This is a genomic window from Cohaesibacter sp. ES.047 (genome assembly GCF_900215505.1).
In the GTDB taxonomy this organism is placed as follows: Bacteria; Pseudomonadota; Alphaproteobacteria; order Rhizobiales; family Cohaesibacteraceae; genus Cohaesibacter.
The window spans coordinates 747,608-859,510 of the sequence record NZ_LT907844.1 but is presented as its reverse complement, the minus strand read 5'-3'; the positions used below and the strand labels follow the sequence as shown (position 1 = coordinate 859,510).

Here is a 111,903-nt window from a genome sequence, read left to right as displayed (position 1 = left end):
TGCCTCAAGCGTGGCGCAACGAGGCAGGACTCCTACAGCAAAAGCCGCGAAAGGACAATCCCTTCCGCGGCCTGATTCGAGCTGTCGTTGTGATCTTGGCTTACTTGAGACCAGCCATCATCACCTTGGACAGGCGCGCGGCAAATTCCGCCGGATTGCTTGGATGCTCCCCGTCCAGAATGAGCGCCTGATCAAGCAGCAAATGCGCCCCGTCTTCGAGCGACGCTTTGTCCGAAGCGCCTTCGAGTTGATGGGCGAGCGAACGCACCAGACCGTGATCAGGGTTGATCTCCAGGATCGGCTTCAATCCCGCATCCGCACCCTTCTGGCTACGCATCAGCTTCTCGAACTGGCGATCAGGGCCAAACTCAGGCGCAATGATGCAAACCGGGCTGGTTGCAAGGCGCGACGAAATGCGGACATCGGAGACCGCATCGCCCAGCACGTCCTTGACGAAGGTCACAAGCTCGGCAACGGAGCCCTGTTCCTTAGCCTTGTCTTCCTCGCTCTTGTCTTCCTCGGCATCCTCGGTGACCTTCTCGATGGCGTCGAGATCGGCACCGCCCTGGCTGACAGACTTGAAGCTCTTGCCATCAAAACCGAGCGCCGTCTGCACCCAGAAGGTATCAACGGCATCAGACAGAAGAAGCACTTCCACATCGCGGGCCTGATAGCCTTCGAGCTGCGGGCTGGCCAGAATGGCCTCCTTGCTGTCGCCAAGCGCATAATAGATCGAGGTCTGGTTATCCTTCAGATCTTCGACATATTGCGCCAGCGTACGGCTTTCGCCCTTGGTGGTATCGAACCGGACGAGCTTGAACAGTTGATCCCTCCGCTCGGGATCCTCATAAAGGCCTTCCTTCAGCACCGCACCAAAAGCTTCCCACACGGAGGCAAACGTGTCCGCATCCTTGTTGGCAAGCTTTTCGAGCTCAGAGAGGATGCGATTGGTCACACCCTTGGAAATGGCGGTAAGGATCGGGTTGTCCTGCAGCATCTCGCGGGAAATGTTGAGCGGAATATCCTCGCTGTCGACGATCCCGCGCACAAAACGCAAGTAGGCCGGAACCAATTCCGCATCATCGGTGATGAACACCCGGCGCACATAAAGCTTGATGCGGCCCTTGCGGTTGGGGTCGAACAGATCGAACGGCTTGTGCTCGGGCACAAAGGCAAGAACGTTGTATTCAGTGCGCCCTTCGGCGCGGTAGTGGATCGTCAGCGCCGGATCATCGAACTGGCCCGAGCTATACTGATAGAATTCCTTGTACTGCTCTTCGGTGATGTCCGATTTTGACTTGGTCCAGAGCGCGGAGCCGTCCGTCAGCTCGTCTTCTTCCAAAGACTTGGTCTCGTCGTTGATCTGCAACAGCCGGATCGGCACCGGTACGTGAGAGGAGTAGTCGCGAACAACGCGGCGGATGTTCACCGCATCGGCAAAGCTCTTTTCCTCTTCTTTCAGGTGCAGCACGATCTTGGTGCCACGCGGCAGCGCATCCTCATCGCTCGCCTGAGAAAGCTCATAGGAGCCATTACCATCGGACACCCAGCGCCATGCCTCCGCATCACCGGCCCGGCGCGAGACCACCTCGACCTTGTCAGCGACCATGAAGGCGGAATAGAAGCCAATGCCGAACTGGCCAATCAGCGCCGAACCGTCGTCACCGCTACCAAGCTGTTCAAGGAAGGCACGAGTGCCAGACCGGGCAATGGTGCCCAGATTGTCAATCAGCTCGGCCTTGTTCATGCCGATGCCATTGTCGGCAACGGTCAGGGTCCCGGCCTCACCGTCCGGCGACAGGATGATCTTGAAGTCGGGATCATCCTTGATCAGGTCAGAATTGGTCAGCGCCTCGTGGCGCAGTTTCTCGCAGGCATCGGCCGCGTTGGAAATCAACTCGCGAAGAAAGATGTCCTTGTTGGAATAAACCGCATGCACCATCAAATGGAGCAAACGGGAAACCTCGGCTTCGAAAGAATGCGTTTCGGCTTCAGGTACCGCCTGTTGCGTTTGATCCGTCATGAATAGGCCCTTCCCTTGCTGCGCGGCCCAAAACGGGCGCGCACTTTACTTGAATTTGATCGTCGCTGATCCAGAGCGTTTCATTGCTGCCTTGTTTCAAGGCGGCATGACAACGCTCCCATTACAATCCGTCCGTCGGCGCTAGAGCATAAACAATACACTCACGCCGATTTGATCGTCGCTGATCTAGCAACGCAACTGCAAGCTTTCAAGTACGGCATGGCGCGAAAGAGGCAAAAAAAACGGGATGCCGCGAAGGCACCCCGATAAGGAGCTGTTGGGATGTTGACACGCTTGAAAGTACGATCGGCAATAAATCCTGACGAGCCGATCAAGCACATGCCCTGTTGAAACCCTGTCGATGGCTGTGACAGGAACAGGACAAAGAGCCCGGCTGATGCGGTCTGATCAAAGGGGGGCAGGAGCAGACACTTACCAATCAGCCTATACCACGAGGCAACGATATATATATTGGTCCACCGGCATGGCGTTCCAAGGGCTGAAATGAGGCAATTGTGTGATTTTTCATTACAAATCAAGGCAATGTATCCCCTTGTCTGTCTCGCCAGAAACCTTTCCCTTGCGACCAGATCGACGATCGGCTTGCCAAGCGTACTTTTTGCGGCAATCATGGTTTCTACCTGTCAGCACCAAGACGCGCAGGTCGTTGGCTCCCTCGAACACCACAAGGAGGATCGCTTGCTCGATAATGCAGATGAAAGTGTGACTGAACTGGCAAGTCTGCGCCCTGCCACAACCATCATCCACTCCGGATCTCAGCCCCGCCCACCGGCCCAGATCTGTTTTGATCGCAAGGAGTTGATGACGATCCTCAACGCCTATGGACGCATGGTGGCAGCAGGAGAATGGCGCGACTACTCCATCGACACCTTGAAGGATCGGGCGATCTTTTCCATCTATCGACGAACAAGCGAGATGCCGATCTACCGCATCGAGAAAAACCCAAAACTGGCCCGCAAGCAAGGAGCCTACAGCCTGATCGCGCAGCAGGGGCAGATTCTCAAACGCGGTCAGGACCTCGGCACGATCATCAAGCTGCTTAATCAGAAGATGCTCAAGGTCGTGAAGAGCTGAGTAGCTCGAAGAACCGGTTTTTCTGCACTCTCCACCCCCATATATAAGGGGCAAACGAAAAAAGCCGCCCCGAATGGAGCGGCTTCTTACCGATTCTGATATCAGTGCCAGCTGGCGATTAATTGCGATTGCCGAACAGCTGCAGCAACATGATGAACAGGTTGATGAAGTCCAGATACAGACGCAGGGCACCCATGATGGCTTTTTTGCCCATGGTGTCGGCGCTGTCGCCTTCGTAATACATTTCCTTGATCTGCTGGGTGTCATAAGCCGTGAGGCCTGCAAAGACCAGCACGCCGATCACGGAGATAGCAAAAGCCATGGCGCTCGAGGCAAGGAAGATATTGATGATCGACGCAATCACGATGCCGATCAGGCCCATCATCAGGAAGCTACCCCAACCCGAAAGGCTTTTCGTCGTGGTGTAACCATAGAGGCTGAGACCAGCGAAGGAAGCCGCGGTGATGAAGAAAACCTGCGTAATGGACGTCTGAGTGAAGACAGCAAAGATCGAGCTAAGCGACACACCCATCAGGGCGGCATAAACCCAGAACACCATCTGGGCCGTGCTGGCACTCATTTTCTGGATGCGGAAGCTCAGGAACAACACCATGGCGAATGGTGCGAACATGACGACATATTTCAAAGGGCTGTTGAACAGGGTCGCACCGAACTGGGTGACACCAACAACGCTGCCGCCTTCCTGAACGAAGGCCATCGAAAAGATGCCGTAGGCAAACACGCCGGTTACACCGAGCGCGATGGCCATATAGTTATAGACCTTGAGCATGTAGCTGCGCAGGCCCTGATCGATACGCGCCATTTCGGCAGCGCGGCCGCCAAGATGTGCGCTCTGACGGAAATCATTTGACATGGTTTCTCCTCACAAAACTCAAAAGTTCCAACGGTTTGGCTCGCACCCGAATGATCATTCCATAATCGGGCTGCGGCGACCGCAGTGTTAAAGACATAGTTTCAACTGATTATATGGTCAGGAGGCCATAGAAGCTCAAGTCCTTTTTGCCAACTTTAATGAATTCCGACTTAAATTTTTTGTCATCAGTGGAACTCACTGAACAAATTGGACCTATTCGAAGGTTTTCCGGGCTGAAAAGATCGTAAATCTTAACAAGCATTAACAATTACAAAGCGAAATCAACCTCTAGTCTATGAGGTATTTCTAAATAACCTGCAACTGCCACAGTCCCCGCTTTACACATGCGTGCTCGAAAAGCGACTTGAAGGGCCACCTCATCACATCAATGGCCAGCCCGTATCGTGACCATCGACGAAGGATGACACATTTTGATGGCCAAAATCCGACCGAGTGCAAAAAAAGACTATCCGGTCCGCAAAATCCGGGCAGGCTTCCGGTTCAGGCTCGACCAGGTCCCCAACAACCCCAGTATGATCGTTACCACCATGGCAACGAGCACAGCGACAATCGAGGCAACCGGCTGCCAGGCAAAGGACATCTCCATCACCTCGGTAATCACCAGAAAGGCTGCTACATGACCGATAACAAGCGCGAAGATCGCCGTGGTGAACCCGAGCATGCCATATTCAAGACAATAGGCGGTCAGCACCTGAGCGCGGCTCGCCCCCAGTGTCTTGAGGATCACCGCATCGTAAATGCGCTCGCGCTGCCCTGCAGCCAAGGCACCTGCCAACACCAGAATGGATGCAATGACAGCCAGTGACGACGCGGCGCGCATGCCCCACGCGAGCTGGCGCACCAGATCATTGACCCGTTCCAGCGCTTCGCCAACACGCACAGTGGTCACGGCCGGGAAGTCCTCGATCACAGCCTTCATGATCCCCGATTCTTTGGATCGCAAAGCGTCCGCCGTCTCGCCCGGCTGATCAGGAAGCGCCAGGGTCGCCAGATGGGCATGCGGCGCCCCGGCGAAAGTGTTGGGCGAGAAGACCATCACGAAATTGATCCCCAGTGATTGCCACTCCACCGTCCGGACATTGGCCAGTTCCGCTTCGATTGTCCGCCCGAGCACATTGACCGTGATCTTGTCGCCGATGGAAAGATTGAGTTCCTCGGCAATTTCCGCGTCAAACGACACCAGAGGCTTGCCGGAGTAATCCTCAGGCCACCAGTCACCACCGACGATCTTGGAATTCTCCGGAGGCACCGCCGAATAGGTGATGCCGCGATCCCCGCGCAACACCCAGCGGGCCCCTTCTCCGGCTTCATACTCACTGGTGGGTATGCCCTTGAGCGAAGTGATGCGTCCCCGCAACATCGGCACCCGTTCGCGCTCGCCACCCGGAGCCAGACTATCGAGACGTGCCTCGAAGGCATCCACCTCGCTGTTCTGGATGTTGACGAAAAAGAAGTTCGGCGCCTGATCCCTGAGCGTTCCGGTCAGTTGCTGCCGCAAATTGAGGTCAATGAGGACCAGTGTCACCAAAAGGCTGAGCCCCAGTCCGAGCGACAAGGCCACCGATGGGGTCAATGCGCCGGGTCGATGCAGATTGGCCACCGCAAGACGCGGCACCACCCGGCGGATACGCGGCATGTGTCGCGCCCCCAGCATGATCGCAAAGGCAATAAGCCGCAACAGACCGAACACCACCACCATGCCAGCCAGAAAGCTTGCTGAGACCCAGAGTTCTTCGGACGTGGCCAGAACGAGACCGACAAGCAGAAGGCCAAGTCCGGCCATGATCAGCCAGTCTGTTTTGGTGGCACGGGTGCGCACCGGCGCAATCTGGTCGCGAAACAGCGCCGTCGCGGGAATGGAACGCGCCCGAAGCAGCGGCCGCATCGAAAACAAAAGCGCCGCCAGAACACCGAACAGAGCCGCAATGCCCAGCTGGGCTGGATGGAACAACGAGGCGGAAAGCGGCAGATTGGCTGGCAGAAGAGCCGCCAGAATGAAGGGCACGATCGCAGCAAAGACAAGACCGATGGCGATCCCGATCAGCGTGATGATCAGGATCTGCGCAAGATAGATCTCGACGATAAGCCAGCTCGGCGCGCCAAGGCATTTGTAGCTGGCGATGGTTGCCTGACGCGAAGCGACAAACGCCCGCACTGCGTTGGCGATCCCCACCCCGCCGGTGATCAGGGACGCAAGGCCAACCAGCACCAGAAAGGCGGCAAAGCGTTCGATGTTGCGCGACAAGCCTTGTGCTGCATTGGCGCGCGAGCGAACACGCCAGCCATTGTCCGGATAGGCTTCGCGGATCTGTTCGATGACACCATTCACGGCCTGAAGGTCCGGATTGCCCGGCATGGCAAGCCGCGTCGTCCAGCGAACAATGGCACCGGGCTGCAACAGCTCCGTGCCATCAAGATCCTCCAGTTTCATCAACACAGGCGGTCCGAAGGCGACTCCGCCGGCCAACTCGTCCGGCGCAAAGGTGACAACATCACCGATTTTGAAGCGTTTCACGCCGATCACCAGATCATCACCGATAGAAAGCCCCAGACGCTCAAGCAACATCGGATCAGCCAGCACTTCTCCGTCGGACAGGGCAGTATTGTTGCGGGTCTCAAGAGTGCCAACAAGGGGATAGGCGTCATCAACGGCCTTCACCTCGATCAGCATCTGCTGGGAAGCATCTGCGGTCCGGGCCATGGCCCTCAGGGTGGCCAGATCCCCAAGACGCCCGAACTGCGACAGGTAAGCGCGCTGATCGTCTTTGATACGGGTGTGAATGGCCGAAAGGGAAATATCACCCCCGAGGATTTCGCTGCCGCGCTCCTCAAGGCCGCCGGTCAGCGCCTTTGACGCAGAGCCGACCCCGCCGATCGCCGCAACGCCAAGCGCGATACAGGCCAGAAAAATATAAAAGCCCGCCAACCCGCCACGCAACTCGCGAAAGGCGAACCGAAAGGCAAGACCAAGGTTGGCCAAACGGCCTCCTTGAGCACGGATTCTCGTCGACCTTGACTGTCCGGTCAGGGCCGGATCAACGGTGGAATGGGTCATCCGGTCCGCCCTTTCAGTTGATGGAAATGTCGGAGGAGCCATGCGGGTCTTCGACCAGTTGACCCAGTTTCAGCCGCACCACCCGCTCGCATCGATCCGCAAGGCTCGGATCATGGGTCACCAGCATCAGGGTCATGCCGCGTTCCTTGTGAAGGTCGAACATCAGGTCGGAAATTTCCCGGCCCGTTTCCGCGTCAAGGTTACCGGTTGGCTCGTCGGCAATCAGAATAGACGGACGGGGCGCAAGCGCTCTGGCAATCGCCACCCGCTGCTGTTCACCGCCTGACAGTTCGGCTGGATAGTGATGAATACGCGGCCCCAATCCGACCGCTTCAAGCTCCGCCTTGGCCACATCAAAAGCATCCGAGCGTCCCGCCAGTTCAAGGGGGATGGCCGTATTCTCAAGCGCCGTCATGGTTGGCACCAGATGGAAAGACTGAAAAATGATGCCGATCTGCGCGCCGCGAAACCGGGCAAGCGTATCCTCGTCCATCACCGACAGATCGCTACCTTCCACCAGAACCTTGCCCTCATCAGCCTGTTCAAGACCGGCCATGACCATCAGCAAAGTGGATTTGCCAGAGCCGGACGGCCCTACCAACCCCACCGACTCCCCTCGCTCGATATCCAGATCGATCCCGCGCAGGATATCGACCATGGAATTTCCGTGGCCAAGACTGAGATGCACCCCATGCAGCGAAATGATCGCTTCTTCGGCGTCTGTTTTCGTCTCTGTAGCAGCTGATTCTTCGGAAATTGCAGGCGAACTGGGTGAAGTCACAGTGATCCTATCCTATATAGAATTCGAATAAGTAATTCGAACATGCTTTCGTGAGCCCCTGTGAGACCTCAGACTGGCTCAAAGGCGCAAGGAATCCGCTCAAACGATCCAACTGATATGGGTGCGATTGTTTCGATGTCAATTTTCGCAAGTTTTTGAAATGACGAGACAGCAGACGGAGCAGACAATGACAGCAGACGGAGCAGACAATGAAGGCAGAGAGAAAATCAAAACCCCGCGCTCTTGCGATCGAGAAACAAACCCATACCGAAAGCTTGATACGCGTGGCATTGGGGTTTGGACTTGTGCTGCTTGCGTTGTTCCTTGCCCTGACACAGGTGCGAGCCGCAGAGACCACACGAATATTGGCCTATGGCGACAGTCTGTCCGCTGGCTACCGCCTGCCCCCCGATGCCGGTTTCACCGATCAGTTGCAAGCCGCGCTCGACGAGGCCGGTTTGAATGTCGAAGTGATCAACGCCGCCGTTTCGGGTGACACCACCGCAAACGGGCTGGCCCGTCTTGACTGGTCGACGCCTGAGGATATCGATCTCGTTTTGCTTGAGCTTGGCGCCAATGATGCCCTGCGCGGCCAACCTGTCGAGCGTGCCAAGAGCAATCTTGCCAGCATGATCGAGAAGTTTCAGGACAAAGGAGCCAAAGTCGCCCTGCTGGGCATGCGTGCGCCTCCCAATCTTGGCAAAGAGTATGTCGAAGCCTTTGATGCGATCTATCCCGCTCTGGCCGAGCAATATGATATTCCCCTCTACCCCTTCTTCCTTGAAGATGTCGCAGGCCAACCCAAACTCAACCTCGATGATGGTATCCACCCCACCGAGGAAGGCGTTGCGATTATCGTCAAAAACGTTGCACCCTTTGTCAAAGACATAGTAGAAACCCTGAACTAGGACGGGCCTCTTCCCCTCCCCCGCGGGTCTGCAGGGGGCCATCCCACTATTCCGATTTCAAAAAAGGCTGACACCCGTCAGTCTCCTCCCCTTTTTGCAAAAATTCTTGATGGATCCCGAAATGGAAAAAAGAAAACTTGGCCGCACCGACCTGGAAGTCTCAAGCCTGTGCCTGGGCACAATGACCTGGGGCGAACAGAACACCAAGGCCGAAGCCTACGAACAACTCGACTATGCGCTTGATCAGGGCATCAACTTCATCGATACCGCCGAGCTCTATCCCGTTCCCAGCCGGGCCGCCACACAAGGCCGCACCGAAGAAATCATTGGTGACTGGATGGCAGACCGCGGCAACCGCAGCGATGTCATTCTGGCAACCAAGGTGGTTGGCCGCTCTATGAGCACCTATTTCCGCGACGATGGCTCTCACCCTCGCCTCACCCGCGCCCATATCGTCGAGGCCGTCGACAAGAGCCTGAAGCGCCTTAAAACCGATTACATCGATCTCTATCAGATCCACTGGCCTGATCGGAAGGTGACCCAGTTCGGCACCAACCCTATGGTCTATGCCCACCCCGAGCCGGCAGACGACGAAACACCGATTGCCGAAACCCTCTCGGTCATGCAGGAGCTGGTCACGGCTGGCAAGATCCGGCATCTGGGACTGTCCAACGAAAGCGCCTGGGGCACGATGAGCTACACCCGCGCTTCGGATGCGGGAACAGGTCCTCGTGTGGTTTCGATCCAGAATGCCTATAGCCTGCTCAACCGCACCTTCGAGGTCAACCTGGCCGAGATTGCCATGCGCGAGCAAGTCGGTTTGCTGGCCTATTCCTCGCTGGCTCAAGGCGTCATCACAGGCAAATATCTCGATGGCAAACGGCCCGCCGGGGCGCGCATGTCGATCTTCGAGAATTTCGGCTCCCGCTATTTCACCAACGGTGCTGAACCGGCCACGCGTGCCTACCTCAAGATTGCCGATGACTTCGGTGTCGATGTGGCACAGATGGCGCTGGCCTTTGTCGAAAGTCGCTCCTTCACCACCTCGGTCATTCTGGGGGCAACCAAGATGGATCAGCTCAAGACCGATATTGCCGCCCACCAGTTCGTCATTACCGAAGAGATGGAAAAGGCGATCAACGAAGTCCACATGCTTCACGGTAACCCATGCCCATAAAGCACAGGACCGATTGAGACAACATGTTGTGGGTGGCGTGAAAATATTACCAATATATTGACAACGCCATCCACAACAGCCGACAGATGCCATAAAGGTAAACCAGCAGTGAACAAAGCTTTTACGGCACCGTCATCTTTTTTGAGTTAGTCTCAAACACGACAGCCCTGAACTGATTCGATCCGGCAATTGGATCTAGCTCTCAATCGCTTTGGCAGACATCATTTCACCTGTCATGAAGGGTCAATGGCGACCCGAGCCGACAGATTCGTCGAGCCCCCAATGTCTTTTTCGGGAGCGAAATGATGCCACGCCTGTTTGCCGGAATAGAAATTCCCCCCACCATCACGACTTTGCTGTCCTTGCAAAAGGGCGGCCTTTACGGTGCCCGCTGGGTGGACGAAACCAACTATCACATCACGCTGCGTTTCATGGGGGATGTCGACTACATCCTCGCCAACGAGATCGCGTTCCAGATGTCGCAGATACAATGTCCTGAGTTCGACCTCTCCTTGCGCGGCGTCGGATCGTTCGGAACGAAAAAGCCCCACTCGATCTTTGCCGCTGTGCAGAACAATGAGGATCTCTATCTGCTGCATACGGAAATCGAGCGCCGCATGAAAAAGCTCGGCCTCAAATCCGACAAGCACGATTACACGCCCCATGTCACGCTGGCACGTCTGAATAAGACCACAGAACCGATTGATGTCGCCAACTATCTGTCCCTGCGCGGTCACTTCCAGACCGAAGAGTTCACAGTGCCACGTTTCGTGCTCTATTCCTCGCGCGACAGCACGGGTGGCGGACCCTATGTAGTCGAGGAGACATTTGATCTCTTGTGATTGACCCTGCATTGAGGCTGTGGGCGACGGAGCCCCGGCCATGGCGCCGTTAGCAATGCTTCTGGATCAGGATGTCGCTGGCGAAGCTGACCATCTGAAAGACGTCTTCAAACCCGTTGGCGCCGCCATAATAGGGATCCGGCACCTCATTGAAGCCGAGCCTTGAGCCCAATCCGCAATAGTCCAGATAGAGCGCGATTTCCGCTCGCCCGTCTCTTGGCTGGGCGGATCTGATATCGGCCAGATTGCTTCGATCCATCGCCAGAATGAAATCATAGCCGTAGAAGTCATCCAGACCGAGCTGCCTCACCCTGAGGTCTGACAGGTCGACACCATGGTGCCTTGCGATGTCGATTGAGCGCCGATCAGGCGGATTTCCCACATGCCATTTCCCGATCCCGCAACTGTCGAGCACAAACCGATCCTGAAGCCCCAACTCTGCCGCCTTGTGACGCAGAACACCCTCGGCCAGCGGCGAGCGGCAGATGTTGCCAAGGCAGACGAAGAGAATCGAAGTGGGTTGGACAGCATGCATATCTGGGTTCTCGTGCGGGCGCGCCTGTTGCGTGGAAACTGCGAGGCCAACTTATTAGCCATAAGGCCCAGTCGCAAGTCCGTTGAACCGATTAGCGTAAGAAAGATAACGGGCTTTTCCTGCCGGCCTTCATCTGACTACTTTTAGCCATCGGCTGAATAAGCACCCACCTTTCGATGATTGTCTGCAAGGTCAGCACGTCAGCCTTTGAGCATATCCTTTGACTCCCTCGCCCGGATAATCCCCCGCAGGTCGATCCGGTCACTCAAAATCCGTTCGCTCATAGATTAATCAGCATCAACACGTAGTAAAAACGTATAAATCTGCGCTTCATAATATCTTTCTTAACAATAACCACACGAATACGTTTTGAACAATTTCAAACATAACTATTTCAAAATAATATTTGAAGCAAAAATAGCAAATACGGATAAAATTCGAACAAATACTTCGGGCGCATCGAGGAGGCATCATGACCCACTATTGTCTGGACGACAGTCTTGAACAAGACCTGCTGCCGTTTCTGATGGAATCGGCCCATCAGGGCATTGCCGTGATCAACAAGGACCTCGAGATCATTTTCTTCAACGAAACCGTAATCAAAATGCTCGAAGTCTCCGCCTCTGTCATTCAGGATGACCCAAGGCTCGAGAGCTTCTTTCGTTACAACGCACTGCGAGGCGATTATGGCGAAGGCGATCCGGAAGAAAAAGTGCGGATCCGGATGGAAAAATATCGACGCTTTGAAAAGCTCGAATATGAACGAAAATGTGGAGATGGCTCGACGATCCGCGTACAGGGCACCCCCCTTGGCGAGAAAGGCTATGTCACAATCTTCACCGATGTGACCAAGCAACGTGCCTATGAAGCGCGCCTTCAAGCCATACAGGTAGAGCTTGAAGACAAACTCGAGCAGAGCATCCGGGAAGTTCGCTACAACCGCGATCTTCTCTTCAACGCCATCAACGCGATTGAAGATGGCCTGATCATCTTTGATCAGGATGACAATCTGGTGCTCGCCAACATCACCATGCAGGACCTCTACCCGGCCCTGAAGCGGCATTTGATGAGCCAATCCCACATTTCCCTGATCGAGGGTTTCGAGCTTCCCGAAGTCGGACACAACAGCCCGCTGGTGGACATGGACCTGCAGGCCAAGGGAACAGAGAAAAAGCTTCACGACGACAAATGGTACCGCATCGTCCAGTTCGACACGGTCAATGGCGGCCGGATCGTCATCTATTCTGATATTTCTGCCTACAAGACCCAGAATGGCAAACTGCAACAACACACCAACGAACTGGTGAAACTGCTGCAAAAGGAAATCAATCTCTCTGAGACACAGCGGGAATTCGTGACCATGGCATCGCACGAGTTCAAGACACCTCTGGCGATCATTGATAGCAACGCCCAGCGCATCCAGCGCAAGATTGGTGTTCTGCCTGAGGAAAAACTGCGCGAGAGAATCGGAAATATCCGCGACTCGGTTGATCGCGTGCAGTATCTCATCAACCGGTTCATGGATTTCTCCAGCAATGAAATCACCGGCATGAAAGCGGATGCAAGGGAACAGGATTTCCGCGCCGCGCTCCACAAGATCTGCGTCGATCACTTCGAAATGGAGGATGGCGACCGCATCGAATGGGATCTTGATGCCCTGCCCGAGCGGATCTTCTTCGACCGCACACTGCTGGACCAGTGTTTCAGCAATATCCTGTCCAATGCCCTCAAATACTCGCCGCAAGACTCCTTCATTCAGGTCATCGGCAAACAGGATGACCGCTACATCATGATCGAGGTTCACGACAAGGGAGTGGGCATTCCCAAATCGGAAGTGCACAAGATCTTCAACAAATACTTCCGGGCTTCGACATCCAGTGGCATCGCCGGCACCGGAATCGGGCTCAACTTCGCCCAGATGGCCCTCAAGGAGCATGGTGGCCACATCGAAGTGAAAAGCGAAGTCGGCAAGGGGTCGTGTTTCACGATCTTCCTGCCAGCAAGCCTTGCCGAGCCTGACAAGCCTGCAAAGGCGAACACCAACGAACAGCCAACCAAAGACGACGACAGTTCAAAAGCAAGACAACTTGCATCGTGATGGGAGAACAACAGATGAAAACACGCATCCTCTGTGTGGAAGACGAAGAACTGCTCCTTGGCGATATCGCAGAAGAGCTCAGTGACGAGGGCTTCGAAACCCTGACCGCCACAAATGGCAAACAGGCCATCGAGATCCTGAAACAGCAGAGTGTGGATCTGATCCTGTGCGACATCATGATGCCGCTGGTGGATGGCCCGACAACCATGAAGCTGGTGCGTGAACGCCTGCCCCAACACAACGAAGTGCCATTCATTTTCCTCACCGCCAAAGCCACCCGGGAAGACATTCTGGCTGGCAAGAAGTTGGGGGTTGATGACTATCTCACCAAACCCATCGACTATGATCTTCTGCTGGCAACCATCAGAACGCGCCTCAATCAGGTTGATCGGATCAGAGAGACCAACGAAGAGCGGCTGAAACGGATCTACAGATCGCTCAAAGATCAGCACCCCAACCACAAACCCTTGTCGATCAGTCTGATTGCAAATATGGAGAAATACATTCTCCCGATCGAAAGGGCGCTGGGGGAACTGGGATGTCTAGTGGAGTTCGTACATGAGTCGCATCTGGCCCATAGGAAGGACATCACCGAACAGAATGATCTCTGCTTCCTCGTCTACAGCAAACAGGTGCACTTCTATCTCAATAGTCTGATCAAGGCAGGAAAAGAAAATGGCGGGGGTAGAATTGTGCTTTTGTGCAAGGATTCCGTCGATCAGAGCCTCAAGGATGCGCTGCTCGAACTGGGCATAGGCTATACCATCGACTATCCCTATCCGCCGGTGGAGATCTTCAAGATCATCCTCAAAACAGCTCAAGGCAACTAGCACCGGTCCCGGCGGCTGCCTTGGCGTCAGAAGGACGCAGGAAAACACAGCGGATGCTTGGGAACGCTCGGGCTTGATGGATTGGCGAAAACAAAAAAGGCTTCCGCATTTCTGCGAAAGCCTTTTAATTTGGAGCGGGCGATGGGATTCGAACCCACGACCCCAACCTTGGCAAGGTTGTGCTCTACCCCTGAGCTACGCCCGCGAAACTCGTTCGGTTTCTCAAACCGTTAGCGACAAGTATTCGCTGCCGGAACGGCGCTCCGTGCCGCCGACGCGTGCTTATATGTACGACCTGCAGACCAATTGCAACAAAGAAATTACAAAAAAAGATTTTTTCCCACCGACTGTGAATCTTTTTCACATACCGGAAAAACACCCCTTGCTTTCCGGTCGGATTTCCTGCCGCGGTACTCTTGCGATAAAAGGGGTAGAAGACTAAGAGCGCTATAGGTGACACCGTCCATGACACCTGCGCGGCCGCTCCTGCCGACGCAGACTTCTAGCAAAGAACAACACAGAGGCACCCCAATGGCCGCAACCCGACAGGACCTGTTCGATTTCCTCGCAACCCTCGGCATAAAGACGACAACACACGACCATGAGGCCGTCTTTACCGTGGATGAAAGCCACAAGATCAAGCAAGATCTGCCCGGCGGCCATTCCAAGAATTTGTTCCTCAAGGACAAGAAGGGCAATCTCATTCTGGTCGTCTGCATCAATGACACAGACGTGGATCTCAAGAGCTTTCACAAGAAATATGATTGCGGCCGTGTCAGCTTTGGCAATGCCGATCTGCTGTTTGAGCATCTGGGCGTCACGCCCGGCTCGGTAACACCCTTTGGCCTCATCAACGATCGTGACAAAGGGGCAGTTCAGCTCGTGCTCGATGCCAATCTGATGACCCACGATCTGCTCAACTTCCACCCGCTGGAGAACACGGCAACCACGGCTATCGCCAAAGATGATCTTCTCGCCTTTTTCAAGGCGACCGGTCACGAGCCAACCATTTTGAGGCTCGAAAAGGAAGAAGAAGCATCCTAGCCCGAACGCAGCCTGGACGCGACCTGACCCGGACGCAGCTCGGAAAGGGGCTGTTTGGGCAAGCAAACCATTTGAGCATTGAAGCGACCGGCCACGTTCCCCATATTGATACCAAACCGAAAATCTGACACAAAACAGGAAAGCGGGCCAAACGGACTACCTTCCGAAGCCCTTCCCGTCGAATGTTCACGAATGAAGGACCGCAATCATGAACGACAAGTCCTACGGCTATGGCAGCGGCATGTCCGCAAGCTACACCTCTTCGCAGGGGTCTGGCGCTGCTTCCTTTGGCGCCGCACCATCACCCGCGCCAAAACCGGCCCAGGCTCCACTTCAGGCCCAAGCTCAAGCTCAGGCTCAGGATACCGGTCCTCTCATCATGGACACCACAACCGAGACCTTCATGCAGGACGTCATCGAGGCCTCCAAGGTGACGACGATCCTCGTCGACTTCTGGGCCCCTTGGTGCGGCCCCTGCAAGCAGCTCACCCCCATTCTTGAAAAGGCGGTCACCGAAGCCAAGGGCCGTGTCAAGCTGGTCAAGCTGAACATTGATGATCATCCGGCCATTCCGGGCCAGATGGGCATCCAGTCAGTTCCAGCCGTCGTTGCCTTCAAGGATGGACGTCCCGTTGACGGCTTCATGGGCGTCCAACCCGAAAGCCAGATCAAGGCCTTCATCGAGAAAAACGGCAGTGAACCGGCCGCCGACCCCATTGAGGAAGCCTGCACTCAGGCAAATGGCCTGCTCGATCAGGGCGAACCCGGTGAGGCCCTTCAGATCTTTGGTGCGATCCTTCAGCAATATCCCGATCATGTTCCGGCCATGGTGGGGCTGGGCAACTGCTTCCTCGCTCTGGAAGAACTGGAACGGGCCCGCGGCGTACTCGATGCAATGCCCGAAGAGGCCCTCGCGGACAAGGACGCACAGGCTTTCAAGGCGAGCCTCGAGCTGGCCGAACAGAGCGCCGACCTTGGCGACCTGGGAGAGCTTCAGGCCAAGCTCGACGCCAATCCAGATGACAATCAGGCGCGTTTCGATCTTGCCATTGCGCTCAATGGCAAGAACAAGCGCATTGAGGCACTCGACCATCTCATCACCATCATCAAGAACGATCGTGACTGGAACGAGGACGGCGCCCGCAAACAGCTTTTGCAATTCTTTGAAAGCTGGGGTGTGATGGATCCTGCCAGTGTCGATGGCAGACGCAAACTGTCCTCGGTCCTTTTCTCGTAAGGACCGAACCGGCCTCCCGGCCTGAACTGGCATATCGACCGGCCAAATCACCCTGCGTGACTGAGTCTGTCAGGCAGGGTGGGAGTGGCCGGAGACCGCGCCTTGTGGCGACAAGACAATTTCCGACTAGAAAGCTGTCCGCGCGCGACCAAGTGCGCCGCGCGGGGAACAAGGAGAAACCATGGCCCAAGCTGGCAACGCCTACTATGACAGCCCGAGAGACATTCCGGCCATCATTCCAATCTTTCCGCTCGAAGAAGTCCTGTTGCTGCCACGCACCCAGATGCCGCTTAACATCTTCGAGGACCGTTATATCGCCATGATCGAGCATGCGATGCAGAATGACCGCATCATCGGCATGATCCAGCCGCTCAAGGAAGACGACGTCGTACTCGAGGATAGCGACGACAGCAACGGATCCTCCCAACTCCAGCAGATCGGCTGTCTGGGACGGATCTCGGCCTATGGCGAAACCGGTGACGGGCGTGTGTTGATCACGCTGGCCGGGCTTTGCCGCTTCAAGCTGGTATCCGAAAAGCAATCCGACTTTCCCTTCCGCATGGCAGAGGTGGATTGCGAGGAATTCGCAGAGGACCTGATTGAAGGCTTTGGCGAGGAAGCGGTCGACCGGGACGGACTGCTCGGAATGTTCCGCGCCTTTCTCGACGCCAACGATATGGAAGCGGACTGGGACAATGTGGCCAAATCGTCAAACGAGATTCTGGTCAATTCCCTGTCCATGATGAGTCCTTACGGAATTGCCGAAAAACAGGCTCTTCTGGAAGCAGAAAGCCTGTCCTTGCGCGCCGAAACACTGATCGCCATCACCGAAATGCATCTGGCAAGCGGCGACAGCGACGGCACGGCCACCCTGCAATAAAGACCGGCAGAAGCGATCGGAAAACACGGGAGATTGAGTGTGGCAGAGTCACAATTTAGCAAAACCGCCCAACCGGAGGGAAAAACCGGAACAGTTGATCGCAAGCTTCTGGAAATTCTCGTCTGCCCGGTGAGCAAGACAACACTCATCTACGACGAGGGCGCGCAGGAACTGATCAGCAAGGCAGCCAAGTTGGCCTATCCCATCCGCGAGGGCGTGCCGATCATGCTGGCGAGCGAAGCCCGCAGGCTCGAAGACTGACACCACGCGCGGTGGACAGCCTCACAGCGCCTCTCCCTTGAGCAGGCGCGGCACATCACCCCGATTGCCAGCGGCTTCCTCTATGAACATGCGTTTGAGGGCCGGTAGCCGCTCGACAACACCCAGCCCGAAATCACGCACATGACGCAACACGTCGCTGCGGTTCGAGAATAGCCTGTTGAGAAGATCGCAAGTCATGCCCATCTGCACCACATCGAACCGGCGCCAGCTCTGATAGCGCTCCAGAACGGTAAGCGACCCGATATCCTCGCCCAACCGTGCGCCCGCGACAATCACCTCGGCCAGAGCCGCCGCATCCTTGAAACCCAGATTGAGCCCCTGCCCGGCAATCGGATGAATACCGTGTGCAGCATCGCCGATCAGGGCAAAGCGCGGCGCGACATAAGACCGCGCAAGTGTCATGCCGAGCGGAAAGCCCTTGCGGGGACCAAGCTCCTTGAGCGCCCCCAGCTGCTTGCCGAACCGGCGTTCCAGCTCAAGCCCGAAGGTGAAATCATCCATGTCCAGCATGCGTCTGGCGTCGCTCGTGCGCTCATTCCATACCAGAGACGAGCGATTGCCCTTGAGTGGCAGAATGGCAAAGGGACCAGCTGGCAGAAAATGCTCCACCGCCCGTCCTTCATGGGGCCGCTCATGCTCGACGGTGGTCACGATGCCAACCTGATCATAGTCGACCTTGACGGTCGAAATGCCTGCAAGATCCCTAAGGCGCGACCGCACGCCATCCGCAGCAATCAACAGCCCCGCCTCGATAACCTTGCCCGAGGCAAGCGATATCAGCACCCGCGCTTCTTCATCAACAAAATCACGCACCGACTCCGCTTCAACGAGCTCGACGCCGGCATCACGCGCTGCATCCTGCAGGGCACCCACCATCACACCGTTTGGCACCATGTGTGCAAAGGGCTCGCCATTGTCCGTATCGCCCTCGAATGTCAGCAACACCGGCCGCACCACATCCTGAAGCTTGCTGTCGGTAACGATCATGTCGCGAATGGGTTCGGCGTCCGGCTCGATGGTCTGCCACACACCCAGTTCATCAAGCATTCGCCCAGCCGCAGCGGCCACTGCTGACGCGCGCTCATCCTTGCGCATCACATCAAAGGGCTGCGGTTCGATCACCAGCACCGACAAGTCGACAGCCTGACGGACAGCCAGTGCCAGCGACAGGCCCACATAGCCACCACCGGCAATCACCAGATCATAACGGTCCATCGGTTCGGTGTGCGCTTGGCCTTTGCTTGTTGACATCGGTCTTCCTTTCCGGACAGGCCAACCGGTGCCTGTCAGTTCCGTTTCGCCTCAGTTTATGCATCTTTCTACGAAGAAGCGAAAGCACAAGTTCTTATCAGGCAACCCCAATACCCCTAATTTCCGACTCCGGACCAATTGCAATCACACGCCAATTCGGAGACTGTGACGTCTTTAAACCAGCACGTTATCTAGTAAGCCGACGGACCTTCACATGAATTCAGCAATTGACACTCTGCTTTCCATTCTCGATCTGGAGCAACTGGAGGTAAATCTGTTCCGGGGCACAAGTCCAAAGGAGGGATGGCAGCGGGTCTTTGGTGGCCAGGTGATTGGTCAGGCCCTCGTTGCAGCATCGCGCACAGTGCCGCCGGATCGCTTCGCCCATTCTCTGCAATGCTATTTCATGCGACCGGGCGATCCCACCACGCCCATCATCTACCAAGTGGACAATCTGCGCGACGGCCAGTCCTTTGTCACGCGCCGTGTGCTGGCGATCCAGCATGGCGAGGCGATTTTTGCCATGTCGGCCTCCTTTCATAAAAAGGAAGAAAGCTTTGCTCATCAGATGGGCATGCCTGACGTACCCGCGCCGGAAGACCTCGCCACAGAAAAAGACGTCTTTGAGGCGCTGATGACCAAGGCTCCGGATGACATCAAAGGCTATTTCCGGCGCACACGGCCCATCGAATTGCGCCCGGTGAATATCGAGCATTACACGACCAACAAGAAGCTCGATCCGATCCAGCATGTTTGGGTTCGAACAACCTCAAAACTGCCAGATGATCCGGCCATTCACAAATGCGCTCTGGCCTATGCCTCCGACATGACCCTGCTCGACACATCGCTGTTTGCCCATGGCCGCTCGGTATTCCACGAGGACATCAGCGCAGCAAGCCTTGACCATGCCATGTGGTTTCATGCCGACTTTAAGGCGGACGAATGGCTGCTCTATTCCCAGGACAGTCCATGGGCCGGCGGCGCGCGCAGTTTCAATCGCGGATCCATTTTTCGCCGCGACGGGGTTTTGGTCGCCTCTACTGTTCAGGAAGGACTAATTCGCAAAGTGAGCATATAAGTGGCACTGCAGACGGACGCTCGCCAGACGAATTAACCATATCGCCCAAAGCTTGAGCAGTTTAAACTCTTGAAATGACTCCCCACCGGGCCATGATTTGAAAATCGAGGCATTTAACTGGACAAAAATTGTGCAATTTATATTTTTTGAGCGTTTTTTAGTCAAAATTGGTCGTTGCACAATTATCAAGCAAGCCACATTTCCAAACTCAAATTCCCGATTTCAACGCGTTTTCAGTAGCTTAACAAAAAGTTACTGAAATTGGCACGGCTCTTGAAAGAGCAAGGGGGATGAAACGAAAAAGCCCGACCCGAATTCGCCTGACATTTGGGGAGGTATCGTCAAAAAAGAAACCCAATGAGGGACATGAGAGAGTGCCATGAAGTTCATTATCGCCATTATCAAGCCATTCAAGCTAGAAGCCGTGCGCGAAGCGCTGTCCGCTGAAGGCATTGAAGGCCTGACCGTGACGGAAGTCAAAGGCTTTGGTCGTCAACGGGGTCACACCGAAATCTATCGCGGGACCGAATATTCGGTCAGCTTCCTTCCCAAACTCAAAATCGAAGTTGCCGTTACATCGGACAAGGCTGAAAAGACCATTGAAGCCATCTCCAAGGCAGCGGCCACCGGCCAGATCGGTGATGGCAAGATCTTCGTCACCTCTCTTGAGCATGTCATGCGCATCCGCACCGGCGAAACCGACACCGACGCGCTCTAAGCCAATCCCAGTCAAGTAGAAGCGAAAAATCAAGGACAACCCTATGTCAAAAGTAACCCTTGCCCTTCTTGTTGGCGCAGCTGCCTTTGTGGCGGGCCCGGCCCTTGCACAGGACGCCGCCGCTCCAGCTGCCGAAGTAGCAGCCGCGACCGGCGAAGCTGCTAGTCATACTCAATATATTCTGAACACCTTGCTCTTCTTGATCGGTGGCTTCCTCGTCATGTGGATGGCCGCTGGTTTCGCAATGCTCGAAGCCGGTCTGGTTCGCACCAAGAACGTCTCGATGCAGAGCCTGAAGAACATCGCCCTGTATTCCGTTGCAGGCATCATGTACTACCTGATCGGCTACAACCTGATGTACACCGGCGTTGATGGTGGCTATATCGGTTCCTTCTCCTTCATGTATGGCATCGATGCGGTTGGCGGCAACGCTCTGGATACCGGCTATTCCACCGCATCTGACTGGTTTTTCCAGATGGTGTTCGTGGCAACCGCCGCATCCATCGTGTCCGGTACCCTTGCCGAGCGCATCAAACTGTGGCCTTTCATGATCTTCACAGTGGTCCTGACCGGTTTCATCTACCCAATCGCCGGGTCCTGGCAGTGGGGTGCAGGTTGGCTGTCCGAAATGGGCTTCTCCGATTTCGCCGGTTCCACGCTCGTTCACTCCGTTGGTGGCTGGGCAGCTCTTGCTGGTGCTCTGCTTCTCGGTGCACGTAAAGGCAAATACGCAGCAGATGGCACCGTGAACCCGATGCCTGCTTCCAACGTTGCTCTGGCGACCCTTGGCACGTTCATCCTGTGGCTCGGCTGGTTCGGCTTCAACGGCGCATCCCAGCTCGCTATGGGCACCATTGGTGATGTGACCGACGTTTCCCGCATCTTTGCCAACACCAACATGGCAGCTGCTGGCGGTGTCGTCACGGCAATGATCCTTCTGCAGATCCTCTACAAGAAGGTCGACGTGACCATGGTCCTCAACGGCGCACTGGCTGGCCTTGTTGCCATCACCGCTGAACCGCTGACCCCAACCATTGGTCAGGCCATCATCATCGGCGCCATCGGCGCAGCCATCGTCGTCTTTGCGGTTCCGCTTCTCGACAAGCTGAAAATCGATGACGTTGTCGGCGCAATCCCTGTCCACCTTCTGGCTGGCATCTGGGGCACCATGATTGTTCCGTTCACCAACGATGGCACCTCCTACGTGACCCAGTTCATCGGTGTCGTCTCCTACGGCGTCTTCACCCTTGTCTGCTCGTTCATCGTATGGGGCATCCTGAAAGCCGTCATGGGCATCCGTGTTACCGAAGAAGAAGAATACATGGGTCTCGACAAAGCCGAAATCGGCGTCGAAGCATACCCGGAATTCGGCCACGGCAGCCAGCGCGTATAAGCGATACAAGAGCAGAGCGGAGGCCATCACCTCCTCCGCTCAAAGCTCACTTGCCCACAACTGGGCTCCAGAGGGAGAAACCCGTCGGCAACCACCGGCGGGTTTCTTTTTTTGTCTTTTTGCTCGATCTACATCGCTTCAAGAAGCAAAGAACGGTGCGGCGCCAACGTCACGGCATGAAGGCATAAAAAAAGGGCAGCCGGTCAAGGGCTCCCCACTCGCTGCTGGCCTAAGTGCCGCAGCTTTCGATCATCAGTTTATGTATACTCAGAACTGCATGCTGTCCGCCAGATTGCCGGTCTTTTTGTTCCATTTGGCCTGAACCTGACCGCAGACGAAATTCCTCACCAATTTTTCGGCATCGGGTTCGGCCGTCGCTTCGACCAAGCCAGCGATGCAATCGTCATGCTTTTGGTATTTGGTGATAACCAGCGCCTGATCCTCGGCGTTGGTGCGATCGCGCGCAAGCACAAAGAAACTCCCTCTCCGCCTTTAGAGCTGCTTCAAATGCTGGCCTTCCGCATCGACGATGCGAGTCATGCACGGTGCCGTTTCGACCTTGCTGTATTGCGACGTCATCTCTTGAGATCGCGCCGGAGAGCCAAGAAGCAAAATCGCTCCCAAAAGAGAGCTACCGGCGACAAACCCCATGAACTTAACCGGATCAAAAACAACCATTTTCATCCTCACGACTGATCAGTTGATATTTAAAGTCCAAGCGATTTCAGTGTTTTCCCTCATCGCCCTCGCTTATATGACGCGCTAAGCCCGAAAAAGGTTCCAATAAATACTTAAAATTTGCACAGAGCCGATCACTAAAATTTTGAAGATCAACGCATTTATACGGAAAATTACAGGCGCTTGATCCGGCACAGCAAAGAAAGACGCGTCGCTAGATCAAAGGTTTGTCTTGCACTCACGGCAAAGAAACCCTAAACCGGCAACAACAATCGACCATTGCATGGCGACGTGGGGTTGGCATGCAATTGGTCGGGTCCAACCCTGTCCGATTTATTGCAATCGGGCCGGACGAGCATCAGGCCCCAATTGGAGTTGCAGCCATGAATATCAGCGAAATCCCTGCCGGCAAGAACGCACCGGAAGACATCTTTGTCGTGATTGAAGTGCCAAAGGGTTCTTCTGTAAAATATGAAGTCGAGAAGGATTCCGGTGCCGTCTTTGTGGACCGCTTCCTGTTCACCCCCATGGCCTATCCTTGCGACTATGGCTTCATCCCGAACACCCTTGCCGACGATGGCGACCCGATCGACGTGCTCGTCGTGGGCGATGCCCAGCTCAGCCCCGGTGTGGTCATGCGCGCCCGTCCGATTGGCGTACTGATCATGGAAGATGACGGCGGCAAGGACGAAAAAGTCGTCGCCGTGCCGCACTCCAAGCTGACCAGCCACTACGATCACATCAAGACCTATGAAGATCTGCCCAAAAACCTGATCGAACAGATCAAGCATTTCTTCGAGCACTACAAGGATCTCGAGCCCGGCAAATGGGTCAAAATCGATGACTGGGCCGGCCCGGAAAAAGCCATGGAAATGATTCAGATTTCCATCGACAACGTGAAAAACTAAGGCTGTCTCAAGGTCTTATCGACCGGACAACCAATCCAGACATGAAAAAGCGCGGATACCTTCTGGCATCCGCGCTTTTTTTAATGACAATTCACTTTTGGAAAACGCCCAGGTGCAACCAGACCGTATGCCTATCGCAGCACCACAAGCGCTTTAAAACCGATCAGTAGATACCGGTGCGCAGCAGGTTGCGCACAAAGAAGATGGCCAGCAACAGCACGATCGGCGAAAGATCAAGACCACCCATCACCGGAATGATCCCGCGAATACGCGACAATATCGGCTCGGTCAAACGCCAGCAAACCTCATAGATCGTCGAGACGATCTGGTTGCGCGGATTGACGATGTTGAATGCGAACAGCCAGGAAAACACCGCCGTGGCAATCACAATATAGGTATAGATCGCGAGGACCTGATCAATCAGAAGAATTAGAGCTGTCATATTCACCCTCACAACACTCGGTAGGCCATAGCCCCTTGCGATCACGGTCAACCGGCGGGACAAAGACGGCGCCCAAGCGCCGATAACACGTTTCTCATTTAGCGATCCTGCAACACGGCTGCAAGATCACACCGTAAATTCACCCCAGATTCGCTGAAAAAACACCTTTGGTGAGGAATGCCGGTACCGTCACCCTATTGAAAAGCCCCAATACGGACACAAAACACGCACGCATCGGGGCTTTTTAAAATGTGCTGGCTACGCAAATACCAGATGCCAGCTTATCTTTTAATGGCAAGATGCATGCCAGATACAGAGAACGCGTGGAAAATCAATATATTGATGCATGATCAACCAGCGCCCACAACATACGGCCACACCGGTCGGCACACTAAACAGCTGTTAAGATCTGAGACTTGCAGATTGCAAGAGCCTCTTCGCAAATTGCAAAGCGAATTGACTATCGCGGCTGGCGAGGACCGGCAATCCCGATCCATTGGTCAAGAAAAGCCACAAGCCACCGATCCACAGCCGGGTCATAAAGGAACCGTCCGGCATAGTGGTTGCGCTTTTTCTTCGCGCCGGGATACTTGAGGCGCTCGGAGGCCTTGGTCGTCCAGATATGCATCATGCGCAGGGTCACTTCCGGATGGAACTGCAGCCCGAACGCATTCTCACCATACCGGAAGGCCTGATTGTGGAAGGTGTCACCACTGGCCAGCAACTCCGCCTCCTTGGGCAGAGAAAAACCCTCTCCGTGCCACTGATAGACTTTTTTCGGCCATGACATCAAAGTCTCCCCCGCCTCTGTGGGCCGAATGGGATAATAGCCGATTTCCACCAGATCCTTCGGATGGGCCGTTACCTGCCCGCCCAGCTGCTTGGACAGCATCTGACCGCCAAGGCAAATGCCCAGAAATGGCTTATTGTCCCGCAAGGGCACCGAAATCCAGTCGGTTTCGCGCTTGATGAAGGCGTCGGGATCATTGGCGCTCATGGGGCCACCGAAGATCACCGCCCCGGCATGCGCGTCCATGCTTTTGGGCAACGGATCACCAAATCGCGGTCGACGAATGTCAAGCTTGAAGCCCCGTCCCTCGAGCATTGTGCCCACACGGCCAGGTATCGAGGTCTCCTGATGCAGGATTATGAGAACCCTGTCTCCGTCCGCCCTCTTGATACCGCTCATTCTTCAGGCTGCTCCGCCTGCGCCTGAACATGCTGCCGCATCCGGATGCGTTCCCGCCTGGAAACGCCGAGCAGCTCGGACACCCGCCAGACCATATTGTCTTCGAATTCGTCGATCTGACCATCCGCAAACACCAGCTCCCACATCATTTCGATGATTTGGTTCCGGCCTTCGTCATCAAGGTCGCGTTTCAGAACCGATGTGAAGTGATAGAAGTCGACCGCTTCCTTGTCCCGTTGATGCGCAAAAGCAATCAATTCGGCAGTTTCATCATCGGAGAGCGAGAATTTCTCTCTCAAAACCGATTTCAGCACCGCCTGTTCCCGCTCGTCGATCACACCATCAACTGATACAAGATGCACGAGCAAAGCGGCTGTTGCGACCCGGGGATCTCCATCGGCGAAGAGCTGGCTGTCTTCTGTCTCGCCCGCCAATTCGCGGAACATTTCCATGAGTTTTTCAAACATTCGATAATCCAATCCATTCAGCAAAGGCGTGCGGGGGTAAGTAAGTGTCTAGGTAATTGATGAGAACACTGATTCAAGCCTTTACCGTTCCTATGCAGTGAGCATAACGCCTCAAAACCTTCTTTCAACATGAATAATCCCGTTTTTGGTCCGGCAAGGCAAGACATGGCCCCATTCAGTGATTAGGATAGCACCGTGAACAAATCAGAATTTGCAACCGGGCAGCAATTTGATCAACAAACCCGACCAAGGGGGGAAGCAAACAATGAAACAAAGAAAGTTGGGTGCCACCGGTTTTCAGGTGAGCGAAGTGGGTCTTGGTTGCTGGCAGCTGGGCGCCGACTGGGGTGCGCCGGTTGCTGAGGAGACCGGCCTGTCGATTCTTGAGGCCGCATATGATCAGGGCGTCACGTTTTTCGACACCGCCAACGTCTACGGCGCGGGCAAGAGCGAAGAGCTGATCGGCAAATTCCTCAAGTCAAAACCGTCCGCAGACATTCGCGTGGCGACGAAATTCGGGCGTGGCGACGTCTATCCCGATAACTACACCAAGGAAACCCTGCGCGCTGGCATCGACGAATCCCGCAAGCGTCTTGGCATGGATTGCCTCGATCTGATCCAGCTCCACTGCATCCCGACCGAAGTCATGCGCGAGGGCGCGATTTTCGACTGGCTGCGTGAACTCAAGGACCAAGGTGTGATCCGCCACTTTGGTGCCAGCGTGGAAACCGTCGAAGAAGGCCTCATGTGCATCAAGCAGGACGGCCTTCTCAGCCTGCAGGTCATCTACAACCTATTCCGCCAGAAGCTGACCAAGGAGCTGTTGCCAGAGGCACAGGCCAAGGGCGTAGGCATCATCGTTCGCCTGCCGCTCGCCAGTGGCATCCTGTCCGGCAAATTCTCTGCCGCCACGACTTTTGCGGAAAATGACCACCGCAATTTCAACCGTGACGGTCAGGCCTTCAACGTGGGTGAAACCTTCGCCGGTGTGCCATTTGAGATCGGCCTGCAGCTGGTTGATGAACTCAAGGGCTTGATACCCGAAGGCATGTCGATGGCAGAAGCAGCACAGCGCTGGATCCTTGATCACGAGGCTATCTCGACGATCATCCCCGGCGCGAGCAAGCCCGAGCAGGCCGGTCGCAACGCGGCCATCTCCAGCCTGCCGCCACTCTCTGAGAATCTGCATCGAGAACTCACCACCTTCTACGAAGACAAGATCGCACAGCATGTGCGCGGCGCTTACTAGGAGCTGAGTGACCGGCAGATTGCCGCAAAAACCCAAGCCATGGAAACCCGGCTGCAATGGTTGCCGGGTTTTTTGCATCCAGTGGCGCGTTCACCGGTCTCGTTCCCTGCCCCGGCAGTCCGCCGTCCCGACCCCACTTGCCAGATTTGCCCTTGTCTCTCCTGAGTATTTTTGTCAGGCGAACATCAAACTCACGGATACCTATAAGGACGCCCCTGCCTTCGTTATACTCTCGGTGATCGAACCAAGAGCAGATACACCCCAAAGCACCAAAAAGAGAAGCACCATGCCGTCTCAGAAAGATCTGATTGTCACGCTTCGCGCCATTGTTGGCGCAAGACATGTACTGACTGGAGAGAAACAAACGGAACGCTTCCGCAAAGGCTTTCGCTCCGGAGAAGGGGCGGCGCTTTGCGTTATCCAGCCGGGGACTTTGCTCGAATTCTGGCAGTGTCTTGAGGCCATCGCGCGGGCAGACAAGATCATCATCATCCAGGCCGCCAATACGGGCCTGACCGAAGGCTCGACGCCCAATGGCACCTATGATCGCGACGTGGTGCTGATCAACACCCGCCGCATGGACAAGCTGCAAAGCCTTGGAGACGGAGAGCAGGTCGTTTCCTTCCCCGGTTCGACCCTGTTTGCGCTTGAAAAGCTTCTGGATCCGTTGGATCGCCAACCCCACTCGGTGATCGGCTCCTCCTGCATCGGAGCCTCCGTCATTGGCGGGATCTGCAACAATTCCGGCGGCGCGCTGATCGAGCGCGGCCCGTCCTACACCGAACTCTCGCTATTTGCACGCATCAGCGAAGACGGCACGCTGGAACTGGTCAATCATCTCGGCATCGATCTGGGAGAAACGCCAGAAGAAATCCTCACCCGCCTCGAAGCCGACGACTATGATAGCCGCGCCATCGAGGAGACCAATCGCAAGGCTTCGGATACGGACTATGCCGCCCGCGTGCGCGAGGTCGAAGCCCAGACCCCGGCCCGCTTTAACGCCGACAAACGCCGCCTCTATGAAGCCTCCGGGTGCGCAGGCAAACTCGCCGTGTTCGCGGTCCGCCTCGATACCTATCCCAAAAACAAGACTGAAAAGACCTTTTATATCGGGACAGACAATCCTGACGAACTTGAGGGTCTGCGCCGATCAATCCTTGCCGATTTCGAAACCCTGCCCGTTTCGGCTGAATATATGCACCGGGATATTTTCGACATCACTCGCTCTTACGGCAAGGACACCGTGGTGCTCATCGACAAGCTGGGCACGGACCGCCTGCCGGACTTTTTCGCCCTCAAGGGATGGGTCGACGCGCGCCTGCGAAACATTCGCCCGCTGAGGCACTTCACCGATCAATTCATGCAGTTTCTCTCGCGCCTCTGGCCGGAGATCCTGCCTGAGCGCGTTCTCGCCTTTCGCGACAGGTTTGAACACCATCTGATCCTCAAGATGCATGATGGCGGCATAGAAGAGGCCAGAGCATTGCTGAACGACCTGACAAAACGGTCGGGGATCGATTTCTTCGAGTGCGATGCACGTGAAGCCAAAATTGCCGGACTGCACCGCTTTGCCGCCGCAGGGGCTGCCATCCGCTATCAGGCCATCCACTCAGAGGAGGTTGAGGACATTCTGGCGCTCGACATTGCCCTGAGGCGCAACGATCGCAACTGGCTCGAAAGCCTGCCCCCAGCCATCAGCGACCGGCTCAGCCACAAGCTCTACTATGGCCATTTCATGTGCCACGTGCTGCATCAGGACTATATCGTGAAAAAGGGCGAAGATCCCAAAGCCATCAAGGAAGAGATGCTCAAGATCCTCAATCTACGCGGTGCGGAATACCCGGCTGAGCACAATGTCGGCCATCTCTATACCGCCAAACAAAGTCTGGCCCATTTCTACCGCGAGATCGATCCCACCAACAGCTTCAATCCAGGCATCGGCAAGATGTCGCGCTGCAAGCACTATCATTGATCGCTGCAAGCCCGACAGCCACTTGATTTGAAGAATAGAAAATACGCCATTTAAGTTTTGGTGCATAGATGAGAAGCCTTTATGGTGATCTGAAAATAATACGAGAAGTAAATCATCTATGCATCATTTGAACATTTATACATTTTTTTCACGAAGACTTCACAAACCAGCCCACAAGCCCGGCATAGATGATCCGTTTTGTAGAGATTAGGTTTCTTAAATTTTATTAACCATAAACTACATGACAAAACCTTTTCAAAACCAAATAGAACAGGTTAGTTATAACTCAATAGCTTAATTAGTTTGCAATCGATTGCATCAGGCAATGATAGTGGCAGAATATCCATGCGTGCCAAAGGTGAAAATCCTTTGGTGCAAACCGCCTTGCCTTTACTATAAATTGTTTTTTCTTTGATACACCGATTATTGACGAACTTTTAAAGTTGCAACCAAAGTCATTTGGGCCAATGCCGAAATTGGCTTCCAAATGTCGCGAAATTTGATCACGAAACGAGGCCAAGCAGTATCATGAGTTTTTTGGTTCGACATCTCACCGACTATTCCAACCCCAATTCCCTTGGGTCACGCATGCGCGCGAAACGCATGAGGCGTATCGAAGAGATTCTCAAGGATGTCATCAATGAAAAGGGCAGCGCGACAATCCTCGATGTTGGCGGCCTGATGCAATATTGGATGGCACTCGACAATGACTTGGCCGAGCATTGCCACGTCATCGTCCTCAGCGACGAACCCTCAGAAGGCCATTTCGACGACCTGGCTGGCGGCTTTGTCGGCACCTCGGAATTTCGTCAAGGAGACGGCTGCAACCTGTCTGAATATGCCGATTGCGAATTCGATCTGGTACATTCGAACTCGGTTGTCGAGCATGTCGGAAACTTTGATCGCAAAAAGCAGTTTTCCATCGAAACCAAGCGGGTTGGCCGCAATTATTATGTACAGACGCCGAACCTGTGGTTCCCGATTGATCCGCACTATCTGCTGCCCTTCGTCCACTGGGTCGCGGCGCCCTATCGCTTCAAACGACTGGCGCACAAGGGGCTCGGCCCGCGCAATCCGGCGATGCACGATTACGAAAGAGCCGTGCATTATATCGAGCATACCGACATTCTCGACAAGGAGCTGTTCACACATCTCTTCTCGGACTGTGAGATCTTCTATGAAAAGGCAGGTCCGCTCATCAAATCCTTCATTGGCATTCGCCGCGCACCAAAGCAATCCTGATCCCGTCAAACATCTGGCATGACGCTTTGAAAGCAGGCAGGAAATCCGGTCTGGAAGAGAAAAATGGTGCTGCTGATAGGACTTGAACCTACGACCCACGCATTACGAATGCGTTGCTCTACCAACTGAGCTACAGCAGCAAACTGTTTGTCGGGCAGGACGTGCCCGGATTGTCGAGATCAGACGTGAGATCAACCAAAGGCTGGAAGCGTGCCCAATCGCGACGACGCGAAAACAGGTGGCCTCTCTTAGCCAATTCCCTCGCGGCTGGCAAGAGGCAAAGCCCGCGATTGTGGGTGAATTGGGCAAAGCATAAACAGCCGAATGAAACAAAGACCTCAAGCAGCAAAAAGCCCGGCCTGAAAAGGCCGGGCTTTTTTTGTCTAGCAATCAGAAAAGACGGAAGCGTTTTTCCGGTGTCGGCGGCAAGATATTGCCGTTGGCGTCTTTCTTCGGCCCCGGATCATCCGGCGGATGGGAAAGGGCAAACTGGACCTCTTTCTCCTTTTCCGATTTTGGTTCGGCCTCAGCCTTATCTGCGTCCTTGTTATCGTCCTCGGCTTGGTCTGCCTCGGCAACAGCTTCGGGGCCATTCTTGGCCGCGACATCTTCGTCAGAGACAACGGCAGCAGGCGGCAGATCCTCGGTCACGCGTTCCGCCCGCTCGTCAGTAGCCTTTGGCTCTTCTTGATCCGTCTCAGCTGGTGCTGCAACGACGTCCTCTTCAGGCTTGATATCGGCAATGTCCTCAATATCATCCTTGGTGTCAGCGGCTTCTGGTTTGATCTCTTCAACCCGGTCAGCTGAAATCAGCACCATATGCTCTTCCGACGGTTCGTCTTCAGGTGCATCCAGCGGTTCGATCATCGGCTGACTCTCGGAGGCCGGCTCACGCACAGGCACCTTCCACTCGAAGACATCAAGCTTGCCGGTGACCGGAGAGGTTGGCTGCCAGCTGTCACTGACTTCACCATCCGCAATCCAGACCGGATCGCGATGCGCTCCGACCGAACGGGCAAGCCACTGCCGTACAAGGCCAAAATCGTTGTTCTCGCCTTCTTCCAGCTCGGCCATCAGCATGCAAAGCCGCGGCGTCAGATGTTCGGCCACGAGCGGTTCGAGCATTCTGCGGGCATCAGACCATTCACGCGCATCGAGACAAGCCCGTGCCAGCGCGATTTTGGACTCGGTATGGTCAGGCATCAGGGCATAGAGTGAGCGGATGCGCTTGAGACGCTCGACCGCTGTATCGCCGCTCTTGATGAAGGCATAGGTTTTTGCCAATTCGGGATGCGGCTCAATCCGCCATGCCGCCTCGATCAATTTCGATGCCTTGCGATAGTCGCCGCTCTCATTGAGAAGATCGGCAGCGCGCGTTACAGCTGGCACAAGACTAGGCGTCAGCTTGCAAGCCTCCAGCAGCAGAACCTTCATGTCAGGTGCTGCCGCCTCGTTGTCTTCCATCTCCATGGCCTGCGCGGTCAGGATGACGGCCCGCTGACGGCGGAACTGATCCTTCGTCACATGCTTGTTGGCCTGATTCTGCGACAGCGTGATCAAGGCACCTTTCCAGTCACCCGACGCGGTCTGCATGTCAAACAGCGCGGAACCGGCCCAGCCCGGCGTCTTCTTGCCATCGCCAGTCGCAGACCTTGCCATTTCCATGGCTTCGTCCGCATCGCCCCGGCGCTGGGCTTCGATATAAAGGCCACGTCGACCCAAGGCCCGGGTTTCGTCCAGATCCAGCATGGCTTCAAAGCTTCGCCGTGCCGTGGTCGCATCACCCGCAAGCTGGGCAGTCTGAGCTTCCAGCATCAGGGTCATCGGCTCGTCACCCAGCATCTTGCGAGCGCGAGACGCATATTTTTTGGCGCGAGCGAGATCGCCAACGCCGACGGCAATCATGCCCGTGGACAGCGCCTTGTACCCCTTGTCCCGGCGACGACCGGAAAAGAAGCCTGAAACGGCCCCCGGCGATTTCCACAGCGAGCGCACGACCACCCAGAGAATGACCGCCAGTGCCATCGCTGACACAAGCAGCAGAAAGCCGACAAGAAGCGAAACCTCGATTCCCGAATCCATCCACGGCCAATTGATGATAATCTCTCCGGGACGATCAGCCAGCCAAGCACCGCCAAAGGCGATCGCCAGCAAAACCGCAAAGAAGATGAGTGTCTTGATCATAACTTGTGCTCCTCACCTCAACTCGCGTTTGCCATGGCGTCAGTGCCAAATTCCGCGCGAATGTCACTCATGGCCGCATCGACAGCGATCCGTGCCTTCAATCCCTTGATCCAGTCGGCTCCCGCCTCGGCGTTTTTCGCCTCGGGTGGCAACGCATCCCAGACCTCAGCGGCCTTGACGAGATTGCCTTGTTCGACGTGATACTCGAGCACCCCGAGTTGACTGGTCAGGCTCTCGCCTGTCTTCTCACCATTCAGGGACTTGACCTTCACAAGGCTTTGCGCATTGAGAAGAAGCTTGTCGATGAGCGTCGCCGCTCCAGCGTCTTTTGCTTCTCTTAGCACCTTGTCGTAAACATTCCGGAAATTGGCCGCGAGTTGTTCCTTCGTGGGTGCGCCAGTGCTGGCATACTGCCGCAAGGTGGTGACACCCTCATGCGCGCCAACAACATCGGCAAAAGTGGCCAGCGCCAGAGAGTAGTCAGCACCGGACGCGACCGCATTCTCAAGACCGGCAAGCGCAATGGTTCGCGCCGAACTTTGCATCCTTTCAGACAGATTGTTTTCTTCCAGCGAAGAGACCCGCGTTGAGATCTGCTCGGTTGCCGACTTCATCTCGGTCTGGAAATTCGAAAGATCTGTCACCACATCGTTGATCCGGCGATCCGCAGACGACAGAATATCGCTCCGTGCCTGCTCAATGGTCTGATCGATCTGGTTGCTCTGCTCGGCCGCCTTGGCTTCGATCAGAACTCTCTGGGCCTCAGTTTCGGTTTCCAACTGATCGAGGTTGACTTGCGCCGTTTCGACCCGCTCCTTGAGCGCTTCCAGCTCTTCGACGCGCTGAGCAAGATTGGCCAGCGCCGCATTGGTGACCTGTTCGTTGACCGGCGCATCGGGATTGGCATCGGCATCCGGGGTCAACAGACCCTCAAGACGATCGGACAGGGCCGCAACCTCACCCTCGACGCGGTCAATCTCGGACTGGATCGAGCCCGCATCAACTCTGGGCACTTCGGCAAGCTCTTTCTTTAAGAGCGCAACATCTGACGCCAGTGCAGATAGCTGTTCATCCTGTGCCACAAGCCGTGTCTCGTCTCCTGGCGGCGGAACAAGGCCCTGCTGCAGACCAAGATAGCCAAGAGCGACAATCGCCACACCGCCCAGCAACCCACCGGCAAAACCGCCACCGAACCCGGATTTTGAAGGAGCGGTACTTTCAGAAGCAGGCGGAGGAGGCGGAGGCGTCGAACCCTTTTCACCATCATCCGTTCTATTATCCGATTGCGCTTCCTTATTGGCTTTGGACTTGGCTTCAGTCTCGGCTCTGGCATAGGCAGCAACGATATCATCGGAATCGGAATCCGGTGCGTCCCCCTGATCAGCGTCATCGGACGAAGATGGTGCATCCGCACCACCGGTTCCACCGGAACCGTCCTCGCCCTCATGATCGTGTGGTGCGTCACCATCGGCCAGAACGACATCATCCTCTGCCGGTGCACGGGTCTCGGCCTCTGACGATGGATCATCCTGCGATGGCTCAGAGGTCTCCGGAGCCTCGCGCTCGGTGACATCCTCTGCTGTCAGATCGATGGTTTTGGCTGCCTTGGAGGCACCCCTGGTCCTGCTATCGGATTTGCGAGCTGTCATACCATTCCTCAATTCCCGGGAAAGCCGGGGTGGTCACATCTCAAGCGCGGTGCCACCGTCTGATCAGGGCATCGGCCTTGTAGAAATCATGCACATGCCGGACGTGCTTACCGGAGCCATCGGTGCGAAGGCATGTGTTGCGGAGCAATATCGCCCCATCCCCGTCCAAAATCTATACGACCAAGCATAAACACCAGATTATGGAATCTCTATTCTCATAATTAGTTATGGTGTTTTTTTACACATGCAAGAAGAGCCGCCTCATTCGGCATTTCTGACACATGGGTAACAAAGCCTGATCCTTGCAGTCGTGCCGCGACAGACTCGGAGAGGCAGAAAAAAGGAACCCTGCCCAGCTTATCCCTCAATCCGTCCGCTTCCAAGAGCCGAGCCAAAATCTCCGCCGACCGTGTCGAATAGACCAAGATGCCTGCAAGATCTCCAGCCTTTATCGCAGCAATCGCCTTATCCGGCAGCCCACTTCTGGCCACCATCCGATAGATCTCGATGAGACAGACCCGAAGGTCCAGTTCCTCAAGATCCTCAGCCAGAGACCCGGAGCGATAATGCCCGGCAGGATAGAGAACAGGCCCACCGCCCACTTCAAGCGACGATTTTAATCGTTCGCCCAAGTCTGCGACGTGCGGCGCGGGTTGATCAATCCGCAAAAACCCCAAGCTTCGGGCAAGATCGGCGGTCTTGGCTCCCACACAGCACAGACGGCAGGCCTTGATTTCATTGATCTCCTCCGCGCTTAGCATCCTAAGAGCATTGCGGGACGTGACAATCACCGCCTGCCACGGCTCATCGGGAAGCACGAAGGGCAGGCTTTCTATATCCATGACGGGCGCACTGACCGCCTCGAGCCCGATAGTGCCAAGCGCCGACACCGTCTGCGCCTGATCGGCCTCTGGTCGTGTCACAAGGATCCGCTTTTTCAAAGTCGCCCGCATCACCTATCTGCTCCCGCCTGAAAGGATATTGGCCAAAGAGACGGGCTCAGTGGTTCGAAGCTGCAAGCACCGCCTCAAAAAAGGCAGATCCGGCTTTCGTCCTCAGCGCCTCTGCGGCTCTAAGGCCAACGGATGCCGCTTGCGACGCTGGACCGCTCTCGGAAATCTCATGGCTTTCACTGCCATCAGGCAGCAACACCTGCCCCCGGAAGGTCAATTGATTGCCCTCCAACTCGGCAAGCCCGGCAATCGGCGTCCGGCATGACCCATCAAGCGCGCCCAGAAAAGCCCGTTCGCAAGCAAGTGCCAATTCGGTCTTTTCATCGTGAATGCTGGCGAGAAGGTTGAACGTTGCCTCATCGCCCACCCGCGTCTCAATGCTGATCGCGCCCTGACCGACCGCAGGCAGAAATTCCTCTGGCGCAATGGGAGAGGCGGCAAGCGAGGCAAGCCCCAGCCGCTGAAGCCCTGCACAGGCCAGAAGCGTCGCATCGGCAACGCCCTTGTCGAGTTTCTCAAGGCGCGTCTGCACATTACCGCGATACATCACCACTTCCAGATCCGGACGAAGGCGCTTGACCATCGCCTGACGTCTGAGCGACGAGGTCCCGACAATCGCTCCGGACGGCATCTCGGCCATGGATTGGAATTTGCGGGAAATGAAGGCATCGCGCACATCTTCCCGCGGCAGAAAGATCTTCAGCTCCAGCCCCTCAGGCAGAACCGTCGGCATGTCCTTGGTGGAATGCACCGCCAGATCAATCCGGCCATCCATCAGCGCCTCTTCGATTTCTTTGGTGAAAAGCCCCTTGCCACCTGCCTCCGACAGCGGTCGGTCAAGAATCACATCGCCCGTGGTCTTGATTTCGACGATTTCGAAATCCCGTTCCGCCAAACCATGCGCCTCCATCAGGCGCGTTCTGGTTTCATAGGCCTGTGCCAGTGCAAGCTTGCTGCCTCTGGTACCGATTTTGATGGGAGTGGAGTGCATACCTAACGCTTTCAAGTCTCTTTGTCGTGGCCCCATTGGAAGAATCAGCAGCGGGGACAACTGGTCACAAGAACCGGCATTTGCCCCCAAACGGGCAGAAAGGGGATGCCAATCTCGCAGCTTTGCTCTAATACATGAGCCATGTTAGCAATCATCGACCGTTTGAACCAACAGGCAACATGGCTATTGGCGCAAACCATAGAGGCAACCAAGTCACCCGCGCAATGATCGTTTTGGGCATAGAAACAAGTTGTGATGAAACTGCGGCCGCAGTCGTGCGTCGTCATGCCGATTGTGCTGATGATCCAAAGGCCGGTCAGGGCGAGATTCTCTCCAACGTTGTCCTCAGCCAGATCGAGGATCATGCCGCCTATGGCGGGGTCGTCCCCGAGATCGCCGCCCGCGCCCACGTTGAGGCGCTTGATGGCATCATCAAAGCTGCCATGGACGAGGCTGGCGTCGGCTTTTCCGACCTCGATGGTATTGCTGCCACATCAGGCCCCGGTCTTATCGGCGGGGTTCTGGTCGGGCTGATGAGCGCCAAGGCCATCGCCGCAGCCCATGATCTGCCGCTGATTGCTGTCAACCACCTCGAAGGTCATGCGCTCACGGCTCGCCTCTCCAACAATGCCCCCTTCCCTCACCTTTTGTTGCTCGTCTCGGGTGGGCACAGCCAGATCCTGCTGGTGCGCGGCGTCGGTAATTATGAACGATGGGGCACCACCATTGATGATGCGCTCGGCGAAGCCTTTGACAAGACGGCAAAACTCCTTGGCCTTCCCTATCCGGGCGGCCCGAAGGTGGAAGACGCAGCCCTCAGAGGAGACCCCAAACGCTTCGCACTGCCGCGCTCCATGAAGGGCCGCGAAGGATTTGATTTTTCCTTCTCGGGTCTGAAAAGCGCCGTGCGCCGCGAAGCCGAAAAGATCGCACCCCTGTCCGATCAGGATGTGGCAGATCTCTGCGCCTCTTTTCAGGCCGCCATTTGCGACATTCTCAGCGACCGCATCGGCAAGGCTCTGGCGGAATTCAAAGTCCGTTTTCCAGAAATCGAGACACCGCAATTGATCGTGGCAGGCGGTGTTGCAGCCAACAAGGCCATTCGTTCCACTCTCGAAACGATTTTGACGGATGCAGGCGCAGAGATGATCGCGCCGCCGATCCGCCTTTGTACGGACAATGGGGCCATGATCGCATGGGCCGGTGCCGAACGGCTGGCCCTTGGCCTCACCGACCCGCTCAACGCCCCCGCCCGTCCGCGCTGGCCTTTGGACAAGAATGCTGAGGCCAAGATCGGCAAGGGACGCAAGGGAGCCAAGGCATGAGCCAGTTGAGCAACGTCGAACCATTCAAACGCGTCTCGGTGCTCGGCGCTGGCGCATGGGGAACCGCTCTCGCGCTCAATGCGGTGCGCGCCGGCAGAGACGTGGTGCTCTGGGGCCGCAATCACGAAAATCTTCAGTCCATCAGCGGCACCCGGCAATTGCCTGCGTATCTGCCGGACATCACCTTCGATCAGCCGCTTGAAACAACGACCGATGTCACCGAAGCCGCAGATGCGGACTGCATTCTGCTGGTCGCCCCGGCCCAGTCCACTCGCAAGATCGCCGAAGACATCGGCTTTTACGTCAAGAAGGGCACCCCCGTCATCCTCGCCGCCAAGGGATTGGAAAAGGGCACCCAACGCATGATGAGCGAGGTTCTGAGCGATTATCTGCCGCAAGCCGTACCCGCGATCCTGTCCGGGCCGTCCTTTGCTGCCGATGTGGCGCGCGGACTGCCAACCGCCGTGACCATTGCTGCGGGGTCTCACCCCCTTGCCGAACGTCTATGCGCCACCTTGTCGAACACCAGTTTCCGCCCCTATGCGAGCACCGACATGATTGGCGTCCAGCTCGGCGGCGCCCTCAAGAACGTGCTCGCAATCGCCTGCGGCATCGTTGTGGGCAAAAAGCTCGGTGCCAGCGCTCACGCCGCCCTGATGACCCGGGGTTTTGCCGAAATGCAGCGACTTGCACTGAAGGCCGGAGCGCGGGCCGATACGCTGATGGGCCTTTCAGGTTTTGGCGATGTGGCCCTGTCCTGCTCCAACGCCCAGAGCCGCAATTTCTCCTTCGGCTTTGCCCTTGGTGACGGCAAGGACCTGTCCGAGCTACTCGCGCCAGGCGCCAAACTGTCCGAGGGCGCCTTTACCGCCCGTGTCGCCACCGAACTGGCAGACCGTTTCGACGTCGAGATGCCAATCGCTCAAGCCGTAGCGGATGTTCTTGATCGCAAGAGCAGCATCGATGAAGCGGTAACTAGGCTGATGTCCCGCCCGCTGAGGCGAGAGAGCGATCATCATTGACACCATTTCAATTCCCCAACGCACAGCATAAAGAGGAAAAATCATGCATTTCGTCGTTACCTGCCTCGATAAGGATGGTGGTCTTGATATCCGCAAGGCCAACCGTGAAGCGCATCTCGCCTTTGTGAAAGAAAACAGCGCCAGCATTCCCGTTGCAGGGCCCTTGCTTGACGATGAAGGCACCATGATGGGTTCGACCCTCATCTGCGAAGCCGATAACAAAGCGGCACTGGAAGCCATGCTGGCCAACGATCCCTATGCCAAGGCGGGCCTGTTCAAGGACGTCACCATTCACGGCTGGAAATGGGTCATCGGCGCACCATCCTGATCAGCTCTTAAAATAGCGGAGAATCCCATGGCTTATTGGCTTTTCAAGTCCGAACCGAACACCTGGAGCTGGGACCAGCAGGTCGCCAAGGGCGAGGCTGGGGAACAGTGGGACGGTGTCCGCAACTATCAGGCCCGCAACAACATGCGCAAAATGGCCTTGGGCGATAAGGGCTTTTTCTATCATTCGATCAACGAGAAGCGCATTGTCGGCATTGTCGAAGTTTGCGCTGAAGCTCATCCGGACACCACGGACGACACGGGCAAGTGGGAATGCGTGGACATCAAGGCGGTGGAACCGGTCAAAAACCCGATCACCCTTGAAGACTGCAAGAACCATCCCACCCTTTCCGAGATGATTCTGGTCAAGAATTCGCGCCTGTCGGTCCAGCCGGTCAGCGATGAGGAATGGGCCATCATTTGCGAAATGGTCGGCGTCAAGCCGTAATCCTGCCGTTGGATCCATCAAGACAAAAGGGGAAGCTGGCATTGGCCACTTCCCCTTTTCCTTATTGCTCGACAAGCACGCACGATCCGTATGTCCTAGAAACTCATTGCCCTCAATTGGGCCGCCTCATGATCTGACGGTAATCACCGCCTGCATGCGCTGCTGAATGAAGGGTATAATGACATAGACCATGGCAGCCACGACAATCGGAACCATGATCATGGCGCGCTGCCATAGGTGCCAGTCGGGCGTGATGGCCACAATGCCATAAAGTAGCCCCGTCACCAAGGGATAGACAAACACCAGAATCATAAGCGCAAAACGTGCGCGAGACGGTTTACGGGATGTGTCTTTCATGCGATGTTCCTTTCGAGACGCTTCGTTCCGTTTCATGGAAAGATATATGAACGATACGTTCCGTTTCGTCAAGAGGAAATCCATGGGCACCGAAAAAATCAAAAACGACACAAGCAGCGCCAACAAGGCAAGGCAGTCAATCGGTGCCAGAAAAAATCCTGAAGCCGAAACGGCAATCCTTGATGCGGCTGCAGATATCATCGCCGAAAAAGGCATTGGCGGTCTGCGTATGGAAGCGGTTGCGCGCAGAGCCAAGGCGGGAAAGGCGACGCTCTACCGATGGTGGCCCACCCGCGGCGCGCTTTTGTTGGCCGTATACCAACGAAAGAAGCCGCAATTTCTCTACAGGGATACCGGGTCGCTTGAACAGGATCTCTTGCACTTCGCCAACGACCTGATCGAGATCTGGCAGGGTGAGAACGGCCTGTTCTTCAAGGCAATCATCGCCGAATCCCAGTCGGATCCAGATGTTGCCGAAACGCTCAGAAATTATCACTCCGAGCGGATCGAAGCGCTGGCAAAAGTCGTCGAACGCGCGCGCCAACGCGGTGAAATCCCGCAACACGAAGCGCCTGCGGTCAGGGCGGATATGCTGATCGGTCTGCTTTGGCAACGCTTGATCACCAACCGACTCGACGAGCCGATCGGCCAGCATATCCGAATGCTGGCCAACTCCGACTTGAGCTAAGCTCTCATCTTGGGCTTTTGAAAGCCTGTCACTTCACCTTGGTGTGCTCTTCGTGGATGCCGATGCTCAGCCGCACGCTGGCTGTCGTCGTCAGATGCGAGATCTCAGCAATCTTGGCCTGCTGCACATCGTTGGGATCGTTCCACTGCAACTCGAGCCAATTGCGCTCATCACCGATTTGGATCAGCTTCTCAATCATCGCCTTGGTCACGCCCATATCGCGAGCGTCATAATCGACAAAGAGAATGTCGACATGGCCCACGCGTTTGCCTGATATGGTCTCCGGCAGATCAAAGAAGGTGGCAAAAGACACCAGCTTGCCATCCATATAGGCACCGAAGACTTCGGCTGTGCGGTCTGTTAGCAGGGTTTCAGCATAGAAAATGTCCGGTTGACGCGGTGCGCCCCGTTTCTGCTCCTGTGCATGGGCGGAAATCAAAGGCGCCAGATCCAGAGCGGCATCCAGTTCCAGAATCTTGATATCGATCGTGCTCATAGTCTCTCCCATGTCTCTCGCCGCTCACGCCTCCCGCCATTCAAGCGACACACGTCAAGAGCAGCACCTTACCGACAAGCCCCACAGTGAGGTGCGACAGGCAGAAATACATCCTGCGCCCTATCGGCCTGGTCAGTTGATCACGGGTTATCGTAAATGCCAACGGCAAATTGACAATCCATTCTACCGCACCATCCCCATTAATCCGACACAAGTGGGACGAATGGCCTGATCCAGTCACGCTCAACCATCAACACGCCTAATTGCTGACCAACAAAAAAGCCGGATCACAAGGACCCGGCTCTTGAATTCTCAGATCGAATAGCGCGAAACCTAGTCGAGTTCACGCACATCGACGAAGTGTCCGGCAACCGCAGCGGCTGCGGCCATGGCCGGCGAGACCAGATGGGTGCGCCCTTTGAAGCCCTGACGACCTTCAAAGTTACGGTTGGAGGTCGACGCACAGCGCTCACCCGGAGCCAGCTTGTCCGCATTCATCGCAAGGCACATGGAGCAGCCCGGCTCACGCCATTCACAACCGGCCTCAAGAAAGATCTTGTCCAGACCCTCTTCTTCAGCCTGCGCTTTTACCAGACCAGAGCCGGGAACGACCATCGCATTGATGCCGTCCTTGACCTTGCGGCCCTTGAATACGCTGGCCGCGGCCCGAAGGTCCTCGATGCGGCCGTTGGTGCAGGAGCCGATGAAAACGCGATCAAGCGCAACGTCGGTCATCTTGGTGTTGGCCTTGAGACCCATATAGTCGAGCGCACGTTTGACGGCATTGCGGCGCGATTCATCTTCGATCGCATCCGGATCGGGGGTCGAACCATCGATGGTCGTCACGTTTTCCGGGCTGGTGCCCCAGGACACGATCGGCGGCAGCGATGCAGCATCCAGTGTCACGACCGTATCGAAATGAGCCCCTTCATCGGTGTAAAGGCTTTTCCAGAAGTCCATGGCCTTGTCCCAGTCAGCGCCTTTTGGTGCTTTCGGGCGGCCCTTGATATAGGCATAGGTCTTTTCATCCGGCGCGATCAGGCCTGCGCGAGCGCCGCCTTCGATGGCCATGTTGCAGACCGTCATGCGGCCTTCCATGGACAGATCGCGGATGGCTTCGCCGCAGAATTCAATCACATGGCCGGTGCCGCCTGCCGTGCCGATCTTGCCGATAATGGCCAGAACGATGTCTTTTGCAGTCACGCCTTCGCCAAGCTTGCCGTTGACTTCGACCTTCATGTTCTTGGCTTTTTTCTGCACCAACGTCTGGGTGGCCAGCACATGCTCGACCTCGGACGTGCCGATACCGTGCGCCAGAGAGCCGAACGCCCCGTGGGTGGAGGTATGCGAATCGCCGCAAACAATGGTCATGCCCGGCAGGGTAAAGCCCTGTTCGGGACCGACGATGTGAACCACGCCCTGACGATTGTCCAGCTCGTCATAATATTCGACGTCGAATTCCTTGGCGTTGGCTGCCAGCGTTTCCACCTGCAGCTTGGACTGGGGATCATCAATGCCTTTGGAGCGGTCGGTCGTCGGGACGTTGTGATCAACGACAGCCAGCGTCCGCTGCGGTGCGCGCACCTTGCGGTTGGCCATGCGTAGCCCTTCGAAGGCCTGCGGAGACGTGACTTCATGGACAAGGTGACGATCAATATAGAGAAGGCAGGTGCCATCCTCCGGCTGATCGGCCACGTGGGAATCCCAGATTTTGTCATAAAGAGTCTTGGGTGCAGACATGTTCGATACCAGTCCTTTTGCTCTGAGCCCATCCCTTGCCAGTCAGCACGGGCGGCTCAAGATCTTCGTGTCTCGCATATCCCCGCCAAAGCGACAGATCGAAAGGCAGGATACACGTTGGATGTAGTTGTTGGCCGGACCATTTGCAAACAGTCTCATCGACAGATGCAACGGCAGCAGGCGTTCGTCCACCAAGAGGCTGGCCCAGATCGGACCGGACTGCATGTCCCGGCCGACAGTCAAAGTCGGTCGGCAATGTCATGCGACAAATAGTGGGTCAAGGTCAAGCAATATTGCGCTCAAACTTCTGTCCCATGCCTCATATTGATGCGCAAAAGGCCCGATATGATTGCCATATCGAGCCCCTTGAAATGCAGTCAAAGCCACAAAAAACTTACTTTGCGTCTTCAGCTTGTTTTTTCTTGGCAGCTTTCGCTTCGGCAACCTTGGCTTTGGCGCTGTCGTTAAGGCGACGCGCACGCGTGTTGGATGCTTCAGTAATACGAGCGGATTTACCGCGACGATCGCGCAGATAGTAGAGTTTCGCGCGACGGACTTTACCGCGGCGAACAACATCAAGGCTATCGACGATCGGGCTATAGATCGGGAACACACGCTCGACGCCTTCACCATAGGAAATCTTGCGAACGGTGAAGCTTTCGTGCAGGCCGGAGCCTTTGCGTGCAATGCAGACGCCTTCATAGGCCTGCACACGGGTACGGGTACCCTCAGTCACACGGACGTTGACACGCACGGTGTCACCGGGAGAAAATTCTGGCAGTTCGCGCTTGGCCTTGATTTCGGCCATTTGCTCTTGTTCGAGCTGTTCAATGATGTTCATGATCTTCACTCTTGTTGTATCGCTACGACCAGAGCGTCCCATGCAGTCCCGTCAGGCTCACTGATGCCTGACATGCCACAAGGGCCCGTTTCGCCGTACTTGTTGGAAATCAGATTGGGCGTCTATACCCAATGTGAGGTCCTTTGTCACCCCCAAAAGTGACTCAAAAGCGCGGATTTATCGTGATTTTCGCAACATGCGACAGTGTCAGCCCAACATATGACAAATCCGGCGCCAACCAAGTTATCATAACACGGTGAACGCCGGATTGTCCGGTCAGAAAAGAGACGCCCGCCCGGAGACCGAGATAGAAATCAAGGGTCGATCCGGGCGGCTACGCTCACCACTTAAGCAAGGTTGCTTTCGGCAAACTCGTAGTTGGCGAGATTGTCGAGGAAGTTGGAGACATAGTCCGGACGACGGTTGCGGAAGTCCACATAGTAGCTGTGCTCCCAAACATCGAGGCCGAGAAGAGCGGTGCCTTCACCGGTTGCCAGTGGGTTAACGCCATTCGGAGTTTTGGTCACGCTGAGCGAGCCATCTGCTTTCTGGATGAGCCATGCCCAGCCAGACCCGAACTGGGTGGTTGCTGCGGTTTTGAAGTCTGCCTTGAACTGATCGACAGAGCCGAAGGCTTCAACCAGCTTGGCTTCCAGAGATCCCGGAATGCCACCGCCATTTGGCGACAGGGCGTTCCAGAAATGGATGTGGTTCCAGTGCTGACCAGCCTGGTTGAAGATGCCGGCGCGCTCGTCATTGCCATAGGTCGCGGCAATGATGTCTTCGAGCGACTTGCCCTGCAGATCGGCATTGGCTTCGATAAAGTTGTTCAGCGCAGTCACGTAAGCCTGATGGTGCTTGTCGTGGTGCAGCTCGAGGGTTTCCTGGCTCATGCCTTTCGCGGCGAGAGCAGCGTGAGCATAGGGAAGAGCTGGAAGTTCAAAAGCCATGTGTAAATCTCCTTTGAAGGCCCGAACTTGCGTTCAAGGGCACATCCTGATATTAAAACAAGTAACCTCTTTGAAAAACATATGAGCTAATATGTCAAGAATAAACTTGGAAAAATCAAATTCATCGGTGCGCAACTCCGCCGACCGAATCCTGATGTCCCTGAAAATGCACGGGGCAATGACTTCGACGCAAATGGGAGAAAAGCTCAAGACAACTGGTGAGGCAGCCCGTCAGCATCTGACCAAGCTGGCCGAGGAAGGGTTGGTCGGTGAGGAACGCCGCGCTGCGGGCCGCGGACGACCGTCGGTCTATTGGTACCTGACACAGGCGGGCCATGACCGCTTCCCCAATGCCCACGCAGATCTTGCCGTTGATGTTCTCGCCTCGGTCGAGCAGGCGCTGGGGCAGGAAGCCTTGGACACGATCATTGGCTTGCGGGAAGCCAGAACGCGGGACCGCTATCAAGGCGAGCTTGCCGGACGGAGCTCCCTGAAGGAACGGGTCGAAAAACTGGCCGAACTGCGCAGCGCCGAAGGCTACATGGCCGCAACAGAAATGGGCGAGGACGGCTCCCTGATGCTGATCGAGAACCATTGCCCGATCTGCACCGCAGCGCGATTCTGCAAGGGTTTCTGCCAGTCTGAGCTGGAGGTGTTCCGTTCGATCCTCGGCCCGACGGCACATATCGAACGCATCGAGCACATTCTGGGCGATGCTCAGCGCTGCGTATACCGGATAAGCGACACAGCGCCCACAGAAGCCTGAGACATCGACGCATTGAGGCCGTTGATAGGCTTCGCCATCATCATGTCAGTCGCTGCATCGACTATTGATCAGCCAGATCCTCGATTTGATCGACCCAGACTTCAAAGCCTTTAAGCTCGTGCTTGCCAAAACTGTGCGTCATGGGCACATCAGCCGCGTCCCGGCCTCGTGCAATCAACACCCGACCAAACCGGATGTCATTGTTGCGCGGATCAAACACCCACCATTTGCCCCCCAGATACACTTCCATCCACGCAGCAAAGTCCATGGGTGCTGGATTGGGCGGCTGATTGACGTCGCTGATATACCCTGTGCAATAGCGCGCCGGAATATTCAGTGAACGGCAAAGCGCAATCGCCAAATGCGCAAAATCCCGGCAGACCCCGGTTCCCTCACGCAAGCCATCGGCAGCCGTCCGCGTCGGACGGGAATGCTCATAGCCGAACTGGATGTGATTGTGCACGAAATCGCAGACCGCCTGTACACGCTCCCAGCCGAACCCCATTTGCCCGAATTGCTGCCAGGCAAAGTCGGACAACACATCGGACTCGCAATAGCGGCTGGGTAAAAGATAGGTCAAAACCTCAGCGGGCAACTGCTCCACCGGCACTTGCAGCGCCGATTTGTCAATGGGATCAGAAAGGCCAGCGTCCCGGATCACACCATCCGTCTCAATCGTCAACAGTCCGGCGGGCGCCACCAGCCTGTTGCACCAGTTGCCAAACGGATCACGATAGGCCTCAACCGGCACGGACGGTACCGTCCGCAATAGATCCGGACGCTCCATATCGCTGGCGCGGGAATAATGCACATTGAGGATGTTGATCATCGGTGTGGGAGCCGGAAGCTCGAACGTCAGCTTGCAGCCGAGTCGCATTCGCATCGCTAGAACCTTGAGTTCGGAGTGAATTTATGACCAGCTATTCTTACAATTATATTGTGCTGACAAAAACCACCCTAACCCATTCAGCTCGAAGATGCACCCTCAAGATCAACACAACCAAATAAGGTAAAACCGAGCAAAGCCGCCAGTTTCAGGGCTTTTTCTGTCGCTCGACCCAAGCCTCGTAAAGATCGGGACGTCGTTCACGGGTCAATTCGACGGCTTGCTCAAAACGCCAATCGGCAATTTTGCCGTGATGACCGGACGCAAGGATCTCAGGAATCTCGTGCCCTTCCCACTCGGTTGGGCGGGTATAATGAGGATATTCGAGCAAGCCGCTTTCAAAGCTCTCATCCTCGCCCGATGCAATCTTGCCCATCACACCGGGCAACAGACGCACGACAGCATCCATCAGAACCATCGCGCCAACCTCACCACCGGACAGGATATAATCGCCGATGGAAATCTCCTCAAGATTGCGCGCCTCGATAACCCTCTGGTCCACCCCTTCAAAGCGCCCGCAAACGAGAATGGCTCCGCCTGCATCCTTTAGCTCCCTGACCTTTTGCTGCGTCAATGGAGCGCCGCGCGGCGACAGAAGAATGCGCGGCCGGTCATCATTCTCGCCGCTCGCATGATCGATGGCCCGGGCCAGCACATCGGGCCGCAGAACCATGCCAGCACCGCCGCCAGCCGGCGTGTCATCGACATTGCGATGCTTGCCCTCGGCAAATTCGCGAATATGCAGGGTATCGAGCGTCCACAAGCCCTTTTCGAGCCCGCGGCCAGCCAAAGACGTGCCAAGCGGTCCGGGGAACATGTCGGGATAAAGGGTCAGAACGGTGGCATGCCATGGTGCACACACCACATCGTCCTTAACAGGCAGGGTCTCGTCCGACATCATCAGATCCGATCAGTCCTTTTTGAGGCCATCGAGAAGCTCTGGCTGGGCGCTGAAATCAGCCCCCTCGCCTTCCAATGATCGCTCGCTTTCGTCTGCCTCATCAAGCAAACCCTCAGGCGGGATCACAGTGACATAGCCCTCGTCCAGCGAGACATGCGGAACGGCTTCGCGGGTGAAGGGAACATAAAGCCCCTTGCCCCGACTGGGCACGATATCAAGGAGATCCCCCGCGCCGAAGTCGTGAACGGCAAGGATGGACCCGAGCACTGTACCATCCTCAAGACGGGCATCCAGTCCGATGAGATCGGAATGATAGAATTCCTCTTCCTCGAGCTCGGGCAGCTGTTCCCGATCCACATAGAGCCGCACGCCATTGAGTGCCTCGGCCTCGTTACGATCAGTCAGGCCCTTGATCCGGCAGACAAAAACTGTCTTGGCAAAGCGGGCCGAAACAATCTTGAAGTGCCGTTTTCCATCCGCCGTCTCAAGCGGTCCATATTGGGTCAGGCTATTGGGATCGTCGGAGAACAGTTTGATCCGAACCTCACCGCGCACGCCGTGCGCTGCCCCGATCTGGGCGATGCAAATCTTGCCCTCAGGCTCTGAAGGGGTCTTGGCCATGGCAGTCATCCCATGTGGAAATAAAATGAGGGGGAATCAAAAAGGGAGTCCGGGCATCGGCCCGAACTCCCTCAAATCGAATGGGATTACTCCGCAGTCGCTTCTTCGCTTGCTTCTTCAGCCGGTGCGGCTGCAGCTTCAGCGGCAGCAGCTGCTGCTTCTTCTTTCGCACGCAGCTCATCAAGACGTTCCTGAGCTTTTTTGCCCAGTTTTGCCTTGTTCGGGTTGTTGCGAGAAGGACGGGTCGCCATGCCAGCAGCATCAAGGAAGCGCAGAACGCGATCGGTCGGAACAGCACCCTGCTCGAGCCAATGCTTGATGCGATCTTCTTTTAGAATGACGCGGCGCTCATCATCTTTCGACAGCAGCGGATTGTAGGTGCCGACTTTCTCGATGAAGCGGCCATCACGCGGAGAGCGGATATCAGCAATAACGACACTGTAATGCGGGCGTTTCTTGGAGCCGCCGCGAGCCAGACGAATTCTAGTAGCCATGGAGTTTCCTTTCCAAATTAGCCTTATTCTTTGTGTTTTTGACCAACTTTTTCATGGCTGTTGCCAGCCCTTGGCCTTTCAGTTCGATGTCAAACCAACCATGCGGATTGGTTCAGCGTTTCTTCTTGCCTTTCCCTGGCATACCGCCAAGGCCGGGAAATTTCGGACCACCCAAACCGGGAAGACCAGGCATTCCGCCAGGCAAACCTCCGGGAAAACCGCCACCAGGCAGGCCTCCGCCCATTCCTTTGGCCAGATCGCCCATATCAGGCATCTGACCGGATTTCTGCATTGCTTCGAGCTGGGCCGGATCCACCTGAGGCGTACCGCCGCCATCAAACAGACCGCCAAGACCGCCCTTTTTCTTGCCCAGCATCTTCATCATGTCCGCCATCTGGCGATGCATCTTGAGAAGCTTGTTGATCTCGGAAACATGCACGCCGGAGCCGGCGGCAATGCGTTTCTTGCGGCTGGCATTGAGCAGCTTGGGATTGCGCCGCTCGGCCCGGGTCATTGAATTGATGATCGCCACCTGACGACCAACAACGGAATCATCAAGATTGGCCGCAGCCATCTGTTTCTTCATTTTCCCGACACCGGGCATCAACCCCATGATGCCGCTCATACCGCCCATTTTGGCCATCTGACCGAGTTGATCCTTGAGATCCTCGAGGTCGAACTTGCCCTTGCGCAGTTTTTCCGCAGCAGCGGCAGCTTTCTCAGCATCGATATTTTCGGCGGCTTTCTCAACCAAGCTGACAATGTCGCCCATGCCCAGAATACGGCCGGCAACACGCTCGGGATGGAATTCTTCAAGGGCATCGGCTTTCTCACCCACACCCAAAAGCTTGATCGGCTTGCCGGTCACAGCCCGCATGGACAGCGCAGCACCACCACGACCGTCCCCGTCGACACGGGTCAGAACGATACCGGTGATATCCATGCGCTCGTCAAAGCTCTTGGCGACATTCACCGCATCCTGACCGGTCAGGCTATCGGCCACCAGAAGGATTTCGTGCGGATTGGTCACCTTGCGGATATCGACCATCTCGACCATCAGCGGCTCGTCCACGTGGGTCCGGCCTGCGGTATCGAGCATGACAACATCAAAGCCGCCCAAACGCGCGGCATTCATCGCCCGTTCGGCAATCTGGGTCGGGCTCTGACCTTCAACGATCGGCAGGGTGTCGATGCCATTCTGCTCGCCCAGCACCCGCAGCTGCTCCTGCGCAGCAGGACGGCGGGTATCGAGCGAGGCCATCAGAACCTTCTTGCGCTCACGGGTCTGCAGCCGCAAGGCAATCTTGGCGGTGGAGGTCGTTTTACCAGACCCCTGCAGACCAACCATCATGATCGGGACAGGCGACGGTGCATTCAGATCGATCGTCTGCGCGTCCGAGCCGAGCATTTCGACCAACTGGTCATTCACCAGCTTGACGACCATCTGGGCCGGGCTGACCGACTTGATCACCTCGACACCGACAGCGCGTTCTTTCACGCGCTCGGTGAAGGTGCGCACAACATCCAGAGCAACGTCGGCCTCGATCAGAGCACGGCGCACTTCGCGCAACGCGGTATTGACATCAGACTCCGAGAGCGCACCACGCTTCGAGAGCTTGTCAAAAATACCGCCAAGGCGATCTGATAGAGATTCAAACATTCATTGCTCCTTTGCCTCTTCTCATCATGACGTCACATCAAAGGTGGGCGCTTCACCGCTTTGTGCCAACCGCCTTTTCTCGAAAAAGGCGCATAACACAAAAAACATCCGAGGGCGCAACGCGCTGTCGGATGGGGACTTCCCGGTTCTCTTTACACCTTTTCGGGACCGGGTCAGTGGCTCACTATGTCGTGTCTCATGATGAGAATGGGCGGTTTCTAGCCGCAAATGGCGTCTGCGTCAACCGGAATTGCGCCAAAACCGGGGCTTTTCATCGCTTTTGGCATGGAAAGGCGAGAATGGAACAGCGACACGGACACGTCAGCTCGCCTCAAGCCCGATCGGTTCCGGACCGGGCCTGCGTTGCATGCTGGTCTGAAACGCCTTCTTCAAGGTCGCTTTCTCAACGCTCGTGAGCAGCTGGGACACAGAGAATCGGCACACACAATTGCGGCCGCTTTGCTTGGCACTATAAAGCGCACGGTCGGCCGCGGCAAACAACAGGTCGAATTCGGTGCCCGCCTGTTTGACGGTGGCGAAGCCGATGCTGATGGTCACCGGAACAGGCACCCCCTTGTGCCGGATTTCGGCCTTGGCAATGGCCTCCCGGATCGTTTCCATGAACGCCCTGACGTCTGAATGCCCGTTTGGCAGGAAAAGCGCGAACTCTTCACCGCCCATGCGGCCGAAAAGCACCTCATCGGGCAGCAACTCGGTAACAATCCGTGCGACTTCCGACAGCACCCTGTCTCCTGCATTGTGGCCAAACCCGTCATTCACCGACTTGAAGTGATCCAGATCGAGCATCGCCAACACCTGCGCATTGTCATGGCGTTGCAGGAGCAGATCGCACTGGTCGATGAAGGCACGGCGGTTTGCGATGCCGGTGAGCACATCGGTTTCAGAAGCGATGCGATGCAGTTGCTCGCTACGGTCCTTGAGCAGAATGATCGTCATCATCACCATGAAGCTTGTGCTGACAAAAATTTCGAGCAGCAAGAACTTCCACCAATCAGCCACCATACGCCCGTTCTCAACGTCGGAAGGCAATGCAAAAACCAGATAGATCATCACCAAACGGAACAACCCATGCGCAAGCAGGGCAACGGCAATCGGGCGGGACATCGAAAGCTGCAAATTGCCAGGGCCGCCGAGGATTTCATAGGCACTGGCAAAGGTTATCAGCACGATGAAGGCAGACTGCATCGCCAGATTGATATTGAGATTGTGATAGAGGACAGGCCAGAGGAAACACGCCGCAATATAAAGCGCCGGAACCAGCAGAAACAGCGCATAGGGAACGGACTTGTGGTTGAAGACGCGAAATCCGGACCATAGAAGCAGGAAGGTGACGAGCGAACTGGTGGTGTTGATCGCTGAGGCGACCTGCGAAAATCCGGGCAGCAGGAAAAGCACCAGAAGGGTGAACGCACCCAAGGCGTAGGAAGCGGTCCAGAGGCCGGCAGCTGTTTCATTAGGATTGCTGTACCATACAATCGACATGGTCACAGCCGCGACCGAGACCGACAGAAACAAGCACATATATATAGTAGCAATATCAAGAATTACGTGCATTCAGCCTCCTAGATATAGTGGATTTTATCCGGGAAGATTAAACAGATTCATAATCGCCATCGCAGTTTTTGCACACACCTCACCCAATTCCTCAAATGGTAAATGGCGAGATATGAGCGAACCATATGGTCCCGGCTCATGCTCAACGCGCATCAACAAGCAACATCCACGATCATTGGTTTTTCTATCATTTTGTCGCAAAAAGGCTATTGTAGCGCCAAGAATAAATCTGCCATCGCGCGGAAGGGAACCGGCGAATGCAAGCAGATATAAAGCCCAACCTTACGGAGATGTTTCATGTCCACACAGAAAGCCCATATCTGGCTGCGCGATGAAGACCGCTCGACGGAACGGCGCACGGCGCTGACGCCCAAGAACGCGCGCATTCTCATAGAACAGGGATTTGACCTCACAGTTGAGCGCAGCGACAAGCGGGCTTTTCCGGACAAGGACTATGAAAAGGTCGGCTGCACGCTGGCCGATCCACGCTCCTGGGTGGATGCACCATCGGATACCGTCGTTCTTGGCCTCAAGGAACTGGCAGAAACGCCATCGGAGCTGCCACACCGCATGATCCACTTCGCACACATCTACAAGGATCAGACCGGCTGGGAAAAGGAAATGGCACGCTTCGTCAATGGCGGCGGCCTGCTCTATGACATCGAGTTTCTGGTAGGTGAAGATGGTCGTCGCGTTGCCGCCTTCGGATACTGGGCCGGCTGGATGGGAGCCGCTCTGGGCGTGCACCGCCTGCTCGAACGCCGCGCCGGGAAAAACATTATCACAAACGGCGTCTCTCCGTTCGAAAGCCAGTCCGACATCATCGACAAGCTCAAGGCGCTTGCAGACGAAGTCGACGGCCCGATGCCAAATGCCATCGTCGTGGGAGCCAAGGGCCGCTCGGGCACTGGTGCCAGCGAGTGCCTTGAAGCCGTCGGTTTGCCGGTTACCAAATGGGACATGGAGGAAACCCGCATCCTCAACCGCACTGCCCTGTTGTCCCATGATTTGCTGGTCAATTGCGTTCTGATGACTGGACCGGGCCTGCTTCTGGCCAATCAGACCCATCTGTCAGCCCCCCAATCCCGCATGAAGGTCATCTCCGATGTCTCGTGCGACCCATTCTCGGATTTCAATCCCCTGCCGCTCTACAAGGCGCCAACCAGCTGGACCGATCCCGTGATAAAAGTCGGCAAAAACAGTGAAGGCGATGATGTCGAGGTCACATCGATCGACAATCTGCCGTCCCTGTTGCCTGCGCAAGCGGCCGAAGAATTCTCCGACCAGTTTCTCGCACCCCTGATGCGGTTTCCTGACGGGGTGGAATGGAAGAATGCAGAGCTGAAGTTCCATGAGATCCGCCAAAAGGCCGGCCTCTGAACACAGCGTTTGGCGCTGACCCGAATATCAAGAGGAGGCATCGCGACAAGCCGCGTTGCCTTTTTTTTGCCAAATTTGGGGCGGTCCAAACCACAAAACTTACCCAGCGACAGAAAACTCACCTGTTCTTTCTTGGATACATGCGGCCCATGCAAAAAAGTTCAGCCTCGTAAATTGGCAGAATGCGGCCAATTACCCTCTTTTACTTATGACTTTTCGCAACTAGAATCCTTTTGGGATCCGCATCAGACAGGCGCGAGCGTCATCACGGAAATTTCATTGAAAGGATGACGAACTTTCATCGTGAAGAGCCAGTCACTGATGTTAGGATCATTACTTATCGTTCCATTCTGATTTCAAAACGGATTGATAGTTAAGAGGACCAAACATGAAGAAAATTACATTTATTGCAGTCGCCTGTGCACTGCTCGCCACACCTGCGCTCGCCAATGAAAAGGAAGACGCGGTCAAGGCGCGTCAAGCCTTTTACAAATCCATGGGCGGTGAAATGCGCCCGTTGATGAACAACATCAAGGGCGAATATGACGCAGCCTCCGCTCAGGAGCATGCTGATAAACTCGCCAGCATCACCAAAACCGATGTGACGACCTACTTCGTCGAGGGCACATCCAATCAGGACATGCCGGGCAAAACCGAAGCCAGCCCGAAGATCTGGGAAGACATGGCAGGCTTCAAGGAAAAATTCTCTGCTCTTCAAACCGCGGTCGCAACCCTGAAGGTTGAAGCAGGGAAAGGCAAAGCCGAACTCGGTGCCGCTTTTCAGCAGGTCGGCGCGAGCTGCAAGAGTTGTCACGACGCCTTTCGCGAGAAATAAGCCGTTCAAGGGGAGCCCGGACAATATGGGTCTGTGGCTCCCGTCCATTTCAGAACGTGTGATTGACCATGACCGCCGAAACGACCAAACCGGAGCGCCGCTCCGAAACGCCTGAACAGGCAAGCGATCTCAAAAAGGTTCGCCTGTGGGATCCCGCTCTGCGCATTTTTCACTGGCTACTGGTGATCTGTGTGGCTGCAGCCTGGGGGCTGGCAGAATTCGGCCCCGATATCATGACCCTGCATTTCTACTTCGGTTACGCGATTTGCGTGCTGCTGGTTTTCAGGCTCATCTGGGGCTTTGTCGGCCCAAAAGCCGCACGGTTCAGCCATTTCATCTATGGCCCGCAATCCCTGTTTTCCTATCTTGGCAAGATCTTCAGACGTGAACCGAGTTATTGGCCCGGACACAATCCTCTGGGTGCACTTGCGGCCTTTGCTCTTCTGGGAATTCTCACCGCTCAGGCAGCGACCGGTCTGATGTCTGACCCGGACGATTTCATCAACGTCGGACCGTTGGCGAGCTATGTGGGGTATGAAACGGCCACTTGGGCCAGCGACATGCATCACATTTTCGCGACCCTGTTGCAGATTATCGTCATCGTCCACGTCCTTGCCATTGTCTTTTACAAGGTTTGGAAGCACGAAAATCTCGTCACGCCGATGATCACAGGATGGAAATGGGTCAAAAAGACCAACAAGGGCTGAAGACCCCTCCCCTGTTCCAAATGCAATCAAGGCGCCGACAGATCTCTGTTGGGGCCTTTTTCATGGTCAGAAGACTGAAAAACTGAATGATCAGGACGAAGCGTCAAGGCAGATCTATCTTGGCCGCTCCAAAGATCGGTCCGGGCAAGCCACCGTTATCGGCCTGCAGCAGCACCGCACATCCGTCGTGACCATCCTTGTGAATGTCCCTAAGGGGCAATTCCACCTTCAGAGCATCGCCGTGCCACATGCCAACCGGCTGCATCGACGTGACCACATTATGATAGGTGATGGACCGACCGCGATTTTCCCCGCGCTCGATCTGGGCCGTCACCGCGCGATTGAACTGCACCAGATAGAGCGTTCCATCCGTGATGTCAGCTGCATCATCCGGTCGCGAAGCAACGTTGATGGTCAGGGCGTCGGCATTCCGATCCATCGTGATCGGAATAGAAAGACCTTTCGCCTTTTGAGCGAGCGAGTGGATCGTCTTCTTGATGTCGTCGCGTCGACTGCCAACCACATGCACACGCCCGTTGATCACCATTTGCGGCGTATAGACCCGGCGATCACCGCGGACAGCAGCATAATCGTGCTGTCGCACCGTGTTTTCATGACGCGCGTTTTTATCGGCCCAGCCAAGATAGTCCCAATAGTCGACCGCTTCGGTAAGGGCAATGACGTTCGGATCGGCAGCAAGCTCAGAAAGATATTTGTCTGCAGGCGGACAGGACGAGCACCCTTGCGAGGTGAACAATTCCACCACAGCAACCGGACCGCTACCCGCAAGCGGGCTTTGAACCTGAAGACCAAGGCAAAAGACCGACAACAGCGCAAAACCGCCCATATTGAGCAGGGCGCTGCGCTTCATCAAACCGGATTTATGCTGACCGACTGTTTTCATAATACATAAATAGGTGAATTTGACCTTCAACTGCCAATCACTTTCGGTTGAGACCTGTCTTCTTTGGTTTATGGGGTCGCCCACTGCCTTCTGCGATCAAATCTTCTCACCGAATCGCAAGGAAACCCATACCGTGCGTTGACTGATACACATCCGTCCTTCCACCAAGCCGTGACATATTCTATGTATATTCCCTTATTCATTCCATTCCAAGCCGAACGCGCTCAAGAACCGGAACCATCGAAAGGAAAACACATGCCATTGGGAGAAGTGAACTGGATGGCCGCGCTCATCGCCGCTCTTGCCGGATTTGCCGTGGGTGTCATCTGGTATATGGCGTTGGGCAAACAATGGATGGCAGCAGCAGGCCTCACCGAGGCTGACGTCAAGGGATCAAGTGGCAAGCCTAAAGCCACGCCCTTCATCATTGCGGCCATCGCCAACATCGTCATGGCGGCCATGCTGTTCGGTATTCTGGTCCATGTGGGCGATCCGACCGTGCGGCGCGGCCTCATGTCCGGACTGTTCATCTGGATCGGCTTCGTCGCAACGACCTCAAGCGTCAACTATGCCTACCAGCAAAAGCCATTTCGCCTCACGCTCGTCGACACGGGCCACTGGCTTGTCAATCTCATGGTGCAAGGGGCAATCCTAGGCGCCTTCGGCTGATTTTCGGGTGAGCGTCAGATGGTGCTGAGCAGGATGCTCGTCTCACTGTTCAGCACCCCTTCAATAAGCCGCACTTCTCGCAGCACCCGATCGAAATCAGCCAGCGATGCCGTCTGGATTTCCGCAATCAGATCCCACGAGCCGTTGGTTGTGTGCAGCGTGTGCAATTCCGGCATCCCGCGCAGGCGGCGAATGACCTGGGATGTTGACTTGCCGACCACCTCGATCATCATGATCGCCCGAATGCCGTCCAACTCATAGTCTTCGCGCACCCGGACACTGAAACCGAGCACCGCCCCCGAAGACACAAGCCGATCAAGCCGGTTCTGAACCGTCCCGCGCGAAACCTTGAGAATATCCGCAAGCTTGGACAAGGGCGCGCGTCCGTCGTGACGCAACAGCGAGATCAGATCCCGATCCAGCTGATCATAGACATGCTTGGCTTCCATAATGGCGCTCCCTTAACTCCCAGAAACTGTAAATCCGCACAATGTACTCTGTGATTTTTGCCAAAGTTCTATCAGTTTTTGAAGACTTTTTCCATTTTGCCTGAATTTTACAACCGCTATCCTGTTCTTCCACGGTGCATGCTCCAAATGTTCAACCGACGAGTCGGCTTGCACGGTGTCCCGTTCCATCACCCATCAGACCCACAAGGCAACGCTCATGACCCCGCAAAAAGGCAAGCTCAATCTCGTTCCCTTCGTCTCTGTCGATAATATGATGAAGCTGATCCTCTCGATCGGCGTCGAAGAGATCATCAAGGGCATCGCAGACCAGATCGAGAGTGACTTCAAGCGCTGGGAAAGCTTCGACAAGACACCACGCGTCGCCTCCCACTCCAAGGAAGGCGTCATCGAACTGATGCCCACGTCCGATGGCGAGGTCTATGGCTTCAAATATGTCAACGGACACCCCAAGAACACCAAGGAAGGCCTCCAGACCGTTACCGCTTTCGGCCTTCTGGCTGATGTCTACACCGGCTATCCGGTTCTTCTGACCGAAATGACCATCCTCACCGCCCTGCGGACCGCAGCCATGTCGGCTGTCGCGGCCAAATATCTTGCCCCCAAGGATGCAAAGGTCATGGCGATGATTGGCAATGGTGCGCAGTGTGAATTCCAGGCCCTCGCCTTCAAACGCATTTGCGGCATCGACACCGTTCGCCTTTATGACATCGACCCTGTCGCCACCGACAAGGCGGTCTTCAATCTCAAGGACTCTGGCCTTAAGGTCATTCGGGCGGACAGCCATCAGGAATGCGTCGCCGGCGCAGACATCATCACCACCTGCACCGCCGACAAGCAATGCGCCACCATCCTGACCGACAACATGGTTGGCTCGGGTCAGCATATCAACGCCATCGGCGGCGACTGCCCGGGCAAGACTGAGCTGCATGGCGACATCCTGCGCCGCTCCGACATTTTCGTTGAGTATCCGCCCCAGACCCGCATCGAAGGCGAGATCCAGCAGCTCGATCCGAACCATCCGGTCAAGGAACTCTGGAAAGTCATAACCGGCGAGGAACAGGGGCGGACATCTGAAGGCCAGATCACCCTCTTCGACTCGGTCGGCTTTGCCATCGAGGATTTCTCGGCCCTGCGCTATCTTTACCGGGTCATCAAGGACACCAAATTCTACGACGATCTCGACATGCTGGCCGACCCGGACGAGCCGCGTGACCTTTATGGCATGGTGCGGCGGGCAGCAAAGCCGGTGGAATCAGCGGCGGAATGAACGAGCGATACTGGATCAAACGATCTGGGCCAATCCACAGAAACCCTAGGCAGGCGGCCACCCATCGGCTAGCCTGCCTTTTTTGTTACGACCGTCCCCATCAAATGTGAGCTTTGTGATGCCGGAGCCGATCCACCTGTGTTCCCTTGAAGATCTGGATGAAACGGACGCCCTTGGCAGGAGCCTCAAGGTTGGCGACAGCCAATTCAATCTCATCCTTGTGCTCGATAGGCACTCATTGTGGTAGGCCCGATGGTGCGCGCCTACCACAATGAGTGCCCTCACCTCCTGACACCACTCGACACGTTCCCGGACGAGTTTCTCGACAAGGAAAATCCCGGACTGCTGGTCTGCTCTACCCACGGTGCCCGCTTTCAGGTCTCCGACGGGCTTTGCATCATCGGTCCCTGCACCGGTGCCAATCTCGAATCGGTTGACGTGACGGTGCGAGAGGGCGAGGTCTATCTTGTCGCGCCCGCCGTCTAGTCCATTGGTGGCAGAAAGAGCAAAATCCCGGTCCAAAACCGTCCAAAATACCTCCCGACAACATACGAAAGAGCAATATAGAACCGGTGGACGCTATAGGGTCGTCTGAGCATAATAGCCGCGATTGCGGCGCGATGACGCTATAACCTTATAAGCGCATTAGTCCGGATATTGAACACGCCCTGTCCCGTTGAACGCTGAGGAGTAACGTTCGAGGATACAGGTTGCTACATCACGACCCCGCGCGGGTGTGTAGCTCACTGCATTTTAAAGGAGTTCTGGGAGGAACGCATGTCGGAGAACGTCTATCCCGTACCGGCGGAAGTGGCATCTCATGCCTTAATCGATAACGACGCCTATTTGTCCATGTACAAGCAATCTGTCGAGGATCCGGAAGGATTCTGGAGCGAACATGGCAAGCGCATTGACTGGATGAAGCCGTTCACCAAGGTGAAAAACACCTCATACGACTATCACAACGTGTCAATCAAATGGTTCGAAGACGGCGAGCTCAACGTCTCGGCGAACTGCATCGACCGCCATCTCGAAACCCGCGGTGACCAGACCGCCATCATCTGGGAAGGCGACGATCCGTCCGAGAGTGAAAACATCACCTATTCCCAGCTTCATGAGCGCGTCAGCAAACTGGCCAACGCTCTCAAGGATCTGGGCGTTCAAAAGGGTGATCGGGTCATTCTCTATTTGCCGATGATCCCCGAAGCAGCCTATTCCATGCTCGCCTGTGCCCGTGTCGGTGCCATCCATTCCATCGTTTTCGGCGGCTTTTCGCCGGACGCTCTGGCTGACCGGATCAACGGGTCGGAAGCAAAGCTTGTCATCACTGCCGATCAGGGGCTGCGTGGCGGCCGTCGGGTTCCGCTGAAAACCAACGTCGATGCAGCACTGGAAAAGGTCAACCACGAGACCAAGATTCTGGTTGTCCGCCGCACCGGTGGCGATGTGCCGATGGTCGACGGCCGTGACATCTGGTATCACGACGCGGTCAGCAATGTATCCGCTGATTGCCCGCCCGAGGCGATGAATGCGGAGGATCCACTGTTCGTTCTCTATACCTCAGGCTCAACCGGCAAACCCAAGGGTGTCGTGCACACCACGGGCGGCTATCTCGTCTATGCCTCGATGACCCATCAATATGTCTTCGACTATCATGACGGCGATATCTATTGGTGTACCGCCGATGTCGGCTGGGTTACCGGCCATTCCTACATCGTCTATGGACCGCTGGCCAACGGCGCCACAACGCTGATGTTCGAAGGTGTCCCGACCTACCCCAGCCCCTCTCGCTTCTGGGATGTCTGCGAGAAGCACAAGGTCAACATCTTCTACACTGCTCCAACGGCAATCCGGTCCCTGATGGGCGCTGGCAACGAACATGTCGAGAAAGCAGATCTGTCATCCCTGCGCATTCTTGGCTCGGTCGGCGAACCCATCAACCCGGAAGCCTGGAAATGGTATTACGAGGTCGTCGGCAAGAGCAAATGCCCGGTCGTCGACACCTGGTGGCAGACCGAGACCGGCGGCATCATGATCACCCCTCTGCCCGGTGCCACCGACCTCAAGCCCGGCTCGGCCACCCGTCCCTTCTTCGGCGTTCAGCCCGTCATGCTCGACAGCGACGGTCATGAAATCCACAAAACCGAATGCGAAGGCATTCTCTGCATCGCCGACAGTTGGCCAGGCCAGATGCGCACGGTCTATGGCGACCACGACCGCTTTGTCTCGACCTATTTCGAGACCTTCAAGGGCTACTATTTCGCCGGTGACGGTGCCCGCCGCGATGCGGACGGCTATTACTGGATCACCGGCCGCGTCGATGACGTCATCAACGTCTCGGGCCACCGCATGGGCACCGCCGAGGTGGAAAGCGCGCTCGTCGCCCATGAAAAAGTCTCCGAGGCCGCCGTTGTCGGCTATCCGCACAACATCAAGGGTCAGGGCATCTATGTCTATGTCACCCTGATGGAAGGGGAAGAAGAGAGCGAAGAGCTGCGCAAGGAGCTGCGCGACTGGGTTCGGCACGAAATCGGCCCGATCGCCTCACCAGACCTCATCCAGTTCGCCCCCGGGCTGCCGAAAACCCGTTCCGGCAAGATCATGCGCCGCATCTTGCGCAAGATCGCCGAGGATGATTTCAGCGCACTGGGTGATACCTCGACGCTTGCGGATCCAACCGTCGTTGAAGACCTCATCGACAACCGCCAAAACCGCTAGGCGAGTTCAAGTCGGCAAACAAACAAAACCCCCGCTGAACCATCGGCGGGGGTTTTTAATTCGTTTTCCTTGGCCAAGGGATAAATCCAAGCGGCGTCATGTTACCGGCTGAGAAAAGGCACGCGCCCACTTGCCAACAGAACGCCGAATATCGCAACAAAAACACCCAGTATCTGCACCCCATCAGGCATGCGGCCAAAACAGGCAGCAATGATAAGCGCTGAAACGGGAACCAGATTATAAAGCACTGATGTTGCGGCCGGCCCCCGCACCGCGATCCCGATTTGCCAGAATAGATAGGCCAAAACGGACCCGACCAAAGCCATCCACACCGTCGCGGCCCACGTAACAACAGACGCCATTTGCAGCTCTGCCACCGGATCAGCCAGAACCACCGCGGCAATCACCAGAAAAACCGTTCCGAAAACCGTCGTCCAGACAGATGTTTGAAGCGGACTGGCACCCTTGACCCAATTGCGTGAGCCGAGCGAATAGAAGGCCCAGACAAGGCTGGCGAGCAATATCAACAGATCGCCCGGCGCCAATCGAGCCCCACTAAAGGCTCCAACAGTCAGCGCGACGCCCAACATGCTTATGAAAAGACCGGCGAGCTCTGCCATTTTCGGTTTGCGCCGTTTCATGAAGGCGTCAATCAGGTTTGTGATGAGGGGGTTGGTTGCCATGATCAAGGCAGCGGTTACCGGGCTGGAGCTCTTCATGCCCCAGAACAAAAGCCCGCTGAACCCGGCTATTCCAAAAGCCCCAAGCATGAGAAAAGCGACAAAATTGCGCCGAAAAATCGGCCAGTTGATGCCGCCGCTCAGCCACAGCCAGATCAAGGTCGCGGCTGCAGCGAAGACAAATCGGGTGGCCACCGCTGTCCAAGGGGTCAGATCCACAAGAACAAGTCTGGTTGCCTCAAAAACAGAGCCCCAGAAAACAGCTGCCATCGCACTCAAAAAGAGCGCTGGTCCATCTTCTGAAAAAACGCCCATGTGCTCTGACTGTTCCGAAGTCATCATTCCCGCCTCTTAACTGTTGTTGGCAGCAACAATGCCCTTTCATTTTCAAAAGCGATACAGCTAATATCGGGCATCTATTTTCGGAAAATGAAAAATGAACCAAGACTTCAATTGGGATGACAGCCGCATTTTTCTGGCACTGGCGCGTGAGGGCACTCTGTCTGGGGCAGCAAAACACCTGCACACCGGGATTGCCACTGTCTCGCGTAGAATAGAGCGGATGGAAAATGCGCTCGGTATCCCCCTCTTCCTGCGCCATCAAAGCGGCTACCGGCTGACCGATCAGGGTGCCGCCATGCTGCCTCGAATCGAAGCAATTGAGCTGGCGGCTCTCAACATGCAGCATCAGGTCGAGAAACAGTCAGGAATAGAAGGGTTTGTTCGGGTTGCCTGCTTTGAGAGCCTGATCACACCTTTTATCATTCCGGCGCTCACACCATTATTAGGCGATAATCCCGGATTGGATATTGAACTCGTCTTTCATACCAGCGTCGTCAACATCCATCGCCATGATGCTGATCTGGCTTTGCGCATGATCTGGCCGGAACGCGGAAATCTGCTTGTTCGACAGCTTGCATCGATGGGATTCGGCTTATACGGAGCGGATGAGAAGACACCATCACAGCGCTTCATCACCTGGCCCGAAATGGAAGATCTGACCCTTCCACTCGCCTGGTCACGCGCTTTCGGAGCCATGGATGGACCAAGACTTGCGGTGAACACGCTCAATGGTCAACTGGAAGCCGTCAGGAAAGGCATTGGCCGGGCGGTTCTTCCGCATTTTCTGGCAAGAAAAGCCGGTCTCCATCTGATCTCGAACACATTGCCCAATGGTAAATTGATGCAACGACCTGTCTATCTGGTCACCCACGCCAACCTTGCAGCCTCGCGGCGCGTACAAACCGTGTCTCAGGCAATATCCGATGAAATCACAGAGCGTCGAGTTGAGCTTTCAGACCCTTGAGTCTGGTGCCAGACTCATCAAAGTAACCTACTCCCCGCGCCCGATGAAGTCGGCCACCTCTTCAAGGCTCATGGGGGCGGCGCGGTTGTCATCCAGACGAGAGCGGATGCCCTGCAGGTCGTGCACCATGGCAGAGCGACGGCTTTCGGCTGGGCTTCATAAAACCATTGGTAGAATTTTCCATATTGCAATTCATCTCAATGTTGCAATAATTCGGTATTCAAATATCACATGTGTTTTTTTGTTTTAAGGACGAAGAAGTGAAGAGCGATCAATTTGCCGTAGCAGCAGCATCCTTGATCATTGGTCTTACAATGCCGACCCTTTCAGAAGCAAAAGACATTTGGTTTGTGCGGGCCAAACAGCTTCAATGCGTCAAGCAACACATTGACCAATACAGCCAGACCGCTTCCAATGACATAATTATCTTTCTTGACGAATGCCCAAACACCGACTTGGCATCAATACTGAGCAAAAAAGTGGTGAACTCCGCTGTTCCAACCATCACGCCAAAAGAAGACGGGCCTAATCATCCGGCAGAAGTGATTCAATTCACCAAAGGTCAGCTCAAGTGCCTGAAAGACTATAAGCTCAAATTTGAAGACGATCTTGAAGTCATTGAAGTGCCCAAAGACCCATGCTCATGAAAGATCGGATTGGAAAGAATTGGCTCATCATCAAATCGAGCCTTGAAGCACTGAGTTATGTTTCCATTATTGTGGGCATTGTCGTTGCCTATAATTCCTATTCTCGGGATCGAGCCGAAGAGCGCGTCTCAAATGCACTTAAATTCATCATGCATTTTCAAAACAATGAAATGATGCAATCGCGAATGGAATTGCAACGGCCATGGCTGGACCCAACACGAGCAAGGCTGAGCAACAAGGCTGGCAGCGCCGATATCATTAATCAAATCGCGACAACAATCATTTTCCCGATAGAAGAAAAAGATACGGTTTCTGATCTGATCCGGGTGATGGATTATCTGGATGCCGCCGCATCATGCGTTGCCGGATCTGATGAGGACAGTTCCAGCGTTTGTGATAAATCCGTGATTCTTGATCACTTGGGTGAATTCGCCGATAGCATGCTTTGCCTTTATAAAGCGCCAATCGAGGAGCTTCGAACCAACTTCGCTATGCCAAAACTTGGAACGAAAATGGAAGCACTTCTGAACGACGAACCTTCGGTCAACAGCACCTGCAAATCGTAACGAGGAAGCCATGCTGAAGCAAAAAACAAGACACACCATCCGTCTGATTGGTTTCCTGCTTTTTGCTTTCTCATCCGTCACAGCAGCCAGCGCTGCGACCTTTACGAAAATGTGGGATGAAGACACAAAATGCATTCTCAAAATGGAAGGCGAGATCAAGGAAGGCGACTATCAGAAGCTCCTGAATTTGATCGTAACCCCGGACGTTAGAAAAGAAGACCCTAGCAAACCAAAAGAAACCTTCATCTGGTCTGGCTTCAGCAAAGTCGATCCCAGAGGTTATGATGGGGACTACAAACATCGCCGCCTCTGCCTTAATTCCCCAGGCGGCTCGTTCGCTGAAGCTCTCAAGATTGCCAAAATCGTAGATGAAGGACTCGGCACTGTCGTTGAAAAACACCATCGCTGCCTTTCAGCTTGCGCCCTCGTATTCATGTCTGGAAAACACGCAACGGGTGAGGAGGACTTCAAGACCATTGATCGCCATATTCATGCAAAAGCTTCGTTAGGCTTCCACGCCCCCTCTCTTGATCTCGGATTTGAAAACCTACCAATTAAAACTGTTCCAAAAGAACTTGTTAATGCGTCTTATTCAACCGCACTTACCAATTCGAGTGACATTCTAAAGAATCGTGCTCTTCTAAACCTCAGGGACAGCCTCTTCATTACAGTGCTTGAAACGTCGCCGCAGGAGATGTTCTACATTGATACGCCGGGCAAAGCAGCCATGTGGCAGATCGATGTGTACGGCATACCGATTCCAAAACGCATATCACAACAGAATGTCGCACTGGCTTGCGACGCCGCTGCTGCCTACCTGCAAGACCGTTCACTTGGGAAAATCAAGCCCGATTGGCCTTACCAACTTACTGTCGGAGCTTCGAGTGCCAAGGGTGGGGTTAAAAAATTACGCAACACCATAACCGGCATCCGCGAAGGCTACGATGAAGAAGCGAGTTCCACCTGTGAAGTTTCTATCAATCTATCCAATGTGAACAAAAGCAAAGGCCTATTTGAAAAGCTGGGAAGTTTGAAAGTTAATAACGAAAAAAATTTCTTTTATAAAATACGCCCTTTCCAATTCTATCGTCGCTCTGCAAGATTTTCTGACATTCTAAAATCGCAATATTCGCCTGAAATCGGTAAAATTGAAATTCGAAGCAAAGGGATTTGCAGGAAAGTAAATAACCGGAAAATAACTTTGCAAATAAATTGTTCAATGACAAAAGTGATAGATTTATACGGAATTCAATATATAGAGTATACTTGGGCGAAGAATAAACACGCTCGAGTTGTAAAGACCGCCAATTCCATTAAGCTGAACAAGAAAAAAAGCTCTATTCGATGGTCAGTTTCGCCAGATTTTCTCAAAACATTCCCGGATTCGGATGCTGCTATCAAAGAACATGGAGAGTGTCTGTCAATGCCAGGAAGGCTCAATTTCTTTTGCTACGAACAGAAGTCGCCTGAAACAGAAATACGCCCCCAAAAGATATCGCTCAACTAGCGGACAGCAACCTACTCCCCGCGCCCGATGAAGTCGGCCACCTCTTCAAGACTCATGGGGGTGGCGCGGTTGTCATCCAGACGGGAGCGGATGCCCTCAAGATCGTGCACCATGGCATCAAGGCGCTTGACGAGCCGACTGTGCATTGTGGCAGCGAGATCGGGATATTCATCCATCACGCGCCGGAAGAGAATACGCCGGACCTGAACGACCTTCACATCCTCAATCGCGGTCGCCATTGCTGAACGACGGGTTTCGGCGAGCAAAGCCATTTCTCCCACCAAACTACCAACGCCCAGGATCTGGGACTGGGTATCAAGCCCATTTTCCGAAATCGTCATGCGAATCTGGCCTTGCGCGATGACAAAGCCTGAATCCGCCAGATCCCCTTGCCGAAAGATCACCTGTTTGGCCCGATAAGTGCGCGATTCCGCACCAAAGGCAAGCAACCTCAGTTGGTCCTCATTAAATTCTGAGAAAAAGGGCACCCGCCGCAGCAGGTCGATATCACTCGTCAGGCTCATCTGATCTTGTCATTCCGGCATCTGCGGCGAATCGAACAACGCACCGCATGAAAAAAGCACTCATCTATATAGGCGCGTGCTCCCTTGCCTTGTCAAGAAAAGCCGAAGGCGTCCCCAAGCTCTTGCACGCGCGTCGACAACAAGTCACGGAACCAGCTTGTAACCGCCCGCTTCGGTGATCAGAAGCTCCGCATTGGACGGATTTTTTTCGATCTTTTGACGCAGGCGATAGATATGGGTTTCAAGCGTGTGTGTCGTCACACCGGAATTGTACCCCCAAACCTCATGCAAAAGCACATCACGGCTCACCGGTTTGTCACCCGAGCGGTAGAGAAACCTCAGGATCGAAGTCTCCTTTTCGGTCAGGCGTACCTTGCTGCCAGCTTCATCGGCCAGCACTTTGGCGGCCGGTTTGAAGGTGAAACGCCCCACAGCAAAGGTCGCATCTTCGCTGTTTTCATGCTGCCTGAGCTGTGCCCGGATCCGCGCGAGCAAGACGGCGAAGCGAAAGGGCTTGGTGACATAGTCGTTCGCACCAGCCTCCAGCCCCAGAATGGTATCAGAATCGGTGTCATGACCCGTCAACATGATGATCGGTGCCTTGAAATCGCCCTTCCTGAGAAGCTTCACGGCTTCCCGGCCATCCATGTCAGGCAAGCCGACGTCCATGATCAACAGGTCGAAATGATCCGACCGGACGGTCTGAATGCCTTTGGTCGCCGAGGATTCCTCAACGATGTCGAATTCTTCATAAAGCGACAGCTGCTCCACCAACGCTTCGCGCAATTCATCATCATCATCAACCAGCAATATTTTTCGCGCAGTCATTTTTCGCTCCCGGATTGGCCTTCCACAATAGCGCAGCAATTACAGATGTGGAACAGCAAGCCATGATTTTTCGGTACCAATCCTGCCACAAAAGCACCCAATCACTTATGAGTGACAAACCATTGAATGGCTTCAATTAAGGAACGGATGAGCATGATTGCAAGTCACAGCCAATCACGTCCCCGTCATTTGCACTTGATCGCGCATCAATCCTTGCTGAGGAAGAAGGCTCTTTGCCACGAACGCGCGCGGCAAAAGCCGGTGTCATGAAACGCTAAAGCGAAGCCGAAGAGACTAACAGCACTCGAGCTCGACCTTCTCCAGCAGAGCCATCGCGACTTCATCCTGATGCTCCTCGAACAGCTCGCGAATGATATTGATGTGCGAATGAACCACAAACAGCGCATCCCCTGTGGCGGTATCGCCAGCACGGCTTTTTTCGATCTTGCCGAGAAAGGCCTGCCAATAGGGATTGTCGCTGGCCGGGCCGGTCGCCAGACGCTCGATATAGGTGAGAAGGATTTCGGCATTCCGATCACATTCGATGCCCACAAAGCTGACATAGCGATCCGTTTCATGAAGATCTTCGCTCATGATGTTCAATTTCCTATTGCTACTCCATGGACTCGCTCTTGCCACCGAACGACAAGAGCAAGCCGGTACATTGGTCAAGATATTGGCAATGCAAGAAAAATGCCGGTGAGTCATTTGTAACTTAATGACGTCAAACCCTATGGGTTACCACCAAGAAAGACCGGACCGATCATGCGTCTGACGGCTCACCAAACAGACGCCACCGACAAGAAAGCTACACGTCGGACGGCAGACTTGCTACAAATGTCGCGGAATCAACACATCCGCCAAACCTTTTGAAGTCCACTGCCCTATGCCAATCGTCTCTGCTCTCACCATACGAACCGACCCACGCGATCCCGCAAAAGGACTGCTGCAAATGGGCAGTCATGTCTTTCCGGTCGCGTTGGGAAGACGCGGCATGACATCGAAAAAGCGCGAAGGGGACGGTGGCACGCCGATCACAGTAACCAGACCACTTTATGGATTTTATCGCGCAGATCGCGAAAACCGTCCGCGCTCAATCCTGCCCTTCACCCCGATCCATGCCGGGATGGGTTGGTGTGATTCGCCCGATCACGCCAGCTACAACCGTCTGGTACGGCTGCCTTTTTCTACCTCTCACGAGCGGATGATGCGCGAAGATAATCTTTATGATCTGGTGGTTGTTCTCGATATCAACATCACGAAACGCACCAGGAATAAGGGCAGCGCGCTTTTCATGCATGTCGCGCGCGAAGGCTACAAGCCGACAGAAGGCTGTATTGCCCTTGATAAAAGAGATCTGCGCCTGGTGCTCGCCCATATGGGGCCCCAAACGCAGATCCGAATCGTGCGGTGATTTATCAGCTTAAGCCGCAAAATGGGCCTAGATCGAAACCGGCTTTTTGCGATGTCCGAAGATGGCGCTCCCCACCCGGACAAATGTGGACCCCTGTTTGATGGCTTCGCCATAATCGGCGCTCATGCCCATCGACAGGTCCTTGATATCATTGCGCTTGGCAATCTTGCGCAGCAGCTTGAAATGCGCCTTGGGATTGTCGTCAGCTGGTGGAATACACATCAGACCGCGGATGGTGAGACCAAGCTCCACCTTGCAAAAGCCAAGAAAATCATCGGCTTCCTCAGGTAGAATGCCTGCTTTTTGCGGCTCGGACCCGGTGTTGATCTGAACAAACAGATCAACCTGCCGGCTTTGCTTTTCCATTTCCAGTCGAATGGTGCGCGCGATCTTTTTGCGATCCACCGAATGAATGACATCGAACAGAGCAACGGCATCCTTTGCCTTGTTCGATTGAAGTGGGCCGATGAGATGCAGCTCGACACCCTCGAACTCGTCACGCAATTCGGGCCATTTGCCCTTGGCTTCCTGGACCTTGTTCTCACCAAAGACCCTCTGACCGGCCTCAAGTGCCTTTCGGATCACATCAGCATCGAATGTCTTTGAAACAGCGATGAGTGTCACACTATCCTGTGCTCGTTCTGCTTCTTTTTCGCACTCCGCGATGGCCTTGCGAACCTCGGCCAGCTTGGATGATATACCCATCGTCCTTTTTCAAACTCCGACTTGGTGGGACGCCATGAGCGAATCCCGCCCGGCTCTGTCCAGCATTATGCACGACAAATTACCCCCTTCGCATGCACATCGCAAGATTGAACAGGCCCAAAGGGCCGAAATCTGCGAAATGGGTTGACGCAATAGGATAAATCTGGTGAAGGTCAGGCCACTAACGACAAGACAATCGAGGCATTGGCGAAGACCTATGGCGACTGAACGCTACAACGCACGAGAAGCAGAAATCCGCTGGCAACAGACTTGGGATTCCAAGAAAATCTTCCGGACCGAAAACGAAGACCCCCGCCCGAAATACTACGTCCTGGAAATGTTCCCCTACCCGTCTGGACGCATCCACATGGGCCATGTGCGGAACTACACCATGGGCGACGTGGTTGCCCGCTACAAGCGCGCCAAAGGGTTCAACGTTCTGCATCCCATGGGTTGGGATGCTTTCGGCATGCCGGCGGAAAACGCCGCGATGCAGAACAAGATCCATCCCAAGGACTGGACCTACGAAAACATCGCAACGATGCGCGCCCAGCTTCAGCTCATGGGCCTGTCACTGGACTGGGATCGCGAGTTCGCCACCTGCGACGTGGACTATTATCATCGCCAGCAGATGCTGTTTCTCGATTTTGCGGAGAAAGGCCTCGCCTACCGCAAGAATGCCAAGGTCAACTGGGATCCGGTCGATCACACGGTGCTGGCCAACGAGCAGGTTATTGACGGCAAGGGCTGGCGCTCCGGTGCCGAGGTCGAGCAGCGCGAGCTTACCCAGTGGTTTTTCAAGATCACCGACTTCGCCGAAGACCTTTTAGAGGAAATCCAGCATCTCGATCGCTGGCCGGATAAAGTCCGGCTCATGCAGCAGAACTGGATTGGCAAGTCCGAGGGTCTTCAGATCCGCTTCCAACTGACCGAAGAAAGCCATGGTCACTCGGAAATCGAGATCTTCACCACCCGCCCCGACACGCTGTTTGGCGCATCCTTCATGGGTTTGTCCGCCGATCATCCATTGACCAAGGAACTGGCCAAGGACAATCCAGAGCTTCAGGCCTTTGTCGAGCTTTGCCAAAAGATGGGCACGTCTGCGGCCGAACTTGAAACCGCGGAAAAAGTCGGCTTCGATACGGGCCTCGCCGTGGTACATCCGCTCGATCCGGCCATCACCCTGAAGGTCTATGTCGCCAACTTCATCCTCATGGATTATGGCACGGGCGCGATCTTCGCCTGCCCGGCTCATGACCAGCGAGACCTTGATTTTGCTCGCAAATATGATCTTAACGTCACCCCGGTGGTTCTGCCAAAGGGCGAGGACCCCAAAAGCTTTGACGTCGCTGACGAGGCCTACACCGGTGAAGGCACGATCTTCAATTCCGAATTCCTCGATGGCATGTCCATTGCCGACGCTAAAAATGCTGTTGCAGAGAAACTGGAAGCCAACCTCATAGACGGCAAACCTCAGGCCGAACGCAAGGTGCAATATCGCCTGCGCGACTGGGGTATTTCCCGCCAGCGCTATTGGGGCTGCCCTATTCCGATGATCCACTGCGAAGACTGCGGCGTGGTTCCCGAGAAGAAAGAAAATCTGCCGATCAAGCTGCCGGACGACATCAATTTCGACAAACCGGGCAACCCGCTTGACCGTCATCCCACATGGCGCAACTGCACCTGCCCCAACTGTGGCAAACCGGCTCGGCGCGAAACCGACACCATGGACACCTTCGTGGACAGCTCCTGGTATTTCGCCCGCTTCACGGCCCCGCGTCAGGACACGCCGACCGACACCAAAATGGTCGATGAGTGGCTGCCGGTCGATCAGTATATCGGCGGCATCGAGCATGCCATTCTACATCTGCTCTACTCCCGCTTCTTTGCCCGCGCCATGAAGGAAACCGGTCACATGACCGTCAAGGAGCCCTTCAAGGGCCTCTTCACGCAGGGCATGGTCAACCACGAAACCTACAAGGGTAAAGATGGACGCTGGGTCTCCCCCGCAGAAATCACCATACAGGACGCGGATGGAAAGCGCAGCGCAACACACAATGAAACCGGCGAACCCATCACCATCGGCTCCGTCGAGAAGATGTCGAAATCCAAGAAGAATACCGTGGACCCGACCGACATCATCGAGACGTTCGGTGCCGACACGGCCCGCTGGTTCATGCTCTCCGACAGCCCTCCGGAACGCGACGTGATCTGGACCGAAGCCGGCGCCGAAGGGTCTCACCGCTTCATTCAGCGCATCTGGCGCCTTGTCGTTGACAGCGCCGAGTTCATCGGATCGAACATCCCGGCCAAACCGGAGCGCTTCAGCGACGAAGCACTCTCCTTGCGCAAGGCCAGCCACAAGACACTGGCTGCTGTTGAATCCAACATCGAACAGCTGGGCTTCAATCGCTCGGTCGCGCAGATCTACCAGTTGGTCAACAACATCGCCGCCGTGGTCAAGAAAGACAAGCTCGACGCCGATCCATCCCTCGTCTGGGCGCTCAATGAAAGCATGGAGCTGCTCATCATGATGGCCGCGCCAATGATGCCGCATCTGGCAGAAGAATGCTGGAGCCTTCTCGGCAAGGATGGCCTTGTTTCCACCCATGCATGGCCGCAAACCGACAAAGCCATGCTGGTCGAAGACGAATTGACCCTGCCCATTCAGATCAACGGCAAAAAACGCGGCGAAATAACCGTTGCTGCTGATGCAGATCAGGCTACAATCGAGCAGGCCGTTCTGGAATCGGATCCCGTGATCAAGGCTCTGGATGGCAACCAGCCACGCAAGATCATTGTAGTGCCGAAAAGGATCGTCAATGTTGTCGTTTAATCGCAAAGTCAGGGCAGGCTCTCTTTCACTGGTGGCCTGCCTCGGCCTTGGACTGGCTTTGTCGGCCTGTCAGGTGCGTCCGCTCTATTCTACCGCTCCGACGATCACGGATCAGAGCCTGTCGGCGGAGTTGGCGAGCGTTCAGATCGAACCCGCCAACAATCGTGTGGAGCAAGAGATCCGGAACCACCTGATCTTTGCTTTCACCGGCGGTGGAGAAGCAGCCACGCCCGCCTATCGGCTCGACATCGCACTCAAGAACACAAACAACTCCTTTGATATCGAAAACGGAACCGGCCTTGCCAAAACCACGCGCGTCAGCCTGACGGCAACCTACAAGCTCATCAAGATCGCCGATGGCACGATCGCCACGACAGGCTCGAGCTTCTTTACCGCTTCCTTTGCCCGCAGCACGCAGCGCTTTGCCAACGACAGGGCCCTCAGAGACGCGGAAAACCGCGCCGCACAACAGGTCGCCAACGACATCCAGCTTCGGCTTTCAACCTACTTTGTATCGGGCAACTAACGCCCCCAATTAAGCGTTCGAGCAAAGTGCAGAAGCCTCACCAACCGGACACTGGCCTTAAGTGACCGTATCCGGGCGACCATGATCACCAGCCGAGTTGACAGCCACCTGCCAATTCGGCAAATCTTTTCCAACACCGAGTACAGACCCCTCATCAAATAGCCGGAGCGTGGGAACAGGACATGGCGCAAATCAAGGCCAATTTGGTTGACGGTTTCATCGTCAAACCCAACCCTTCCTACAAAGTCATCCTCATTTATGGTCAGGACACGGGCCTGGTTGCCGAACGCGCCGACCGTCTGGCCAAGGTCTATCTCAAGGACAACACTGATCCCTTTGCCATGTTGCGGGTTGATTCGGGCGATATCGCTTCAGATCCCATGCGGCTGGCGGACGAAGCCAACACCATCCCCCTGTTTGGCGGCTGTCGCGTCATCGTTGTTCAGATGAGCTCCAGCAAATCAATCCAGCCGGCTATAGATCCGCTGCTGTCATCGCCGCCTCGCGATGCCTATGTCATCATCAAGGCGGGTGATCTGAAGAAATCCGCCGCTTTGCGTAAGTCCATCGAAAAGGCGCATAGTGCAGTCGCTCTGCCCTGCTATGTCGACGCCCGCGCCGCGCTCAATTCCATTATCGAGGAAGAAATCGCCATTGCCGGGCTGACCCTCACCCGTGAGGCGCGCGAGCTGCTGCTGGACAATCTCGGAGCGGACCGCATGGCCTCTCGCGCAGAGGTCCAGAAGCTGTGTCTTTATGCGATGAATCAGGGCGAAATCACGGAAAAAGACATCGCGGATATCGTCGGGGATGCATCAAACCATCAGCTCGACATGATCATCGATTCAGCCGCACAAGGCCAGATCGGCGATCTTGATTCCCAACTCGAGCAGATCCTCAGAAGTGGCCAGAATCCCGGAGTCATAGGCTCTGCATCCCTCAGGCATTTCCAAATGCTCGAACGATGCCTGCATTTGATGGACAGTGGCGCGTCGCCCCAATCGGCCCTCGACAGGGTCGCACCGATGATCCACTTCAAGCGCAAACCGAACATCCAGTCGCAACTGGTTATCTGGTCCAGCAGTAAGGCGAGCAGAGCCTGCGAATTGCTGGGACAAAGCCTTGCCAACAGCCGCAAGCATTATCCTCTTGCTGAAACCATCATTTCCGAAACGCTTCTGATGATTGCTGCCACCGCCCAGCGCGCTCGCCGATAGCGACGGCCCGCGCATCAGGTCTCAACTTGGCCACTTTGAGATTGCCAAGTCACGCAGGCCGTATCAAACTCGTTTCACGTGAATCCAATTTGGGCACCCTCCCCTTTTTCAAGCAGTCAGTTGTACCGTGATCTCCTCCCGAAAAGACAAAACCAACCCGTCTTTACCGCCGCTGGATGCCCCTTCCCGAGCTCATCGAAACGGCATTCGGTTTGCCTTTCTCACGATGTTTATTGATGCGATGGGCATCGGGTTGATCATGCCCATCATTCCAGACCTCATTCAGGAGGTCTCTTCTGTCAACATCAGCACTGCGGCAATCTATGGAGGCTATCTGGCCTTTGTCTATGCCTTGATGCAGTTTCTCTGTAGCCCAACCCTTGGCAATCTTTCTGATCATTACGGAAGACGGCCGGTGCTTCTTGTCTCCCTTGGCGCCCTCAGCATCGACTATGTCATCATGGGCTTTGCGCCCTCGTTTACGTTGCTGGTACTTGGCCGCTTCGTCGCCGGGGTTGCCGGAGCAACCCACGCCACCGTCTTTGCCTATATTGCAGATGTCTCCACACAGGACAGGCGAGCCAGAAGATTTGGTCTCATCAACGCAGCCTTTGGCCTGGGCTTCATTGCCGGGCCGGTTCTGGGCGGTCTGATTGGTGAGCTCGACACGCGCGCGCCCTTTTTCTTCGCAGCCGGATGTGCAGCGCTCAATTGTCTTTATGGCTGGTTTGCGATGCCAGAAAGCCTGTCGAAAGAAAAAAGACGCCCCTTTTCCCTCAAACGATCCAACCCGATTGGTGCCTTGGTTCAAGTTCTAGCTATCCCCGGTCTGGTCTACCTTTTGTCGGCCTTCTTTCTGTTCAATCTGGCCGGATGGGTTTATCCGACCATCTGGCCCTACTATCTGCGCGAAGCCTTTGATTGGGGCAGCCGGGAAGTGGGAATTTCGCTCGGCATCTACGGCATTTCGAACACCTTGACCCTTATTTTCGTCGTCCAGCTCCTGCTCAGGGTCTTTCGCGAAACCACGATTTCTGTCATTGGAATAGTGTTTCAGGCAGCGACCTTGGTCACACTCCTGTTCGTTGAACAGGGCTGGATCCTGTTTCTTTTCATGCCCATCTGCGCCCTGGAAGGCGTTGCCATTCCGGTGATGCAAAGCCTGATGTCCAGCCGCGTGCCTGACGATGCACAAGGTGAACTACAAGGCGCCATCGCCTCCACCTTGGCATTGAGCACGATTGTCAGCCCGCTGATCATGTCTCAGGCATTTGCCTTTTTCATTGAACCGGGAACCCCCTTTTATCATCCGGCGGGCGCGTTCGGCGTTGCTGCGTTGGTTTCCCTCTTGGCCCTTATTCCCCTTTGGTGGGCCATCTCCTCAACCTCCCGCCTCCAAGAACCAGCGCAATAAAAAAGGGAGCCGAAGCTCCCTTTTCTCAAAATCCATCTTCTAAAGCGGCAGCGATTTGATCAAACCGTCTGCTTTTCCAGAATTTCGATGATCGCATCAAGCTGTTCGAGTGATTTATACTGGATCTTCAATTCGCCACCCTTTTTCTTTGGCGCGATGAAGACATTCCAACCCAGCCGATCCGTCAGGCGTTTTTCAAGCGCCACGGTATCTGCATCTTTTTCCTTCTTCGGCTTGGGCTCTTTCTTGTCAGCAACTTTCTCCTGACCGGCTTTTTCCGCATCGCGCACCGTCATGCCGTCCTCGACGATGCGGCGAGCCAGCTCTTCGGGATTGTCTGCAGTGATCAGAGCGCGGGCATGACCGGCCGTAAGCTCTCCCTGCTTGAGATAATCCTTGATGCTTTCCGGCAGCTTCAAAAGACGCAGGGTATTGGCAACGTGGGACCGGCTTTTACCGATCACATCGGCAAGCTCTGCCTGGGTGTAGTCGAACTGTTCGATGAGCTGATCATATCCAAGCGCCTCTTCGAGAGCGTTGAGATCCGAGCGTTGAACGTTTTCGATAATGGCAAGTTCGAGCGCTTCTTTATCGCTGACTTCATGAATAAGAACAGGCACTTCATGAAGACCCGCTCCCTGAGCAGCACGCCAGCGTCGTTCACCGGCGATAATCTCAAAGGAATCGTCCTCCCCTTCCACCGGACGGCAGAGGATCGGCTGCATAATGCCTTTTTCCTTGACCGACTTGGTCAGATCATCAAGATCCCCTTGCGCAAAGTCGCGCCGTGGATTGCGAGGGTTGGGACGCAAGAATTCAATTGGAATTCTGCGTTGGGACCGTGCCCGCTCGACCGCCTGAGCTTCGTTGTCAATATCCCCGATGAGGGCAGCCAGCCCTCGGCCCAGACGTTTTCCTTCAGTTGCTTTCTTCACCATTTTGTCCGCATTCTAACTGGACCCGCGCGTCATGACCTCAATGCCGCGACCCCAATTCCTCTCATGATAGATAGACCCATGGCCATCTCAGGCCGCCTTGTTCCTAAGCTTTTTCTCTCGCTGGATGATTTCCGACGCCAGTTTCAGATAGGCCTGACTGCCCGAGCATTTCAGATCATAGAGCAATGCAGGCTTGCCGTAAGACGGCGCTTCCGAAATTCTGACATTTCGCGGAATGATCGTGTCGTAAACCTTATCCCCCATATGTTCACGCACATCATCAACGACCTGATTGGAGAGATTGTTGCGGCTGTCATACATGGTCATCACGATGCCATGGATCGACAGTTCCGGATTGAGCGCGCCCTTCACCTGATTGACGGTCTGGATCAACTGGGTCAGACCCTCAAGGGCAAAAAACTCGCATTGCAACGGCACCAGAATGGAATGCGCGGCCGCCATCGCGTTGATCGTCAAAAGGTTGAGCGACGGCGGGCAGTCGATCAGCACATAGGTGAACCGCTTATCCTCGGGTATCGTGTCACCGAGTGCACCATGCTGTTGCAGCACATTGCGAAGTCGGTAGGCGCGATCCTTATCGGTTGAAATTTCCTGTTCAAGACCCAGAAGGTCCATGGTCGAGGCAGCAACAGAGAGACGCGGAACGGCGGTCGGAATGGCCGCCTCCAGCAAAGTGGCCTCGTTGAGCAGCAATTCTGCAGTTGAAATCTGGCGCGCTTTGCGATCGATACCAAGGCCGGTGCTGGCGTTACCCTGCGGATCAACGTCAACGATCAGCACCGTCTCGCCAATGGCCGCCAGCGCTGTGCCCAGATTGATTGCTGTCGTGGTTTTCCCGACGCCGCCCTTCTGGTTGGCAAGGGTCAAAACACGGGGAGAGTCGGGCAGTGAACTCATAAAGTGGCCTCACTTTGCATCTGTTTCACTATGCGTCTTTTGATGATAAGCGGTGCAGTATGACGATTCGCGCATCCGGATCTGTCCTGCTCTGCTTTTGTACCAGATCTGCGTTCCAGCGCACACTGGCCTCTTCCAATTCTCGATCAAAGTCCCGACCTTTGTGGAAAACACCAGCACACCCCTTTGACAAAAACGGATGAACAAAATCACACAGATTATCGAAAGATGTGAGTGCTCTCGCACTGATCGCCTCAACGGGCCGATCCCAACTGCCTAGGACCTTTTCGATCCGGTCATTGTGAACCGTAACCTTGACACCGATCTCCCGGGCCGCTGTCCTCAGAAAACTTGCCTTCCGGCCGTTGCTTTCGATGAGGTTTACCGAATAATCCTCGCCTTGTTGATCCAGCAAAACTGCTGTCACAAGACCAGGAAACCCGGCACCCGACCCAAGATCAATCCAGTGCTTTGCCTGGGGATAATTTGCGTATATCTGTGCACTGTCAGCAATGTGCCTCAACCAGATATCATTAAGTGTTTTTGGGGCAACGAGATTTTGGGCTGGTTGCCATTTTCTGATGATCGCTTCATATATCCCCAGCTTGTGGATAGATTCACGTGAAACAGGAAACATCTCTTCTAGGATAGCAAGACCGCGAGCCTTACTGTCGTGAGTTTCAAACCCGCTTGTCATATCAAGATACCCGCTTACTATGGGCCAGAACCAGCGTCAGGGCTGCCGGCGTCATGCCATCAACGCGAGACGCCTGACCAAGGGTCTGCGGACGCACCAGAGACAGCTTCTGCTTCAATTCGTTCGATAGCCCGTTGATATTGTTGAAGTCGAGCGCAGTGGGAATAGCCAGTGCCTCGTCCTTCTGGAACGTCTCTATGTCACTGGTCTGCCGCTCCATATAGACCTGATACAGTGCCTCTATCTCGAGCTGCCGACTGATAGCTTCGGAAAAATTGCCGAACTCTGGCCAGATCGTCGTCAAGCACTTAAGATCCAGGTCTGGATAAGCGAGAAGCTCAAAGGCGCTGCGCCGCTGACCATCCTTGTTGATCTTGAGTCCGACCTGCTCCGCTTCATTTGGGGTCAGGGACTTATCCTTTGCGAGCGCCATGATTGCATCAAGAGATTGTTTCTTGTCAGCAAAAGCCTTGCGCCGTTCGTTATCAATCAAACCCCAACCATCAGCCTTTGCCGTCAACCGTTGGTCCGCATTGTCAGCACGCAGAGACAAACGATATTCCGCGCGCGACGTGAACATCCGATAGGGTTCGGCAACACCGCGCGTCACCAGATCGTCAATCATCACACCGATATAGGCCTCAGACCTCGACAGCACGACGCCGTCTTGATCGCCACACAAACGCGCCGCATTCAGACCAGCAATCAGCCCTTGCGCGCCCGCCTCCTCATATCCGGTTGTCCCGTTGATCTGACCCGCAAGGAAAAGTCCTCCAACCCGCTTGGTTTCAAGCGTTGCCTTCAATTCGGTCGGATCGATATAGTCATATTCGATCGCATAGCCATACTGTTGAATTTCAACGGATTCCAGCCCGGGTATCGAGCGAATGTAAGCATCCTGCACGTCCTCCGGCAAAGAGGTCGAAATACCATTCGGATAAACCGTATTGACGTCAAGGCCTTCAGGTTCCAGAAAAATCTGGTGACCATCCCGCTCTCCGAAGCGATTGATCTTGTCTTCGATGGAGGGACAATAGCGTGGCCCCGTCCCTTCAATCTTGCCTGAATACATCGCGGATTTGTGCATATTCTCGCGAATGATCTGATGCGTCTTTTCAGTGGTGCGCGTGATATGGCAATTAATCTGGGGCGAAGAAATTGCGCTGGTGAGATAGGAAAAGGCCACAGGCACCGCATCACCCGGCTGCACACCAAGCGATGAATAGTCAATCGTATCCCCATTGAGCCGTGCCGGTGTCCCGGTTTTCAGCCGACCAAGACGAAAATTCTCCGACATCATACGTAAAGACAGATCGTTGGCAGCCGGATCGCCCATACGCCCGGCGGAAAAGCTTCTCTCACCGATATGAATAAGCCCACGCAAAAATGTCCCGGTCGTCAAAACCACGGCACCGCACGGAACATTGCGACCATCCGATAAAGAAACCCCAGCGATCTGTCCTTCAACAATCGACAGATCAGCAACCTCTTCTTCGATCACGGTCAGGTTGGGCGTCGCGAACAACAGATCCTGCACCGCTTGACGATAAAGCTTGCGATCGGCCTGCGCCCGAGGCCCCTGCACTGCTGGACCCTTCCGGCGATTAAGCAGACGGAACTGGATCCCACCACGGTCCGCGGCCAGTCCCATCAAGCCGCCAAGCGCATCAATCTCGCGCACAAGATGCCCCTTACCGAGACCACCGATCGCCGGATTACAGGACATCACACCAATTTTGTCGCGACTATGGGTCACGAGCGCCACTTTGGCACCCGAACGCGCTGCCGCGGCAGCAGCCTCTGTACCGGCGTGACCGCCACCAACAACAACCACATCAAACTGGGTCATATATTCTCTCACCTATCCGGACTTAGGCCCGGCTCGTTTTTGCTACAGGACCGCATTCCCTGCCCCGAACCCACTATCTTCAAACTTTGTTAAAGAATCGCAGCTAAACCTGAGATCCACACTATACGGATTCACGTGAAACCGCTCTAGCCCCTAAAATGGCGAAAAACCGCGATTCACGTGAAACAGGCAAAGGTGGAATGGTAAAAATTTCGCGACTCACCGATTCACGTGAAACACAGAGTCAATCGCAAAATTCAAAAACGCTGTTTCACGTGAAACGATCCACTATTTGCCCACACAGAACTGTGAAAAAATCACGCCGAGCATCTCCTCGACATCAATTCTTCCAGTGATTTTCCCCAATGAATCCCCAGCCGTGCGCAAGAATTCAGAGCGAATTTCCAGTGGTGAATCTGAGTAGATAAGCGCTTTATCCACATTATCCACACATTCACGCAAATATGTCTCATGTCTTTTGCGAGTAATCAGCACATCTTCTGCACCGTTAAAGGATTCTTTAATTTGTTTCACAAACGAATCGTAAAAGTTGGCCATCCCTAACCCAGTCTTAACAGCAACAGAAAACTCCTCTTCTGCACCTGAATTGACGGGCTTCGTTTCTGATCCGATTCGATCCTGCTTGTTAAACAAAACCATGCGACGCGCTCGGCTTTTCACCTCAACACGTTTATCGACCGAGCTGGCATCGACGATCTCAATCAACAGATCCGCATGTTCGCTCTTTTCAAGCGCGCGCCGAATCCCTTCCCGCTCGACAAGATTCTCTGCCTCGCGCAGCCCGGCCGTATCGATCATCGTCACCGGATAGCCAGCAATATCGAGATGCAGCTCCAAAAGATCGCGCGTTGTGCCCGCTTCCTCTGTCACAATAGCAACATCACGCTTGGCAAACCAATTGAGCAAGGATGACTTCCCGGCATTGGGATGCCCGACCAGAACAACGGTCATGCCATTGCGCAATCGTTCGCCGTGATCTGCGCGAGACAGATGGTCCTCGATTTCGTATTTCAAGGCATCAAGCTTGAGCCAGATCACATCCGATACGCTGCCCGGCACATCCTCCTCATCGGCAAAATCAAGTTCAGCCTCGATCATACTGCGGGCATAGAGAAGCACATCGCGCCATCCATCAATGACGCTTCGGTGCGCCCCACTGGCCTGGCGCATGGCCTGCTTGCGCTGATTTTCCGTATCCGCATCAATCAGATCGGCCAACCCCTCAATCTCGGTCAGATCGAACTTGCCATTTTCAAACGCCCGACGCGCGAATTCGCCCGCTTCAGCCAGTCGGCAGCCCTCAAAGGATCCGAGTAGATCGATCATGGCCTTGACGATTGCCCGTCCGCCATGGAGATGAAACTCGACCGTATCCTCTCCGGTGAAAGATTTCTCACCAGGAAAAGAGAGCACCAGTGCCTGATCAATCACATCACCAGTCGCCGGATCAGTCACATAGCGCAGCGCGGCAAGTCTGGGTTTCGGCTCCGAATCAATCAAGGTCATCATGACGGCATGCGCCTTCGGACCTGAAATCCGAACGACTGCAACGCCAGCCGGCACAGGACCGCTCGACAGGGCAAAGATGGTATCGCGACTCATTGTTTCATCCTGATGGCCGGGATGATGCCGGCTCAATCTTGTCTTCAGGAAACGCAGATCATTTCAAGTCCGAATCGATCAAACCTGCCACAATGATCAGGGGCAATCAGCCAGCGGAGGATCTGCGGGATAAAGAAGTCGGGACAAAAGAAAGCCGCCCGACCCATGTCAGACGGCTTTCTAGTCTTTCCTGATCTCCACGGCAAGCCCCAATATGAGGCTCTGGGCGGTATCAGGTGTTCATATTGTCGAAGAACTCGGCATTGTCTTTGGTTGACCGGAGTTTATCGAGCAGGAATTCGATCCCATCGACATTGCTCATGGCCCCAAGGATACGGCGCAGAACAAAGACTTTCTGCAGTTCCTTGCGGTCCACCATGATCTCTTCCTTACGGGTACCGGATTTGAGAATATCCATGGCCGGGAAGATACGCTTGTCGGAAACCTTGCGATCCAGGACAATCTCGGCATTGCCGGTGCCCTTGAATTCCTCGAAGATCACTTCGTCCATACGACTGCCGGTATCGATAAGGGCGGTTGCGATGATCGTCAAAGACCCGCCTTCCTCGATGTTACGGGCCGCACCAAAGAAGCGTTTCGGGCGCTGAAGTGCATTGGCATCAACACCGCCGGTCAACACCTTGCCCGAAGACGGGATAACGGTGTTGTAGGCACGGCCAAGACGGGTGATCGAATCGAGCAGAATGACCACATCGCGACCATGCTCAACCAGACGCTTCGCCTTTTCGATGACCATTTCGGCGACCTGAACGTGACGGGATGCCGGTTCGTCAAAGGTGGACGAAACCACTTCTCCATTCACAGTCCGCTTCATGTCCGTCACCTCTTCGGGACGTTCATCAATCAGAAGAACGATAAGACAGCTGTCCGGATGATTGGCAGTGATCGACTTGGCGAGGTTCTGCAGCAATACCGTTTTACCCGTCCGCGGCGGCGCCACGATCAGAGCACGCTGGCCCTTGCCAAGAGGCGCAACCAGATCAATCACACGACTAGACATGTCTTTGCCGGTCGGATCCGTGGATTCCAGCTTGAATCGGTCTTCGGGGTGAAGCGGTGTCAGGTTATCGAAATGAACCTTGTGACGCGCTGCATCAGGATCCTCGAAGTTGACGGTGTTCACCTTCAACAGGGCAAAATAGCGCTCGCCCTCTTTCGGGCTGCGAATATGCCCTTCGACCGTATCACCGGTGCGAAGAGAAAACCGTCTGATCTGAGATGGAGAAATATAGATATCATCCGGACCGGGCAGATAATTGGCGTCGGGTGAGCGCAGAAAGCCAAAGCCGTCCTGCAGCACTTCGACGACGCCCTCGCCGATGATGTCAGTATCTCTGTCTGCCAATTGTTTGAGAATCGCAAACAACAGTTCCTGCTTTCGCAGCGTACTGGCGTTTTCGACCTCGAGCTCTTCGGCAAAATTCAATAGCTCTGTTGGGGATTTTTTTTTGAGTTCTTTTAGTTTCATTTCGCGCATAGCGAAACTCTCTTAAAGGTAAGCAACCAGGGGAAAAGGAGTAGGGAGAGTACAAAGCGCCAATCTAGGCTAAACTTTGTTGTCTTGAAAGCGAAGAAGAATAAATGCTTTCCCGACTTATCGTTTTGTCACGATTTCGGCGACCATAGCCGCAACCTAGGTCTGTAGCAAGTGCAAATGAGTTAAAAATGAACTTCCAGACCCGATCAGGAAGATTTCCTTGGCTTTTTCGCAGTTTCCCTATCCAAAAGACGGAATTTAGAACGGTTTAACAACAGCCAATATGACGATCGCAATCATCAGCAAAGTCGGGATTTCGTTGAAATAGCGATAGAAGACATGGTCTTTCTGATTCGCATCCGCTGCAAAAACGCGTACGTAACGCGCACACACCATATGGTACCCGGTCATCGCGAAAACAAGGACAAACTTGATATGGAGCCAGATCGCATCGCTTGACCAAATCTCATGCGGGAAGGCGAGCCAGAGACCAAAAATCCAGGTAGCAATCAAGGAAGGGTTCATGATTCCCTTCAATAGCCGACGCTCCATGATCTTGAAGGTCTCTGATTGATCAGTCCCCACCTCTGTCTGGGCGTGATAGACGAAAAGCCGCGGCAAATAGAAAATTCCGGCCATCCAGGTGATGACCGAAATAATGTGAAGGGCCTTGGTCCACGAGTAGTCAAGGAACTGGAAAAACTCCATCATATTCTCTTTCAAGCCAGATCGGTCGACATCCGGAACAATAGCTCACCGAAATGCTTCTTATCAGCGAGCATAGGACCGCACACGGTTGATCAGCTGATGCACCAGATCGATGTTTCCTTGCGGGGTGATACCATGGCCAAGATTGAAAATGAAAGGCCCATCACTCCAGGCTTCCATAATACGATCAATTGCCTCATCGAGATCCTTGCCGCCGGTAATCAGCAATGTCGGATCCAGATTGCCCTGAAGAGCGACCTTGCCCTGCAGCTCATCCCGGGCCCAATCGAGCGGAACAGTCCAGTCCAGCCCGATCGCATTCACCTTTGTTGCCTCGATGAAGCCATGAAGCCTCTGAGCCGCTCCCTTGGGAAAGCCGATGATCTTGGCATCAGGAACCTCTGCCCGCACACCCTTGACGATTCGGGCGATTGGATCCTGCGATGCTGACAGGAACAACGCATCATCGAGAACACCAGCCCAACTGTCGAAAATCTGAACCGCATCCGCGCCCGAGCGCAATTGTTTGACGAGATAGAGGATCGACGCGTCGACCAGCACATCCATCAAATGCTTGAAAGCTTCGGGTTCGCGCCGGGCAAATAGCCGCGCGGGTGCCTGATCAGGGGTTCCCTGCCCAGCAATCATGTAGGTCGCTACGGTCCAGGGAGCACCACAAAACCCAAGAAAGGTCGTTTCATCCGGCAAGGTATCACGAACACGCTCGACCGCCTCGAACACCGGTTGAAGGCGCTTAAGCACCAAAGAGGGATCAAGATCAGCAACTTCCGAAGGAGAAATGGGATCGAGCTTCGGGCCTTCCCCTTGAACAAACCGGACTGAACGCCCAAGTGCATCAGGAATGACCAGAATGTCGGAAAAGAGAATGGCTGCATCAAAACCAAACCGCCGAATGGGCTGCATCGTTACTTCGGTCGCCAATTCGGGATTGTAGCAAAGATCCAGGAAGCTGCCTGCTTCGGCACGGGTTGCCCGATATTCTGGTAAATACCGCCCAGCTTGCCGCATGAGCCATATGGGTGGAATCTGTTCTTTCTTCCCCGAAAGAACATTTAGGAGGCGTCGGTTGGTCACGATTCTGTCCCTCTGTTTTGACGCTCACATCTGAGCATGTTCATCCCCAAAAACCCAATAAATAATTTCTATTTTAAGAGTCTGTTTATTCTTTTAGGCAGTGGATAGCGGGATATCTTTTTCACCCACATTTCACCCACATCACATCTTGGAAAACCATCGCGGTTGGGTATTAAGGCTTTCTTAACCGACTCGGGAATTGCGGGGACAAATCAGAATCCTCAAGGAATCCAGAACGCTTTGTTGCGTCACAAATTGATAAGCTGTGTGGGACTTGTGGTAGCGGATTCTGCAAAGCTTGTGCATTAATTGTTTGTTAACCTTCGTAAACGGAGTGTTAACAAACCAGCCTCCGCGCAGATCGTTCTGGGGACGAATCTATGGGCAACGGGCATGAAAAACCCGACCCTCGCAAAAGCAGCCGTTTGTCCCCTGATTCCCACAGGGCTGCCGCAAGCTGGGGAGGAATCGACAGGCGCGCGATTCAACTTCTAGGGTGAAATTGCAACAGAAAATTGACAGAATTATGCCTCGGAGCAGAAAGCTTGGGACACTCGGTGGGTAAGTGAAGAAATGCGCGATCAGTTCTATCATCTGCATCTGATTTCCGATGCGACCGGCGAGACCTTGCGAGCAGTGAGTCGCGCAGCATCGGCACAATATGCCCACGCACGCATGATCGAACATGTACACTCCGGTATTCGGACTGAGCGCCAGATTTCAGCCATTCTGGAGCAGATTGAGACCGAGCCGGGGATTGTTCTTTACACGCTGGTCAATGCCGATCACGCAACAAGGCTCGAGGAGTCTTGCGCGGCATTGCATGTGCCGGCCTACAATATATTGGCATCTGTTTTTGACCTCTTTCATTCCTATCTCGGATCCCGGCAAAGTCATCAGGTCGCAGCCCAGCACAGCCTCGATGCCAACTACTTTCAGCGGATCGAAGCGCTCAATTACACTATGTATCATGACGATGGTCAGGCGCTGCAGTCTCTCGAGACAGCCGACGTCGTCATTCTGGGCATTTCCAGAACCACCAAGACCCCGACATCACTCTATCTTGCGCAGCGCGGGCTTCGCGTCGCCAACATTCCCATCGTGAGCAATTTCCCCATTCCCAATGAGCTGGAACAGGCGCGACACCCATTGGTGATCGGCCTTGTCGCAAGCCCGCGAAAAATTTTGGAGATCCGCCAGCACCGGCTTCTCGGGCTGCCCGCCGATCAGGAGAGCAGCGATTATCTCAATCGCATGCTGATCAACGAAGAAATCGCCTACACGCGCCGCCTCTGCCAGATCCATCAATGGCCAATTCTGGATGTGACCCGCAAATCCATTGAGGAGACAGCAGCCGAGATCTACAGTCTCTATCAGGACCAACGCCATAAAATGGAACGGCTCAGGCCGGAGTGACCCTGACTGTAACCCGTTGGACAAAATTCAAAGCAGAGGTTCCGTTCGACCCGCAACTCTTTTAAAGGTCGTTACATATAACGAGAGAGACAAACGAGACCATGTATCCGCTAATCCTTGCATCCAAAAGCCAAGCGCGCGCCACCCTTTTAAGCAATGCCGGACTGACGTTCGAGTGTGTTGCCGCTGAAATTGATGAACGTGCCGCAGAACAACCACTCGTCGATACCGGTGGCACGCCTCAAGACATCGCCGAATTGCTCGCAGGTGTGAAGGCCATTGACGTTTCTGATCGCAATCCCGGCTGTCTGGTGATCGGTGCGGATCAGACATTGGGTCTGGGAGATCGCCGCTTCAACAAACCGGCTGATGATGCGGCGGCCCGAAGACAGCTTCTTGATCTTGCTGGCCAAACCCATCAGCTTCATTCCGCAGTCGCTTGTGTGAAGGATGGCATCACCTTGTGGAGTTACGTCTCCAGCGCAACGCTTACCATGCGCGACCTCTCACCCGCAGAAATCGGTCACTATATGGCGCGCGTCGGCGATCAGGTCCGTTCCAGCGTCGGTTGCTATCAGCTTGAGGGTCTTGGAATACAGCTTTTCGAGAAGATCGAAGGCGACTATTTCACCATTCTGGGATTGCCCATGCTGCCGCTTCTGTCCTATTTGCGCGCGCACCAACATCTGGAATTCTGATCCATGCAGCCATCACCACGCAGCCAACAGTCCGATCTGATACACTCTGCCAAGGCATTCGTAATCGGCTGGCCGATTTCCCATTCCAAGTCACCTGCCATCCACAGCCATTGGCTCGAAACCTATGGGCTCATCGGATCCTACGAGAAAATCGCGGTGGAACCCGACAAGCTTGAGAGCTTCATCAAAGGTCTGGCGGATAACGGTTTTGTTGGCGGCAATGTCACCATTCCCCATAAGGAAACGGTGCTTTCCCTTGTGGATGTCGTGCATCCCACGGCCAAGAGGCTCGGAGCTGCCAACACGCTCTGGCTGGAGGACGGCAAGATCCACGCCGATAACACGGACGGCTACGGTTTTCTCGCCAATCTCGATCATGGACATGCGGGCTGGGACAAAAATGCAAAGAGTAAGGCTCTGGTGCTGGGCGCAGGTGGCGCGGCGCGGCCCATCGTCCATGGTCTGATCGAGCGCGGGTTCGAAAAGGTTACGGTTGTGAATCGAACCAGGCAAAGGGCCGAAGCGCTTGCTCTCCACTTCGATGCGCTTGATATGGGAAAGGCCATCACCGTCGCCGATTGGGATGAACGGGAAAGTCTGCTTGAGGATATCGATCTATTGGTCAACACGTCGTCGCTCGGCATGTCCGGCCAGCCATCCCTTGAGCTTGATTTGGCCGCTTTGCCCCGAACGGCTCTTGTCACCGACATTGTCTATACGCCCCTCATCACCGGCTTGTTGGAGACGGCGCGGGACCGCGGCAATCCGATTGTCGATGGCCTTGGCATGTTGCTTCATCAGGCTGTCCCCGGTTTTGAGCGTTGGTTCGGCACTCGGCCGGAGGTCACGGATGACGTGCGCACATTGGTGCTGGGTCAAGATCAGGCATCATCATGATCAGACTAGGATTGACGGGTTCGATCGGTATGGGGAAATCAACAGTGGGTGCCATGTTCGAGGCCCACGGCTGTCCGCTTCATGATGCCGATGCAGCGGTTCACGCGCTTTACCGATCCGCAGCTGTGCCGCTCATTGAAGCTGAATTTCCCGGCACCACCGGCCCTGACGGCGTGGATCGGGCCAAACTCTCCAAGCATGTGATCGGCAAGCCCGAGGCTATGAAGCGGCTGGAAGCCATCATCCACCCGCTGGTGCGCGATCGCGAACTGGCCTTTTATCAACGCGCAGAGGATGCCGGGGCGGACATGGTGCTCATCGACATCCCGCTGTTGTTCGAAACGGGGGCTGAGGATCGATTTGATGCAGTTGTTGTTGTCTCTGCACCTGAAGACGTACAACGCGCCCGTGTGCTTGCCAGAGAAGGCATGACAGAAGAGAAATTTGAGGCCATCAAGGCCAAACAGATCCCCGATGCGGACAAACGGCAAAAAGCGGATTATGTGGTCGACACCGGTCTTCCACTGGAAGAAACCCGGGCGCAGGTGGATGAGATCCTCGATCAGATCAAAAGCCGCTTTGCACAAACGCGCGAATAACCCATACTTTGCAGCAACGACATGGATAGCAAGAATGCGCTGATCCTTGACGAGCGATGCGTGAGAGAAAAGGCAGACCAAGTAAATGGCTTTACGGGAAATCGTGTTTGATACGGAAACCACCGGGCTCGATCCCTTCACCGGGGATCGCGTGGTCGAGATCGGTTGTGTCGAACTGATCAACCATCTTCCAACGCCCAACAATTACCACGTCTATATCAACCCTGAGCGCGATATGCCCGAAGAGGCCTTCAAGGTTCATGGTCTCTCAGAGGAGTTTCTGTCCGACAAGCCCAAATTTGCCGAGATCGCTCAGGATTTTCATGATTTCATCAAGGACACGCCAATCATCGCGCACAACGCGAGCTTTGACGTCAAATTTCTCAATTGGGAACTGGAAAAAGCAGGTTTTGCGAAAATCGACAATGACCTTGTGATTGATACGCTGGCGATGGCCCGCCAGAGATTTCCTGCAGGCCCCAACAGTCTTGATGCCCTGTGCAGTCGCTTCAGTATCGACAGCACCAAGCGAACGCTCCACGGCGCTCTGCTCGATAGTGAGATACTCGCTGACGTTTATCTCGAACTGATTGGCGGTCGCCAGACCAACCTCATGCTTTCGGCCGAGGATCAGGATCTGTCGTCTTCGGGCGAACAGGAGGAATGGTCGAAACGCTATCGCGAGCCTGCCAAACAAAGACCGGCCCCCCTGCCGCTACGCCTGTCAGCAGAGGAGATTGAGCGTCATCAGACGTTTCTGAAAGAAATCAAGGGTGACAGCCTCTGGGCGCGTTATCTGCCTCAGACGGAGCCTGAGGCCACTGGTGAAGACCCATCTTGAACCGGTTTGGGCTATACCAAAGCCATAGGCGCCCTGAATGCAAGGGTGACTGAGTGGATTCACGTGAAACTGGCAACAAAATCGTCCAACCAAGTGAGCAAACAAAAAAAGCCGGTTGATCCCAGATCAACCGGCTTTTGTAATTCTATGTTGAACCGCTTACTGCGTCGGCTGTTTGGCCTGTTCCTGAGCGGCCAATTCCATCATACGCTGACGATAAAGTGCAGAGAAATCAATGGGATCGACGTTCAGTGGAGGGAAACCACCCCGTGCGGTCGCATCAGAGATGATCTGACGGGCGAACGGGAACAGCATGCGTGGGCACTCGATCATGACGAACGGATGCAGCTGTTCCTGCGGAACGTTGGAGATCGAGAAAACGCCGGCATAGAGCAATTCGACGTTGAACATGGTTGTTTCCCCGTCCTTGGCCGTGGCGTTGAGCGTCAGCTCTGCCTCGAATTCGGTCTCGGAAAGCGGGGTCGCATTGACATTGATCTGAACGTTGATTTCCGGAGAATTTTCGCGCGGACGCAGGGAGTCAGGAGCGTTCGGGTTCTCGAAAGATAGATCCTTGGTGTATTGCGCCAGAATGCGCAGGCCGGGCATTTGAAGATCCTGGCCTTCAGCGCTAGCGCCATTTTCTTGTGCGTCGCTCATTAAACTCTTCCCTGATAGCTTGAGTTAAGACAGGTGTGGATTTTTTTAAAACCCCTATTCCCTATGCGCCTAGCATGCTGACGGGATCGAAACAAGGTGAACCCCCCGCAAGGGTCGGCATTTCGCCGATTTTGTTCAGGTTTATGCGACGATTCCGTGGCAGTGTGGGAAAAGGGCCAAAGGCTTACGACTTCTCCCAAGGGGACTTGTCGTCTTTTGGCGCCCCGTTGTCATGGGGGGCATCAGAGGTTAGGGCATCGTGTCTTTGCACTTCGTCGAATTCATCGTCATCAAGATCGATGATCGATGGGTCAGACGGACCGGTGCGCCGACCGGATTGCGAGGCTCCGGGGTTGGCACGATAGGTATGGCTTTCATAATAGGTACCTCCGGTCTGGCCACGCGTGTGCGCGGAAAAACCGGCCTGTCCCTGCATACCGGTCACAATCAGGCGATTCTTGATGCTGTGGAAAATCAGATCCCGAATGGAGGGAACCAGCAAAAGAAAACCGAAGGTGTCGGTCACAAAGCCCGGGGTCAGCAACAAGAGCCCGGCAGCCAGCAGCATGACGCCGTGTGCCAGCTCCTTGCCCGGAATTTTCCCCTGATCCATTTGCGATTGCGCTTTGGCAATCAGGGCGAATCCCTGCTGACGCAAGAGAACGGTTCCGATGAGCGCAGTGAGCACGATTCCAAGAAGGGTCGGCACAACGCCGATTTGTCCACCGACGATGATAAAGACCCCGATTTCCAGAACTGGAACGATCAGAAGCAGGAATGGAACGAAGGGAAAGAGCGATCTATGCATTGAATTTCGGACGACTCCCTAAAAGCCTGTGTTTTTTACGGTTCAGGCTGCTTCATTTCTGGAATTGCAAAGAGCCCTCCCCTACATATAGAAAGAATTATCAGACTTGCAGGTCTTTTCTGCAAAAAACCAAGGATCCAGGGAAAGCCTATGTTCGAATCCTTCGACTTCATTACGATCATCTTCCTCGTTATCGCGGTCGTTCTATTCATGCGGTTGCGCGACGTCTTGGGGACCAGAACGGGTAACGAGCGCGAACCCTATGATCCCTATGCCGATCCGGACAAGACGGAAGGCAACAAGGCACCGACCGCAGACGATGTCGGCGACAATGTGATTTCCCTGCCCGATCGACCCGTCCAGCAGGAAAGCGAAGACGAGAAGGCCAAGCGCCTTGAAAAGATCGCACCCAGTGGATCCAGTCTCAATGCTGCGCTGAGCCAGTTGATGGCACTCGATAAGAATTTTGATCCTGAGGGCTTTATTTCCGGGTCTCGTGTCGCATACGAAATGATTGTCACGGCCTTCGCTCAAGGGGATCGCAAGACGCTCAAGAAGCTCCTTGCTGCCGATGTGTTCGCTGGTTTCAGTCAGGCTCTCGATGAACGCGAAGCGCAGAATCTGCGGGTTGAGTTCACCTTCATCGGTATCAACAAGTCCTCCATCGTCGAGGCAGAAGTGGAAGGCAAGGAAGCCCAGATCACGGTGCGCTTCGTCTCCGCCATCACCTCTTGCACCAAGGATGATGTTGGCCATGTCATCGAAGGCGATCCGAACGCCATCGATGATGTCACCGACATCTGGACTTTCAGTCGCGACATGTCCAGCCGCAACCCGAACTGGAAGTTGGTCGGCACCGAATCAGCGCAATGATAGGTTGGCTGATTCTCTTTGAAGGATAGCGAGTCGGGCGGCCCTTAGGCCCCCGACGACACAAAACTAGGAGCGTTGCAGCTTATGGCAGGTCGCACCAATATCTCTTTTGCTGACCTTGCTGGCTGGACTTCCCACGATCATGAGGCGGCTTTTGCCGCCTTTTGGCATTCTGCCCGCGCCATCGTGACGCGCCCACCCACCATGCGGGCGGGCAGTGCGGCCTCCGAAGATCTGGTCGCTATTGCAAGACTTGCCCTTGAGTGTGAAGGAATGGGCCGTTCAGAGGCGCGCGCCTTCTTCGAGGATCATTTCACGCCGGTCGAGCTGACCGGCCCAGAGCTGTTGACTGGCTATTACGAGCCGGTGTTCGAAGGGCGCAGAAGCGCAAATGCCGCGTTTTCCGTCCCTCTTCATAAAAGGCCATCTGATCTCATCGCCATCAGTGCGGACGAGGCAAGCACCTCAGGCTTCACGCCAGAGACCAGTTTTGCCCGAAAAACCCCCGATGGTCTTCAGCTTCATCTCAGCCGCAAGGACATCATGGCAGGTGGGCTGGATGATGAGGGCCTCGAGCTTGTGTGGCTCAAAAGCGCCATTGACGCCTATATCATCCACATTCAGGGATCGGCCCGGATCATCCTTGAAGATGGCTCCCAATTGCGCGTCGGATTTGACGGCAAATCGGGCCATCCCTATCGCTCTATAGGTAAGATATTGATAGAAAAGGGTGTTTTTACGCCCGACAGCATCAGCATGGACACCCTCATGGAGCATGTCCGATCAAGTGGTGCGGATGGACTGTCCCTGTTGGCGGAGAACCCCTCCTATATTTTCTTCAAGGAAATGCCGCCTCACGAAGATGAAGACAGGGACATGGGTCCCATTGCCGCCGCTGGCAATGCTCTCATCCCGATGCGCAGCATTGCCGTTGATCGGCATGTTCACACCTTTGGCCTTCCCTTCTGGCTTGAAAGCACAATACCGACCGATAGCGAACCCATCCCCTTTCATCAACTGGTCTTTGCCCATGATACCGGATCCGCGATCAAGGGCGCGGCACGGGGCGATCTCTTTACGGGATCTGGCCCGGAAGCGGGACGGCTGGCTGGTCGTTTGAATGCACATGCGCGCTTTGTAGCCCTGATGCCCGATCCGTCAGCCCTGCGCCCTTTGACCGATGGGGGCGAAAATGGCTAGAAAACCGCCTCTCAGTCGCAAGGATCTCAAGCTCTGGCACAAGGTTACCCAGTCCATCACGCCGATGCAGGGCAAGTCGGCCGAACTGAAGGCATTGATTGAGACGATCGAGACCAAACAGGCAAAGCCCGGTGAAAGTGCGCACGATCCGCAGCATCCGGTCCAGCGCAAAAAGGCCAATGCGCAAGAACTCAAGGCTCTGCAGGAACGCGGCATGGCCGGCAGCGACACGAAGCGTGCTTCATCCGCGATGCCCCTCGGAGCGATCGACAGGAAAGAGAAGAAACGCATCGTCAAGGGTCGCAGTGCCATTGATGCGCGTCTGGATCTTCATGGTATGACACAAAGAGAGGCCCATGATTCCCTGTTCGGGTTCCTGCGCTCGTGTCATGCAAAAGGGGCCAAGCATGTGCTCGTGATCACCGGCAAGGGAAGTCGCGGCGACGAGGTGGCCTATTCGATTGGCAGGGAAAAAGGGGTGCTGCGGCGCGTCGTTCCGCAATGGCTGTCAGAGCCTGCAATCCGCTCGATCATCGTCGGTTTCGAAGAGGCACACCCGATCCTTGGGGGCGCCGGAGCCTTGCACATCCGGTTGAGAAAGCGTAACAAATCGTCGGGTTAAGAAAAACTTGGGCTGGTCAGCCCCGGGGAATGGAACAATGACACCCTTTGGTGCAAAACTGAGACGCATGCGCAGAGCGCGCAACATTTCCTTGAAGGAAATGGCCGACCGGCTGGATGTCTCCAGTGCCTATCTGTCCGCTCTCGAGCATGGCAAGCGCGGCAAACCGACCTGGTTTCTTATCCAGCGCATCATCGCCTATTTCAATGTCATCTGGGATGAAGCCGAAGAGCTGCAAAGACTGGCGGAGATTTCGGATCCGAATCCAACCGTTCGAACCGCTGGCCTTGATCCGCGCGCAACCGAACTGGCCAATCTGCTGGCAGAACGTATCGGGCAGTTGTCCGGCGATAGCCTTGATTCCCTTATTCTGCAATTGCGCGCCGCATCCACCCGAGACCGGGCTTTGGGAAGCCCTGATCTCAGGGATCAATTGTAAAAGGCGCGGTTCCCACCGCGCCCTTTTGAGCCTTTGTCCGTGTTAAGGATGCCGTGTTACAGGATATAGCGGCTGAGGTCGGTGTTCTTGGCCAGCTCGCCCACATGCTCCCGCACGAAATCGCCGGTAATCTCAATGACTTCGCCGGGCTTGTCCGGTGCGTCGAACGAGATATCTTCCAGAATCTTCTCCATCACGGTCTGCAAGCGACGCGCACCGATATTCTCGACGGACGCATTCAACTCGACCGCAATATCGGCAATGGTCTCGATTGCATCTTCACTGAACGTAAGCGTCACCTCTTCGGTGGCCATCAGGGCGCAATATTGTTTCGGCAGGTTGGCCTCGGTTTCGATGAGGATGGCGCGGAAATCGTCTTTCGTCAGCGCCCGCAGCTCTACACGAATCGGCAGACGGCCCTGCAGTTCGGGCAGCAGATCGGAGGGTTTGGAGACATGGAAGGCCCCAGACGCGATGAACAGGATATGGTCGGTTTTTACCGGTCCGTATTTGGTGGTCACCGTTGTGCCTTCAATGAGCGGCAAGAGGTCGCGCTGCACGCCCTCACGCGAAACATCCGCCCCGCCCCGTCCTTCACGGGCACAAATCTTGTCAATCTCGTCAAGGAACACGATGCCGTTGTTCTCCACCAGCGAAATCGCCTCCGCCGTGATCTGATCATCATCAAGCAACTTGTCCGATTCTTCCGTGATCAGCAGCTCGTAGGACTCCTTGATGTTGATCTTGCGGGTTTTTGTCCGGCCACCGAAGGCTTTACCGAAGACGTCCGACAGGTTCATCACGCCCATCGACCCTCCGGGCATGCCCGGAATTTCAAAGTTTGACATCGGTGATGAGGTGTCCTTCACCTCGATTTCGATTTCCTTGTCATCGAGCAGACCGTCGCGCAATTTCTTGCGGAAGCTTTCCCGTGTCGCCTGACCCGCACCGGGTCCAACCAGGGCATCAAGAACCCGCTCTTCGGCTGCTCCATGGGCTTTGGCGCGGACCTCTTTGCGTTTTGCCTCACGGGTGAGCAGCAGGCCACTCTCGACGAGATCGCGCACGATCTGGTCCACGTCGCGACCGACATAGCCGACTTCGGTGAATTTGGTTGCCTCGATCTTCATGAAGGGCGCATTGGCCAGCTTGGCCAACCGGCGGGAAATTTCGGTCTTGCCGACACCGGTCGGGCCAATCATCAAAATGTTCTTGGGCAGGATCTCTTCCCTCAGATCGTCATCAAGCTGCTGCCTGCGCCAGCGATTTCTAAGGGCAATTGCCACGGCGCGCTTGGCGTCTTTCTGTCCGACAATGAATCGATCAAGTTCTGACACGATTTCGCGGGGGGAAAAGTTGGTCATGATGAGTTACCTTTCAGGGGAGACAGGCGACATAGAGTGCAGGAAGGTATGGGTTGCAAAGGCGCTGAAGCCCTCGCGGCTGGCTTTTAGGAGCGCATCATGTTTCAGCATCCAGAACTTCCACAGTGATATTGTCATTGGTGTAGACGCAGATCTCGGAGGCGATTGTCATGGCCTTGCGGGCAATTTCCTCGGCACCCATGTCCAGATCAATCAGCGCACGCGCGGCAGCGAGGGCATAGTTGCCACCCGATCCGATGGCGGTGACGCCCTTTTCCGGCTCCAGAACATCGCCATTGCCTGTCAGCACGAGAGAGACATTCTTGTCCGCCACGATCATCATCGCTTCAAGGCGCCTGAGATAGCGATCGGTGCGCCAGTCCTTGGCCATATCGACACAGGCCCGGAGCAATTGATCGGGATATTGTTCCAGTTTGCCTTCAAGCCGTTCAAACAGGGTGAAGGCATCCGCCGTCGCACCGGCAAATCCGGCAATGACATTGCCTTTGCCCAGAGGGCGCACCTTGCGGGCATTGCCCTTGATTACGGTCTGTCCGAGGCTCACCTGGCCGTCGCCGGCGATGACCACCTTGTCGCCCTTGCGGACGGTGACGATGGTGGTCCCGCGCCAACCGGGGAATGCCTGTTGATTGGAGGAAGTTTCTGTCATGTCAAAACCGTTCTTTTGTCGTTGATGCCGCGCCTGTCGATCCTGCGCCCGGACTGCTTTTGTTGAAAAAAGGCAGGCCCTGATGTCCACCAAACCGATGATACCCACTATGTATGCATCGGCGGCGGGAGTTCAATCACTGCAAGGCATTTGGCCGATCCGGGTCTTTGGTGTCTGGAGCCGCCATGTAGCATGCATTTCTTCATAAGGCCGTAACAAAAGCATCAAATTGGGACAATTGGAGCACAAATAGCGCGCCCATGACTATGGATTTGTAAAGACGGCCCTGATACATAGAGGACTGACAGATATATGTGGTAATTTTGAGTGAAGGAACGCACGGATGCGCACGGCCACGATCAATCGCACAACCAACGAGACCGAGATCCAGCTGACCATCAATCTTGATGGCACGGGCGACTATAAAATCGCCACAGGTGTTGGCTTTCTCGATCACATGATTGATCAGCTCTCCCGCCATTCGCTCATCGACATGGAGATCACCGCCAAGGGCGATCTTCACATCGACGCACACCACACCGCCGAAGATGTCGGCATTGCCCTCGGTCAGGCCTTCAAACAGGCTCTGGGCGACAAGAAAGGCATTGGCCGTTATGCCGACGTTCACCTGCCCATGGACGAAACCATGACCCGCGCTGCGGTGGATGTGTCTGGCCGCCCCTTCTTTGTTTGGGACGTGACCTTCACGCGCGACAAGGTGGGCGATTTCGATACGGAATTGTTTGAGGAATTCTTTAACGCCTTTGCGCAGAATGCCGGAATCACGCTGCATATCGCCAATCTCTACGGCACCAACAATCACCATATTGCGGAAAGCTGCTTTAAGGCAGTTGCCCGCGCGTTGCGTCAGGCAGTGGAAATGGACCCCCGGCAGGCCGGTCGCGTACCGTCCACCAAGGGAACTTTGAATGGATAAGCGTCACGTGTCTCATCCTTGCTATGAGGGTGGGCCGTGCTCCGAAGAGCGATCATATGCCTTCCTATACGATCTATGAAAAACCGGGCCTGCCTGTTGAGCAGGCCATCGACAGCGCGGTGATGGTCAAGCAGCAGCATTCGATGCTGGCTTTCTTCCTGCCGGTTGTCTGGATTCTGGTCAAACGACTCTGGATTGTCCTGTTTGCCTATCTCATCATTTCATCGGCGGCGGTCACGCTCGAGACAATCTTGCCGATCTGGGCGAGCATGCTTGTCACTCTGTTGATGAGTCTGTGGATCAGCGTCGAGGCACCCAATCTGATCGGCTGGACATTGCAGCGCAATGGCTATGTCGAAGTGGGGAGCTTGTTCGCTGAAGATCGCGACCATTGCGAAAGACGCTATGTCGAGGCGCGCAGCAAGGATCCGCGCTCTGGCGGTTTGCCGCCAGAGGCAACCCCTCCGGCCCGATCGTCTGCATCAAGAACATCAACTGCACTCAGTGGACTTGGACGATCCGTTGCAGCAGAACCGGTTCTGGGCCTTTTCCCAAGCCCGGCACCGTCCGAGGAGAAAAGATAGATGCGCATTGCGATCATTGATTATGGCTCGGGCAATCTGTGTTCGGCCGCCAAGGCCTTTGAACGCTCTGCAAGAGAGGGTGGTCATACTGCCGAGGTTTTCGTGACCTCCGACCCGGACATCGTGCGCTCTGCCAGCCATGTGGTCCTGCCCGGCGTGGGGGCATATGCCGATTGCCGCGCCGGCCTGGATGCCGTTCCGGGCATGGTCGAAGCACTTGATGAAGCCGTGATCAAGGGCGGCAAGCCATTTCTTGGCATTTGTGTCGGACTTCAGCTGCTTGCCAGCCGTGGTCTGGAACATGGCACAACCGAGGGCCTTGGCTGGATTCCCGGCGATGTGGTTGAACTCAAGCCAAGTGATCCGATATTGAAGATCCCGCACATGGGCTGGAATACGGTGAACGTTCGTGCCGACCATCCGGTGTGGAAGGGCATCCCCACCGGCCCCGATGGTCTTCATGCCTATTTCGTGCATTCCTATCATCTCGAGGCTGCCAATCCCGAGCATGTACTGGCCACTGCCGATTATGCCCAGTCGCTGACCGCCTGTGTCGGGCGCGACAACATCGTCGGCACGCAGTTCCACCCCGAGAAGAGCCAGAAACTGGGTCTTGCGCTGATTTCCAACTTTCTCAACTGGAGACCCTGAATGATCATCTTTCCTGCGATCGACCTCAAGGATGGTCAGTGTGTTCGTCTCAAACTGGGCGATATGGATCAGGCGACCATCTTCAACGATGACCCCGGTGCTCAGGCCCGTGCCTTTCAGGATCAGGGCTTTGAGTGGCTGCATGTGGTTGACCTCAATGGTGCTTTTGCAGGCAAGGCGGAAAACACCGCAGCTGTCGAGAGCATCATCAAGAACACCACCAACCCGATCCAGCTCGGTGGCGGCATCCGAGACATGGCGGGTATCGAACATTGGCTCGATAAGGGCATTTCCCGCGTCATTCTGGGCACTGTCGCCGTGCGTGATCCAGACTTGGTGAAAGCGGCCTGCAAGGCCCATCCGGGCAAGATTGCCGTCGGCATTGATGCCAAGGGCGGCAAGGTTGCGGTGGAAGGCTGGGCGGAAACGTCCGAGTTGACGGCGATTGATCTGGCCAAACAGTTCGAGGATGCGGGCGTCTCGGCCATCATCTTCACCGACATTGACCGTGACGGTATCCTCAAGGGCCTCAATATCCCCTCGACGCTGGAGCTGGCGAACGCGGTGTCTATTCCGGTCATCGCCTCTGGCGGATTGGCATCCATTGACGATGTCAAACGCCTGATTGAGCCTGATTGCACCATTCTGGAAGGCGCGATCACCGGCCGGGCGCTTTATGACGGCCGGCTCGATCCCGCCGAGGCGCTGGCATTGATCGCCGCAGCACAAAAAGGGACAAACTGACATGTTGAAAGCGCGCGTTATTCCCTGTCTGGACGTCAAGGATGGCCGTGTGGTCAAGGGCGTCAACTTCGTCGATCTCAAGGATGCTGGCGATCCGGTCGAGAGCGCCAAGGCCTATGATGCCGCCGGTGCCGATGAGCTCTGCTTTCTCGATATCACCGCAAGCCATGAAAACCGCGATACCATCTTTGATGTCGTGCGCCGGACCGCCGAGGAATGCTTCATGCCGGTGACCGTCGGTGGCGGCATCCGCACCACCGAAAACATCCGCGATCTGCTCAAGGCCGGGGCCGACAAGGTGTCCATCAACACCGCTGCCGTGCTGCGCCGTGAGTTCATCAAGGAAGCGTCCGAGAAGTTCGGCAACCAGTGCATTGTTGCCTCTGTCGATGCCAAACGTGTCTCGGCAGAGGGCGAGCCGCTCAAATGGGAGATCTTCACCCATGGCGGGCGCACGCCGACCGGCATTGATGCCATCGAATATGCCGAGGAAATGGTTGATCTTGGCGCAGGCGAAATCCTCCTCACGTCGATGGATCGCGATGGCACCAAAATTGGTTTCGATATCGAACTGACCCGCAAGATCGCAGATATGGTGTCGGTTCCCGTGATCGCATCCGGCGGTGTCGGAACACTTGATCATCTGGTTGAGGGCGTGCGCGATGGCCACGCCACCGCCGTTCTAGCCGCCTCCATTTTCCACTTTGGCGAATATTCGATCCGCGAAGCCAAGGAACATATGGAGAAGGCCGGCATTGCCATGCGCATGGATGGCTATCACTGAAATCGCACCCACAGATCCCGCCCGGCGCAGATAATGCGCGAGGCGATGCAAGGCAAGGACAGGTCTTTGATGTCTAACTTCACTCTTAGCGATCTCGAAGCCATTATCGAGACCCGCGCCAGTTCCAACGACGAGAAATCCTACACCCGCAAACTGATGGGCAAGGGCGTTGGCAAATGCGCCCAGAAACTGGGTGAGGAAGCCGTAGAAGCCGTCATCGCGGCGATGAAGGGCGACAAGGCCGAGCTCACCAATGAAACCGCAGATCTGCTCTATCACCTGCTCGTGGTGCTCAGGATTTCCGGTGTCAGCCTTGACTCTGTGATGGAGGAATTGGCACATCGGACCGGCCAGACTGGTCTTGAGGAAAAGGCGTCCCGTCCGGCGGAGTGAAACTTACGTGTTTTCACCAACTTATTTCCTAGTTCGCAACTGCACAAAAGCCACTAAGTTTGAGGTCAATCAACTCCGACAGCAGTTGTAAAGAGTACGGTGCCCGCGATTCTGTGACCGGGTCAGCCAAGCGCCTTGGCCATATTGCGCTGCAACAAGGTCAGGGCGACAGAGAAATTTCCGGACAACGAGAATGACGATGCTGCAAGCACCGGATTGTTGATCGGCGAACAGCGGAACTCACCAGGGACCATTAGGCGGTCAATCAATAAAAGAGGGACGGAGATCGCCCCCGAAAGGGAGTTTGATCATCCGGCAGATGCGCATGGAAAATACGGCAAAGCGGCAGCTTTCCCCCTATCGTGCTTTCACGAATGAAGAATGGGCAACGCTTCGAGCAGATACGCCCATGACGCTGACCAGTGCAGAACTTGACCAGATCAAGTCTCTCAACGATCCGATCCAGATGGATGAGGTTGAAGAGATCTATCTGCCGCTTTCGCGCCTCCTCAGCTATTACGTGGAATTCGCCAAGGGTCTGAACATTGCAACCCAGCAATTCCTTGGCACGGACGAGCCCAAAACGCCGTTCATCATCGGGATTGCCGGTTCGGTTTCGGTCGGCAAATCGACGACATCGCGTCTTTTGCAGACACTCCTGTCGCGCTGGCCAGCCAGTCCCAAGGTTGATCTGGTCACCACCGATGGCTTCCTGTTGCCCAATGCGGCGCTTGAGGCTGAGGGCCTGATGCGCCGCAAGGGCTTCCCGGAAAGCTTCGACCGAACGGCTCTGATCGAGTTTCTCACCGACATCAAGGCGGGCAAGAGAAACGTCAAGGCCCCGCTCTACTCCCACTTCTACTACGATGTCATGCCCGACCAGAGCGTTACCATCGATCAGCCGGACATCCTGATTCTGGAGGGCCTCAATGTTCTTCAGACCGGTATTCTGCCCAAGGATGGCAAGGAAATTCCCTTTGTCTCGGACTTCTTTGATTTCTCGATCTATATCGACGCAGATGAGGATCGGCTGCATCGCTGGTACATGCAGCGGTTCAAGCGCCTGCGCGAAACGGCATTCCGTGATCCCGGTTCCTACTTTCATCGCTACTCGATGATCGAAGAAGACGAGGCGCTTCATATCGCAGATGATCTTTGGACCTCGATCAACCTTGTGAACCTGAGGGAAAACATCTTTCCCACTCGCCCGCGCGCGGACCTCGTCCTGCGCAAGGAAGAGGGGCACAAGATCAAGACCGTTATGCTCAGGAAGCTCTAGACCTCGCGGCCTGTATAGTGATTTGCCATAAAAAAAGGCGGCCCTTGTGCCGCCTTTTCGTGTTTAGAAGACCATTTGGTTTCAGAGCAGACCCGCCTGCTCGGCTGCCTGCCGCATGTCATGTTCGGGCCGCGGGCCAATATGCTGGATGACCTCCGCCGCCGCGAAGTTGCCCAATGTGGCGCTGCGCTCCAGGCCCATGTCATGGGTGATGCCATAGAGGAAACCTGCGGCATACAGATCACCGGCACCGGTGGTATCGACCAGTTCGCGCACCTGGCAGGCCGGAACATGGAATGTTTCATTGCCTGAAATCGCCACAGAGCCTTCTGCACCAAGGGTGACGGCTGACAGCTTGGTGTCTGCACGCAGCGCATTGAGGGCGGTGCCCCGGTCGGCCGTCTGGTAGAGCGCCTTGACCTCCGGCTCATTGGCGAAAACGATGTCCACTTGCCCGGTGCGCAAAAGCTCAAGAAACTCGCTGCGGAACCGGTCAACGCAGAAACTGTCTGACAGGGTGATGGAGACCTTTCGCCCCGCTTGGTGCGCCACGCGCGCGGCCTTGCGGAAGGCATTCTTGGCGTTTTCCTTGTCCCAAAGATAGCCTTCCATGTAGGTGATGGCAGACTTGGAGACGATCTCTTCATCGATATCGGCTTCAGTGAGCTCCACGGCAGCACCCAGATAGGTATTCATGGTGCGCTCGCCATCAGGGGAGATGAGGATCATCGAGCGGGCGGTAGGCACGCCCCCGATAAGGGGCGCACATTCGAAATGGGCACCAAGGGACCGCATGTCATGGCCGAAGATCTCACCGAGTTGATCGTCGGCGACCTTGCCAAAGAACGCCGTACTGGCCCCAAGACTGGCAAGGCCGAAAACCGTGTTGCCCGCACTACCGCCCGAGGCTTCGATCGCCGGGCCCATACGGTTGTAGAGATATTCTGCCCGTTCGGTGTCAATCAGGTTCATCGAACCTTTGTGCAGGCCTTCGGCCACCAGAAAATCATCTTCGGTTTTGGCCAGAACATCTACGATCGCGTTGCCAATTCCAAGAACATCAAAGCAGGCTTTAGTCATTTCATTCTCCGGCCGTCAGGGGCAGTTTGGCCCCGAGACCTTGCTGTTAGAAGGAGTTTGAGAGTCGGCGGCAGTATAATGGGGGCTAGAAGCATGGCAACCGGCAAATAGAGGCAGAGGCACTTGCAGTTGCCCTTTTGCCCGCCTATGTCAAACAAGTCCTGAACGAAACCGCCAAACGAGGCTGCAATCCATGCTTTCATCCGCCATTCTGGCGTTCAACCAGCTTTTTACCAAACCCTTCCGCTCTGTCCTCTGGAAGATGCTTGGCATCACCATGCTGCTGCTTGTCCTCGTCTGGATTGGCATGGAATCCGGGATTGGCTATCTTTTGTCCCAGGAAGACTTTCTGCCCGGCTGGGCCGAGACCACGGCGAAGATTGTCACCGGCTTGGGATTCGTCTTCGGTTTGTGGTTTCTGATCATTCCGGTTTCCACCGTCGTTGCAGGGCTTTTCCTCGATGAGGTCAGCCATGTGGTGGAAACCACCCACTATCCCCACGAGCCGCACGGCAAGGATATGTCGATCCCCGATACCGTCGTCCAGACAGCCCGGTTTCTGGGCGTGGTTATCCTCGTCAACCTTGTGGTGCTGCTGCTCATTCCCTTCCTTGGGCTTGGGGTCATCCTGTTCTTTATCGCCAACGGCTATTTGCTGGGGCGGGAATATTTCGAGCAGGCGGCCCTGCGCTATCACACTCGTGCAGAACTGAAAGAGCTGCGCTCACGTCACGGCGCCAAGATCTTTTTCTGTGGCCTTTTGATCGCCTGCTTTATCGCCGTTCCAGTGCTCAACCTTCTGACGCCGCTGTTTGCGACAGCATTCATGGTTCATGTGCGCAAGCGTCTGACGGGATCAACACCGGTCAACACCGACTGACGGGATAGCTGAAGGATTAGATGAAAAAGCCGCCTTCTCGACAAAGGCGGCTTTTTCATGTGAAAGGGGCGACCAGTGGGGCGGTTCAGCCCGAAACTTCACCAGTCATATCGGGCTTTGCAAGCTTGTTCTCGTAAGGATCGAGCACCACAATAGGCGCTGGAACCGAATAGGTCCTGTCCTTGAAACGGCAGAGATCGGCCACGATGCACTGTTTGCAGTCGGGCTTTCGGGCCTTGCAGACATAGCGCCCGTGAAGGATCAGCCAGTGGTGCGAATGGCGGATATAGGGCGCGGGGATGACATGTTCGAGGGCCATCTCCACCTCCTCCACCGTCTTGCCCGGGGCCAGTTCGAGCCGATTGGCGAGCCGGAAAATGTGCGTGTCCACCGCGATCGTCGGCTGACCGAAAAAGATATTGAGCACCACATTGGCCGTCTTGCGACCAACGCCGGGCAAGGCCACCAGCGCATCACGATCATCCGGCACCTCACCGCCATGCGCTTCGATCAGCTTCTGGCTGAGAAGAAAGACATTCTTGGCCTTGTTGCGATAAAGCCCGATGGTCTTGATATAGTCCCGGATGGTGTCTTCCCCGAGTGCGACCATCTTTTCGGGCGTATCAGCGATGGCAAACAGCGGCCCGGTTGCCTTGTTGACGCCGACGTCGGTGGCCTGCGCCGACAGAACCACAGCGACAAGCAAGGTGAAGGCGTTTGTGTAATCAAGTTCGCCGCGCGGATTGGGGCGCTGCTGCTGAAAACGGGCAAACAGGGTCTCGATCTCCTCCTTGGACATCTTGCTCCACTTGCGCCGCCGAACCGGTTTTTTCCGGGTCGTCTTGGCAGTGGCTTTCTTCTTTGCAGCAGGTTTTTTCTCGTCGCTCACCGCTTTGGTCCTTTTCGGTAGGCCATGTCCGAACGCCCCGCTCAGGAAGGGGCCATGAAGTTTATCGGATCTTTGCAGCTTTATCGCAAGACCCGACCGGCCACGCCACCCGAAAAGAAATCTATGGGAAAATACGTAAAATCCGCTACACTGAAGGCATGACGATGCTGCAGCAGGATGCTCTGGCCACGTGTCTGGAGCGAGAACCCTATTTCAATGCCCACCTGCACCCCTATCGATCCTTGGGGCGCACGGGCTTTTACTGGCTCATGGCGCTGGTATTCCTTGCCCTGTTTTTCGTCTCTATTCCTTTTTTCCTGATCGGTGCCTGGCCAATCCTTGGCTTTGCCGGGCTTGATATCCTGATCCTCTATTGGGCCTTTCGCCGCAATTACCGCGATGCGCGGGCACAAGAGCAGGTGTTGATTACGCCTGAGACGGTAGAAATCATCCACCAGTCCGCAGCAGGTGAGCGACACGCAGTTTCTTATAATCCCTACTGGGTGCGGCTTGAGACCAAACATGAAGAGGATAAGGGCATGACAGAACTGGCCCTCACCTCCCATGGGCGCCGCACCGTCATTGGCGCTTTTCTGCATGCGTGCGAGCGGGAAAGCCTTGCAGACGCACTATCCGGCGCGCTTGATCAGGCGCGCAATTTTGCCCGAACGGAGGAAGCGCAAGTTTCGGGTGGCTGATTGCTGCCTTTGGCGCTAGCCTTTCTGAAGAGAAAGGAATCCGCTCATGATCGATAGTCAGACCATTCCGGCGATATCAGACCTCCCTCCCCTGACCGCAGCCGCAATGCGCGCGGACGGTGAAGAGGCGGCACTGAGAGACTATGATGCCATCCGTCGCTCTATCGAATATCTGACCGATCATTGGCGCGACCAGCCCACTCTTGATCGTCTTGCCGATCACATCGGACTGTCGCCGCACCACCTACAGCGCCTCTTCACGCGCTGGACGGGAGGCTTGTCTCCCAAGGGTTTCATTCAGGCGGTGACCCTCGATCATGCCAAGCACTTGCTGGATCAATCCGCCTCCGTAATGGATGCGGCTTTCGAGGTTGGCCTGTCGGGACCGTCGCGGCTGCATGACTTGTTTGTCACCCACGAAGCCGTCACGCCGGGCGTCTACAAGGCCAAGGGCGAAGGCCTCACCATCACTTACGGGTTTCATGCCAGCCCTTTTGGCAACGCGCTCATAATGATAACCCCGCACGGCCTTGCCGGCTTGGCCTTTGCCGATCCGGGCAAGGAAGCAGAAGCCTTTGAAGACATGTCCAGCCGCTGGCCCAGAGCGCACTATCATCCCGACACCGCTGCGACAAAAGCCTATGCACAGCGTATCTTCAACCCTGATAGCTGGCAGGCCGAGCAACCCTTGCGGGTTACACTCATCGGGACGGACTTCGAGATACGCGTTTGGGAGACCTTGCTCAAGATCCCCTTTGCCAACATGACGACCTACGGCGATATCGCCGATCATATCGGCAAGCCCAAGGCTGCTCGCGCCGTCGGCACGGCTGTCGGCAAGAACCCCATTTCCTTTGTCGTGCCCTGCCATAGGGTGGTGGGCAAAAGCGGCTCGATCTGCGGCTATCACTGGGGACTGACGCGCAAACGCGCCATTCTCGGCTGGGAACGCGGCCATGCCGGTCCGGCGACCAGCTGATCACCCTGTCTGTAAACGGGCAACAAAAAAGGGTGACCGAAGCCACCCTTTTCAATCGCATCAAACACACGGCGTTTTCTTACAGGGAAATGATTTCCTTGGAAGCAATCGAGGTGTCTTCGTTGAATTTGTAGACTATCGGAATGCCGGTACCCAGATTGACATCAAGGATTTCTTTCTTGGTCAGACGATCAAGCACCATCACGATGGAGCGCAGGGAGTTTCCGTGCGCAGCGCACAGAACGCTTTTGCCAGCCATCACCTGCGGCAGGATATCGGTGATGAAGTAAGGCAAGGTGCGGGCTGCGGTGTCTTTGAGGCTTTCGCCGCCCGGAGGAGGCACGTCGTAGGACCGGCGCCAGATGTGAACCTGCTCTTCGCCCCACTTTTTGCGGGCGTCGTCCTTGTTGAGGCCAGCCAGATCGCCATAATCACGCTCGTTGAGCGCCAGATCGCGGATGGTTTCAAGGTCGGACTGACCAACGCCATCAAGGATATGCTGACAAGTTTTCTGCGCACGCTGCAGATCGGACGTGAAAGCCACGTCGAATTTCATGCCCAGCTCGTTGAGCTTTTTGCCTGCGGCAATGGCTTCAGAGGTGCCCTGTTCGGTAAGGTCAGGGTCTTTCCAGCCGGTGAAAAGGTTTTTCAGGTTCCAATCGCTCTGGCCATGACGCACCAGCACTAGTGTCCGTTCCATCGGAGTCACTCCTTCATTGCAGTGAAAGCATTTTCCGGCGTTTCCTGCCCGCTCGGGCAGAGGGGAAAACGCCCTGTTTCAATGGTTTGCAGCAGGCCCCGCATTGGTTTGTTTGCGTGACCTGCCTTGATCGAGGTTCAAAACTTCAATTCATGCGGCGACTGGTTTAGCTTAATCCCAGAACGTCCATCATGGTGTAGTAGCCAACGGATTTGTCTTTTGCCCAAAGAGCGGCTTTTACGGCTCCACGGGCAAAAATTGAGCGATCCTGAGCCCTGTGGGTGAGCTCGATACGCTCCCCTTCCCCCGCCAGAATAACGCTGTGCTCGCCAATGACCGAGCCGCCACGCAAGGTGGCAAAGCCGATGGTTCCGCGCTCCCGAGCGCCGGTGATCCCCTCACGGGACATCACCGCATTGTCGTGCAAATCGATTTCGCGCCCGTCAGCCGCCGCCTGCCCGAGAAGCACGGCGGTGCCCGATGGCGCGTCGACTTTGTGTTTGTGATGCATTTCAAGGACTTCGATATCAAAATCCGCATCAAGGGCCTTGGCGGCCTGCTGCACCAGCTTGCCAAGGAGATTGACCCCGAGGCTCATGTTGCCCGACCGGACCATGGTCGAACCGCTGGCTGCGATTTCCTTGAGTTTTTCTTCCTGCTCGGGCGAGAATCCGGTGGTGCCGATGATGTGCACCTTGCCTTTGGCGGCAGTCTTCTCGGCAAAGCCAAGGCTTGCTTCAGGCGCGGTGAAATCAATGAGACCATCAGCGGCATCAAGCGCGGCATCCAAATCGCTCGTCACGGCAACACCAAGAGGTGTCAGACCCGCAAGAGTGCCGGCATCAACACCGATGCTGTCAGCGCCTTCCTTTTCAACGGCAGCGGCCACTGTCACGCCTGATTGTTCGGAAATGGCGGAAACAAGCGCACGGCCCATTCGCCCTTGAGCACCAATCACAACCAATCGCATGTCAGCCATTTCAGTCCACCCGCAGCTTGCATCAAAAAGGTCTGCTATTCCGCACCCTTCTAAGCGGGATACGACTTTAGCGCAAGACCGTAGCGCCCCAAAGCATGGCGGAAATTCACTTTCTGCATGCTAATCTGCCGCTATTTGCACGACTTGAAACAACCTAAACAAGCTGGAGCGGTGATTCGGCGCAAATCTGTTACAGCTTTCGCTCCCAACTTTCCCAAAGGAATGTAAAGCACCATTGCTCTGTGTGGGTTCGAGCCAGCTCGCTACGGATGCTATCTCTAAGCACAGAGGCTTCGGGGAAAAAGTCATGGAATTGAATTTGCAGAAAGCGAATGCGGCGGATCAGATCTGAAACCAACAGGTACTGTAAAAGAGGAAATTCGCCGCCTTCAATATTCAGCTTCACCAGATCGATGTTCTTAATCCCAAGTCTATTGATCTCAGGTCCGATAGCGCGCATCTCGACAAGTTCACCCGTTGAGCGTGTGTCACGAAAAACGCTGGCTCCGTCTCCATCATCGCTTAGCCAAAACTCACCGGTTTGATCTGAAAGCCCATAATTCAGCGGAATGATTTTGTCATTACCCGCAAATCGTTGAACACAGCGTTCAAAATTGTGTTTTGATGGTTCAAACAGATAGACAGTGCAGCCATATTTTGCGTGGATGCTCTGTGCAAAATCGCCAATATACCCGCCGACATCAAAAACTATGCTGTTGTGGTCGAGATCGTAATCCAGCCGTAGGGTTTTGTCCCCTTCGGCTTGACGCCATGCTTTATGGGCAAGCAGAAATGGATCTCTTAGGATGGACCGCTTAAAAATTTTGACTATATTCTCTAGAGTTGATGCCATTGCTAAATCTCATTCGGAATTGTTTTTCTCAATTAATTCGGCCTCATACATTTTTGCAACCCTCAGAAAGCGCGAAAAAGCATAATTGTAAGCCAGCACAATTCCCCAAAAGCCATAAATAAACTGCCTGCGCAGAAAGTACCCTTTCAGAAACGCCAGAGGAAATTCCGTAAGCACGCGCCAGAGAGAGATTTTTCGTCCCCTTTTCAACATGTCATCTCTTTGCATGCTAGAAATGCGGTTCATTTTCTCAACCGAAATGCTCAGCGAACGCATCGAGCGATGATTGACCTTGCCCTTGAGGGTTTGAATGCGTGCATCCGGCAGAGGACGCACCGTGTCATGCACGCTTGAATCGGAAAAGCGGCCTTTGTGGCGGTCATAAAGCCGGTATTGCCAATAACCATAACCCCAGCTCTTGGCGTGGGCCTCATGCGGGAAAATGTCGAGGATTTCGAATTTGCAAATATCGGTGTCGGGCAAAGGATCAAAAAGAGCGACGATTTCATCACGCAGGGTGTGGGTGATCTCTTCGTCTGCATCGATGTTCAAAAGCCAGTCGTTCCGGCAAAGATCCTCCGCATGGCGCTTCTGCTCGCCATAGCCCGGCCAGTCGTTGTGCGAGACGTTGGCACCCGCAGCCGCAGCAATCTCGCAGGTTCTGTCCGTCGAGCCTGAATCGACCACGATCACCTCGTCCACCCAGTCAACGACGCTGCGGATGGCGGTTGCGATCCGGTCTTCTTCATTGAACGTGATGATGAAAGCAGACACAGGCAGCTTGCGGCGGGATGAAGTCATGGTGCGACCACTGGTTCGGGTTCTGGGAGACGCATGGCGTCCGTCTGGTCAATCGGTTCGCGTGTTTTAAAGGCCGTCAGCCCCAAAAATCCCTCTAGGCATATACCACCCATGGGAGAGATTCAAATGCTATCAAGCTTGCGGAAACGGCTCGTCCCTGCGATAAGCAAAAGAGAACAGGACAACACTGAATGAAAAGGCAGGATCAAAGCGTGACATCAGTCCCTGAACCCCGAAAAGCAACGTCGCTTGCGAGCGTGCTGGGGTATCTGTTGATCATGAATGATCGGAAATGGTTGCCGATCAAAGGGCCCAGCGACAACAAGATCGCGATTTGTTTCGATGCCTTGATGGCCAGCCCGATGGTCAAGAAACCAAAAGCTTTGGCTCTGGGTGATCGCAGCGATGGCATGGGGGCCCAGCTGCATGGCCAGTTGTCTATTTTGGCTTTGGCGCGGATGCATGGCATCAACTATGCCCACAGGGACATTACCAGCGCTGAACATACCTCTGGCCCCGATGAGATCGCGGCCTGGAATGCGGCTTTCAATTTTGCGGCTGCCTCCGACGGCGACTTCTCCGATGAGGATCGCGTTGTTTCGATGCGGGACTTTGTTCACTGGCCATTTGGCCGCAACAAAGAGGCGATCGTCACCAGTCCTCATGTGCATCGAGCCGTAGAAAGCCACGCCAATGCCTACAAGGCCATTTGTGAAGGTCTTCGGGACAATGTGACAATTGGCAAGCCCGAGAGCGCGTTTCCCGATGTCCCATTGCGCATTGCGGTCCATGTCCGGCGCGGTGATGTGCAGGAAGGCGAGAATTCCAAGCGCTTCACGACACTTGGGGTGACAGATCAAACAATTTCGGACCTGACGGCCTGCCTTGAAAGGCAGAATCTGCCCTTCGAGCTGGAGCTGCATTCCCAAGGTACGGAAGAAGAGTTCAGGCCGTTACTCGATAAACATGCCATGGCTCTTTATCTCAACACAGACCCCCTTAAAACCATGGCCCGGCTCATTCAGGCCGACATTCTGATCACGGCAAAAAGCTCTTTCTCGCAGATTGCTGCGATGATGTCGGGTGGACATGTCATCCACCAGAAATTCTGGCACAATCCCCTGCCCGGCAGGCTCAATGCCGCAGCGGACGGGGCGCTGGACAGCGAGGATCTCAACCGGCTGGCTCATGCGCTCAAGGCGCGCCAATCCCGAACCGGCCAACTCTAGTCAACAGCCCATGCGCCATCTTCATTTCTCTTCCCTTCACGCCTCCGAGGCCCTGTTCCGCCAGACCCCGAACAACGATGGTCAGTGGCAGGATCTTCGGGTGACATTGGAGGACCCTGATCAGACGGCTGACTGGCTGGTGGTCTATGACCGCCATAGCGAACCGCTCAACACTTGCGTGCCGGTTGAACGGCGCATCCTGATGGTGTCCGAGCCGCCGGAATTTCAGGCCTATCCCAAGGCTTATCTCGATCAGTTCGGGATCTTGCTCTCGCCTTATCCCATTCCCGCCTTCAAGGGCCGCCAGATCATCGGTCACACGGCGTTGCCCTGGTTCTATGGCATGAATGTCGGTGGCGGCGGCGAGCAGTTTGTCAGAAAGCTCTGGCCTGACCTGATTGGGCCAACCCCGCCTATGGAAAATAGGCCGCTGGAACTCACCGCCGTCTGCTCCACGAAAACCCAGACCAAAAATCAGGTTCGGCGCCTGCGCTTCCTTGACATTCTTAAAGACATGCTGGGCGATCGCCTGACGATCTACGGTCGTGGGTTCGAGCGTCTTGATGACAAGGCGGACGTAATCAACAAGTCCCGCTATCATCTGGCCCTTGAAAACAATCTTGCCGCCCATGGCTGGACCGAAAAGACCGCCGACCCGATTCTTGGCGGTGCTTTCCTGATCCACGGTGGTTCGGCGGCGATCAAGGCGGACTTTGATGAGGATGGCCTGCTGTTTATCGATCTGTGTCGTCCACACGAAGCCGCTCAGAAGGTCAAGGCCTGCCTTGATGCCGATCCCGCAGCAACAGACAAGGCAAAAGTCGCCATGGCTGCCAACAAGGCCTGGCTGATGGAGGAGCACAATCTGTTTGCCCTGCTGAATCGGCATGTGGAAGCGCTTGCGCCCGAACGGGATGCAAGCCCGCAGCTCGAGCAGCCAGAGCCAGTTAAATGGTATGGGAAATCGGCTGCGAAACGATTGTTCAAATTGCCGCGACCGCTCCGCCGAGCATTCTGGAAAGCCAGCATCAATCTGTTTGAGCGTACCTGAACCCGTGCGCGCCGTATCAAGACACCGCCGAAAGGAACGATTGCTATGAACAGCACGAAGGTGAAGCAAGAGACCGTTGCGGACTATCTGTGCATCCGCATCTTCGGTGGCCTAGGCAATCAAATGTTTCAATATGCCGCCGCCTTTGCTCAGGCGCAACGCACCGGCTCGAAGCTATTGGTGCATGCTGTTGGCTCTGATCGGCTCGAACATGCCAATTTTGGGCTGTCCGCCTTCCCCATCAGTGCCGATGTATGGGAACAGGAAGAGACCGAAACCGCCTCCCTGCTGGGCAAGTTGACCGGCAAGGCTCGACAGCAGGACCGCAAGAAAAAGCACGGCGGAAACTGGCCGGGGCCACGCTTCCAGCACGAGAGCCTTACGGTCACGGATGAGATCCATGCCATCAAAAAGGGCACCTATCTTGCGGGTTATTTCCAGTCCGAGGACTATTTCGCCTGCGAATCGGATGCCATCCGCCGGGAGTTCAGCCTTGCGTCGCTTGATGAAGCCCTTGATCCGGGGAGCAAGGCCCGGGCGGAGCAAACCGGCTCGGTTTCGGTTCACATTCGCCGGGGAGACTATCTCTACGACCCCAAGGTTCTGAAAATCCACGGCATCATGGAAGATGACTATTACGAGCGCGCGCGCCTTCTGATGCAAAAGGCAGTGCCCGATTGTCATTTCTGCATTTTCTCCGATGACCAGGACGCAGCAGATCAGTTGACCCGTGACTGGCCCAATCGGACTTTGATGCCTGAGGCGGACCGGATGCACGATCTTGCGCTCATGACCAAATGCAGTCACCACATCATCGCCAATTCATCCTTCAGCTGGTGGGGCGCGTGGCTCAATCCAAATGCGGACAAGCTTGTGATCGCACCGCGCCGCTGGTACACCCGCGACCATATGCTGACCACCTACATTGACGACATCTGCCCGCGTGGCTGGATCCTCGTCTGAAAGCACAGCCATGCGGATCTTTCTGATCAACCTCGATCGTGATGCCGATCGTCTGGATTACATGAACGGAGAGCTTGCAAAACGGGGCTTTTCTGCCGAACGGATCCCTGCTGTCTACGGTTTGGATATGCCTCAGCGATTGAAGCCGTTCTTTCTGGATGAGCAAGCAGAGATCGACAGCGCCATGAACCGCGGTGAGGTTGGCTGCTACGCCAGCCATCTTGAGATCATGCATCGCATTGTCGAGGACGGCATCGATGAACCGGTTTGCGTCATGGAGGATGATCTCGAATTTCATGACGGATTTGCCGCGATGGCGGAAAACCACACCAAACTGCCCGGTGATTGGGAAATCGTGCGTTTGTCCAATCCGCCAAAGGCTGCGGTGAAGCCCATCGCGTTCCTTTCCGATGGCCTTCAGGTCGTGAAATACTGGCGCGTGCCCAACAACACCGGCTGCTATCTGATCAATCGGTCCGGAGCGGAGAAGTTCCTTAGCTACCGAACCTTGCGCAAACGACCGGTCGATGAGGATCTGCGCCGCCCGTGGGAGCATGGCCTCAAGACCTACGGTCTTCTGCCAGCGCCGGTGACCTCGAACATCTTTGATTCCACGCTGACCGCCATCGGTGGTGACCGGTCCTTACCCGGGCGCAAGCGTTTCAAGGATGCGGGAGGCTCGCCCTTTTCGGCCTGGACCTATCGGATTTCAGAATTTGGGCTCACAACGAGCCTGATAGCACCGATCAAGAC

General features: G+C 55.2%; 115 protein-coding genes and 2 tRNA genes (1 of these 117 running past the window's edge). 63 read left to right on the top strand and 54 right to left on the bottom strand.

Going from position 1 to position 111,903, the window contains the following annotated elements:
- Nucleotides 1-100 precede the first annotated feature (100 nt).
- The gene (gene htpG, locus CPH65_RS03865; RefSeq protein ID WP_096172208.1) at nt 101-2,023 is read right to left on the bottom strand and encodes a molecular chaperone HtpG; all 1,923 of its coding nucleotides are present in this window, start codon (nt 2,021-2,023) and stop codon (nt 101-103) included.
- A gap of 630 nt (nt 2,024-2,653) precedes the next feature.
- Here htpG and CPH65_RS03860 point away from each other — a divergent pair.
- On the top strand, nt 2,654-3,118 hold the full coding sequence (locus tag CPH65_RS03860; protein ID WP_096176223.1) for a DUF2794 domain-containing protein: 465 nt from the start codon (nt 2,654-2,656) through the stop codon (nt 3,116-3,118).
- A gap of 118 nt (nt 3,119-3,236) precedes the next feature.
- On the opposite strand, the gene CPH65_RS03855 is transcribed toward CPH65_RS03860, so the two are convergent.
- The 3 genes from CPH65_RS03855 to CPH65_RS03845 form a co-directional block, all read right to left on the bottom strand.
- Complete coding sequence (locus tag CPH65_RS03855; RefSeq protein ID WP_096172207.1) at nt 3,237-3,992, bottom strand: Bax inhibitor-1/YccA family protein; 756 nt, start codon at nt 3,990-3,992, stop codon at nt 3,237-3,239.
- A 466-nt stretch (nt 3,993-4,458) separates the two neighbouring features.
- Nucleotides 4,459-7,068: an ABC transporter permease gene (locus CPH65_RS03850; protein ID WP_096172206.1), complete on the bottom strand. Its 2,610-nt coding sequence runs from the start codon at nt 7,066-7,068 to the stop codon at nt 4,459-4,461.
- Between the two features lie 13 nt (nt 7,069-7,081).
- Nucleotides 7,082-7,726 carry an ABC transporter ATP-binding protein gene (locus tag CPH65_RS03845; protein ID WP_096176222.1) on the bottom strand — a complete coding sequence of 215 codons (645 nt, stop codon included), beginning with the start codon at nt 7,724-7,726 and terminating at the stop codon, nt 7,082-7,084.
- Nucleotides 7,727-8,058: 332 nt separating this feature from the next.
- Between CPH65_RS03845 and CPH65_RS03840 the strand changes: the two genes are divergently transcribed.
- The 3 genes from CPH65_RS03840 to thpR all read left to right on the top strand — a co-directional run bounded on the left by CPH65_RS03840 (nt 8,059) and on the right by thpR (nt 10,776).
- Entirely contained in the window at nt 8,059-8,757 is a 699-nt protein-coding gene (locus tag CPH65_RS03840; RefSeq protein ID WP_096172205.1) for an arylesterase, read from the top strand.
- A gap of 121 nt (nt 8,758-8,878) precedes the next feature.
- Nucleotides 8,879-9,934 carry an aldo/keto reductase gene (locus CPH65_RS03835; protein WP_096176221.1) on the top strand — a complete coding sequence of 352 codons (1,056 nt, stop codon included), beginning with the start codon at nt 8,879-8,881 and terminating at the stop codon, nt 9,932-9,934.
- A gap of 305 nt (nt 9,935-10,239) precedes the next feature.
- A complete protein-coding gene (thpR, locus tag CPH65_RS03830) occupies nt 10,240-10,776 on the top strand; it encodes an RNA 2',3'-cyclic phosphodiesterase (protein ID WP_096176220.1) in 537 nt (178 codons plus the stop codon).
- A 49-nt stretch (nt 10,777-10,825) separates the two neighbouring features.
- Here thpR and CPH65_RS03825 read toward each other — a convergent pair whose 3' ends face one another.
- Nucleotides 10,826-11,311: a low molecular weight protein-tyrosine-phosphatase gene (locus CPH65_RS03825; RefSeq protein WP_096172204.1), complete on the bottom strand. Its 486-nt coding sequence runs from the start codon at nt 11,309-11,311 to the stop codon at nt 10,826-10,828.
- Nucleotides 11,312-11,783: 472 nt separating this feature from the next.
- Between CPH65_RS03825 and CPH65_RS03820 the strand changes: the two genes are divergently transcribed.
- Both CPH65_RS03820 and CPH65_RS03815 read left to right on the top strand, forming a co-directional pair.
- Nucleotides 11,784-13,409, top strand: coding sequence for a PAS-domain containing protein (locus CPH65_RS03820; protein ID WP_096172203.1), 1,626 nt, complete (start codon nt 11,784-11,786; stop codon nt 13,407-13,409).
- A gap of 14 nt (nt 13,410-13,423) precedes the next feature.
- Nucleotides 13,424-14,239, top strand: a complete 816-nt coding sequence (locus tag CPH65_RS03815; RefSeq protein ID WP_157747487.1) for a response regulator — start codon at nt 13,424-13,426, stop codon at nt 14,237-14,239.
- Between the two features lie 130 nt (nt 14,240-14,369).
- On the opposite strand, the gene CPH65_RS03810 is transcribed toward CPH65_RS03815, so the two are convergent.
- Nucleotides 14,370-14,444: transfer RNA gene (locus CPH65_RS03810), tRNA-Gly, on the bottom strand.
- Nucleotides 14,445-14,770: 326 nt separating this feature from the next.
- On the opposite strand from CPH65_RS03810, the gene CPH65_RS03805 reads away from it, so the two are divergent.
- From CPH65_RS03805 to CPH65_RS03790, 4 genes are all read left to right on the top strand, one after another.
- Nucleotides 14,771-15,283 carry a prolyl-tRNA synthetase associated domain-containing protein gene (locus CPH65_RS03805; RefSeq protein WP_096172201.1) on the top strand — a complete coding sequence of 171 codons (513 nt, stop codon included), beginning with the start codon at nt 14,771-14,773 and terminating at the stop codon, nt 15,281-15,283.
- A 208-nt stretch (nt 15,284-15,491) separates the two neighbouring features.
- Complete coding sequence (gene trxA / locus CPH65_RS03800; protein WP_096172200.1) at nt 15,492-16,520, top strand: thioredoxin; 1,029 nt, start codon at nt 15,492-15,494, stop codon at nt 16,518-16,520.
- 181 nt (nt 16,521-16,701) lie between these two features.
- Nucleotides 16,702-17,400, top strand: coding sequence for an LON peptidase substrate-binding domain-containing protein (locus tag CPH65_RS03795; RefSeq protein ID WP_096172199.1), 699 nt, complete (start codon nt 16,702-16,704; stop codon nt 17,398-17,400).
- A 39-nt stretch (nt 17,401-17,439) separates the two neighbouring features.
- Nucleotides 17,440-17,661, top strand: a complete 222-nt coding sequence (locus CPH65_RS03790; RefSeq protein WP_096176219.1) for a Trm112 family protein — start codon at nt 17,440-17,442, stop codon at nt 17,659-17,661.
- 21 nt (nt 17,662-17,682) lie between these two features.
- Here CPH65_RS03790 and CPH65_RS03785 read toward each other — a convergent pair whose 3' ends face one another.
- Nucleotides 17,683-18,933 carry a ubiquinone biosynthesis hydroxylase gene (locus CPH65_RS03785; protein WP_096172198.1) on the bottom strand — a complete coding sequence of 417 codons (1,251 nt, stop codon included), beginning with the start codon at nt 18,931-18,933 and terminating at the stop codon, nt 17,683-17,685.
- 214 nt (nt 18,934-19,147) lie between these two features.
- On the opposite strand from CPH65_RS03785, the gene tesB reads away from it, so the two are divergent.
- The 3 genes from tesB to CPH65_RS03770 all read left to right on the top strand — a co-directional run bounded on the left by tesB (nt 19,148) and on the right by CPH65_RS03770 (nt 22,122).
- Nucleotides 19,148-20,011: an acyl-CoA thioesterase II gene (gene tesB / locus CPH65_RS03780; RefSeq protein ID WP_096172197.1), complete on the top strand. Its 864-nt coding sequence runs from the start codon at nt 19,148-19,150 to the stop codon at nt 20,009-20,011.
- 379 nt (nt 20,012-20,390) lie between these two features.
- Entirely contained in the window at nt 20,391-20,729 is a 339-nt protein-coding gene (locus tag CPH65_RS03775; protein ID WP_096172196.1) for a P-II family nitrogen regulator, read from the top strand.
- 43 nt (nt 20,730-20,772) lie between these two features.
- Nucleotides 20,773-22,122: an ammonium transporter gene (locus CPH65_RS03770; RefSeq protein ID WP_096172195.1), complete on the top strand. Its 1,350-nt coding sequence runs from the start codon at nt 20,773-20,775 to the stop codon at nt 22,120-22,122.
- A gap of 267 nt (nt 22,123-22,389) precedes the next feature.
- Here the strand turns inward: CPH65_RS03770 and CPH65_RS03765 are convergent, their stop codons facing one another.
- Both CPH65_RS03765 and CPH65_RS03760 read right to left on the bottom strand, forming a co-directional pair.
- Nucleotides 22,390-22,593, bottom strand: coding sequence for a hypothetical protein (locus tag CPH65_RS03765; protein WP_096172194.1), 204 nt, complete (start codon nt 22,591-22,593; stop codon nt 22,390-22,392).
- 21 nt (nt 22,594-22,614) lie between these two features.
- Nucleotides 22,615-22,800, bottom strand: coding sequence for a hypothetical protein (locus CPH65_RS03760; protein WP_096172193.1), 186 nt, complete (start codon nt 22,798-22,800; stop codon nt 22,615-22,617).
- A gap of 383 nt (nt 22,801-23,183) precedes the next feature.
- Here CPH65_RS03760 and ppa point away from each other — a divergent pair, with 383 nt between their 5' ends.
- On the top strand, nt 23,184-23,708 hold the full coding sequence (gene ppa / locus CPH65_RS03755; RefSeq protein ID WP_096176218.1) for an inorganic diphosphatase: 525 nt from the start codon (nt 23,184-23,186) through the stop codon (nt 23,706-23,708).
- Nucleotides 23,709-23,871: 163 nt separating this feature from the next.
- Here ppa and CPH65_RS03750 read toward each other — a convergent pair whose 3' ends face one another.
- From CPH65_RS03750 to CPH65_RS03740, 3 genes are all read right to left on the bottom strand, one after another.
- On the bottom strand, nt 23,872-24,150 hold the full coding sequence (locus CPH65_RS03750) for a YggT family protein (protein ID WP_096172192.1): 279 nt from the start codon (nt 24,148-24,150) through the stop codon (nt 23,872-23,874).
- A 460-nt stretch (nt 24,151-24,610) separates the two neighbouring features.
- Nucleotides 24,611-25,339 (bottom strand): glutamine amidotransferase, encoded by a 729-nt coding sequence (locus CPH65_RS03745; RefSeq protein WP_096172191.1) that lies wholly within the window; start codon nt 25,337-25,339, stop codon nt 24,611-24,613.
- Entirely contained in the window at nt 25,336-25,806 is a 471-nt protein-coding gene (locus CPH65_RS03740; RefSeq protein WP_096172190.1) for a TerB family tellurite resistance protein, read from the bottom strand. The genes CPH65_RS03745 and CPH65_RS03740 overlap by 4 nt, the downstream gene beginning before the upstream one ends.
- Nucleotides 25,807-26,071: 265 nt before the next feature.
- Between CPH65_RS03740 and CPH65_RS03735 the strand changes: the two genes are divergently transcribed.
- From CPH65_RS03735 to CPH65_RS03725, 3 genes are all read left to right on the top strand, one after another.
- Entirely contained in the window at nt 26,072-27,055 is a 984-nt protein-coding gene (locus CPH65_RS03735) for an aldo/keto reductase (protein WP_096172189.1), read from the top strand.
- 286 nt (nt 27,056-27,341) lie between these two features.
- Nucleotides 27,342-29,027 (top strand): D-lactate dehydrogenase, encoded by a 1,686-nt coding sequence (dld, locus tag CPH65_RS03730; protein WP_096172188.1) that lies wholly within the window; start codon nt 27,342-27,344, stop codon nt 29,025-29,027.
- 528 nt (nt 29,028-29,555) lie between these two features.
- The gene (locus CPH65_RS03725; protein ID WP_096172187.1) at nt 29,556-30,269 is read left to right on the top strand and encodes a class I SAM-dependent methyltransferase; all 714 of its coding nucleotides are present in this window, start codon (nt 29,556-29,558) and stop codon (nt 30,267-30,269) included.
- Nucleotides 30,270-30,333: 64 nt separating this feature from the next.
- Here the strand turns inward: CPH65_RS03725 and CPH65_RS03720 are convergent.
- The 5 genes from CPH65_RS03720 to hemC all read right to left on the bottom strand — a co-directional run bounded on the left by CPH65_RS03720 (nt 30,334) and on the right by hemC (nt 36,061).
- Nucleotides 30,334-30,409, bottom strand: a tRNA-Thr gene (locus tag CPH65_RS03720).
- 250 nt (nt 30,410-30,659) lie between these two features.
- On the bottom strand, nt 30,660-32,453 hold the full coding sequence (locus CPH65_RS03715; RefSeq protein ID WP_096172186.1) for a heme biosynthesis protein HemY: 1,794 nt from the start codon (nt 32,451-32,453) through the stop codon (nt 30,660-30,662).
- A 17-nt stretch (nt 32,454-32,470) separates the two neighbouring features.
- Nucleotides 32,471-34,102, bottom strand: coding sequence for a hypothetical protein (locus CPH65_RS03710; RefSeq protein ID WP_096172185.1), 1,632 nt, complete (start codon nt 34,100-34,102; stop codon nt 32,471-32,473).
- Nucleotides 34,103-34,323: 221 nt separating this feature from the next.
- On the bottom strand, nt 34,324-35,055 hold the full coding sequence (locus CPH65_RS03705; protein ID WP_096172184.1) for a uroporphyrinogen-III synthase: 732 nt from the start codon (nt 35,053-35,055) through the stop codon (nt 34,324-34,326).
- Nucleotides 35,056-35,101: 46 nt separating this feature from the next.
- A complete protein-coding gene (gene hemC / locus CPH65_RS03700; protein ID WP_371359415.1) occupies nt 35,102-36,061 on the bottom strand; it encodes a hydroxymethylbilane synthase in 960 nt (319 codons plus the stop codon).
- 209 nt (nt 36,062-36,270) lie between these two features.
- Here hemC and tsaD point away from each other — a divergent pair, with 209 nt between their 5' ends.
- Genes tsaD through CPH65_RS03680 form a run of 4 tightly spaced genes read left to right on the top strand, consistent with a single transcriptional unit; the run spans nt 36,271 to nt 39,168 of the window.
- Nucleotides 36,271-37,371: a tRNA (adenosine(37)-N6)-threonylcarbamoyltransferase complex transferase subunit TsaD gene (gene tsaD, locus CPH65_RS03695; protein WP_096172182.1), complete on the top strand. Its 1,101-nt coding sequence runs from the start codon at nt 36,271-36,273 to the stop codon at nt 37,369-37,371.
- Entirely contained in the window at nt 37,368-38,393 is a 1,026-nt protein-coding gene (locus CPH65_RS03690; protein ID WP_096172181.1) for an NAD(P)H-dependent glycerol-3-phosphate dehydrogenase, read from the top strand. The genes tsaD and CPH65_RS03690 overlap by 4 nt, the downstream gene beginning before the upstream one ends.
- 43 nt (nt 38,394-38,436) lie before the next feature.
- Nucleotides 38,437-38,721, top strand: coding sequence for a YciI family protein (locus CPH65_RS03685; RefSeq protein ID WP_096172180.1), 285 nt, complete (start codon nt 38,437-38,439; stop codon nt 38,719-38,721).
- A gap of 27 nt (nt 38,722-38,748) precedes the next feature.
- On the top strand, nt 38,749-39,168 hold the full coding sequence (locus tag CPH65_RS03680; RefSeq protein ID WP_096172179.1) for an EVE domain-containing protein: 420 nt from the start codon (nt 38,749-38,751) through the stop codon (nt 39,166-39,168).
- 126 nt (nt 39,169-39,294) lie between these two features.
- Here CPH65_RS03680 and CPH65_RS03675 read toward each other — a convergent pair whose 3' ends face one another.
- Nucleotides 39,295-39,525, bottom strand: a complete 231-nt coding sequence (locus CPH65_RS03675) for a hypothetical protein (protein WP_096172178.1) — start codon at nt 39,523-39,525, stop codon at nt 39,295-39,297.
- A gap of 46 nt (nt 39,526-39,571) precedes the next feature.
- On the opposite strand from CPH65_RS03675, the gene CPH65_RS03670 reads away from it, so the two are divergent.
- On the top strand, nt 39,572-40,213 hold the full coding sequence (locus CPH65_RS03670) for a TetR/AcrR family transcriptional regulator (protein ID WP_197703954.1): 642 nt from the start codon (nt 39,572-39,574) through the stop codon (nt 40,211-40,213).
- A gap of 28 nt (nt 40,214-40,241) precedes the next feature.
- Here CPH65_RS03670 and CPH65_RS03665 read toward each other — a convergent pair whose 3' ends face one another.
- The 4 genes from CPH65_RS03665 to CPH65_RS03645 all read right to left on the bottom strand — a co-directional run bounded on the left by CPH65_RS03665 (nt 40,242) and on the right by CPH65_RS03645 (nt 44,240).
- Nucleotides 40,242-40,709: a GNAT family N-acetyltransferase gene (locus CPH65_RS03665; RefSeq protein WP_096172177.1), complete on the bottom strand. Its 468-nt coding sequence runs from the start codon at nt 40,707-40,709 to the stop codon at nt 40,242-40,244.
- Between the two features lie 333 nt (nt 40,710-41,042).
- The gene (gene leuC, locus CPH65_RS03660) at nt 41,043-42,449 is read right to left on the bottom strand and encodes a 3-isopropylmalate dehydratase large subunit (RefSeq protein WP_096172176.1); all 1,407 of its coding nucleotides are present in this window, start codon (nt 42,447-42,449) and stop codon (nt 41,043-41,045) included.
- A 394-nt stretch (nt 42,450-42,843) separates the two neighbouring features.
- Nucleotides 42,844-43,290 carry a 50S ribosomal protein L19 gene (gene rplS / locus CPH65_RS03650; RefSeq protein WP_096172174.1) on the bottom strand — a complete coding sequence of 149 codons (447 nt, stop codon included), beginning with the start codon at nt 43,288-43,290 and terminating at the stop codon, nt 42,844-42,846.
- A gap of 347 nt (nt 43,291-43,637) precedes the next feature.
- Nucleotides 43,638-44,240: a superoxide dismutase gene (locus CPH65_RS03645; RefSeq protein WP_096172173.1), complete on the bottom strand. Its 603-nt coding sequence runs from the start codon at nt 44,238-44,240 to the stop codon at nt 43,638-43,640.
- Nucleotides 44,241-44,331: 91 nt separating this feature from the next.
- Between CPH65_RS03645 and CPH65_RS03640 the strand changes: the two genes are divergently transcribed.
- Nucleotides 44,332-45,006 (top strand): metalloregulator ArsR/SmtB family transcription factor, encoded by a 675-nt coding sequence (locus CPH65_RS03640; RefSeq protein ID WP_172891447.1) that lies wholly within the window; start codon nt 44,332-44,334, stop codon nt 45,004-45,006.
- Between the two features lie 61 nt (nt 45,007-45,067).
- Here the strand turns inward: CPH65_RS03640 and CPH65_RS03635 are convergent, their stop codons facing one another.
- The 6 genes from CPH65_RS03635 to CPH65_RS03610 form a co-directional block, all read right to left on the bottom strand.
- Nucleotides 45,068-45,889 (bottom strand): transglutaminase family protein, encoded by an 822-nt coding sequence (locus CPH65_RS03635; protein ID WP_096172172.1) that lies wholly within the window; start codon nt 45,887-45,889, stop codon nt 45,068-45,070.
- A gap of 151 nt (nt 45,890-46,040) precedes the next feature.
- Complete coding sequence (gene trmD / locus CPH65_RS03630) at nt 46,041-46,790, bottom strand: tRNA (guanosine(37)-N1)-methyltransferase TrmD (RefSeq protein ID WP_096176215.1); 750 nt, start codon at nt 46,788-46,790, stop codon at nt 46,041-46,043.
- Between the two features lie 12 nt (nt 46,791-46,802).
- The gene (gene rimM, locus CPH65_RS03625; protein ID WP_096172171.1) at nt 46,803-47,414 is read right to left on the bottom strand and encodes a ribosome maturation factor RimM; all 612 of its coding nucleotides are present in this window, start codon (nt 47,412-47,414) and stop codon (nt 46,803-46,805) included.
- Nucleotides 47,415-47,500: 86 nt separating this feature from the next.
- Complete coding sequence (gene rpsP, locus CPH65_RS03620) at nt 47,501-47,908, bottom strand: 30S ribosomal protein S16 (RefSeq protein WP_096172170.1); 408 nt, start codon at nt 47,906-47,908, stop codon at nt 47,501-47,503.
- A gap of 112 nt (nt 47,909-48,020) precedes the next feature.
- Nucleotides 48,021-49,568: a signal recognition particle protein gene (ffh, locus tag CPH65_RS03615; protein ID WP_096172169.1), complete on the bottom strand. Its 1,548-nt coding sequence runs from the start codon at nt 49,566-49,568 to the stop codon at nt 48,021-48,023.
- Between the two features lie 321 nt (nt 49,569-49,889).
- Nucleotides 49,890-51,143 carry a GGDEF domain-containing protein gene (locus CPH65_RS03610; protein ID WP_096172168.1) on the bottom strand — a complete coding sequence of 418 codons (1,254 nt, stop codon included), beginning with the start codon at nt 51,141-51,143 and terminating at the stop codon, nt 49,890-49,892.
- A gap of 297 nt (nt 51,144-51,440) precedes the next feature.
- On the opposite strand from CPH65_RS03610, the gene CPH65_RS03605 reads away from it, so the two are divergent.
- The 3 genes from CPH65_RS03605 to CPH65_RS03595 all read left to right on the top strand — a co-directional run bounded on the left by CPH65_RS03605 (nt 51,441) and on the right by CPH65_RS03595 (nt 54,065).
- Nucleotides 51,441-52,523, top strand: coding sequence for a saccharopine dehydrogenase (locus CPH65_RS03605; RefSeq protein ID WP_096172167.1), 1,083 nt, complete (start codon nt 51,441-51,443; stop codon nt 52,521-52,523).
- A gap of 388 nt (nt 52,524-52,911) precedes the next feature.
- Nucleotides 52,912-53,358, top strand: coding sequence for a cytochrome c (locus CPH65_RS03600; protein ID WP_096172166.1), 447 nt, complete (start codon nt 52,912-52,914; stop codon nt 53,356-53,358).
- A 68-nt stretch (nt 53,359-53,426) separates the two neighbouring features.
- Nucleotides 53,427-54,065: a cytochrome b/b6 domain-containing protein gene (locus CPH65_RS03595; RefSeq protein ID WP_096172165.1), complete on the top strand. Its 639-nt coding sequence runs from the start codon at nt 53,427-53,429 to the stop codon at nt 54,063-54,065.
- Nucleotides 54,066-54,168: 103 nt separating this feature from the next.
- Here CPH65_RS03595 and CPH65_RS03590 read toward each other — a convergent pair whose 3' ends face one another.
- Nucleotides 54,169-54,969 (bottom strand): thioredoxin family protein, encoded by an 801-nt coding sequence (locus CPH65_RS03590; protein ID WP_096172164.1) that lies wholly within the window; start codon nt 54,967-54,969, stop codon nt 54,169-54,171.
- Between the two features lie 255 nt (nt 54,970-55,224).
- Here CPH65_RS03590 and CPH65_RS03585 point away from each other — a divergent pair, with 255 nt between their 5' ends.
- A complete protein-coding gene (locus CPH65_RS03585; RefSeq protein ID WP_157747484.1) occupies nt 55,225-55,638 on the top strand; it encodes a DUF1761 domain-containing protein in 414 nt (137 codons plus the stop codon).
- A gap of 14 nt (nt 55,639-55,652) precedes the next feature.
- Here CPH65_RS03585 and CPH65_RS03580 read toward each other — a convergent pair whose 3' ends face one another.
- Entirely contained in the window at nt 55,653-56,087 is a 435-nt protein-coding gene (locus CPH65_RS03580) for an Lrp/AsnC family transcriptional regulator (RefSeq protein ID WP_096172162.1), read from the bottom strand.
- Nucleotides 56,088-56,304: 217 nt separating this feature from the next.
- On the opposite strand from CPH65_RS03580, the gene CPH65_RS03575 reads away from it, so the two are divergent.
- Nucleotides 56,305-57,375, top strand: a complete 1,071-nt coding sequence (locus CPH65_RS03575) for an ornithine cyclodeaminase (RefSeq protein WP_096172161.1) — start codon at nt 56,305-56,307, stop codon at nt 57,373-57,375.
- Between the two features lie 100 nt (nt 57,376-57,475).
- Here the strand turns inward: CPH65_RS03575 and CPH65_RS24815 are convergent, their stop codons facing one another.
- Nucleotides 57,476-57,610, bottom strand: coding sequence for a hypothetical protein (locus CPH65_RS24815; protein WP_256385209.1), 135 nt, complete (start codon nt 57,608-57,610; stop codon nt 57,476-57,478).
- 17 nt (nt 57,611-57,627) lie between these two features.
- Between CPH65_RS24815 and CPH65_RS03570 the strand changes: the two genes are divergently transcribed.
- Nucleotides 57,628-57,861, top strand: coding sequence for a Rieske 2Fe-2S domain-containing protein (locus CPH65_RS03570; protein WP_096172160.1), 234 nt, complete (start codon nt 57,628-57,630; stop codon nt 57,859-57,861).
- A 291-nt stretch (nt 57,862-58,152) separates the two neighbouring features.
- A complete protein-coding gene (gene acs / locus CPH65_RS03565) occupies nt 58,153-60,093 on the top strand; it encodes an acetate--CoA ligase (RefSeq protein ID WP_096172159.1) in 1,941 nt (646 codons plus the stop codon).
- A 101-nt stretch (nt 60,094-60,194) separates the two neighbouring features.
- On the opposite strand, the gene CPH65_RS03560 is transcribed toward acs, so the two are convergent.
- Nucleotides 60,195-61,115 carry a DMT family transporter gene (locus CPH65_RS03560; RefSeq protein ID WP_197703953.1) on the bottom strand — a complete coding sequence of 307 codons (921 nt, stop codon included), beginning with the start codon at nt 61,113-61,115 and terminating at the stop codon, nt 60,195-60,197.
- Between the two features lie 94 nt (nt 61,116-61,209).
- Here CPH65_RS03560 and CPH65_RS03555 point away from each other — a divergent pair, with 94 nt between their 5' ends.
- The 4 genes from CPH65_RS03555 (at nt 61,210) to CPH65_RS03540 (ending at nt 64,799) form a co-directional block, all read left to right on the top strand.
- Complete coding sequence (locus CPH65_RS03555) at nt 61,210-62,079, top strand: LysR family transcriptional regulator (RefSeq protein ID WP_096172158.1); 870 nt, start codon at nt 61,210-61,212, stop codon at nt 62,077-62,079.
- A gap of 260 nt (nt 62,080-62,339) precedes the next feature.
- Nucleotides 62,340-62,726: a hypothetical protein gene (locus tag CPH65_RS03550; RefSeq protein WP_157747483.1), complete on the top strand. Its 387-nt coding sequence runs from the start codon at nt 62,340-62,342 to the stop codon at nt 62,724-62,726.
- Nucleotides 62,723-63,292, top strand: a complete 570-nt coding sequence (locus tag CPH65_RS03545) for a hypothetical protein (protein ID WP_157747482.1) — start codon at nt 62,723-62,725, stop codon at nt 63,290-63,292. Before CPH65_RS03550 ends, CPH65_RS03545 begins: the two co-directional genes overlap by 4 nt.
- Nucleotides 63,293-63,302: 10 nt before the next feature.
- Nucleotides 63,303-64,799 carry a hypothetical protein gene (locus tag CPH65_RS03540; protein ID WP_096172155.1) on the top strand — a complete coding sequence of 499 codons (1,497 nt, stop codon included), beginning with the start codon at nt 63,303-63,305 and terminating at the stop codon, nt 64,797-64,799.
- An 11-nt stretch (nt 64,800-64,810) separates the two neighbouring features.
- Here CPH65_RS03540 and CPH65_RS03535 read toward each other — a convergent pair whose 3' ends face one another.
- The 3 genes from CPH65_RS03535 to cowN all read right to left on the bottom strand — a co-directional run bounded on the left by CPH65_RS03535 (nt 64,811) and on the right by cowN (nt 66,745).
- On the bottom strand, nt 64,811-65,323 hold the full coding sequence (locus CPH65_RS03535; protein ID WP_096172154.1) for a Crp/Fnr family transcriptional regulator: 513 nt from the start codon (nt 65,321-65,323) through the stop codon (nt 64,811-64,813).
- 144 nt (nt 65,324-65,467) lie between these two features.
- Nucleotides 65,468-66,151, bottom strand: coding sequence for a response regulator transcription factor (locus tag CPH65_RS03530; protein WP_096172153.1), 684 nt, complete (start codon nt 66,149-66,151; stop codon nt 65,468-65,470).
- Nucleotides 66,152-66,445: 294 nt separating this feature from the next.
- On the bottom strand, nt 66,446-66,745 hold the full coding sequence (cowN, locus tag CPH65_RS03525) for a N(2)-fixation sustaining protein CowN (RefSeq protein WP_096172152.1): 300 nt from the start codon (nt 66,743-66,745) through the stop codon (nt 66,446-66,448).
- Nucleotides 66,746-67,103: 358 nt separating this feature from the next.
- Between cowN and CPH65_RS03520 the strand changes: the two genes are divergently transcribed.
- Nucleotides 67,104-67,565: a L,D-transpeptidase gene (locus CPH65_RS03520; RefSeq protein WP_244574533.1), complete on the top strand. Its 462-nt coding sequence runs from the start codon at nt 67,104-67,106 to the stop codon at nt 67,563-67,565.
- A 27-nt stretch (nt 67,566-67,592) separates the two neighbouring features.
- On the opposite strand, the gene CPH65_RS03515 is transcribed toward CPH65_RS03520, so the two are convergent.
- Nucleotides 67,593-68,270, bottom strand: a complete 678-nt coding sequence (locus CPH65_RS03515) for a YggS family pyridoxal phosphate-dependent enzyme (protein WP_096172150.1) — start codon at nt 68,268-68,270, stop codon at nt 67,593-67,595.
- Nucleotides 68,271-68,487: 217 nt separating this feature from the next.
- On the opposite strand from CPH65_RS03515, the gene leuS reads away from it, so the two are divergent.
- The 4 genes from leuS (at nt 68,488) to CPH65_RS03495 (ending at nt 74,263) form a co-directional block, all read left to right on the top strand.
- Complete coding sequence (gene leuS / locus CPH65_RS03510) at nt 68,488-71,106, top strand: leucine--tRNA ligase (protein ID WP_096172149.1); 2,619 nt, start codon at nt 68,488-68,490, stop codon at nt 71,104-71,106.
- Nucleotides 71,093-71,632 (top strand): LPS assembly lipoprotein LptE, encoded by a 540-nt coding sequence (gene lptE / locus CPH65_RS03505; protein WP_096172148.1) that lies wholly within the window; start codon nt 71,093-71,095, stop codon nt 71,630-71,632. The genes leuS and lptE overlap by 14 nt, the downstream gene beginning before the upstream one ends.
- 182 nt (nt 71,633-71,814) lie before the next feature.
- A complete protein-coding gene (gene holA / locus CPH65_RS03500) occupies nt 71,815-72,849 on the top strand; it encodes a DNA polymerase III subunit delta (protein ID WP_096172147.1) in 1,035 nt (344 codons plus the stop codon).
- A 226-nt stretch (nt 72,850-73,075) separates the two neighbouring features.
- Nucleotides 73,076-74,263: a TCR/Tet family MFS transporter gene (locus CPH65_RS03495; protein ID WP_096172146.1), complete on the top strand. Its 1,188-nt coding sequence runs from the start codon at nt 73,076-73,078 to the stop codon at nt 74,261-74,263.
- A 59-nt stretch (nt 74,264-74,322) separates the two neighbouring features.
- Here CPH65_RS03495 and CPH65_RS03490 read toward each other — a convergent pair whose 3' ends face one another.
- The 8 genes from CPH65_RS03490 to hemE all read right to left on the bottom strand — a co-directional run bounded on the left by CPH65_RS03490 (nt 74,323) and on the right by hemE (nt 83,589).
- Entirely contained in the window at nt 74,323-75,201 is an 879-nt protein-coding gene (locus CPH65_RS03490) for a ParB/RepB/Spo0J family partition protein (protein WP_096172145.1), read from the bottom strand.
- Nucleotides 75,202-75,288: 87 nt separating this feature from the next.
- Entirely contained in the window at nt 75,289-76,119 is an 831-nt protein-coding gene (locus CPH65_RS03485) for a ParA family protein (RefSeq protein ID WP_096172144.1), read from the bottom strand.
- A 28-nt stretch (nt 76,120-76,147) separates the two neighbouring features.
- Entirely contained in the window at nt 76,148-76,816 is a 669-nt protein-coding gene (gene rsmG, locus CPH65_RS03480; protein WP_197703952.1) for a 16S rRNA (guanine(527)-N(7))-methyltransferase RsmG, read from the bottom strand.
- Nucleotide 76,817: 1 nt separating this feature from the next.
- The gene (gene mnmG, locus CPH65_RS03475) at nt 76,818-78,665 is read right to left on the bottom strand and encodes a tRNA uridine-5-carboxymethylaminomethyl(34) synthesis enzyme MnmG (RefSeq protein ID WP_096172143.1); all 1,848 of its coding nucleotides are present in this window, start codon (nt 78,663-78,665) and stop codon (nt 76,818-76,820) included.
- Between the two features lie 288 nt (nt 78,666-78,953).
- Nucleotides 78,954-80,288: a tRNA uridine-5-carboxymethylaminomethyl(34) synthesis GTPase MnmE gene (mnmE, locus tag CPH65_RS03470; protein WP_096172142.1), complete on the bottom strand. Its 1,335-nt coding sequence runs from the start codon at nt 80,286-80,288 to the stop codon at nt 78,954-78,956.
- Nucleotides 80,289-80,520: 232 nt separating this feature from the next.
- Nucleotides 80,521-81,786 carry a transcription termination factor Rho gene (gene rho / locus CPH65_RS03460; protein WP_096172140.1) on the bottom strand — a complete coding sequence of 422 codons (1,266 nt, stop codon included), beginning with the start codon at nt 81,784-81,786 and terminating at the stop codon, nt 80,521-80,523.
- A gap of 258 nt (nt 81,787-82,044) precedes the next feature.
- Nucleotides 82,045-82,497 (bottom strand): protoporphyrinogen oxidase HemJ, encoded by a 453-nt coding sequence (gene hemJ / locus CPH65_RS03455; RefSeq protein WP_244574532.1) that lies wholly within the window; start codon nt 82,495-82,497, stop codon nt 82,045-82,047.
- 60 nt (nt 82,498-82,557) lie between these two features.
- The gene (hemE, locus tag CPH65_RS03450) at nt 82,558-83,589 is read right to left on the bottom strand and encodes a uroporphyrinogen decarboxylase (protein WP_096172139.1); all 1,032 of its coding nucleotides are present in this window, start codon (nt 83,587-83,589) and stop codon (nt 82,558-82,560) included.
- A 573-nt stretch (nt 83,590-84,162) separates the two neighbouring features.
- Here hemE and CPH65_RS03445 point away from each other — a divergent pair.
- The 5 genes from CPH65_RS03445 to dnaQ all read left to right on the top strand — a co-directional run bounded on the left by CPH65_RS03445 (nt 84,163) and on the right by dnaQ (nt 88,040).
- Nucleotides 84,163-85,005, top strand: coding sequence for a pyruvate, water dikinase regulatory protein (locus CPH65_RS03445; protein WP_096172138.1), 843 nt, complete (start codon nt 84,163-84,165; stop codon nt 85,003-85,005).
- 101 nt (nt 85,006-85,106) lie between these two features.
- Nucleotides 85,107-85,703, top strand: a complete 597-nt coding sequence (locus CPH65_RS03440; RefSeq protein WP_096172137.1) for a Maf-like protein — start codon at nt 85,107-85,109, stop codon at nt 85,701-85,703.
- Nucleotides 85,704-85,706: 3 nt separating this feature from the next.
- Nucleotides 85,707-86,600 carry a shikimate dehydrogenase gene (locus CPH65_RS03435; RefSeq protein ID WP_096172136.1) on the top strand — a complete coding sequence of 298 codons (894 nt, stop codon included), beginning with the start codon at nt 85,707-85,709 and terminating at the stop codon, nt 86,598-86,600.
- The gene (coaE, locus tag CPH65_RS03430) at nt 86,597-87,199 is read left to right on the top strand and encodes a dephospho-CoA kinase (protein WP_096172135.1); all 603 of its coding nucleotides are present in this window, start codon (nt 86,597-86,599) and stop codon (nt 87,197-87,199) included. The genes CPH65_RS03435 and coaE overlap by 4 nt, the downstream gene beginning before the upstream one ends.
- A gap of 85 nt (nt 87,200-87,284) precedes the next feature.
- Complete coding sequence (dnaQ, locus tag CPH65_RS03425; protein WP_096172134.1) at nt 87,285-88,040, top strand: DNA polymerase III subunit epsilon; 756 nt, start codon at nt 87,285-87,287, stop codon at nt 88,038-88,040.
- A 159-nt stretch (nt 88,041-88,199) separates the two neighbouring features.
- Here the strand turns inward: dnaQ and secB are convergent, their stop codons facing one another.
- Complete coding sequence (gene secB, locus CPH65_RS03420; protein WP_096172133.1) at nt 88,200-88,700, bottom strand: protein-export chaperone SecB; 501 nt, start codon at nt 88,698-88,700, stop codon at nt 88,200-88,202.
- A 184-nt stretch (nt 88,701-88,884) separates the two neighbouring features.
- Complete coding sequence (locus tag CPH65_RS03415; protein WP_197703951.1) at nt 88,885-89,508, bottom strand: FxsA family protein; 624 nt, start codon at nt 89,506-89,508, stop codon at nt 88,885-88,887.
- Nucleotides 89,509-89,658: 150 nt separating this feature from the next.
- On the opposite strand from CPH65_RS03415, the gene CPH65_RS03410 reads away from it, so the two are divergent.
- From CPH65_RS03410 to CPH65_RS03395, 4 genes are all read left to right on the top strand, one after another.
- The gene (locus CPH65_RS03410; RefSeq protein ID WP_096172132.1) at nt 89,659-90,381 is read left to right on the top strand and encodes a Tim44/TimA family putative adaptor protein; all 723 of its coding nucleotides are present in this window, start codon (nt 89,659-89,661) and stop codon (nt 90,379-90,381) included.
- Between the two features lie 84 nt (nt 90,382-90,465).
- The gene (locus CPH65_RS03405) at nt 90,466-91,581 is read left to right on the top strand and encodes a murein transglycosylase A (protein WP_096172131.1); all 1,116 of its coding nucleotides are present in this window, start codon (nt 90,466-90,468) and stop codon (nt 91,579-91,581) included.
- Nucleotides 91,574-92,203 (top strand): Smr/MutS family protein, encoded by a 630-nt coding sequence (locus CPH65_RS03400; protein WP_157747480.1) that lies wholly within the window; start codon nt 91,574-91,576, stop codon nt 92,201-92,203. Before CPH65_RS03405 ends, CPH65_RS03400 begins: the two co-directional genes overlap by 8 nt.
- 37 nt (nt 92,204-92,240) lie before the next feature.
- Nucleotides 92,241-92,642: a helix-turn-helix domain-containing protein gene (locus tag CPH65_RS03395; RefSeq protein ID WP_096172129.1), complete on the top strand. Its 402-nt coding sequence runs from the start codon at nt 92,241-92,243 to the stop codon at nt 92,640-92,642.
- Between the two features lie 56 nt (nt 92,643-92,698).
- Here CPH65_RS03395 and hslU read toward each other — a convergent pair whose 3' ends face one another.
- Together hslU and hslV are read right to left on the bottom strand one after the other, a co-directional pair.
- A complete protein-coding gene (hslU, locus tag CPH65_RS03390) occupies nt 92,699-94,006 on the bottom strand; it encodes an ATP-dependent protease ATPase subunit HslU (protein ID WP_096172128.1) in 1,308 nt (435 codons plus the stop codon).
- Nucleotides 94,007-94,103: 97 nt separating this feature from the next.
- On the bottom strand, nt 94,104-94,676 hold the full coding sequence (gene hslV / locus CPH65_RS03385) for an ATP-dependent protease subunit HslV (RefSeq protein WP_096176210.1): 573 nt from the start codon (nt 94,674-94,676) through the stop codon (nt 94,104-94,106).
- A 343-nt stretch (nt 94,677-95,019) separates the two neighbouring features.
- Here hslV and hisB point away from each other — a divergent pair, with 343 nt between their 5' ends.
- The 7 genes from hisB (at nt 95,020) to coaA (ending at nt 100,048) form a co-directional block, all read left to right on the top strand.
- A complete protein-coding gene (gene hisB, locus CPH65_RS03380; RefSeq protein WP_096172127.1) occupies nt 95,020-95,613 on the top strand; it encodes an imidazoleglycerol-phosphate dehydratase HisB in 594 nt (197 codons plus the stop codon).
- A 56-nt stretch (nt 95,614-95,669) separates the two neighbouring features.
- On the top strand, nt 95,670-96,197 hold the full coding sequence (locus CPH65_RS03375; RefSeq protein WP_157747479.1) for a DUF2628 domain-containing protein: 528 nt from the start codon (nt 95,670-95,672) through the stop codon (nt 96,195-96,197).
- Nucleotides 96,198-96,848 carry an imidazole glycerol phosphate synthase subunit HisH gene (hisH, locus tag CPH65_RS03370; protein ID WP_096172125.1) on the top strand — a complete coding sequence of 217 codons (651 nt, stop codon included), beginning with the start codon at nt 96,198-96,200 and terminating at the stop codon, nt 96,846-96,848.
- Nucleotides 96,849-97,592 (top strand): 1-(5-phosphoribosyl)-5-[(5-phosphoribosylamino)methylideneamino]imidazole-4-carboxamide isomerase, encoded by a 744-nt coding sequence (hisA, locus tag CPH65_RS03365; protein ID WP_096172124.1) that lies wholly within the window; start codon nt 96,849-96,851, stop codon nt 97,590-97,592.
- 1 nt (nt 97,593) lies between these two features.
- A complete protein-coding gene (gene hisF, locus CPH65_RS03360) occupies nt 97,594-98,376 on the top strand; it encodes an imidazole glycerol phosphate synthase subunit HisF (protein ID WP_096172123.1) in 783 nt (260 codons plus the stop codon).
- Between the two features lie 69 nt (nt 98,377-98,445).
- The gene (locus CPH65_RS03355; RefSeq protein WP_096176209.1) at nt 98,446-98,769 is read left to right on the top strand and encodes a phosphoribosyl-ATP diphosphatase; all 324 of its coding nucleotides are present in this window, start codon (nt 98,446-98,448) and stop codon (nt 98,767-98,769) included.
- A gap of 325 nt (nt 98,770-99,094) precedes the next feature.
- Nucleotides 99,095-100,048 carry a type I pantothenate kinase gene (gene coaA / locus CPH65_RS03350; protein WP_096176208.1) on the top strand — a complete coding sequence of 318 codons (954 nt, stop codon included), beginning with the start codon at nt 99,095-99,097 and terminating at the stop codon, nt 100,046-100,048.
- Between the two features lie 81 nt (nt 100,049-100,129).
- Here the strand turns inward: coaA and CPH65_RS03345 are convergent, their stop codons facing one another.
- Nucleotides 100,130-101,128 (bottom strand): adenosine kinase, encoded by a 999-nt coding sequence (locus CPH65_RS03345; RefSeq protein ID WP_096172122.1) that lies wholly within the window; start codon nt 101,126-101,128, stop codon nt 100,130-100,132.
- A gap of 193 nt (nt 101,129-101,321) precedes the next feature.
- On the opposite strand from CPH65_RS03345, the gene CPH65_RS03340 reads away from it, so the two are divergent.
- The gene (locus CPH65_RS03340) at nt 101,322-102,008 is read left to right on the top strand and encodes a sulfate transporter family protein (protein WP_096172121.1); all 687 of its coding nucleotides are present in this window, start codon (nt 101,322-101,324) and stop codon (nt 102,006-102,008) included.
- Nucleotides 102,009-102,093: 85 nt separating this feature from the next.
- On the opposite strand, the gene nth is transcribed toward CPH65_RS03340, so the two are convergent.
- Nucleotides 102,094-102,897: an endonuclease III gene (gene nth / locus CPH65_RS03335; protein WP_244574531.1), complete on the bottom strand. Its 804-nt coding sequence runs from the start codon at nt 102,895-102,897 to the stop codon at nt 102,094-102,096.
- Between the two features lie 164 nt (nt 102,898-103,061).
- Between nth and CPH65_RS03330 the strand changes: the two genes are divergently transcribed.
- Both CPH65_RS03330 and CPH65_RS03325 read left to right on the top strand, forming a co-directional pair.
- A complete protein-coding gene (locus CPH65_RS03330; RefSeq protein ID WP_157747478.1) occupies nt 103,062-103,595 on the top strand; it encodes a DUF2244 domain-containing protein in 534 nt (177 codons plus the stop codon).
- Nucleotides 103,596-103,701: 106 nt separating this feature from the next.
- Nucleotides 103,702-104,574, top strand: a complete 873-nt coding sequence (locus CPH65_RS03325; RefSeq protein WP_096176206.1) for a bifunctional helix-turn-helix domain-containing protein/methylated-DNA--[protein]-cysteine S-methyltransferase — start codon at nt 103,702-103,704, stop codon at nt 104,572-104,574.
- Between the two features lie 79 nt (nt 104,575-104,653).
- Here the strand turns inward: CPH65_RS03325 and CPH65_RS03320 are convergent, their stop codons facing one another.
- The 4 genes from CPH65_RS03320 to CPH65_RS03305 form a co-directional block, all read right to left on the bottom strand.
- Complete coding sequence (locus CPH65_RS03320; RefSeq protein ID WP_096172119.1) at nt 104,654-105,274, bottom strand: 2,3-bisphosphoglycerate-dependent phosphoglycerate mutase; 621 nt, start codon at nt 105,272-105,274, stop codon at nt 104,654-104,656.
- Between the two features lie 166 nt (nt 105,275-105,440).
- Entirely contained in the window at nt 105,441-106,253 is an 813-nt protein-coding gene (gene dapB / locus CPH65_RS03315) for a 4-hydroxy-tetrahydrodipicolinate reductase (RefSeq protein ID WP_096172118.1), read from the bottom strand.
- A gap of 190 nt (nt 106,254-106,443) precedes the next feature.
- Nucleotides 106,444-107,106: an FkbM family methyltransferase gene (locus tag CPH65_RS03310; protein WP_096172117.1), complete on the bottom strand. Its 663-nt coding sequence runs from the start codon at nt 107,104-107,106 to the stop codon at nt 106,444-106,446.
- A 9-nt stretch (nt 107,107-107,115) separates the two neighbouring features.
- A complete protein-coding gene (locus CPH65_RS03305; protein WP_244574611.1) occupies nt 107,116-107,829 on the bottom strand; it encodes a glycosyltransferase family 2 protein in 714 nt (237 codons plus the stop codon).
- Between CPH65_RS03305 and CPH65_RS24430 the strand changes: the two genes are divergently transcribed.
- The 5 genes from CPH65_RS24430 to CPH65_RS03285 form a co-directional block, all read left to right on the top strand.
- Nucleotides 107,735-107,977, top strand: coding sequence for a hypothetical protein (locus CPH65_RS24430; protein ID WP_244574684.1), 243 nt, complete (start codon nt 107,735-107,737; stop codon nt 107,975-107,977). The genes CPH65_RS03305 and CPH65_RS24430 overlap by 95 nt on opposite strands.
- Nucleotides 107,978-108,098: 121 nt before the next feature.
- Entirely contained in the window at nt 108,099-109,136 is a 1,038-nt protein-coding gene (locus tag CPH65_RS03300; RefSeq protein ID WP_096172115.1) for a hypothetical protein, read from the top strand.
- Entirely contained in the window at nt 109,045-110,187 is a 1,143-nt protein-coding gene (locus CPH65_RS03295) for a hypothetical protein (protein WP_172891446.1), read from the top strand. Before CPH65_RS03300 ends, CPH65_RS03295 begins: the two co-directional genes overlap by 92 nt.
- Before the next feature lie 45 nt (nt 110,188-110,232).
- On the top strand, nt 110,233-111,150 hold the full coding sequence (locus tag CPH65_RS03290; RefSeq protein ID WP_096172113.1) for an alpha-1,2-fucosyltransferase: 918 nt from the start codon (nt 110,233-110,235) through the stop codon (nt 111,148-111,150).
- On the top strand, nt 111,131-111,903 hold the 5' portion of the coding sequence (locus CPH65_RS03285) for a glycosyltransferase family 25 protein (RefSeq protein WP_172891445.1). Its footprint extends 46 nt past the window's final position; 773 of the gene's 819 nt are visible here — the first part of the coding sequence; its start codon is at nt 111,131-111,133; the stop codon falls past the right edge of the window. Before CPH65_RS03290 ends, CPH65_RS03285 begins: the two co-directional genes overlap by 20 nt.

What these genes read in the sequence shown, in the direction of transcription:
- htpG (WP_096172208.1), bottom strand. Translation starts at nt 2,023, where the DNA reads ATGACGGATCAAACGCAACAGGCGGTACCTGAAGCCGAAACGCATTCT.
- CPH65_RS03860 (WP_096176223.1), top strand. Translation starts at nt 2,654, where the DNA reads ATGGTTTCTACCTGTCAGCACCAAGACGCGCAGGTCGTTGGCTCCCTC.
- CPH65_RS03855 (WP_096172207.1), bottom strand. Translation starts at nt 3,992, where the DNA reads ATGTCAAATGATTTCCGTCAGAGCGCACATCTTGGCGGCCGCGCTGCC.
- CPH65_RS03850 (WP_096172206.1), bottom strand. Translation starts at nt 7,068, where the DNA reads ATGACCCATTCCACCGTTGATCCGGCCCTGACCGGACAGTCAAGGTCG.
- CPH65_RS03845 (WP_096176222.1), bottom strand. Translation starts at nt 7,726, where the DNA reads ATGGTCGATATCCTGCGCGGGATCGATCTGGATATCGAGCGAGGGGAG.
- CPH65_RS03840 (WP_096172205.1), top strand. Translation starts at nt 8,059, where the DNA reads ATGAAGGCAGAGAGAAAATCAAAACCCCGCGCTCTTGCGATCGAGAAA.
- CPH65_RS03835 (WP_096176221.1), top strand. Translation starts at nt 8,879, where the DNA reads ATGGAAAAAAGAAAACTTGGCCGCACCGACCTGGAAGTCTCAAGCCTG.
- thpR (WP_096176220.1), top strand. Translation starts at nt 10,240, where the DNA reads ATGCCACGCCTGTTTGCCGGAATAGAAATTCCCCCCACCATCACGACT.
- CPH65_RS03825 (WP_096172204.1), bottom strand. Translation starts at nt 11,311, where the DNA reads ATGCATGCTGTCCAACCCACTTCGATTCTCTTCGTCTGCCTTGGCAAC.
- CPH65_RS03820 (WP_096172203.1), top strand. Translation starts at nt 11,784, where the DNA reads ATGACCCACTATTGTCTGGACGACAGTCTTGAACAAGACCTGCTGCCG.
- CPH65_RS03815 (WP_157747487.1), top strand. Translation starts at nt 13,424, where the DNA reads ATGAAAACACGCATCCTCTGTGTGGAAGACGAAGAACTGCTCCTTGGC.
- CPH65_RS03805 (WP_096172201.1), top strand. Translation starts at nt 14,771, where the DNA reads ATGGCCGCAACCCGACAGGACCTGTTCGATTTCCTCGCAACCCTCGGC.
- trxA (WP_096172200.1), top strand. Translation starts at nt 15,492, where the DNA reads ATGAACGACAAGTCCTACGGCTATGGCAGCGGCATGTCCGCAAGCTAC.
- CPH65_RS03795 (WP_096172199.1), top strand. Translation starts at nt 16,702, where the DNA reads ATGGCCCAAGCTGGCAACGCCTACTATGACAGCCCGAGAGACATTCCG.
- CPH65_RS03785 (WP_096172198.1), bottom strand. Translation starts at nt 18,933, where the DNA reads ATGTCAACAAGCAAAGGCCAAGCGCACACCGAACCGATGGACCGTTAT.
- tesB (WP_096172197.1), top strand. Translation starts at nt 19,148, where the DNA reads ATGAATTCAGCAATTGACACTCTGCTTTCCATTCTCGATCTGGAGCAA.
- CPH65_RS03775 (WP_096172196.1), top strand. Translation starts at nt 20,391, where the DNA reads ATGAAGTTCATTATCGCCATTATCAAGCCATTCAAGCTAGAAGCCGTG.
- CPH65_RS03770 (WP_096172195.1), top strand. Translation starts at nt 20,773, where the DNA reads ATGTCAAAAGTAACCCTTGCCCTTCTTGTTGGCGCAGCTGCCTTTGTG.
- CPH65_RS03760 (WP_096172193.1), bottom strand. Translation starts at nt 22,800, where the DNA reads ATGGTTGTTTTTGATCCGGTTAAGTTCATGGGGTTTGTCGCCGGTAGC.
- ppa (WP_096176218.1), top strand. Translation starts at nt 23,184, where the DNA reads ATGAATATCAGCGAAATCCCTGCCGGCAAGAACGCACCGGAAGACATC.
- CPH65_RS03750 (WP_096172192.1), bottom strand. Translation starts at nt 24,150, where the DNA reads ATGACAGCTCTAATTCTTCTGATTGATCAGGTCCTCGCGATCTATACC.
- CPH65_RS03745 (WP_096172191.1), bottom strand. Translation starts at nt 25,339, where the DNA reads ATGAGCGGTATCAAGAGGGCGGACGGAGACAGGGTTCTCATAATCCTG.
- CPH65_RS03740 (WP_096172190.1), bottom strand. Translation starts at nt 25,806, where the DNA reads ATGTTTGAAAAACTCATGGAAATGTTCCGCGAATTGGCGGGCGAGACA.
- CPH65_RS03735 (WP_096172189.1), top strand. Translation starts at nt 26,072, where the DNA reads ATGAAACAAAGAAAGTTGGGTGCCACCGGTTTTCAGGTGAGCGAAGTG.
- dld (WP_096172188.1), top strand. Translation starts at nt 27,342, where the DNA reads ATGCCGTCTCAGAAAGATCTGATTGTCACGCTTCGCGCCATTGTTGGC.
- CPH65_RS03725 (WP_096172187.1), top strand. Translation starts at nt 29,556, where the DNA reads ATGAGTTTTTTGGTTCGACATCTCACCGACTATTCCAACCCCAATTCC.
- CPH65_RS03715 (WP_096172186.1), bottom strand. Translation starts at nt 32,453, where the DNA reads ATGATCAAGACACTCATCTTCTTTGCGGTTTTGCTGGCGATCGCCTTT.
- CPH65_RS03710 (WP_096172185.1), bottom strand. Translation starts at nt 34,102, where the DNA reads ATGACAGCTCGCAAATCCGATAGCAGGACCAGGGGTGCCTCCAAGGCA.
- CPH65_RS03705 (WP_096172184.1), bottom strand. Translation starts at nt 35,055, where the DNA reads ATGCGGGCGACTTTGAAAAAGCGGATCCTTGTGACACGACCAGAGGCC.
- tsaD (WP_096172182.1), top strand. Translation starts at nt 36,271, where the DNA reads ATGATCGTTTTGGGCATAGAAACAAGTTGTGATGAAACTGCGGCCGCA.
- CPH65_RS03690 (WP_096172181.1), top strand. Translation starts at nt 37,368, where the DNA reads ATGAGCCAGTTGAGCAACGTCGAACCATTCAAACGCGTCTCGGTGCTC.
- CPH65_RS03685 (WP_096172180.1), top strand. Translation starts at nt 38,437, where the DNA reads ATGCATTTCGTCGTTACCTGCCTCGATAAGGATGGTGGTCTTGATATC.
- CPH65_RS03680 (WP_096172179.1), top strand. Translation starts at nt 38,749, where the DNA reads ATGGCTTATTGGCTTTTCAAGTCCGAACCGAACACCTGGAGCTGGGAC.
- CPH65_RS03675 (WP_096172178.1), bottom strand. Translation starts at nt 39,525, where the DNA reads ATGAAAGACACATCCCGTAAACCGTCTCGCGCACGTTTTGCGCTTATG.
- CPH65_RS03670 (WP_197703954.1), top strand. Translation starts at nt 39,572, where the DNA reads ATGAACGATACGTTCCGTTTCGTCAAGAGGAAATCCATGGGCACCGAA.
- CPH65_RS03665 (WP_096172177.1), bottom strand. Translation starts at nt 40,709, where the DNA reads ATGAGCACGATCGATATCAAGATTCTGGAACTGGATGCCGCTCTGGAT.
- leuC (WP_096172176.1), bottom strand. Translation starts at nt 42,449, where the DNA reads ATGTCTGCACCCAAGACTCTTTATGACAAAATCTGGGATTCCCACGTG.
- rplS (WP_096172174.1), bottom strand. Translation starts at nt 43,290, where the DNA reads ATGAACATCATTGAACAGCTCGAACAAGAGCAAATGGCCGAAATCAAG.
- CPH65_RS03645 (WP_096172173.1), bottom strand. Translation starts at nt 44,240, where the DNA reads ATGGCTTTTGAACTTCCAGCTCTTCCCTATGCTCACGCTGCTCTCGCC.
- CPH65_RS03640 (WP_172891447.1), top strand. Translation starts at nt 44,332, where the DNA reads ATGTCAAGAATAAACTTGGAAAAATCAAATTCATCGGTGCGCAACTCC.
- CPH65_RS03635 (WP_096172172.1), bottom strand. Translation starts at nt 45,889, where the DNA reads ATGCGAATGCGACTCGGCTGCAAGCTGACGTTCGAGCTTCCGGCTCCC.
- trmD (WP_096176215.1), bottom strand. Translation starts at nt 46,790, where the DNA reads ATGTCGGACGAGACCCTGCCTGTTAAGGACGATGTGGTGTGTGCACCA.
- rimM (WP_096172171.1), bottom strand. Translation starts at nt 47,414, where the DNA reads ATGGCCAAGACCCCTTCAGAGCCTGAGGGCAAGATTTGCATCGCCCAG.
- rpsP (WP_096172170.1), bottom strand. Translation starts at nt 47,908, where the DNA reads ATGGCTACTAGAATTCGTCTGGCTCGCGGCGGCTCCAAGAAACGCCCG.
- ffh (WP_096172169.1), bottom strand. Translation starts at nt 49,568, where the DNA reads ATGTTTGAATCTCTATCAGATCGCCTTGGCGGTATTTTTGACAAGCTC.
- CPH65_RS03610 (WP_096172168.1), bottom strand. Translation starts at nt 51,143, where the DNA reads ATGCACGTAATTCTTGATATTGCTACTATATATATGTGCTTGTTTCTG.
- CPH65_RS03605 (WP_096172167.1), top strand. Translation starts at nt 51,441, where the DNA reads ATGTCCACACAGAAAGCCCATATCTGGCTGCGCGATGAAGACCGCTCG.
- CPH65_RS03600 (WP_096172166.1), top strand. Translation starts at nt 52,912, where the DNA reads ATGAAGAAAATTACATTTATTGCAGTCGCCTGTGCACTGCTCGCCACA.
- CPH65_RS03595 (WP_096172165.1), top strand. Translation starts at nt 53,427, where the DNA reads ATGACCGCCGAAACGACCAAACCGGAGCGCCGCTCCGAAACGCCTGAA.
- CPH65_RS03590 (WP_096172164.1), bottom strand. Translation starts at nt 54,969, where the DNA reads ATGAAAACAGTCGGTCAGCATAAATCCGGTTTGATGAAGCGCAGCGCC.
- CPH65_RS03585 (WP_157747484.1), top strand. Translation starts at nt 55,225, where the DNA reads ATGCCATTGGGAGAAGTGAACTGGATGGCCGCGCTCATCGCCGCTCTT.
- CPH65_RS03580 (WP_096172162.1), bottom strand. Translation starts at nt 56,087, where the DNA reads ATGGAAGCCAAGCATGTCTATGATCAGCTGGATCGGGATCTGATCTCG.
- CPH65_RS03575 (WP_096172161.1), top strand. Translation starts at nt 56,305, where the DNA reads ATGACCCCGCAAAAAGGCAAGCTCAATCTCGTTCCCTTCGTCTCTGTC.
- CPH65_RS03570 (WP_096172160.1), top strand. Translation starts at nt 57,628, where the DNA reads ATGGTGCGCGCCTACCACAATGAGTGCCCTCACCTCCTGACACCACTC.
- acs (WP_096172159.1), top strand. Translation starts at nt 58,153, where the DNA reads ATGTCGGAGAACGTCTATCCCGTACCGGCGGAAGTGGCATCTCATGCC.
- CPH65_RS03560 (WP_197703953.1), bottom strand. Translation starts at nt 61,115, where the DNA reads ATGATGACTTCGGAACAGTCAGAGCACATGGGCGTTTTTTCAGAAGAT.
- CPH65_RS03555 (WP_096172158.1), top strand. Translation starts at nt 61,210, where the DNA reads ATGAACCAAGACTTCAATTGGGATGACAGCCGCATTTTTCTGGCACTG.
- CPH65_RS03545 (WP_157747482.1), top strand. Translation starts at nt 62,723, where the DNA reads ATGAAAGATCGGATTGGAAAGAATTGGCTCATCATCAAATCGAGCCTT.
- CPH65_RS03540 (WP_096172155.1), top strand. Translation starts at nt 63,303, where the DNA reads ATGCTGAAGCAAAAAACAAGACACACCATCCGTCTGATTGGTTTCCTG.
- CPH65_RS03535 (WP_096172154.1), bottom strand. Translation starts at nt 65,323, where the DNA reads ATGAGCCTGACGAGTGATATCGACCTGCTGCGGCGGGTGCCCTTTTTC.
- CPH65_RS03530 (WP_096172153.1), bottom strand. Translation starts at nt 66,151, where the DNA reads ATGACTGCGCGAAAAATATTGCTGGTTGATGATGATGATGAATTGCGC.
- cowN (WP_096172152.1), bottom strand. Translation starts at nt 66,745, where the DNA reads ATGAGCGAAGATCTTCATGAAACGGATCGCTATGTCAGCTTTGTGGGC.
- CPH65_RS03520 (WP_244574533.1), top strand. Translation starts at nt 67,104, where the DNA reads ATGGGCAGTCATGTCTTTCCGGTCGCGTTGGGAAGACGCGGCATGACA.
- CPH65_RS03515 (WP_096172150.1), bottom strand. Translation starts at nt 68,270, where the DNA reads ATGGGTATATCATCCAAGCTGGCCGAGGTTCGCAAGGCCATCGCGGAG.
- leuS (WP_096172149.1), top strand. Translation starts at nt 68,488, where the DNA reads ATGGCGACTGAACGCTACAACGCACGAGAAGCAGAAATCCGCTGGCAA.
- lptE (WP_096172148.1), top strand. Translation starts at nt 71,093, where the DNA reads ATGTTGTCGTTTAATCGCAAAGTCAGGGCAGGCTCTCTTTCACTGGTG.
- holA (WP_096172147.1), top strand. Translation starts at nt 71,815, where the DNA reads ATGGCGCAAATCAAGGCCAATTTGGTTGACGGTTTCATCGTCAAACCC.
- CPH65_RS03495 (WP_096172146.1), top strand. Translation starts at nt 73,076, where the DNA reads ATGTTTATTGATGCGATGGGCATCGGGTTGATCATGCCCATCATTCCA.
- CPH65_RS03490 (WP_096172145.1), bottom strand. Translation starts at nt 75,201, where the DNA reads ATGGTGAAGAAAGCAACTGAAGGAAAACGTCTGGGCCGAGGGCTGGCT.
- CPH65_RS03485 (WP_096172144.1), bottom strand. Translation starts at nt 76,119, where the DNA reads ATGAGTTCACTGCCCGACTCTCCCCGTGTTTTGACCCTTGCCAACCAG.
- rsmG (WP_197703952.1), bottom strand. Translation starts at nt 76,816, where the DNA reads ATGACAAGCGGGTTTGAAACTCACGACAGTAAGGCTCGCGGTCTTGCT.
- mnmG (WP_096172143.1), bottom strand. Translation starts at nt 78,665, where the DNA reads ATGACCCAGTTTGATGTGGTTGTTGTTGGTGGCGGTCACGCCGGTACA.
- mnmE (WP_096172142.1), bottom strand. Translation starts at nt 80,288, where the DNA reads ATGAGTCGCGATACCATCTTTGCCCTGTCGAGCGGTCCTGTGCCGGCT.
- rho (WP_096172140.1), bottom strand. Translation starts at nt 81,786, where the DNA reads ATGCGCGAAATGAAACTAAAAGAACTCAAAAAAAAATCCCCAACAGAG.
- hemJ (WP_244574532.1), bottom strand. Translation starts at nt 82,497, where the DNA reads ATGATGGAGTTTTTCCAGTTCCTTGACTACTCGTGGACCAAGGCCCTT.
- CPH65_RS03445 (WP_096172138.1), top strand. Translation starts at nt 84,163, where the DNA reads ATGCGCGATCAGTTCTATCATCTGCATCTGATTTCCGATGCGACCGGC.
- CPH65_RS03440 (WP_096172137.1), top strand. Translation starts at nt 85,107, where the DNA reads ATGTATCCGCTAATCCTTGCATCCAAAAGCCAAGCGCGCGCCACCCTT.
- CPH65_RS03435 (WP_096172136.1), top strand. Translation starts at nt 85,707, where the DNA reads ATGCAGCCATCACCACGCAGCCAACAGTCCGATCTGATACACTCTGCC.
- coaE (WP_096172135.1), top strand. Translation starts at nt 86,597, where the DNA reads ATGATCAGACTAGGATTGACGGGTTCGATCGGTATGGGGAAATCAACA.
- dnaQ (WP_096172134.1), top strand. Translation starts at nt 87,285, where the DNA reads ATGGCTTTACGGGAAATCGTGTTTGATACGGAAACCACCGGGCTCGAT.
- secB (WP_096172133.1), bottom strand. Translation starts at nt 88,700, where the DNA reads ATGAGCGACGCACAAGAAAATGGCGCTAGCGCTGAAGGCCAGGATCTT.
- CPH65_RS03415 (WP_197703951.1), bottom strand. Translation starts at nt 89,508, where the DNA reads ATGCATAGATCGCTCTTTCCCTTCGTTCCATTCCTGCTTCTGATCGTT.
- CPH65_RS03410 (WP_096172132.1), top strand. Translation starts at nt 89,659, where the DNA reads ATGTTCGAATCCTTCGACTTCATTACGATCATCTTCCTCGTTATCGCG.
- CPH65_RS03405 (WP_096172131.1), top strand. Translation starts at nt 90,466, where the DNA reads ATGGCAGGTCGCACCAATATCTCTTTTGCTGACCTTGCTGGCTGGACT.
- CPH65_RS03400 (WP_157747480.1), top strand. Translation starts at nt 91,574, where the DNA reads ATGGCTAGAAAACCGCCTCTCAGTCGCAAGGATCTCAAGCTCTGGCAC.
- CPH65_RS03395 (WP_096172129.1), top strand. Translation starts at nt 92,241, where the DNA reads ATGACACCCTTTGGTGCAAAACTGAGACGCATGCGCAGAGCGCGCAAC.
- hslU (WP_096172128.1), bottom strand. Translation starts at nt 94,006, where the DNA reads ATGACCAACTTTTCCCCCCGCGAAATCGTGTCAGAACTTGATCGATTC.
- hslV (WP_096176210.1), bottom strand. Translation starts at nt 94,676, where the DNA reads ATGACAGAAACTTCCTCCAATCAACAGGCATTCCCCGGTTGGCGCGGG.
- hisB (WP_096172127.1), top strand. Translation starts at nt 95,020, where the DNA reads ATGCGCACGGCCACGATCAATCGCACAACCAACGAGACCGAGATCCAG.
- CPH65_RS03375 (WP_157747479.1), top strand. Translation starts at nt 95,670, where the DNA reads ATGCCTTCCTATACGATCTATGAAAAACCGGGCCTGCCTGTTGAGCAG.
- hisH (WP_096172125.1), top strand. Translation starts at nt 96,198, where the DNA reads ATGCGCATTGCGATCATTGATTATGGCTCGGGCAATCTGTGTTCGGCC.
- hisA (WP_096172124.1), top strand. Translation starts at nt 96,849, where the DNA reads ATGATCATCTTTCCTGCGATCGACCTCAAGGATGGTCAGTGTGTTCGT.
- hisF (WP_096172123.1), top strand. Translation starts at nt 97,594, where the DNA reads ATGTTGAAAGCGCGCGTTATTCCCTGTCTGGACGTCAAGGATGGCCGT.
- CPH65_RS03355 (WP_096176209.1), top strand. Translation starts at nt 98,446, where the DNA reads ATGTCTAACTTCACTCTTAGCGATCTCGAAGCCATTATCGAGACCCGC.
- coaA (WP_096176208.1), top strand. Translation starts at nt 99,095, where the DNA reads ATGGAAAATACGGCAAAGCGGCAGCTTTCCCCCTATCGTGCTTTCACG.
- CPH65_RS03345 (WP_096172122.1), bottom strand. Translation starts at nt 101,128, where the DNA reads ATGACTAAAGCCTGCTTTGATGTTCTTGGAATTGGCAACGCGATCGTA.
- CPH65_RS03340 (WP_096172121.1), top strand. Translation starts at nt 101,322, where the DNA reads ATGCTTTCATCCGCCATTCTGGCGTTCAACCAGCTTTTTACCAAACCC.
- CPH65_RS03330 (WP_157747478.1), top strand. Translation starts at nt 103,062, where the DNA reads ATGCTGCAGCAGGATGCTCTGGCCACGTGTCTGGAGCGAGAACCCTAT.
- CPH65_RS03325 (WP_096176206.1), top strand. Translation starts at nt 103,702, where the DNA reads ATGCGCGCGGACGGTGAAGAGGCGGCACTGAGAGACTATGATGCCATC.
- CPH65_RS03320 (WP_096172119.1), bottom strand. Translation starts at nt 105,274, where the DNA reads ATGGAACGGACACTAGTGCTGGTGCGTCATGGCCAGAGCGATTGGAAC.
- dapB (WP_096172118.1), bottom strand. Translation starts at nt 106,253, where the DNA reads ATGGCTGACATGCGATTGGTTGTGATTGGTGCTCAAGGGCGAATGGGC.
- CPH65_RS03310 (WP_096172117.1), bottom strand. Translation starts at nt 107,106, where the DNA reads ATGGCATCAACTCTAGAGAATATAGTCAAAATTTTTAAGCGGTCCATC.
- CPH65_RS03300 (WP_096172115.1), top strand. Translation starts at nt 108,099, where the DNA reads ATGAAAAGGCAGGATCAAAGCGTGACATCAGTCCCTGAACCCCGAAAA.
- CPH65_RS03295 (WP_172891446.1), top strand. Translation starts at nt 109,045, where the DNA reads ATGCCGCAGCGGACGGGGCGCTGGACAGCGAGGATCTCAACCGGCTGG.
- CPH65_RS03290 (WP_096172113.1), top strand. Translation starts at nt 110,233, where the DNA reads ATGAACAGCACGAAGGTGAAGCAAGAGACCGTTGCGGACTATCTGTGC.